This window comes from Candidatus Tisiphia endosymbiont of Piscicola geometra (assembly GCF_964026415.1).
Taxonomy (GTDB): domain Bacteria; phylum Pseudomonadota; class Alphaproteobacteria; order Rickettsiales; family Rickettsiaceae; genus Tisiphia.
Genome location: NZ_OZ032144.1, coordinates 115,343 through 230,685, shown reverse-complemented (window position 1 = coordinate 230,685; position 115,343 = coordinate 115,343). Strand labels below are relative to the sequence as shown.

Here is a 115,343-nt window from a genome sequence, read left to right as displayed (position 1 = left end):
GACAACGAAATGATGTCATCCTGTTTTTGTACAAGTTCTGGCTTCTTACCTACGTGGGAATGACCAGGACTGTTGGAGCTAGGTAGAGCTGGTGGAATACTAATCGGCTTAGCTTTAATATTAGAATTAATCTGTATTTTTTGCTGATTAATAGTTGATTCTGACAAATAATAATCTATACCAATTGTTTGCAACCATTTTAGTTGATTGATTTTTTTTGTTAAATGAGTCATTTTATTATTTTAAAATATTTTAGCCAATGGAAGAATATAACGTACCTAACAATCTAGATGGGTTTAGACTTGATAAGGCTTTGGTAAGCCTTATCAGTAAAACATCTAGAAGCCAAGTCCAGAAAAGTATAAATGACTTCCAAGTACAAGTTAATGGTTTGATTATTTCTGATTCTAACTTTAAGGTCAAGGAGAATGACCTTATTTCAGTATTTTTTAAAGACCCTGATCCATTAACAATGCAGGAAGCTGATATTAAACTTGATATTTTTTATGAAGATGAAGATTTAATGGTGATCAATAAAGCAGCTGGTATGACAGTCCATCCTGGTAGTGGTAACCACCAGGATACTTTGGTAAATGCCTTATTACATCATGCAAAATCTTTATCTAGCATAGGAGGGTTAGAAAGACCTGGCATAGTTCATCGTTTGGATAAAGATACATCAGGTCTTATGGTGGTAGCAAAGAATAATTTTGCCCATGTACATCTTGCAAAGCAAATAGAAAGCCGTAATCTTATACGCAAATATAAAGCACTCGTTTGGGGTATTATCAATCCGCAAGAGGGAGTTATAAGAAATAATATTGGTAGAGACCGTATTATGCGGCAAAAAATGACTATTCTAAAATTTGGTGGTAAAGAGGCGGTTACTCATTATAAAACAGAGGAAATATTTTTTGATGGTATTATAAGTATGGTAGAATGTCGACTTACTACCGGGCGAACTCATCAAATCAGAGTACAGTTGAGTCATTTAAAACATTCGGTAGTAGGAGACAAAACTTATGGCAAGAATAGCAAGAAAGTTAGCTCTAATTTTAGCATAGTACCACAAAAATTAATGGATTTCAAGAGGCAAGCATTACATTCTTGGTATATAAGTTTTTCCCACCCGGTAAGTGATAAATTATTAGAATTTGAATCACCTTTGCCACAGGATATTGTAGAAATAATTGCATGAATATAAAAGAATCCTTAATTTATGCTGCTAGCAAGTTGCAAGCAGTGGGTATTAAATCAGCCAACTTAGAATCACGCATATTGATGCAGCATGTAACTGGTAAATCTATTGAATATTTATTAGCAAGGTCAGAAGAAGAATTGACACAACAAGAGCAAATTATTTTTGAGGATTTGGTTAATAGGCGTACATTACTAGAGCCAATAGCCTATATTGTAGGATATAAAGAATTTTATAGTTACCAGTTTATTATAAATGATAAAGTACTTATTCCTCGGCAAGATACTGAGATTATTGTAGATGCGATTTTAAGCGATATAAAAATAAATGCCGAGCTAACAATATTGGAGCTTGGTATTGGTAGTGGCTGTATTGCTGTAAGCTTATTATTGGAAATGCCAAATAGCAATGTAACTGCAACTGATATAAGTAATGAAGCGATTGCTATAGCTAGTCAAAATGCTATAAAACATAAAGTTTCTGATAGGTTTAAAATAATTAATAGTAACTGGTTTGATAATCTAGAAAAGCAAGAATTTGATATCATCGTAAGTAATCCACCATATATTTCTTTTGATGATACTGTTTATATGTCTTCTGAGCCCCTGAAATATGAACCCCACTTAGCCTTATTTGCTGAAGATAATGGATTAGCTTCATATTACATAATCGCTAAAGAAGCCAAGGGATTTTTAAAACAAAATGGTAAATTATTCTTAGAGATTGGTTTTAATCAATTGACAGCTGTTACAGAAATTTTTATTAGTTATGGTTATACGGTTAAGCAAGTTTATAAGGATTTGGAGGCTAGAGATAGAGGGATTCTAATAACCTCCCCCCATTCGGGATAAAAATTAGTTAATTCTTATCCCGAATTCGCCTATTATACTGCTCGTAAATGAAGAGTTGGTAGACGATAGTATAACTTCAAGAAGAGCTAGGCAGTAGCAAAGTCGAGCAGCGTAGCGTACATTAGTATGTGAGCAGCTTCGATCTTTGGTCGCGGGAACGCCAATTCTTGAAGTTCTACCTGAGTATATAAGTTTTAAATATTAAGAGAATAACCATGCAACAATTTAGTCTTTATCATGCTACCGAAGGATCGCTATATAAAACAACCTGTCTTTTAGTAGAAAAATCTTATCATAGCAATTTAAGAATTGTCGTTTTAGCTCCAGATATTGAAGTCCAAGAATCACTAAACAAGATGATATGGACTTATTCTAGAAAACAGTTTATTCCACATGGTAGTAAGCTTGATCCATTACCAGAAAAACAACCAGTCTATATTACTCATCAGTTAGAGAATCCTAATCAAGCTACGATTCTAATAATCATTGCCCCATTTGATATACAAGAAATTCTTAATAACAAACACTATGTTGCACATTTTCAAAGAATAATTATAATATATGATGGTTTGGATAATTTAAGTCTAATAGTTAAAACAATAAATGAACTAACTATTGCGACACCGATGATTGACTGTTATAAACAGAGTTCAGTAGGAACATGGAGTAAGATTTAACCATTTCTATCAACTGTGCAAGATATGTCATTGCGAGCGAACGTATGTGAGCGTGGCAATCCATGAAACTTGTCATATGGATTGCTTCGTCGACCTACGGTCTCCTCGCAATGACACTGTAAGTTGTCATTCTTAGCAACGGCGGGAATCTAGATACCTGCTTTCGCAGGTATGACACAAAACGGGATTGCTTCGTTGCTACTAAGGTAACTCCTCGCAATGACAGTTTAAGTCTTACGGTCTCCTCGCAATGACGATTTTTTAACTTTCAACAGTTGTGGGGTGGCATCGAAGGTGCAGGAAGTTCCCTAATTACAAAATAGGGTGTGTTCCTCTAAAAAATAAACAAATTTATCAATATGCAAAAATTATCATTTCAACAAATTATCTTGACCTTGCAAAATTACTGGCAAGATTATGGCTGTGCAATTTTGCAGCCATATGACGCTCATGTTGGAGCTGGTACTTTTCACCCTGCTACTGTACTACGAACTCTTGGTAAGAAACCTTGGTTTGTAGCTTACGTTCAACCTTCTCGGCGTCCTCATGATAGTAGATACGCTTTGCATCCTAATAGAATGCAGCATTATTATCAATTTCAGGTTATACTAAAACCCTCTCCTGATGATATACAAGAGCTATATTTAAAGAGTCTTGAATGTCTTGGTATAGATTTACAAAAACATGATATTAGGTTTGTTGAAGATGATTGGGAGTCTCCTAGTCTCGGTGCTGCTGGGCTTGGTTGGGAAATATGGTGTGACGGTATGGAAGTATCACAATTTACTTATATGCAACAAATTGGTGGTATTGATTGTCGTCCAGTGGCTGGTGAGATCACCTATGGTTTAGAACGTCTGGCACTTTATATACAAGGAATCAATGAGGTAAGAAATCTTGACTGGAATGGTCAAGTTGGAGAAAAGGCTTTAACCTATGGTGAAGTAGATTTTGCCGCTGAAAAACAATTTTCGAAGTTTAATTTAGAATTAGCTGACATAGCCATATTATCTCAGCATTTTATTGATAGTGAGAAACAATGTAATGAATTAATCGCTGCAGATTTACCTTTGCCAGCTTATGATTATTGTATTCAAGCTAGTCATCTTTTTAATCTGTTAAATGCCCGGGGGGTAATTAGTGTAACAGAGAGAGCATCTTACATACTCAGGATACGTAATTTGGCAAAAATGTGCTGTAATAAATGGTTAGAACTAGAAGATAAAGAAGAGTTAATATGAGTGAGTTATTATTAGAACTTTTTAGCGAAGAGATACCAGCTTTGATGCAGAAAAATGCAGCGGAAAGCTATAAAACCATATTTACGACAATCTTGCAAGAAAGCGAGCTAGTTGCTGATGTTCAGCTATATGTTGGATCTAGGAGAATTGCTGTACATATTACAAATTTACCAAAATCTATACTACCAAAAGAAATTACCATAAGAGGACCGAAAGTTTCGGCAACGCAGCAGGCTGTAGAAGGGTTTTGTCGATCAAATAATATTGAGCAAAATAAATTATCTACGCTATTAGTGCAAGGGCAATTATATTATATAATAGCAAAGAGTAGCATAGAAACCGATATACGAGTATTATTGCAAGAGATAATTCCTAAAGCAATTAGTAAGTATATTTGGTCAAAATCTATGTATTGGGGGAATTATGATATAAGTTGGATTAGACCGCTTAGGAATATTTTATGTATATTTGATGGAGAAATACTAGCCATTAAATATGGACATTTGACGGCAAATAATATTACCTTTGGACACAGATTTCTTAGTCCTGAACCGATTACTATAGACAGTTTTTCTGAATACCAGAATAAGCTGCGGGAGAGTAATGTCATTATTGACCAAGAAGAACGTAAGGAGATAATAAAAAGTCAGCTATCAAAAATAGCCAATACACTTAATTTAGTTATCAAAGATGATGAGAAATTATTAGAAGAAGTAACAGGACTAGTAGAATTGCCAGTTGTTATGGCGGGTAAAATACCTGAGATATTTTTGCAGTTACCTAGTGAAGTACTAGTTAGCTCAATGCGTACCCATCAGAAGTATTTTAGTACTTTTGACCAAGCTGGTAATTTCGCCCCTTATTTTCTCTTTGTTAGTAATATGCGACATGATCAAAATGTTATAATAAGTGGTAACGAAAAAGTACTAGCTGCTAGACTCTCTGATGCATTATATTTTTATCAGCAGGATTTATCTAATAGTTTAGAATCAAAATTGCCAAAGCTTGAGCAGATAACTTTCCATGCAAAGCTTGGCAGTATCAAACAAAAAACAGAGAGAATTGATGATATTTGTAATTATCTAATGCCAGGAAATCAGGATTTGCAAGTAGCAGCTAAACTTTGTAAAAGTGACCTAACAACTGAAATGGGGGGAGAATTCCCTGAACTGCAAGGTATTATGGGATATTATTACGCCAAAGCCGAAGGGTTAAATGATCAGATTGCCTTGGCAATAAGAGATCATTATAAACCACAAGGACCATCAGATAATTTGCCAATGGGAAATAGTGCAATATTGGCGATTGCTGATAAACTGGATAGTTTAGTAGGTTTGATATTAATAGGAGAAGAGCCAAATGGTTCAAGAGACCCTTACTCGCTCAGACGGCAAGCATTAGGTATTATTAGGATAATTTTAGCTAATAAGTTAAATATTGATATTAAGGAATTAGTTGCGTATGTAGTTCACTTATATCAAACTATGTTTGAAGACGTAAAGGGAGGAGGGCATGATAGTGGGCTAAATAAAACTAGTCAGATAATTTTAGAGTTCTTAGAAGAACGAGCCAAATATTATTTTAAAAATCACTATGACATATCGTTAATTAATGCGGTGCTTGATTTTGATATTGAAAGAGATTTAGTGATTAGCGAAATAAAGCTCGGTGCTTTACAAAAGTTTCTCGCTGGAGTGGATGGTGAAAATTTATTAACTATTTACAAAAGAGCAAATAATATACTAGAAGGTAGTAATATAGAAGGAGAAGTTGATCAAAAGGCTTTTGTTTCACAATATGAACAACAATTATTTTTATCATTAGGAGTTATTTCTAAGCAAATTGATAGTTCTATTGTAGAAAAAGATTTTACTAAAACTCTTAGCCTGTTACTAGAAATATTAAAACCTGTCAATGAGTTTTTTGATAATGTTATGGTCAAAGATCAAGATCGTAACATTGCCAATAATCGTTTATTGTTGCTCAGAATGGTTACCCAATTATTTGATAAATTAGCAAAATTTAGTTTCTTATGACTGATACATTAAAGCAGGCTGCCAAATTCATAAAACTTGGTAATGTAGTAGCTTTTCCAACAGAAACAGTATATGGACTTGGGGCAGATGCTAGTAATGAGCAAGCTTGCCAGAAGATTTTTAAGATAAAAAAGCGTCCAAGCATAAATCCTCTAATTGTTCATGTAGCAACTATGAGCCAAGCTAAAACTATAGGGGAATTTAATGCAGATGCTCTTAAGTTAAGTAATATCTTTTGGCCGGGACCTTTATCTATTGTTGTACCATTAAAAAGTGGGGCAAATATAGCAGCATCAGTATTATCTAGGATGACAACGGTTGCACTCCGTATACCATCACATAATATTGCTTTGGAGCTAATAAGAAAGTCAGGTACTCCGATAGCAGCCCCTAGTGCTAACCCATCAGGTTATATTAGTAGCACGACTTTACAGCATGTACAGGAACATTTTGCAAATGACCAAGATATTTTTATTTTAGAGGATAATTTAAATGATTGTAAGTGTCAATATGGTATAGAATCAACCATAGTAGATAGTACTACTAATAACTTAACTATTTTGCGAGATGGTTTTATTACGTTGGAAGCGTTAGAGAAGGTAATTGGTAAGAAACTAGATAAAACATCCAGCTTGATGCAAATTAAAGCTCCGGGGATGATGAATAAACACTACTCGCCAAGAGTTAAAGTAAGATTGAATGCAGAGAGTTTAGAAGCTAATGAGGTAGGGCTTAATTTTGCCGATAGTAAGCTAGAGGGTAATTTTTCGCTTAATTTAAGTTTAACTGGTGATTTAATTGAAACAGCTAGCAACTTATTTGCCAGTCTTAGAATATTGGATAATTATGCAGAATTAAATGGATTAGCAATTGCCGTTGCCTCTATCCCAGAGGTTGGTATTGGCGTTGCAATCAATGATCGACTTAAAAGAGCGGCGGTAAAATGACATCTATATTTACTAAATTAAAGCAGGTATTAGTTAATAGTTCAAATAAAATATCTTCCCGACTTCCGCAATTTTTGAGAAAGCCCGAGGTTGGAAGGGGCATGGATATAAAGGTCATGTGTTACTAGGCACAACAAGCCGCGATGCTGCAAATGTAATAGATACAATGGTAATGAGCGAATGAAACTATCAATTAACTCATCCCCACCAAATTTACTAATAAAAGAGCAATTAAAATCAATTTATTGCAAGCTTTTTAGTAAAGAAGATGGTAAAATAAGCGTAGAAGATTCAGCTCAAATGGTCTAATGACTCAGATAAATAATGGTGATATTTAGTAACAATTAAGAGGTTATGTTATATGTTTTTATCAAAGTTTCTTGATCCTAAAAATGATTTTTGTTTTCGTAAAATCTTTGGTACGGAAAAGAACAAAGATATACTTGTACATTTTTTAAACGATGTTCTTAAGTGTAAAGAAAATGAGCAAATAATTGAGGTGACGTTTTTACCAACTATCCAAGACCCTGATATTGCTATTTACAGAAAGTCTATTGTTGATGTGTTATGTAAAGATCAACACGGTAATCAATTCATAGTAGAGATGCAGGTAAGCAAGCATCCAGGATTTGAAAAAAGAGCCCAATATTATGCAGCTAAAGCATATTCTCAGCAGAGACTTGAGGAAGATGAGAAACACAAGAAACTGGCAGTATACGCAAATTAAAAGGAGTAATATTTTTAGCAATAGCGGATTTTGTGATGTTTAGCGATAGAAAACATTGGAAATCAGAACATCGTATTTTAGAGACAGAGACCTATGCTCATGATTTAAAAGATTTTTACTTTGTTTTTTTAGAGCTTGAGAAATTTAAAAAAACTATAGATGAGCTAAAAACTATTGAAGAGAAGTGGATGTATTTTTTTAAGCATGCAGGAGATAGTAAATTAACATTAACAGAAATAGAGCATTTAATAGGTAAGGATGAAATTATTAGAAGAGCCTTTGAGGCTGTAGACCAAGATAGCTGGTCAGAGGCAGAACTTAACACCTATGAGCAAATGACCAAAGCTCGTCTTGATAATTTAGCGGTAGAACAGCAACAAATTGAAGATGCTGAAGCTAGAGGTGAAGCTAAAGGTAAAGCTAAAGGTAAAGCTGAAGGTAAAGCTGAAGGTAAAGCTGAGGGTAAAGCTGAAGAAAAAATAGATATAGCAAAAAAAATGTTGGATAAAAGAAAGCCAATGGATGAAATCATTGAATTTACCGGGTTAACTATTGAAGAAATAGAACAGTTGAAAGAAGAATAAGCAGATGAGCAAATAATGTTGTGCCTAAAAATCTGTAACCCTCATGTCCATGCCCCTTCCAACCTTTGACCTTATCAAAAACTGCGGAAGTCGGGAGGTTGGTATTGGCGTTGCAATCAATGATCGACTTAAAAGAGCGGCGGTAAAATGACATCTATATTTACTAAATTAAAGCAGGTATTAGTTAATAGTTCAAATAAAATATCTTCGGGCATTGACCAGATATTTTATAAAAAAAAACTAGATGAGCAAACTTTAAATGAATTAGAGGAGTTGTTAATATCTGCAGATATCACAGCCTCTGTAGCAATAGAGCTGGTCGATAAACTAAGAGCTATCAAATTTGATAAAGAAGTAAGTGGTTTGGTAATCAAAGAACAGCTAGCTGACATTATCGGGCAATTATTGGTAAAAACTAGCAAGCCTTTTGAATTGTATGATAAAGAGCTTAATGTTATCCTAGTTTGCGGTGTTAATGGGTCAGGGAAAACTACGACAATAGGCAAGCTAGCCAGCATTTATCGTAGACAGGGGAAAAAAGTAGCAATTGCTGCTTGTGATACATTTAGGGCTGCTGCTGTTAGTCAATTATCTAGTTGGGCTGATAAAAGTGGTTCAATGTTTATTACTGGTGAAGAATCAGCTGAGCCTGCTAGTGTTGCTTATCTTGCTATGCAGTCTTCAATAAAAAATGATGTTGATGTATTATTTATTGATACAGCTGGAAGGTTGCATAACAAGAAGAATTTGATGGAAGAACTTGCCAAAATTGTTAGGGTTATTAAGAAGATTGATGATACAGCTCCTCACCATAGTATATTAGTAATTGATGCGACCACTGGACAGAATGTATATAACCAAGTTGAACAATTTACCGCTATTGCTAACATAACAAGTCTGATAGTCACTAAATTAGACGGTACGGCAAAAGCTGGTGTAGTGGTAGGAGTCGTACAAAAATTCGCCTTACCAGTATGTTTTTTAGGGGTAGGGGAGAAGGTAGACGATCTAAAACCGTTTGATCCGGCAGAATTTGCTAATAGTTTAGTAGGGAATTAATTATTAAATTAAGATGATAAAATAATTGTTGAAAAGCATTAAGTGATACTTTATATTTTACTATATGAAATATGACCTACTAGACAACAAAAAAAAGCAACTGGATAAAATCAGACCATTAACTCCAGAGTTGGTTAAAAACTTGGAGCAGTGGTTTAAGGTAGAGTTGACTTATACCAGTAATGCTATTGAGGGTAATACTCTCTCTCGTTTGGAAACTGCTGTGGTAATTGAAAAAGGCTTAACAGTTGGTGGAAAATCGTTAGTAGAACATCTTGAGGCAAGAAATCATGCACAAGCTTTGGACTTAATCCATGAAATACAGCAAAAGAAAATTTGTGAAATTACTGAAAACGATATTTTATCAATTCATGCTCTTATCCTAAAGGGTATCGATGATCATAATGCTGGATATTATAGGCAAGTAACAGTAAGTATTTCAGGTTCAAGGGTAATAATGCCAAATCCAGTAAAAGTACCAAACTTGATGGCAGATTTCATTGCATGGCTAAACTCATCTAAAGATATGCATCCTGTAGCACTTGCAGGAGAAGCACATTATCGACTAGTAACTATCCATCCTTTCTCAGACGGGAATGGTCGAACAGCACGATTATTGATGAATTTAATTCTAATAATGGCAGGCTATCCACCGGCTATTATTAGACTACAAGAGAGATTACCTTATGTAACATCTCTAGAAACTGCACAACTTGGTGGTTCAAAAGAAGCCTATGAAAAGATTATATTTAATGCAGTCCATCGTTCTCTTGATATTTATCTTAAAGCAGCAAACTCTGTAAACTCTTCAGATGTAGTATTATCAGAGAAATTATTAAGAATTGGTAAGCTTGCAAAAGCTGTCAGTGAAACTGTGTCAACAATTCGTTTTTGGACTAAGGAAGGCTTGCTTGAAATTGCTGATGTTACTAAATCACGCTATCAGCTTTACTCATCTGAAATGATTGAACAATGTATAGAAATTCAACGATTAAAGAAACAAAAGCTAACACTGAATGAAATCAAGAATATGCTTGTAAATAATGACATAAAATAAAAATAAGGTGTTTTTATAATGTACATTGTAAAAAAAGAATTATCTATCCAATCACGCTATTACAAAGAAATTTTGTCAATAATTAAACTAGGTGGCGGAGTAGCAAGGATTGTCGGCGGAGCTGTTCGGGATGCTATTCTTGGTGTTGTTAACTACGACATTGATATAGCAACCAATTTATTACCAGAGCAAGTAACAGATATTTTATCAACAGCCAATATTAATGTTATCCCAACTGGTATAAAATATGGCACAGTTACGGCTTTATTAAATAATGAGAAATTTGAGATTACTACACTTAGAAAAGATATAAAATGTGATGGTCGGCACACAGAAGTTATTTTTACTGATGATTTTATGGAGGATGCTACTAGAAGAGATTTTACTATTAATGCACTAAGCTATTGTCCATTTGAGCATAAAATTTATGATTATTTTGGTGGAATAGATGATTTACGAGAATCTAAGGTAATATTTATCGGACAGCCATTTGAACGAATTGAAGAAGATTTTTTACGTATTTTACGATTCTTCCGTTTTTCCTGTTATTATGCAAGACAGTTAGATCATAATGGGCTAGATGCTTGTATTAAATTACGAGAAAATCTTAAATTATTATCAAAAGAACGGATAAAATGGGAGGTGGACAAGTTGATTATCTCAGATAATAGTCCTAATATTTTGCAGCAAATGTTTGATAATGGCATATTGCAAATAATATTACCAGTTAGTAAATTTGATAAAAAACCTTTGATGGAAGCAATTAATTTCGGTTCTTTAGAGCCTTACACTAGGTATTCACTTTTATTTTACCACATAAAGAACTTACCACTAAGTGATTTATTAAATTTAAAATTTTCTCGGCAAATCGCCCTCAAAATCATTACTATACTTAGATTTGTTAATAAAGAAATCAACGAATTTACATTACGAGAAATTTGGTGGGAAACGGCTGATTATCCTGATGATTATCTGCAATATATCATTACTTTAGTATCATTAAGTAAATTAAATAGAGATATAGCAAATAAATTTCTAGATGCATACCAATCTAAACCCCGACCAATATTTCCAATAAATGGGCATGACTTGCAGAAATTAAATATTCATGGTAAAGCTATTGGCACAGTGATAGGTAAATTAAAGAAATCTTGGATTGCCAGTGATTTTACACTTAATAAACATCAATTACTTGAATTATGCTAGGAGTCTGTCGGAGATAACTAATTAATTCTCTAAACCGTCATTGCGAGAAGACCGAAGGTCGACGAAGCAATCCAAAAAAATAATCATAAGTGGATCAACTATGTTCGCAATAAAAATTTAAATAAATTTGGTTTAAATTTTTATTGCTTCTGCAGAGCTAGTTAAATCACGTAACTTAGCGTTTGCAATCACAATGATTTTCCGCATTAATGCTACCATCGCCACCATTTTCTTTTTTCCTCTATTGATCAATTTTTCATAAAATACCTTCAGTTCAGAGTTAGAATTTCTAGCAGCCATAGCAGCTACAAACAACATAGGTCTAACAAAACTTCTACCATGACCTGTATGTCTATATCCGCTATATCTACCGCTATCATTAGATATTGGTGCAACACCTACTAATGATGCTATTTGTTTGCGGTTCAATGTACCAAGTTCAGGTAACAAAGCTATAAGCTCATTAGATACTACTGTGCCTATACCACTAATAGTTTGCAGTGTCTCTTTCTTAGCCTGCAAGAGTTTATCTTTTGCTATTAAGTCATCTATTTTTTTAGTAATAGATGCAATTTGTTCTTCTAGTACTTCGATTATTTTAACACAACTAGACTTGATTAAATCAGCTCTCGGGGACTGAAACCTATTTTTTTCTGCAATCAACATTTGTTTGAGGTCGTTCCTACGTCCGACTAATTCATACAAGTTTAAAGCTTGCTTAGATTGTACTTTAAATAGTTCTAATCTTTCTGACCGTTCAAAACCATAAAGTGCTAGAGCTTTAGCATCAAGACTATCAGTTTTAGCTGCATTCCCAAAAGACCTAATAAAGTTTTTAACTTTGCGAGTATTGGCTCTATATACAGCAAAACCCTGATTGCAAAGCGTTAGTAATAGTTCCATTTCATATCCACCTGTGGTTTCTAAAACACACAATGCAGAACTAATCTCTTTTTTGTAATCCTTGATAAAATCAGCTATTCCATTAGAGTTGTTATTATATTCTTTAGTTTCTTTTTTTCCATGAATAGCAACAACAAAATTGAATTTTCCTATATCAAGACCAATAAAATTATTATATAATGGCATAATACCTCGAAGACTTTTAATGTTTACGATTGTAAGCGGGAGTGCAAAGGCATCCCAACCAACTATTCAAACGTCTCGGGGATTTGGGCTAGAGTACCAAGATCCATACGATCTTAAGACCAATTGCTTCACGGTCGCTCACGCCTGCACAGCGATAGTCATTTAGTATTATTAATGACTATCGCTGTAATACCCCCTTATAAGTCAGTATAAATCATTATTTATATTGACTTCAACATCTATTATATCATACTTTTAACTTACAATTGCTTCGTCGGTCTTACGACCTTCTCGCAATGACGTATAAAGAAGCTGTATTTACTAACTTTCAACAGTTATGCGACAGCCTCCTAGGCTCTATTGATAAAATAATATAATTATTGTATAGTAAATTCCTAAGGTACTAAATTAGGAAAATATTATGAATCAAAATCAACAAGTGAAAGTAATAGGTAGTAACGGTCAACTATCGCTTGGCAAAGTATTTGCAGGACAAATGGTATTAATCGAACAATTAGATAATGGCACATGGATCATTAAAACAGGAAAATTTGTTCCAACCTCAGAAAAATGGTTATCTCAAGGAGATACTTTAACTAAACTAGATAAAGCATTATCGTGGGCAGAAAGAAATAAACCAAAAGATAACTTACAAGAAATTGTTGAGAAAATTGAATATGTCTAAAATAAAAATAGATATGAATAATATAGAATTTCAAAAAGATTTGTTTGCTCTTGAAAAAAATAATCAATTAGCATTATAACCAAAGAACAATGTTTGTCATTCCTGCGTAAGCAGGAATCTAAAATTGTTCCTAAAAAGACCCGAGCTATTATAGATTCCTGCCTACGCAGGAATGACAACTTTTGCATTTAAATATAGTAGATGTTATATTATAGACTTTTGACGGAGCAACTAAATAATTCCCAAAGTAGAATAGTAGACTTGGAAAAAATAAAACATCCAAGGCATTGAAAAATAACGGTGAAAATTAAGAAAAAAATGAAAATTAATATTAGTGCTAGCATTTTTATTGCTATAATTATGATATTACTTAGTCAGGTATCTTTTGCTAACGTAGGTAGGATAAAAATTGTTACTAGCATAACTCCACTAGCAAGCATTATAGCGATGTTAGTGAAAGAGCAAGCAGAAATTGTTGCCATTGCCAATAACAATGATTGCCCACATCACTATAATTTGAGACCTAGTGATCTGAAAAAAGTCAAAGATGCAGATATTGTATTTTATATAGATGAGCAATTTGATGGCTTTGCTGGCAAATTAATGAATGGTCATAGTAAAAATGTCATTAAAATTAGTAATTTTAATGGGCTAAAAATTATTAATAATGACTCATATAGTAATTGGCATATTTGGCTTGATTTAGATAATGTAAAAATACTATTGGAACAATTATCTCAGATATTATCTCAACGATTTCCTGAGATTAGTTCAGCTGTTTACCAAAATTTTGAAGAGGCAAAAAAACAAATAGATGATCTTGCGAAAATCAAACATCAAAGATTAGCGTCTTTAACAGATGTGATCTTGCTTAGTGATAGTTTAGAATATTTTTTTGATAATAGCCAAAAAAGAGTTGCAAAATTATATAGCTCTGATCAAAAGAGTCTCAAATATATTAGTAATCTTGAGCATTTATTAGCTATGTCCCATAGTAAATGTTTATTGCTAAGTCTCGATCAAGATGTTGCTCTTTATAAAAATTTTAAAGTAGAAGTAGTGGCCATTGAAAGTGAGAATTGGCAAGTGACTAACATCAATAGTGATTTATTTTATAATCAATATTTAAAAATAATTAATCAAATGTCTAAATGTTTAAATTACTAAACCCTTATTTTTTTAGTAAGTTAGTACGAACCATGCTACCATTATTGCTAGTTGCAATGTTGGTAACAATGGGGGTGGGGTTATATCAAGCTTTGATAGTCTCACCGCCAGATTACCAACAAGGTGATATGGTCAGGATTATGTATGTTCATGTACCAGCTTCTTGGATGGCACTAGGGATTTACACATTCATAGCTATTTGTAGTTTGTCTAACCTAGTGTGGAAGACTAAAATGTCGTTCTTAATGGCAGTGGCCAGTAGCCCTATTGGTGCAGTTTTTTGCCTGATTAGTATGGTGACGGGGGCATTATGGGGAAAGCCTATTTGGGGGACTTGGTGGGTTTGGGATGCTAGACTTACCTCAATGTTCGTACTATTCTTGCTCTATTTAAGTTATATCGTGGTGGTAAATAGTGGTGATAGGATAAGCCGTACTGAAAAACCAGCTTCGGTGATTGCTCTGATTGGTTTTATCAATGTTCCTATAGTAAAATTTTCGGTAAATATTTGGTATAGTTTACACCAGCCAGCAAGTGTTTTACGGCTAGGTAGTCCGACAATTGATAATTCTATGTTATTGCCCTTAGTGCTAATGTTGATCAGTGCTATACTATATTTTTTATTAGTATTGGGTTTGAGAGCTTGCGTTTTAATCACCAAGTTCAAGGAGTATGACAATTTATGACTTATGTTGTTACCGACGAATGTGTAAAATGTAAATATACTGATTGTGTAGAAGTATGTCCTGTCGATTGCTTCTATGAAGGGGAGTTAATGTTGGTAATTAATCCTGATGAATGTATTGATTGTGGAGTGTGTGAGATTGAGTGTCCGGTTAAAGCTATTAAGCCAGAGTCAGAACAGCTGATTGATTGGATAGAGAGAGCTAAATTTTTCTCAAGCATTTGGCCAAATATTGCCGTTAGAAAACCAGCCCTACCGGATGCAGATAAATATCGGGATGAGAAAAATAAGTTTGAAAAATATATGGAAGGGAGCTAATTTGGGATAAGAATTAACTAATTCTTATCTCAAATTGGGAGGATTTGTATTTTTTACGTTTTCAAGAGCTTTTTTAATTACCCTATTTAATCCAGTTCTTGTATAGCTAGACACTACAAAAATTTCCTCACTAGTAATTTTTTGCAATTCTATAATTTTGTCTTTAATTTCTTCTTCTAACAAAACATCGCACTTATTCAAACAAATTATTTCGAGCTTACTTTTTAATAAGTTCGAATATGATTCAAGCTCGTTCCTAATAGTTCTATAATCAGCAATCAAATTATCACTTGTTGCTGATATCAAATGAATCAATAAATTACATCTCTCAATATGTTTTAGGAACTTATCACCGAGTCCATGTCCTAAGTGAGCTCCTTCTATTAAGCCTGGGATATCAGCTATCACAAATTCTTCATCATCTACATAAACCACACCAAGATTAGGGCTTAGTGTGGTAAATGGATAATCAGCAATTTTAGGTTTTGCTGATGTCGTGGTTGCAAGAAAAGTCGATTTTCCTGCATTAGGTAAACCTATAAGACCAACATCTGAAAGTAGTTTGAGTTGTAAATTTACCCACATCTCTTCTCCAACAACACCTTCAGTCCTACGTCGCGGAGCTTGATTGGTAGATGACTTAAAATGGCTATTACCAAGCCCGCCTTTGCCTCCCTTAAGAATTTCAAAAGTTTGTTCATCGGAAGTGAAATCATATAGTAGAACATCGCCATTTTCTGAGAATATTTGTGTTCCTACTGGTACTTCTAAGAGTAAAGCAGGTTTAGACTTCCCACTACGGTTTGAGCCTTTACCATTCTCACCATTTTCTGCTTTAAAATGCAGTTTATGCCTAAAATTTACTAAAGTATTAAGATGAGAATTGCACTTAAAAATAATGCTACCACCACGACCACCATCACCGCCATCAGGTCCACCCATATCAATATATTTTTCTCGATGAAAACTAATCACCCCATCACCACCATCACCGGCTTTTAAGTATATTTTAGCTTCATCGATAAAATTCATAATATATTATTGTAAGTTATAAACTTGATATTTATAGTCAATTGATGAGAATTTAGTGACTGAGTACACTTTGGCATCAGTATACCATAATATTGCTGTCATGTAAAACACTCCTTTGTCTATATCCAATCAGGGCAGTTTAAAAATTCTAACTTTAAGTTGAGAATAATTTAAATAACCTATGTCTATAATTGTTAAAATTTTCTCTAGTTTCAGTAATTTTGTTTGAAAATAGAGCTATTATAGAAAGAGTTGTTGTCCTCAATAATGACATTATTAACGGAGCTTCTCCAACACTAATAGTTGACTTATCTTCTTCAAAAACCTTATCTTTTATCCAGTTTAAATTATTTTCGCATGACCAATGACTTCTGTTAAATTTTAACAATTCTTCTGGACTAGACTTTTTCTCTAAGCTAGTAATCATTAATACATTCTCTGTTTCTACAGCCATTAGCCTTGTTCTTCTTTTCTCTTTTTCGGGTAATTTTGCATATTTGCTTGATATGCCATTTAAATATCCAAATGGCATTCAATTATCTCGATTTTTCTTCTTTCTATTCTCCCATGCTGTAAATCTATATTCTCTGCAAAACTCTTAATTTCCTGACCTTCTGCCTGTATTTTTCAAATGTTTGTGTACTATGGTAATGTAAATTAGCTTCATTAGCTTTAAGAGTAAGCTCAAATTCTCCACCTTGTTCAACAATTTTTTCACATATAGCTTCATGAGTAAAGGATGCATCTGAGAGTTTGTCCGCAAACTAAGTAATAGAAATAAATATCCTACGAAGAAGTAATCGACTCATAGCCAAAAAAATTATATTTTCACTAGAATCAGTAAGAAAATCATATTCATTGGAGAGCCTTCTTTATCCAGGCAAAGTTTCTCTCAACAACCCATCGCCTTGGCTGTACTTTAAACCCAACTTCTCTTGTTGGCAATAGTTCTGATGGTGTACTTTCTGGTATCCAAAATTTGCACGCTGGTCGTTTAACAATTTCTAAATCTATGTTATACTTTTCCTAATGAGACCCTTTAAATCTTTAGACTGATACCCCATATCAGCCCACATTTGTTTAATAGTAAAGGAGGTATTAAATGTTAGATATAATAAGAAAGTGGTCGGAGCAGAGAGATTTGAACTCCCGACCCTTTGGTCCCAAACCAAATGCGCTACCAGGCTGCGCCATGCTCCGAAAAATAAATGATGAAGATTAACAATAAAGTGTTAGTGGATTCATATTGCCTAATTATATAAACTATAATATAAGTCAAATCAATTTTTTTATTTTAAAATTTCATCATATTTATTAAATGTCTTCATTACATGCATCAATATTAACCATATTTCCAGAAATGTTCCCTGGATTTTTGCAATATTCCCTTGCAGGGCAAGCCTTAGAAAAGGGTATTTGGTCTTATAATGTGGTTAATATAAAAGATTTTGGATTAACTCGGCATAAAAATGTTGATGATGAGCCTTATGGTGGTGGTAACGGACTGATAATGCGTCCAGATGTGGTGGGTAGTTGTATAGATCATGTTTTGTCTTCAAATCCTAATGCCAAAATATATTATCCCTCACCAAGAGGAAAGCTATTTAACCAAAATATTGCTCGTGAAATTATACAAGAAAAGCAAATAATAATTTTATGTGGTCGCTTTGAAGGGGTTGACGAACGTGTAATTGAAGAGTATAATATGACGGAAATTAGTATAGGGGATTATATTTTATCTGGTGGTGAGGTGGCAGCTCTTGCTATTCTTGATTGCTTGATTAGATTACTTCCGAATGTATTACTGAATCAAGACACATTGCAATCAGAATCTTTTGAGGAAAATGGAGAGTTCGCTGGATTGCTTGAATGTCCTCTATATACGAGACCGGCAAAATGGAAAGGCAGAGAAGTTCCGGGTGTTTTGTTGTCTGGTAATCATCAGTTAATTAAAGATTGGAAAAGTAATCAGTCTATGGAGATTACAAAAAAACGTAGACCGGATTTATTAATTTTATAGGAGTTTAAGGTAATGAATATTATTGAAGAGTTTGAACAACAGCAAATTCTAAAACTAACGGAAAATAAAAAGATTCCTGACTTTAAAGCAGGGGATACTGTAAAGGTTACTGTAAAAATAATTGATCGAGCAGTTGAAAAAGATGGTAAGGAAAAATTACTAGAAAGATTTCAAATGTATGAAGGCGTAGTAATTGCTAGAAGAAATAGGGGTGTTGCATCTTCTTTTGTAGTTCGTAAGGTCAGTCATGGTGAAGGTGTGGAAAGACGATTTATGATTTTCTCACCAATTGTACATGCGATTGAAGTTGTTAAATATGGTGTAGTACGTCGTGCTAAACTATATTATTTAAGAAATCTAAGTGGTAAAGCAGCTAGAATTAAAGAAAAACTTCAAGTAAATCCTAATAAAGTAATTAAGAAGCTTAAGGGAAGGGCGGCTAAGGATGTAGAAGCTCTTTAGCTGCCTTCAAACTCGCATCGGTAATGGATTTACCTGAGATCATGCGAGCAAGTTCAGCTTGCCTCTCTTGAAGATTTAGATTTTTTATAGTAATTTTAGTACTTTCATTCAATTGTAGCTTGTTAACGACAATATGCTGATCTGCCTTACCTGCCACTTGCGGTTGGTGAGTAACTGCGATAACTTGGGCAATAGAGCTAAGCTTTTTTAGTTTTTCTCCTACTTTATCGGCTACGATACCACCAATTCCCGTATCTATTTCATCAAAAATAATAGTTTCCTTAAGTAGTTTATCAAAAAGACAAGTTTTTAGTGCTAACATAAATCTTGATAATTCACCACCAGAAGCAATTTTATCAATAGGAGCAAGTTGCATACCAGGGTTAGTTGAGGCAACGAAACGCACATTATCGATACCATTATCTGATACCCTACATAACATTACTTGAGAAGTATCCCTGTCTTCCAAAAAATGTTTATTGTCAGTTTGGTTTGCAATATTATCCTTAGGTACTATTTCTACTTTAAAAATTGCCTTTTCCATTTTAAGTTGTTCAAGCTCTTTTTGCATAGCTAACTCTAGGTTTTTGGCTACTTTAGAACCCTGATTCGATAAATCTTCAGCTAGTTCAAAATATTTTTTATGACCAGCTAGCTTATTAATATCTAGGATTTTAACGTTATTAATTTTATCCTTCAGGGCATTTAATTGTTGGGCAGAATTGTCAACAAATTCAGGTATTTTATCGCAAGAAATATTATATTTTCGTGCTATGTCACGAATTTTAAACAGCCTTTCTTCCACTTCATCTAAGTTAAATTCATTTGTATCGAAGTTATTAATAATGTTTTGTAATTTTATACGTGCTTCTTCTAGACTATTATAACAATCATCTAAATTTAATGAAATAGAGGCAAATTCTTCATTTTCCTGTAAGTTACGGGCTATTAAACGTTGAACATTAGTAATGGACTTATTAATTTCAGGAGTTTCAAGATGTGATAATATATCTTGAGTTACTTGTATTTCTTTATCACGATTTTGTAAACTGCGTCTTATAGTGGTAAGTTTTTCTTCTTCTCCTACTTGATAGTCAAGAGTTTTTAATTCCTTGGTTACAAAATTTAAATAATCTATCTCTCGTTCTATAGTATCTTTATCTTTTGTGACTTTATTGATTTCTTTAGTAGTTGCTTGTAAAATATTGAAATGCTCGGATAATTCAGCTCTTAAACCTAGAAGGTTTCCATAATCGTCTAGAATATTAATATGGGAGGAGGGGGTAAGAAGGGTAGTAGGGCTATTTTGTCCATGAAGTTCAAATAAATAATCTGCTACTTGTTGCAAGGTATTTACTGTCACCGCTTGATCATTTATAAGAAATTTTTTGCGGTTACCAGATTTTTGGATACGTTTTATTAGTAATTCTTGGTCACATTCAATATTAAATTGTTCCAAAAGCTTTTTTAAATCATTATTGAGAGTAAATGTTGTAGCAACCGTACAATAATCGCATCCATGTTTTATTACATTATCAGAGAATTTGTTACCTAAAGAGAACAAAATTGCATCTAGCAAAATAGACTTACCAGCTCCTGTTTCGCCGGTAATCACACATAGTCCTTTTTCAAACTCTATGTCCAATTCGTCTATCAAAATAAAATTCTTTACCGAAAGACTTTGTAACATTAGGTTTCATTCTTTTAAAGAGTTCTTAATTAATGAGTAGCAATATTTATACCAGTTACTATCTGGATAGTTGTGACCAAGTACGGCAGCATATTTCTTTGCTTCAATGTTAAGTCCCAACATTAAATAACTTTCTACTAAACGATAAAGTGCTTCTGGTATATGTGATGTAGTTTGGTAATTATCCACAATAAGCTGAAATCTATTGATAGCAGCTATCGGGTTATTTCTACTGAGATAATAACGACCTACATCCATTTCCTTACCGGCTAAATGATCATTTACTAAATCAATTTTTAAAGATGCATCAATTGAATATTTTGTTTTAGGGAAAAGTTTTATAACATCTTCAAAACTTTCTTTAGCTAAAAGGGTTCTTGATTGATCAAGCTGTACATTTGAGATTTGCATATAATACGATAATGCCTTTAGGTAATACGCATATGCAATATCTTCATGCATTGGATGAAGCTTAATAAAAGTATCAAGTACATCTACCGCTTCCTCATACTGACATGCTAAAAATAAAGAATAGGCTTGCATTAACTCAGCTTGAGGAGTCATTTTATTACCAGGATCTTGATAGAAAATCCTAGAAAATTCTTCAGCAGCTTTCAAATATTTTTGTTTTTCCAGTAAAACAATGCCATTATTGTATAATTCAGGAGCTGGAACAATTAAATCTTCATCTATCTTCTTAGTTTTACAGCTAGATAAAGCTAAGCAGGTAGTGATGGTATAAAATAATAATTTTGTTAATTTCATATAGAGCTTACAAGTTTTTTTAAATTTAATCTCTTAATTATATAGGATTTTACTATATTATATCGAACTCATGTTACAATATTAAAAATGTGTAGAAAACTTTAGATGGAAAAGTTGCTTTTCATCATAAGGTTTCTTTTTAATTGGCCAAGCCCAATCCATTCTGATAGGGGCAAAGCGAGTAACCCATATAAAACCCACCCCAACAGAAGCACGAAGTGATTTATCATTATAAAAACTATCAGATTTATAAATACTTTTAGAATTTAATCCTACACCCCAAAGACTACCAGCATCCATAAAAACAGCTCCTGTTAAATTAAAATCTTCTGGTAAACCAGTTGGAAAGTTGAGTTCTGTTGAAAATGTATAATATTTTTCTCCGCCAAGACCTTCATTTGTTGTTTTTTCTCTAGGACCTATTCCACTAGCAGCAAATCCTCTAAGGCTATAATCACCCAAATTAAACCGATCAGAAATTCTTACAGTTTTACCTCCTACACCCATAATATCACCGACACTACTTGAAAGTTTTAAAGTGAATTTATTATTGATAAAAGATTTAAAATATTTACCGTCTAGTTCATGTTTTAAATATTTATTATTACCCCCGACACCAGCAAATTCCTGAGTGCCGCTAATAACATAACCATTTTTAGGAATAATACTACTATCAAGCTGATTATAAGTGATAGTATGTCCGATGGCTGATGTGATGAATTTTCCCATCTGTTCAGTTAAGAATATAGAGCTTGAATTACCTGGAGAGCTTAATACATCTCTCTTAAGAGTATAGTCAATTTCATGTCTTAAGTCTTCCGCGATATCATAACCAAGAGAAGGTTTGAGTCCTATAGATTTTAACGTATAATTTTGATCTCCTTGTGAAAGAAATGAAGTCCCACGACCGCTATAATTATTGAAAACATTAAAACCTAGCGATACATCTTTATCAAGAAAATGAGGTTCGGTTATGCCACCATAGTAACTAACACTCTTTTTTCCTACTTGTACTCCAGCATTTAACACTTTTCCAGTACCAATTAAATTACGTTCCAAAAATGATATACGTCCAAATGGACCTCCCGCTGTGTTATAGCCAGCATCAAAACTAATTGAAGATGTTGATTTTTCCTCAACGTCAATATTAATATCATATTTGTCTTTTCGTGTTGTTGGTGTAACGCTAATAAGTACTTTTTCAAAATAATCCAAATTGCGTAGATTCTGATGACCTTTTTCTATATAAGAACGGTTAAATATATCTCCTTCAGAAATTTTAAATTCTCGTCTAATAACTTTATCTTCAGTTTTTAGATTATTTGTAATATTAATTTGATTAATAAATACTTTTTCTGCCTTATCTATAACAAATTTAATATCAGCAGTATTATCAGGGTTTTTACTACTTATATCAGGATAAACATTAATTCCTGGATAACCTTTACTTGCAAAATGTGAAGAGATTTTATTTGCTATTTTATTTAAACTATTAATATTAAATGTATCACCCGACTTAACATTAATATATTTTTTAATTTCATTTATATCAATATTAGGTAATTTATTGTCAATAGTAATGTTGCCAAAATTATATTTTGCCCCTTCTTCAATAGAGTAAGTGATAGTAAAATATTCTTTGGTTGGATTGAGTTCTGCTGTAACAGAAATAACACGAAAATCGGCAAATCCTACTGACTGATAGAATTCCTTTAACAATTCTTTATCATACTCTAGGCGGTCTGGATCGTAGGTATCATTTGTTTCTAAAAAGTTAAACCATTTTGACTGTTTTGTTAGGATAACAGATTGTAGTTCTGTACTACGGTAATTATTATTTCCACTGAAATAGATTTTTTTAACAGTTGTTTTAGGTCCTTCTGCAATATCAAAAGTAACTTTTACTCTGTCATTCTCAAGTCTCTCAATTTTTGGCGTTACGGTTGTAGAAAAACGACCTGAACGTTTGTATATCTCTTTAATTTTTTCCACATCTAATTGGATTTTAGCTGGACTCATTGATTCACCAGACATGGTAAGCAATTCTTTTGATAATGAGGATGTTTTGATTTTAGAATTACCTGTAAACACTACTTTAGTAATAAACGGAGTTTCTGATACAGTAACTATCAAATTACCACCATTGACTAGTGTAATACTTATATTGTCAAACAAAGACGTTGAGTAAAGGTTTTTGATTGCTTCATCTCCTTTGGATGTATTATATTCTTCTCCTACTTGAAGCTTTAAGTAATTTTCAATAGTCGATTTTTCGATTATTTTATTACCTTGAATAGTTATTTTTTTAATATACTCAGCCGATAAAGCTGATGTATTATATAAAACAGTTGTTGCCAAAATAGCTAGTTTAATAGTTGATTTGAAGTTTGTTTTCACAAGAACCTTCTTTTGTTTGGTTTTATAAGTCATACTGAAATTTAAAATACTAAGTTTTTTATATCATTTGACAAGGAAATTACAATAAGAAAAATAATTATCCCCATACCTAATCTTAGTATAGCATTTTTTATTGCCCCACTAAGTGTTTTTCTAAAAATTATTTGATATATTATAAATACTAAATGTCCACCATCTAGAACTGGAATCGGTAGCAAATTAAGTAGACCTAGATTAATTGATATCATGGCAACAAATAGAGCAAAATTTGCTACCCCTTGTTCTAAAGATTTTCCTGATTCCTTGGCAATGGTAATTGGTCCACCAATTTCATTTAGCGATCTTGTTCCCATTAGCATTTGTCCAAAGTGTCTTAAAATTAAACCTGAGATATAAACAACATCTACAGAACCTTGATATATACTTTGGAAAATATTCATTTTAATGTAAATAGGTTCATTCTTAGCAATAACTCCTATATAAGGTCTTTTTATCTCAGGTTGATTATCCAGTTTTTGACTAATCTCTTTTGGAGTTATAACAATATCAATAATCTCATCATGCCTTTCAACTAAAAGATTGATGGGTTTAGTTCCGCTCATGAATATATTTCTCTGTAAATCGACAAAACTATCAATTTTATTAGTGCCAATCATAATAACTTTATCATTTTCTCTAAGCCCAGCTAATTCAGCAGGTGAATTGACCGCTACTTCACCAATTATAGGAGGTATTTCTACTTGACCATGAGAAAAATAAATAGTTGTGAATATGAGAATGGCTAACAAGTAATTAGCTATAGGTCCAGCAGCTATAATTAAGAATTGAACCCAAAGAGGCTTGCTAAGAAAAGTGAGTGGTCTATTATCCTGAGTATTTTTAAGTGTTGCAGGGTCAAATCCATAAATTTTAACGTAACCGCCGAAGGGTAGGGTGCAAATTTTCCATTTTACGCCATCTTTGTCTATTTTAGAGAAGAGTTCCTTACCAAAACCTATCGAGAATTCCTCAACCTTTACTCCAAATATTTTAGCTATGTAATAATGACCAAACTCATGAATAAAGACTAATAAGCTGATTGTTAGAATAAATCCGAATATTGATAACATACAACTCATTATTTTTTAAATAGGTTTACTAAATTATGCTTTTTTGCTATAGCTAATAGATTAAATATGTTACCAATACATCAAAGTTTTTATGACCTCAACCAAGATTAGTACCAAAACGATAGCACGTATTGCTGCGGTACAGGCAATTTATCAGTATAAACCGGAGAGTCCTGATCAAAACATAGATCGGATCATGCAACAAATTGTTCAATTCTATCAAGATGAACGAGTAGCTAATGATTTAAACAAACCAATAAAAGTGAAGTTAAGTATAAGTTATTTTGAATTGTTAGTAAAGTCTGTAGTTCTAAATTTATCTCAAATTGATAAGATGATATCAAGGCATTTGACATCGGAATGGCAAATTACTAGCTTACCTGTTCTGCTTCTTGCTCTTTTGCGTGTGGCAATTTGTGAATTACAATTTTTTCCAAATGTTCCAAGTAAAGTGGTAATTAATGAATTCACCGATATTACAAGTGATATGTTGAATGAAAACGAAGTTGGCTTTGTTAATTCTGTATTGGATAGAATTGCTAAAAAAACTAGCGAGAACATGTGTCATGACATCTAATATATTAGGATTTAGAGGTAAATTTGTTGCCGTTAAAACTGCAAAAAAGCGTAAAAATTCGTCAAAACAGTGGCTTGCACGGCAATTAAATGATCCATATGTTTCTAAAGCAAAGCTTGATGGTTATAGATCTAGATCAGCTTATAAGTTGCTGGAAATCCATGAAAAATTTAATCTGTTAAAACCAGGGATGAAATTAGTCGATTTAGGTGCTGCACCAGGTGGATGGAGTCAAGTGGCTAGCAGAATTATTAAATCTGATGAGTCACGTGGTAATAATAGCGTGATAATTGCAGTTGATTTGCTTGACATAGAACCAATTATTGGTGTACATTGCTTACAAAAAGACTTCTATGCTGAAGATACTAAAGAGATTATTATAAAGATGCTCGATGGTAGTGCTGATGTGGTAATGAGTGATATGGCTGCGAATACGACGGGTCATGCAACAACTGACCATATTCGAACTCTTGACTTATGTGAGCATGCGATTGACTTTGCCTTAAAAATTTTAAGACCGGGTGGGCATTTTATTGCTAAAATTTTTCGAGGTGGTACGGAGAATAATGTGCTAAACAGAGTTAAGCTTAATTTTCATAAGGTCAAGCATTTTAAACCGTCTTCTAGTCGTAAAGAGTCAGTAGAGGTTTATTTAATTGCTTTAAATAAGAAATCTGAAGACAGTTAAGGAAAAACTTGATTATCGAGTAAAATGGATAAAATTTCATGACCATAAGTTTTTCATTTTATTAAAAAAACTAGCATCATCCTCATCTTTGTCGCTTGTAAATTCTTTATCCAGCAATTCTAGTAATTCTTTTTGTTTTTTATTAAGATTCTTTGGTATCTCAATATGTATGTGAGCAAACATATCACCTCTAATGCTTGATCTAACCTTAGACATACCTTTGCCTTTTAACCTAAGTTGTTCGCCATTTTGTGTGCCAGCGGGTATTTGTAATTTTACCTTACCGCCTTCTATATCGGGAACTTCTACTTCTCCACCTAAAACAGCTTTAATAAAGCTAATTGGTAGTCTACAATGCAAATTAATTCCATCAACTTTATAGAGGTCATGCGGTTTAATAGTAACAAAAATATACAAATCCCCGTTATTTCCTCCTCGCACTCCGGCATCTCCTTCACCAGTAAGCCTTATTCTAGTACCTTCTTCAATACCAGCTGGAATATTTACTAATAAATTTCTATGTTGTGAGTAACGCCCCTGACCATGACATTTTTTGCATGGATTTTTAATTATTTGTCCTGCACCTTGGCATTTTGCACAAGTTTGTTCTAATGTAAAGAAGCCTTGTTGTCTTCTAGTAACCCCTTGTCCTGCACAAGCGTCACATTTGGTCATTCCGGCATTACTTTCTGACCCGTTGCCGTTACATGTTTGGCATTTTACTTCACTGGTAAAACTAATATTTTTGTCGATACCACGAAATGCTTCTTGCAAAGTAACTGTGATATCATATTTTAGATCTGAACCTCTAATATTAGTTGATGGTCGTTGTCTTCTTGTCCCGCTGCCCATAAAATCATTAAAAAACTCACCAAATATATCATTTATATCAGGTCCACTATTGTTATGTCTTCCAGCTGACGATGCTCCACCTGAATTCTGAAAGGCGTCATGTCCAAAACGATCATAGGCAGCTCTTTTTTGTTCATCTTTTAGGATATCATAAGCACTGCTTATTTCCTTGAACTTTTTTTCTGCTTGTTTATCCTGTGTATTACGGTCAGGATGATATTGCATCGCCAATTTATGATAAGCTTTTTTTAGCTCTTCCTGGGTAGCAGTTTTACTAACCCCAAGTATTTGGTAATAATCTTTTGTCGACATAATTAAGTATATCTTATTTTAAATTTTACTTTTAGCTAACTCGAATAGCGTTACTCGTCATATATGGACGCCAATAAAAACACAAGTAAAAAAACAAAAAATAGTAGAAAAAATGAAGCAGTCATATATTCGGCATCAAAGTGCCATAATGGTTTCTGCATTCTGCTAAGATCCTGGAGAGATACACTCATCGCGGCGGTATCAAAGTACCATGACGTTACAACGGATTTTATCCAAAATGCTTATTTATTATCTCCTCAACTTATCGTTTTTATTTTTTACTTTGTTTTATTCATATTACTTATCAATTTTTATAGCACGCCACTAACCACCTAGCAACTTTATAACGTAAATTTGCACCAAATAACTATTATAGTACCTGATAGTTGCTATTACTTATCAAACAACCATAAGTTATTCTAGCTAATTTATTTGCTATGGCTACTGCCATTACATTAAACGATTTCCCTTTTTCTTTTAACCTTTCGATAAATTCTGATAACTTCCCTTGAGGCGGATTCTTTTTATAACTTCTCATTAATAAAGACCTTGCTCCTTGTATTAGCATTGTTCTTGCATATCTATCACCTTGTTTGGTTATTCTACCTAAAATAATCTTACCACCAGTGGTATTTTGTTTCGGTACAAGCCCCAAAGATGCGGCAAAATCCTTAGCAGAATCATATGCTTCAACCGGTTTAATGCTTAAAATACTTGCATTAATTGTGCCAATTCCTGGAATAGTTTCTAAAATTTTTGCTTTCTCAGAACACCTATTTCTTTCTGCTATTTCTTTATCTAACATTTGTTCCCGTACTATCAATTGGCTAATCTCCTTACAATCAAGCAACATTTGAACAGCAATAGTTTTGTTAATAAATCCCTCTTCTAGTGCAAGATTTACAAAATTTTGACAAGTTTTGGCAAATGTAGATTTTCCACATGTTACCAAATAGCCAAGCTCAAATAATGAGGTAATCAGAGCATTACTGCGCTGAATCCTTTGTTGTATTATATTCTGCCTTGCTTTATGCAGGTAAGATATTTCTTGCTCTACCACTGTTTTAGCTTTGACATGCATTAAATCCGGATCACAGGATGCTTTGCAAATTGCAATTGAATCATTAATATCATTCTTTTGACGAATTTTTGCATATGCCTTTACATCTTTAGGTTTAAGTAATATTGCTTTATGCCCCATTGATTCAAGCCTCTGAGCCATATAATGAGCTCCACCACAAGCTTCAAATACAAAAGTTTCTGACTTTGGAAACATTATTGATAAATTTTCAAAAAAGCTTTTTCTATCCATTGCTTTTTTTAATACAACTTTATTTTCTAAATTTATTGCAGCAAAATGTAATTTTCTTTTTGCCAAATCAATTCCTATTACCTTATAATCATTCATGGTATGGACCTCATAAAATTATTAAAAAAATACAAACCTATTTTAGGTTTTGGTTCTTTGATATTTTAATATCATTTGAAACCGTTGATAAGTTTTTTTTCTTTCTTATCATTGGCGTCCATACCATCATTGCGAAGAGCCGCAAAGCGGCAACGAAGCAATCTACATTCATTAGTAGACTTACTGCATAAGTCAATCTAGTTGGTGATTTTGTCGTCGAAACTCGCCTCCGCTCCTCACGTACGTCTGTGTACGCGAAGGTAGCCGGCTTCGTTTCTCCTAAAAATCCCTCAACTATCTTTGATTTATGCAGCAAGTCTAGTAATTACTTATTGCTTACATCCTCGTAATTAGCATCAACTACTTTATCGTCATTACTTGCTTCAGATTCCGCATTATTATCGTCGCCTGACGGAGATTTATACATAGCTTCTCCTATTTTCATACTACTAGCCATAAGAGCATCAGTTTTTGCTTTAATTTCTTCAAGATTATCTGACTCTAAAGCTGCTTTTAACTCTGTTATGCTATTTTCTACTTCTTGTTTATCACTAGCTGATATTTTACTATCGTGTTCTTTTATAGTTTTTTCAGTTGAATAAATTAAGCTATCAGCACTATTTCTAGACTCAATTAATTCACGACGCTTTTTATCATCCTCAGCGTTTTTCTCAGCATCTTTTACCATTTGTTCAATTTCTGTATCACTAAGACCTCCAGAAGCTTGAATAGTTACTTTTTGTTCCTTACCACTAGCTTTATCCTTGGCAGAAACATGAACTATACCATTAACGTCTATATCAAAAGTTACTTCAATTTGCGGTAATCCTCGTGGTGCAGGCGGAATGCCATCAAGATTAAATTGACCAAGTATCTTATTATCAGATGCCATTTCCCGTTCACCTTGGAATACCCTAATCGTTACAGCATGCTGGTTATCATCAGCAGTAGAGAATACCTGACTCTTTTTAGTCGGTATAGTAGTATTACGATCAATCAGCCTAGTAAATACCCCACCAAGAGTTTCAATACCTAAAGATAAAGGGGTAACATCTAGCAATAATATATCAGTAACTTCTTTATTTAACACTCCTCCCTGAATAGCAGCACCTAGAGCCACGACTTCATCAGGGTTAACTCCTCTATGTGGTTCACGACCAAAGAATTCCTTTACTTTCTCAATAACTTTTGGCATTCTAGTCATACCACCAACAAGTACTACTTCTTGAATATCCGAAGCTTTTAGCCCAGCATCTTTTAAAGCTTTCTTACATGGTTCTATTGTATCATCAATTAACGTTGCCACTAAGGATTCTAATTTCGCCCTAGTAAATTTTATATTTAAATGCTTAGGACCCGAGCTATCAGCCGTAATATATGGCAAATTAACATCAGTTTGAGCTACAGAGGATAATTCTTTTTTAGCTTTTTCCGCAGCTTCCTTCAGACGTTGTAAAGCTAAAGGATCTTTGCGTAAATCCATACCACTTTCTTTCTTAAACTCATCAATTAAATAATCTAGAATTCTCGAATCAAAATCTTCTCCGCCAAGGAAAGTATTGCCGTTGGTAGATTTAACTTCAAATACACCGTTACCTATCTCTAAAATTGATACATCGAACGTACCACCACCAAGATCATAAACTGCAATTATTTTGCTCTCAGCTTTATCAAAACCATATGCTAAAGCTGCTGCTGTTGGTTCATTGATTATCCTTAATACTTCCAAACCAGCAATTTTACCAGCATCTTTGGTTGCTTGACGTTGTGCATCATTAAAATATGCCGGTACAGTAATGACTGCTTGTGTTACCTTCTCACCAAGATAATTCTCGGCTGTTTCTTTCATTTTTTGTAGAATATAAGCACTAATCTGACTAGGAGAATATTTTTCTCCTTTAACTTCAACCCAAGCATCACCATTAGCAGCTTTTACTATTTGGTATGGGACAAGGTCTTGATCTCTCCTGACCATAGGATCAGAGAAATTTCTACCTATCAATCTTTTAATACCATATAAAGTATTTTTTGGGTTGGTTACAGCCTGACGTTTTGCTGGATCGCCAATTAATTTTTCACCGTCATTACCAAATCCTACCATTGAAGGAGTAGTCCTAACTCCTTCAGCATTTGCTATAACTCTTGGTTCTTTTCCTTCCATTACCGCGACGCAAGAATTTGTTGTTCCTAAATCTATACCTATGATCTTTGCCATATACACTCCTAATCCCAATTTAATAAATCAACTTGATAAGTTTTGATATAGTGTCTTCTCGTCAATTTTACAAGAGGTCGCTGTGAAAAAAAAGTTATATCATGTCCTTATCGCCGGAACAGAACATTTGGACGAGTCACCTATTTCACTTTGTACATTTCTACGATTTTGAATACCCCTAATTCTCTCTTTATTAGAATTTTCTCTTACCTCGATTAATCCTTGTATAAGATATTTTAATCTAGAACTTTCAGTATAAAGGATCATATGTTTAAAAAACTTGGTATATTTACCTACTAGCTTATTACCACCATTCCAATACATATCCTCAATCATCGACATCTCGTTAGGTTTTAACTTATCCCAAGACTTGCCATAAATATTTTTTAGCTCTAGGCGATTAACAGCACTCTTACGATTATATATCATTCGAGATTGTTGTATTGTAATAGCTTTATCGCCATTATAAACTTTGTCAAATGATAAAGAACCTTGGAATATTGTCTGCCACACAATTTTTGCTCTTGGATTATCCATGTTAAAGCCTATCCCTATAGTGTTGTATCCCTTAATGTCTTTATATACTTGTAATATTTCATTTTCATTACCTTTAATAAAAATAAATACCATTTCTTGGTAAAATTGTAGATGTTTTGGGTCAGAAAGATTTAATCCATATAATTTATCCCGTAATTCAGCGGCAAATTTTATACTCACTACCATAAATTTAACTATTATTATCTTGAAAAGATTATTAATAACATGTTTTTAGCTAGCACTAAGTGTTCTAGTAAAAAAAATCATTGACGAGACAATTATATTAAAACATAATCATCTCGATGGTCGTGCAGTTGCGTAAAAATCTATACTAGAATTTATGAGGAAAGTCCGGACTCTACAGAGATATGGTGCTGGTTAACGTCCAGCGGAAGAGTAATCTTTTAGGGAAAGTGCCGCAGAAAATATACCGCCAAAATTTGTTATCAAGGTTTGTTATCAAATTTTGGTAAGGGTGAAATGGTGTGGTAAGAGCGCACCGGTAGGTTGGTAACAAGCTACGCATGGTAAACCCCACCAAGAGCAAGATCAAATAGGCATTACAGAACTTACCTGTTCCTAGGCATCTCTGACTAGAAGTAATGTGGGTGGATCGCTTGAGATAAATGGTAATATTTATCCTAGATAAATAACTGCAGTAGATAATAGAAATATTATTTATACAAAATCCGGCTTATAGACCATCATATTTGAAACCTCAGTTTTGGATTAAAATTTTTAATTTTAATCCAAAACTGGCTGGAATATCAGAATAAATTGTGAACATGAATTGCTGTACAGAGTTTTTGCGTAAATATTACCCTGTCATTTTGTGTTTATTCTTAATGTCTTTACATTTTGCCTCTGCCTATCCTGGGGGTATGTCGTTTGATAGTTTTGATCAATATGGGCAGAGTATCAATAAAAACTATTTTTCACATCACCCACCGTTAATGTCAATGGTATGGTCCTTGTTTCATTATATTTACCAAGGTCCGCAGACGATGCTCTTGCTTAATTTAGGACTGTTGTGGGGTGGAGTATTGCTGCTTTTCTATGCTGATTCACAGAATAAATACAGATGGCTTTACTTATTAATACCATTTCTACCTAATATATTATCCCAATCTGGAACAATTTGGAAAGATGTAGCTTTTACCTTTGGTAGTTTCTTTGTAGTAGCTACTTGTATTTTTCATACTTACCGTCAAAACCCTGCCCCTCTTTGGGTGATTACAGGATTACTATTAATTGTTTTTTATGTTGTTGGTGTTAAATTTCAAGCACAATTTATAGCTCCAATTTTGATTTTGTTTGTATTGTCAATTTATCTTAAAACTAGCTTGTTAATAAGAATAATACTAACCTGCATAATTTCGCTATTAATAATATATGGTAATGCTAAACTTACTAAGCATTTTTCCACTGAAAGTCATGCAGAGCAATTACGTCAATTATTTGATATTGCTGGAGTAAGTGTTGCTATCAATAATGATGATTTAGTGCCAAAATATGTTAAAGAAGATCAAGATTTATATAGTTTTGAGAAGCTTAAAAAAAGCTATACTCCTTACATGGTTAATCTATTAGTTTTTGGTGATACTAGGATTTATAACTCTACAGTAGACCCTATAAAGTTGCGAGAAATGGAGGCTTCTTATATAAAGGCTGTGTTTACTCATCCACTAGCTTTTTTACAACATCGGGCAAATGCTTTTACTATTTTAATGAAAGGTGTAGGGTATTCTCGGGAAGAATTATTTATTGATCATAACGAAGCTCAAAAACATGGAATTCATTTTAAAAAAAATCATTTAAAAGACTGGATGGTAAAGTATATAGGATTATGGCCAAAGATTTTAACAAAGAATATTGTTAGCCTTATACTAACATTTGTGTATTTAATATCTATTCTAACAAATAAACAATCTAATAGTCCCGAGAAAGTTATTTTGGCATATATCGTAGCAATATCTATTGTTTTTTCAATAATACTATTTTTTGCTACCATGGCATGTGATTACCGTTATTATTATGTTATAAGAATTTTAACATTATTTAGCCTGCCGATTTATTTGAAATTCAGGCAATCTAAAAAAAGATGTTATGTATAGCTAACCATAGTAAAATGGCGTCATTGCGAGGAGGCATGAGCCGACGAAGCAATCCATAAAAGTGATTAAAAATGGATCAACTATGTTCGCAATAAAAATTTAAATAAATTTGGTTTAAATTTTTATTGCTTCTGCAGAGCTAGTTAAATCACGTAACTTAGCGTTTGCAATCACAATGATTTTCCGCATTAATGCTACCATCGCCACCATTTTCTTTTTTCCTCTATTGATCAATTTTTCATAAAATACCTTCAGTTCAGAGTTAGAATTTCTAGCAGCCATAGCAGCTACAAACAACATAGGTCTAACAAAACTTCTACCATGACCTGTATGTCTATATCCGCTATATCTACCGCTATCATTAGATATTGGTGCAACACCTACTAATGATGCTATTTGTTTGCGGTTCAATGTACCAAGTTCAGGTAACAAAGCTATAAGCTCATTAGATACTACTGTGCCTATACCACTAATAGTTTGCAGTGTCTCTTTCTTAGCCTGCAAGAGTTTATCTTTTGCTATTAAGTCATCTATTTTTTTAGTAATAGATGCAATTTGTTCTTCTAGTACTTCGATTATTTTAACACAACTAGACTTGATTAAATCAGCTCTCGGGGACTGAAACCTATTTTTTTCTGCAATCAACATTTGTTTGAGGTCGTTCCTACGTCCGACTAATTCATACAAGTTTAAAGCTTGCTTAGATTGTACTTTAAATAGTTCTAATCTTTCTGACCGTTCAAAACCATAAAGTGCTAGAGCTTTAGCATCAAGACTATCAGTTTTAGCTGCATTCCCAAAAGACCTAATAAAGTTTTTAACTTTGCGAGTATTGGCTCTATGTACAGCAAAACCCTGATTGCAAAGCGTTAGTAATAGTTCCATTTCATATCCACCTGTGGTTTCTAAAACACACAATGCAGAACTAACCTCTTTTTTGTAATCCTTGATAAAATCAGCTATTCCATTAGAGTTGTTATTATATTCTTTAGTTTCTTTTTTTCCATGAATAGCAACAACAAAATTGAATTTTCCTATATCAAGACCAATAAAATTATTATATAATGGCATAATACCTCGAAGACTTTTAATGTTTACGATTGTAAGCGGGAGTGCAAAGGCATCCCAATCAACTATTCAAACGTCTCGGGGATTTGGGCTAGAGTACCAAGATCCATACGATCTTAAGACCAATTGCTTCACGGTCGCTCACGCCTGCACAGCGATAGTCATTTAGTATTATTAATGACTATCGCTGTAATACCCCCTTATAAGTCAGTATAAATCATTATTTATATTGACTTCAACATCTATTATATCATACTTTTAACTTACAATTGCTTCGTCGCTACTAAGGTAGCTCTTCGCAATGATGGTATGGACGCCAATGATAAGAAAGAAAAAAAACTTATCAACGGTTTCAAATGATATTAAAATATCAAAGAACCAAAACCTAAAATAGGTTTGTATTTTTTTAATAATTTTATGAGGTCCATACCATGAATGATTATAAAGTAATAGGAATTGATTTGGCAAAAAGAAAATTACATTTTGCTGCAATAAATTTAGAAAATAAAGTTGTATTAAAAAAAGCAATGGATAGAAAAAGCTTTTTTGAAAATTTATCAATAATGTTTCCAAAGTCAGAAACTTTTGTATTTGAAGCTTGTGGTGGAGCTCATTATATGGCTCAGAGGCTTGAATCAATGGGGCATAAAGCAATATTACTTAAACCTAAAGATGTAAAGGCATATGCAAAAATTCGTCAAAAGAATGATATTAATGATTCAATTGCAATTTGCAAAGCATCCTGTGATCCGGATTTAATGCATGTCAAAGCTAAAACAGTGGTAGAGCAAGAAATATCTTACCTGCATAAAGCAAGGCAGAATATAATACAACAAAGGATTCAGCGCAGTAATGCTCTGATTACCTCATTATTTGAGCTTGGCTATTTGGTAACATGTGGAAAATCTACATTTGCCAAAACTTGTCAAAATTTTGTAAATCTTGCACTAGAAGAGGGATTTATTAACAAAACTATTGCTGTTCAAATGTTGCTTGATTGTAAGGAGATTAGCCAATTGATAGTACGGGAACAAATGTTAGATAAAGAAATAGCAGAAAGAAATAGGTGTTCTGAGAAAGCAAAAATTTTAGAAACTATTCCAGGAATTGGCACAATTAATGCAAGTATTTTAAGCATTAAACCGGTTGAAGCATATGATTCTGCTAAGGATTTTGCCGCATCTTTGGGGCTTGTACCGAAACAAAATACCACTGGTGGTAAGATTATTTTAGGTAGAATAACCAAACAAGGTGATAGATATGCAAGAACAATGCTAATACAAGGAGCAAGGTCTTTATTAATGAGAAGTTATAAAAAGAATCCGCCTCAAGGGAAGTTATCAGAATTTATCGAAAGGTTAAAAGAAAAAGGGAAATCGTTTAATGTAATGGCAGTAGCCATAGCAAATAAATTAGCTAGAATAACTTATGGTTGTTTGATAAGTAATAGCAACTATCAGGTACTATAATAGTTATTTGGTGCAAATTTACGTTATAAAGTTGCTAGGTGGTTAGTGGCGTGCTATAAAAATTGATAAGTAATATGAATAAAACAAAGTAAAAAATAAAAACGATAAGTTGAGGAGATAATAAATAAGCATTTTGGATAAAATCCGTTGTAACGTCATGGTACTTTGATACCGCCGCGATGAGTGTATCTCTCCAGGATCTTAGCAGAATGCAGAAACCATTATGGCACTTTGATGCCGAATATATGACTGCTTCATTTTTTCTACTATTTTTTGTTTTTTTACTTGTGTTTTTATTGGCGTCCATATATGACGTCTCGAGCTTTTAAACTTGTCCCTATCTATTTAATTCCTTTTTTTTCCTCAACTGGGGAATCTGTTCTTCGGGTTATAGCTACACTTGGAAAAAAATAGCTTTTCCAGCTAGTCTACGCTCATTCAGCAATAGATTTTTTTCTGAATATGTAATATACTTAAACTATTCTAATATTACTTTAATAAATGTAGGTTCTAACTGTGACTAATTTAGATCGTCAAAACTTAATATCTATTAGCATTGAAGATGAGATGAAAGGCTCTTACTTAGATTATGCTATGAGTGTAATCGTCAGTAGAGCCATTCCAGATGTACGTGATGGTCTGAAGCCAGTGCATCGCAGAATCCTTTATGCAATGTATGAAGCATCTAATTACTTTAACAAACCTTATCGTAAGTCAGCAAGAACTGTCGGTGATGTAATGGGTAAATACCATCCGCATAGTGATGCTGCAATTTATGACTCATTAGTGAGGCTGGCACAGGACTTTTCTTTAAGAGTACTACTCGTTGATGGGCAGGGTAATTTTGGTTCAAGAGATGGTGATGCTGCCGCTGCTATGAGGTATACAGAGTCAAGACTTGCTAAAGTTGCTCATACATTGCTTGAAGATATTGATAAAGAAACCATTGATTTTACGCCAAATTATGATGGTTCTGAAAAAGAACCATTGGTACTACCATCAATGTTTCCCAATCTCTTGGTGAACGGAACTAATGGTATTGCTGTTGGCATGGCTACCAATATTCCACCTCATAATCTTGGAGAAATAATAGATGCTTGTTGCCTATATGTTGATAATAATGATGTAGAAATATTAGAACTTATGTCAGTAGTTAAAGGACCTGACTTTCCTACTGCTGGTATCGTACTTGGTACAAGCGGTATTAGGTCAGCTTATTTAACAGGTAGGGGTAGTATTCTAACTAGAGGACGTAGCGAAATTGAAGAAATTGCTAATAATAGACAGGCTATTATTATTACAGAAATACCATATATGGTTAATAAAGCTAAATTGGTTGAGAAAATTGCCGAACTGGTCAAGGAAAAACGTATTGAAGGTATCAGTGATCTTAGAGATGAATCAAATAAAGATGGTATTCGAGTAGTAATTGAAATAAAGAAAGATGTTGTAGCAGAAGTGGTGCTAAATCAAATATATTCCTATACTCAGCTGCAAACTAGTTTTGGTGTGATTATGTTAGCTCTAAGAGATGGGCTACCAGAAGTTATGAACTTAAAAGAAGTGATAGCTGCTTTTGTCAATTTTAGAGAAATAGTAATAACTCGCAGGACGATATATTTGTTAAATAAGGCTCGTGATAAGGCACATATTTTATTGGGACTAATGATTGCTGTTAGTAGTATTGATGAGGTTATTAGAATAATTAAATCTTCAAATGATCCGGCAAGTGCTAAAGAGCAACTAATGCAAAGAACTTGGGATGCGTCATCTATAATAGATCTAGTAAAACTTGTTGATGATAGAGCAATGATAGCAGATGATGGTAAATGTTATTTTACTGAAACACAAACAAAAGCAATTCTTGAAATGCGATTGCAACGTTTAACTGCTATGGAGAAAAATAAATTAGAAAATGATCTTGCAGAACTAGCTACGGAGATTAGGGGGTATACTAACATTCTAGCATCACGTGAGAAACTTCTAGAGATCCTAAAAAATGAGTTAATTAGAATCAAAGATGAATTCGCTACTCCCCGCCTTACTAGCATTGAATTAGGTGACTTTGATCAAGATATTGAGGATCTTATCCAAAGAGAAGAAATGGTTGTGACCGTGACATTGGGCGGTTATATTAAACGCGTACCTCTTGCTACCTATAGAGCACAGAAACGAGGAGGAAAGGGAAGGGCAGGGCTGTCAATGAGAGACGAAGATATTACCACTCAAATATTTGTTGGCAGTACTCACACACCGATGTTGTTTTTCTCAAATACCGGGCAGGTATACAGCTTAAAATTATATAAACTGCCACTTGGTAATCCTCAGAGTAAAGGAAGACCAATAGTCAACATTTTACCTTTAAAAGAAGGAGAACGTATAAATAATATTATGCCATTGCCTGAAAATCAGGATGAGTGGGATAATTTGAATATTATTTTTGCTACAAGCAAAGGTAACATTAGAAGGAATGATTTATCAGATTTTAAACGTATTCAATCAAATGGTAAAATTGCTATTAGGCTTGATGATAATGACCATTTAATAGATGTTAAAGTTTGTAAGGATGAAGACCATGTTTTACTGGCAACCAAAGCTGGTAAAGCTATAAGATTCCCAGCTAGTTCAGTTAGGGTATTTAAAAGCCGTACTTCTGATGGTGTAAGAGGTATGAGGATTGCTGCTAGTGACTACGTTATTTCTATGACAATATTAAAAGGCATAGCATGTACAATGGAGGAAAGGGAAGCCTATTTATCAATTCCTATAGAAAATAGGTTGTTAATCGCTGATGGCAAGGAATTCACTCCGGAAGAATTTGGTGTACAGTTAAATAAAGAACAGATTTTAGAAATGGCTATTTCAGAAGAATTTATTCTTACTGTTAGTGAAAATGGTTTTGGAAAAAGAAGTTCCGCATACGAATATAGGATTACTAACCGTGGTGGTAGTGGTATTGTTAATATGGATGTGTCTGATAAAACTGGATTAGTTGTTGGAGTAATGCCGGTTGATATGTCTGATGAGTTGATGTTAATTACTAATAATGGCAAACTAATTAGGTGTAAACTTGAATCTGTACGTATAACTGGTCGTAATACTAGTGGTGTAATATTATTCAAAACCGAACAAGGAGAAAAAGTAGTTTCTACCGCATTGATTGCTGATAGCCCTGAGGAAGAGGTGGATGTGGATATACTCGAATGATAATATATAATCTGAGTTTGGTTTAATAGTTGAGCCTAAAACGATAATTTTAATTTAAGTGAACCTTGATGGCTTGAATATTTATTATTAGACGCTAAATAGTTATATACTGCCATGATTTCTGTTAATCCACGTTTTATAGTGATAGTTCCGCCAATTTTGTAGTTGTATTTAGCAGGTTTTTCAAGTAGCAATATTTCCTCTTTACTGCTTGGACCTGACATGACCTGCATATGAAGCTTTTGCTGCTTATTATGCAAAAACTTTTCGACTTCCATATGCAATCCAGGAATCACTTGGGTAGTATCACTAATCTTCATTGGCATAATTACTTCAAATCCTATAAGCCCCGAAGATCTTCGGCTGTTAGTAGCAGCTACCGATAGACTTTGTCTTTCAAAGCTTGCCCCATATCCAGCAATATCCTGCCCCCCATATTTGAGTCCAATATGGGGGATAATTAAAGCTTTACCAACCTTTGATTTGTAAGCAACTACTAGCTTGCTACTATATGAGCTATTAGCAAATTTAGCTTTATCTAGCTGGTTTTGTACTGGTAATTTTGCAGAAACATTACCCGAAGCAAGGGAAAGGAATCCTTGTAATATTAGTTTCTTAGACAAGTTAGTTTGACCATACATAAATATTACGTGGGTGTGGGCAGTAAATTTCTCAGTACTATTCTTGTATTCAAAATTAGAGAGAACATAATTATAAGCTCCTCCAATAATGCTGCCATTAGGTAACTCTAAATCGCCTCCAATAGTTGCAGCACTAGTTCTGCCAGTATAGCTACTTAACAAGCATTTCCCATTATATTTGGTTATACCTATCGTACCACTAACCCACACATTTTTAGGAACAATATCATCTTCATCATCAGCAGCGGGAGGAGAAAGATTGTTTAGATGTCTTAAATCGCTTAATCTTAAATCAATAGATGAGTTTGCGAATTCATGAGACAAGAGAATTATTTCATTCAGTGCTAAGGCAATATTTCTTACTGTTTCTTTTTGTTTTTGTAATAATTCTACCGCTAATGCCACTGTTTCCCTTGCTATCTGTTCAACTTTTTCTTGTGGTACTATAGACTTTACTGGCGGTGCTCCAGCATCTCCATCTCCCCTTGCTGGCGGTACTCCAACAGCTGCATGCCCCCTTGCTGGAGGTGCTTCAACAGCATCTCCATCTTCCATTACTGGCGGTACTTCAGCATCTCCATCTTCCATTGCTAGCAGCTCTCCAACAGCTCCATCTTCCCTTGCTAACAGCACTCCAACAGCTCCATCTTCTCCTGCTGGTATTGTTCCAGCATCTCCATCTCCCCTTGCTAGCAGTACTTCAACAGCAGCTCCATCTCCCCTTGCTGGTGCTGCTACCCCAGCATCTCCATCTCCCCTTGCTAGCGGTACTCCATTATTAGGAAATAGAAGTGGGGCAGGGTTATGTCCTACTCCAACTCCTTCTAATCCTGCTTGTTGTGGTACATTAGTTACTGGCACTATTGGTTGTTGTCCATCGGTTGTATTCTTTTGATTTTTTTTTTGTTTTTTCTATATTCACATAAGGTTCATCAGGGGCTATATCATCATAAAATTCAGAGGAAGTAAATTCAACATTCAGCTCTTCTAGTTCGAATTCATTTTGCCCTTGTGTTTTTTTACGAAAAAATTTAGCCACATTAGTTAGGTAAGAATTGGGTCGGTTAACACCCAAATGTTTTTTAAACTGTTCCAATGCTCGTTTTTCATTAATAACCAATGGAGTATTAAAAAGTTCTACAGCCTTATGCCGAGATGAATCACCAGTTCCATATACCGTAACTGGTATAATAATTACAGTCCCTAATGCAGATATTACAAATAGCACCTTTGCTATAAGTATTTTAACCTTAGATAAGCACATAGAACCTGTTTTAATAGGTTAAAATATAATAATTTGTATAGAATAGTAGAAAAGAAACCTATAATTGTCTATCTAATATTACAGTAACACAAGGGATTTGTGAAATAATCATTGACGAGCAGATTATATTAAAACATAATCGCTCCCAAATTTATATAAGAGGTACAATGAAATTATCTGATTTTGATTTTACCTTACCGACTGAGTTAATCGCTCAGAAACCAAAAAAAAAACGAGAGGGCTCTAATTTGTTGGCAGTAGCACCAAACAAAGACTTAGTGCAGACCAAGTTTTATGATATAATTGACTATCTATGCCCTGGTGATTTAATGGTATTTAATGATACTAAAGTTATTAAAGCCAAATTGCTATTGAATAAAGATGGAAAAAAGATCGATTTATACCTAAATAAGCCAATAAGTGATAATTATTGGCATGGCTTTGCCAAGCCGTCCAAAAGACTTGATATTGAAGATCAGTTTGATTTTGCTGGTAATAAGATTATTATAAGTAGAAAACTTGGGATGGGACAGGTTGAAGTCACGTTTGTTCTAGATAATATTTCAGTTTTTGAATTTCTAGAGAAATATGGTGAAATCCCGCTACCTCCTTATATAAAGAGGCACGAAAATTTACTAGAGGATAATAATAGATATCAAACAGTCTATAGTAAAAAACCTGGAGCAGTAGCCTCTCCAACTGCAGGGCTACATTTTTCTGATGAATTACTTGCATTAATTAAAGCAAAAAATATTGAAACTGCTTTTATTACTTTGCATGTTGGAGCAGGTACGTTCCTACCAGTTAAAACTGAAGATATTGATCAACATCAAATGCATTCAGAATATTATCATATAGATAAAAAAACCGCAAATATGATTAATAAGGCAAAAAAAGAAAATAGACGGATAATAGCCGTGGGAACTACCAGCTTACGAGCATTAGAAGGTAACGCCATTGCCAATTCTCTTAATGGACAAATAACAAGTGGTGAATTTGAAACAGACATTTTTATTAGACCGGGATTTAAATTTCAAATTGTTGATATGTTAGTTACCAATTTCCATTTACCAAAATCAACATTATTCATGTTAGTTTGTGCCTTTGCTGGTTATAAGGAAATAACTAATATCTACAAATATGCTATAGATACGAGAATGCGGTTTTTTAGTTATGGTGATGCGATGCTTCTTTATAGAAAGCATTGCTGATTATCTTTACTTTGCTTTTTATTTTCCATAATATATATTATAGAACATTTATGTATTTTAAGATAAGCAATTTACTATCACCATATATTTTTTCTTTAATGACTTCCAAAGAGTTATCAGTAAAATCTTCATTTTTGGCAGATTCAACTACAATAATAGTTCCTTCTTTTAACCATTGACCTTTTTTCAAAGCATTTACTGTTTTTGGGACAAGATTATGACCGTATGGTGGATCAATAAAAATTAGATCAAAGCTGTTTTTACATTTTGGCAAAGCTGTAGCATTGATATTTAGGAAAGTCATGTTATCCATTTCACCTATTTTACTAGCAAATTCCTTTGCTACCCGCAAATAATCGCTATTTATATCAACTAATGTAACTGCCCCAGCACCTCTAGAACAGCTTTCAAAAGCTAAGCTGCCAGTACCGGCAAATAAATCGAGGACTTTAGACTCCTGGGTAAATAACCTACAATCAATGAATTCTCCTGAAGTTAGTATACTAAAAATCGCCTCTCGGATTTTCCCTGTGGAAGGACGATAGTTAGAGTTTTTTAAGGTAGGTATGATCCGATTTTTATGTTTGCCTGCTATAATTCTAATCATAAAAATTTCTTAAATTGTTCAAGTGGCTGTTCTTTATACTGATTTGGTTGCAAATTACCTAATAAAAAATCTCCATAGCTAATTCTAATTAACCGGTTAACAGTCAAGCCAAAATGTTCAAATATCTTCCTAATTTCACGATTTTTTCCTTCAGTCAAAACTACTTCAAACCAACAATTAGTTCTGCCTGATTTTATTAATTTAATTGATTTAGGATCATAACGTATTTGATCAATTTCTATATTTTTATAATTTTTTAGCAAAAGATTTGGATTACCGTGTGCCCTGACTTTATATACACGTTCGAGTTTACTTGATGGTAGCTCAAACTTCCTTGCTAAGTCACCATTATTGGTAAGTAATAGCAATCCTTCACTATTGATATCTAGTCGCCCAATTGAGATTACTCTAGGCAGGTTCAACTTTGCAAGACTGGCAAATACTGTTTCTCGACCACTTGTATCTTTATGCGAAGTAATGAGTCCAACAGGTTTGTAATATGCCCATAAACGTGGGATCTGTTGTTGATTTATTAGTTTTCCTGATACCTCAATAATACTAGTTTCATCAACATTGGTTGCTGGTGAATCAATAATAACACCATTTACTTTTACTTGATTATTTTTAATAAGCAGTTCTGCATCACGCCTTGAACATATTCCTGCCGTACTAATCGCTTTTGCTAGTCTTTGCATACTATCCTGGGTCAAATAAACATCCTATATTTTTTTATTTACTATAGGCTCTGTGAACATATTTAACATTTCATGATGACAGTTAGAATCTGTAATATTATCCAATAATATATCTAATTCTGGTGTTTCTGTACTGATAATCAAATAGTTATCAGCTATTGTTAAATTAACAAATGTACCTTGTTGAAAATGTAACTTATCAGCTAGATGTTTAGGAATTCTGATCCCCAAACTATTTCCCCATTTTTGAATTTGAGTTTGCATAATATCATTAATATTGTTACTGTATAAACAAAGCCTAGAACGTTAACGTTTAGCCCCCCTTCCCTATTTACTTCGTATTTGTAACATCCCCAAAAAGAGTAAAAAATAGGCAAACATCTGTATAAAAAATAGTATGCCACTCAATGCTGGTAAAAATATAACGATAATAGGTTGTAATAAAATGGACACTCCACTTGAAAATAATACTATCCTAGTGCATGTTTGCCAAGAGGATTTAGGACCAAAATAATTAGTTAACAGATATACTAATATGATAATAAAGCTTTTTTCGAATAAAATTGTTACAAAGCGAAAGACTATCATTATCGGCATTAAAATGTAAATAAATACCTTCGGTGCTTGTGTAAGAATCCTAGAAAAATGCTTTTTAATGACTTCTTCAGTTAGAATTTTTTGATCAGAAGTAAATAATTTAGAATATCCAATACTAAATGCACTCTTTTTTTTATCAGTTATTTCAATCGTAGTAAGGGTTATATTATTGCTACTAAAGAGGATAGGAACTTTAATTTTCTCGCTATAAGGTAGTTGATTCTTTGAGTCTATAACAGCAATTTTATTACCATTTTCATCGAGTAAATATATAGCTTCATCTTGATCAACTAAAATTTTACTACCATCATAATAGATTTCCGGTAACTGTTTTAATATATATTCAATAGTTGTGGTGCTTTTTGTAGAGCGGTTCTCAGTAAAATAATCCGTCAAAGCCAACAAATAATTAAATATAAAAAGACAGAAAATCAATGATGATATAAAAGATACAGTAAATATGTATTTAATTCCATACCCTGTATATGATCTATAAACATCTTGGTAAAAATTTATTGAACTGATTGATAACCGTAATTGATGAAATAAAGTAGTAAACCACGAGAAAACGGATAATAGTTTTGTTGTCATAATATCTATTTTGATGTAGATTCATAAAAAATTTTTATCAATATATTCCAATTCTTAAAACTAGAAAAGTATATATCTTTTAACATAAAAGCGATATTTATCATAATGAAGTTTAATAAAATACCAAAATATTCAGAAGAATATTGTAAACTAAGTGACTGTATTAGAGTTTTAGCAAGTGATAGCATAGAACATGCCAAGTCAGGCCATCCAGGTATGGTACTTGGCATGGCAGATGTGATGACAGTTTTAGTGTTTGATTTTCTTAAATTCAATCCTAATGATCCAACTTGGTTTGACCGTGATCGCCTAGTTCTATCAGCTGGGCATGGATCTATGTTACTTTATAGTTTTTATTATTTAACAAATTATAAAAATTTTCACTTAGAAGATTTAAAACAATTTCGCAAATTACATTCAAAAACTCCTGGACATCCAGAATATGGAGCATATGAAGCTATTGAAGCTACTACAGGACCTTTAGGTCAGGGATTTGCCACTTCAGTGGGTATGGCTATTGGTCAAAAAAAATATCAACAAAAATTGGGCAAAAATCTTAGTGATCATAAAATTTACTGTATAATTGGAGATGGATGCCTAATGGAAGGTATAAGCTACGAGGCTGCTTCTTTAGCTGGACATTTATGCCTTAATAACCTAATAGTTTTATTTGATGATAATAAAATTTCCATCGATGGCTCTACCAACCTTACCGTATCTGAAGACCATTTGCTTAAATTTACTGCCATGGGTTGGATTACTGAATCTATTGATGGACATGATTTTGAGCAAATTAATGCCAGCTTAACTAGGGCAAAAAATTCTGATAAACCCTACTTCATTGCTTGTCGTACTTTAATTGCCAAAGGTTCTATTAACAAGGTAAATTCAAATGCAGCCCATGGTTCGCCCCTTGGCAAAGATGAAGTTAAATTGCTAAAAGAAAATTTAGGTTTTAAGGATGAAGAATTTGACCTACCAAAAGAATTAAAAGATATATGGGGCATCGCTTGGCTAAGAAATCAAGTGAGTTATAATAATTGGCAGAAAAACTTTGTTGATATAAGTCAAGAACAAAAAGTGTATTTTGCTAGACCTAATATCGATTGTTCTTTTCTTGACAATATCCCTATCCAGGTAAAAGATGAAGCAACCCGTAGTTCATCCGGTAGAATTGTAGAAGAATTAAGCAAACTATCTGAAAAAATTATTTTTGGGTCAGCTGATTTATCATCATCCAATAATATCAAAAATAATCATAGTAAAGTAATCAGTAAAGATGATTTTAGCGGCAACTACATCCATTATGGTGTTCGCGAAAATGCTATGGGAGCTATCATGAATGGACTGTCATTATCAGGATTTTTGCCTGTAGGTGCTACTTTTCTAGTCTTTTCTGATTATATGAAGCCAAGTATGCGACTTTCTGCTATTATGCAGCAACAAGTAATCTATATAATGACTCATGATTCAATCGGTGTAGGAGAAGACGGCCCTACTCACCAACCAGTTGAGCATCTAGCGTCCTTTCGAAGCTTACCAAATATGATGGTATTACGCCCTGCAGACTATATAGAAACAGCCGAGTCCTGGCGAATTGCACTATCTAATAAACAAGGTCCTTCTATTCTTGCTTTAACAAGACAAGCTGTCCCTCAAATTATTAAGATTCAAAATAAGGAAAATCAAATAGTTAGCCACATTAGTTCACAAAATTTATACTCTAAAGGTGGGTATATATTGTCAGGAAATAGTCAAGAAAAAGTAGATGTTGCTATCTTTGCTACAGGTTCTGAATTATCAATTGCCTTAGAGGTAAAAGATATACTAAGCAAAAATGGATTTAGTGTAAATGTTATTTCAATATTATGTTTTGAGCTATTTTTTAAACAAAAACCTAGCTATATCCAAAATATTTTATCTAGGGGTAACTTAAAAGTGGCTATAGAAGCTGCAAGTAGCTTTGGCTGGCATCGAATCATTGGAGAAAACGGACTGTCTTTTGGAGTCGACCAATTTGGTCTATCTGCTCCCTCTACTGATTTATACTCATATTTTGGGCTTACTGCCTCAAATATCCTAGAAAAGATTATGGCAAAAATTAAGGGGATGTAAAAAAGGCATCATTGCAAGTAGGCGAAAGCAACTAAGCAATCCTTAAAAAGGATTAGAAATGGATTGCTTAGTCACTACTATAAACCTCAGTTTTGGATTAATTTCATTAATCCGAAATTGAGATTATAAAGCAGTTCCTCATAATGACGTTGAGATCGATTATTAAGAATTACATGCCTATTCAAAGGCAAAATCTATTATACTACACTCTCCCAGTAAGCTTTTGTATGCTGCAATGGGATCATCAAAATATTTAGAGCCTGTCTCTGACAGTTCCAAAGCATCTAACATATCCTCAACTACTACCTTAACTTGCTGTTTTTGCAATTTTGTTGCTTGTTCTTCTTGTTGATGTTTCATATCCACAATAAATTGTTTGTCTTGTTTAGTTAATTGCTCGGTATTATGTTGACTAGCAAAATCTTGCATCTTTTTGGTTTGTCGTAGTGCATTAATCATAATTTGGTATTCTGTCGCTAAAGGGTTACGCTCAGCATATTCAGGTAGATAGTCTCTAATATTCTCCAAAAATAATTTATTAATTTCAGCAAATACTTTTTGTTGTTCATGTGTGGTTTTGCTAAAATCCATATCCATCTCACACGCTATAAATTCTAAAAGCTCCTTGGATAGTCCTTTTTTTTCACATGTTACTATTAACTTATCAACAATGTGTTGCATAAAGTCTCCAATATTATTCTCAGTAATCTCCTCTTTTGTCTCAGCCTCCCGTAATGCAAAGTTATTTATAAATTGAGAACTAACCTTTGGTAAAGTATGGATTACTTGAGTTAAGGTTCCTTGATTACAAGCAGAGTCATTAGGACCATACGTTGTCGCAGCCATATATAATTGAGTAGCCAACTCCGACATTTTATTTACCTTCCATACCTCTTCTACAGAACAGTTGTTTAAATCTTGAAACAAGTCTTTTATTTGCTGCTGAGTAGCATTACAGTTAATAAGTAAATTATGGCATGCCTCTTGACTTTTAAGCTCTTCTATTGTTAGTTCATCTTTATTAAGTAGTTGTTTAATTTTAGTTAGAATACTTAAAACTTTTGACTTATCTGTCTCTATAGTTAAATATTTAGATATAGAGCTAACATATAATTCTTGTATTTCTTGCTCATTAGGATAATTACTATCAATGAATAGCTTAACAGCTCCTATTGCTCTAGGTAATTGTAGATTCTTCCCATGCAGGTAATCATAACAATAATTATAATTAGCATAAGTTCCGTCATATTTACCATCAACATCAGTTCTTACATAAAGATTCTTTAAGATATCGACTGCTTTTGCTATTATTGCTTGCATAGTTTTCTTGTTATCTTGTAGATAATTTAGTTTATGATCTTCTGGTATTTTATAAAAAATATCCTTTTTCCTATCTTCAGGTAAATTGGACAACAGAAATGGTGTATATTCTGCTTTGCTTGTAATATTTGACAAGTTTTCTATTGTTGTTATAGTTTGCACTGCAGCTTGATCTAATTGTTTATCAGAAGCTTTCAATTGTTCTAACATATCCTTGATGTAGGAGTTTGTTGCTCTTACTACTGTACTGTTATGTACAGATTGAGTATCATGAATAATATCTTGTAGATCATGATAATGATTAGCAGGTAATTCACGCGGAATGTATCCATGAGCAAATAACAATTTTTGAATATCCGGTCTATCCATATAATAGTTAGCAATAGTCCGTCCTTGAATAGCTCCATTAATTGAAAACGAATAGGTCTCATCGGTATGTTTAAGTAAATATTCAATTATACTGTCATGACTATGACCTGCTACTACCATGCTTGTAAACCATTCATCTTTTGCTTTTTGGTCTAAATTAGAGGTCTTTTGACTGTTAATGCGTTTAATAAACATAAATAAGTAATTCCAGGCTTTGTCATTACATTCAACCTCAATAGGTCTTCCGTTAAGCTTAATATTCTCTGCAAAACTTTTAAATGCCTCATTGGTGATATTATGCTGTTTATTTGCTAAATCAACATACCAAACTCGATCATTATACTTAAGGACTTCACCTAATTTTTTAACTTCTTCATCTTTTATATCATATTCCCTTAAGTCAAGAAGACCGCTACTAAGCGTATTATTTTTTATTTTTTCTAATAATTCTTTAAAAGTCATAATTTTTACCTTTTTAAACCCGTTATAAACGGATAATAGTAACTTTCTATAGCTTGTCAAGAAGATTATAAAAATTATTGCATAACACTTTCAGTTTCTGATTAAACTGTTTTAATTACAGGTGAAGAATTCATTAGATTGTTAACTTCTAGCTTAAACATAAATCGGGAAATTATCTACTAACTTTTTAACTTGCTTGCGAGTTTCTTGCTCACAATCACTGTTATCTTGCGTAGCTTTCAACCCATCTAATACGTTGCAAATCATCTCGCCAACTTCTATAAACTCCTTTTCTTTGAAACCTCTAGTGGTGCATGCTGGAGTACCAAGCCTAATACCAGAAGTAATGAACGGTGAAGTTGTATCAAATGGTATAGCATTTTTATTACAGGTTATGCCGGCTCTTTCAAGCGAATCTGCGGCCATCTTACCAGTTATACCATATTTTCGTAGGTCCACTAATACTATATGATTATCAGTACCATTAGTTAAAATATCATAACCTCTTACCATCAAACTGTTAGCAAGAGCTTTTGCATTACTCATAACCTGTTTTATATAAAGATGATAATCTGGTGTTAAGGCTTCCAAAAAGCCTACTGCTTTTGCTGCAACAATATGCATTAACGGTCCACCTTGCAGCCCAGGAAATAAAGCAGAATTTATCTTTTTACCCAATTCCTCATCGTTTGAAAGAATAATACCACCACGTGGGCCACGCAGAGTTTTATGAGTAGTAGAAGTCACGACATGAGCATAAGGCAAAGGACTTGGATGCTCACCTACCGCAACTAATCCAGCAATATGGGCAATATCCGCTAGCAAATATGCTCCTACTCTATCAGCAATTTCCCTAAATTTGCTAAAATCTAATTGACGTGAATAAGCAGAATAGCCAGCTATAATCAATTTAGGTTTATGCTGCACGGCCATTTGCTCTATTTGTGAATAATCAATTAAGAAAGTTTCTTTATTCACCGAATAGGACACAGAGTTAAACCATTTACCAGACAAGTTAGGGGAAGCACCATGAGTCAAATGCCCCCCTGTATCTAGCGACATACCAAGTATGGTGTCATGTGGTTTTAATAGGGCTAAAAATACTGCCTGATTAGCCTGAGAGCCGGAATGAGGCTGAACGTTAGCATAGTTACAATTAAATAGTTTTTTTACTCGTTCTATCGCTAAAAACTCAGCTTTATCAACCTCTTCACAACCATTATAATAGCGTTTTCCAAAATATCCTTCAGCATATTTATTGGTAAGAACTGACCCTTGTGCTTCTAATACTGCCGGACTTACAAAATTTTCAGAAGCAATCAATTCGATAAAATCATGCTGACGCTTTTTTTCACCATTAATAATTTGGTATATTTCATTATCTGTTTCAGATAATTTATTAGGACAAATAGTCATTGAGCTAACCTATAAGAAGTAACTAATTTTTATTCCGAATTGGCTTTAATATAAGGGAAATACATTCTTGAAGCGGTTTTGCGAGTGCATTTTATAAAATTATAGATATGTCTATTAGCGAGCGAACGTACGTGAGCGTGTCAATCCATGAAGCTTGTCATATAGATTGCTTCGTCGACCTACGGTCTTCTCGCTAATAGACGGTGTTTAGGCTAAAACTTTTTCGGTTTAGCTATAACTTAATTTATTTTAACGCTTTCAAGCCTTCTTCAAGACCTTTCGTAGAAAATGGAAAATTTACTTGTTGACCAGCTGAATTCATTATCCCCACGCTAGGATTAGCATCTTTTGATAAAATATCTTTAAGATCTTTATCTGATATTTCAGCAACAGCCTGACAAGAATCTTTTGTACAAGTAACGTACTTACCTGGAGCAACTAATTTTTGGGAACTAATAATTGACGTACCTGGAGCAACAGAAACATCAGCAGGAACTACTTGTATCATTTTTAAACTTCTTGCCTTACCACTACCCAAATAACCTATTTGATACACAGCTAACACTTGTTGTTTACCATCTTTATTAGTAGAGTTAATTGCTTGACTTAAAAAACAGACCTGTTTTTTTTCAGCATCTGTGGTGCAGTTAACTACCCAATCTGAAAATTTTTGCCCCTCTTTAACCGCAGCATCAACTCTACTAGGATTACCCAAAAATAGTCCCAAACCTATTACAGCAAGACCAGCTGTAACAAACAATGATTTTTTAATACAATTTGTCATAATTCTACTTATTTAATTAATTATTTAATATTATTAGTGGACAATGACAGATTCGAACTGCCACCCTTTCGTGAGCAAGGATGTCGTGATTTTGACACCGAATTTCTCTTTTTCAGCCCTTAAAACCTAGTCCTTAATATTTCTTCGCCTACTAGAATTTAAGGACTAGAGGATATCTGAATTTAATATATTTGTCAATCTGTTAAAATAAGTGCTAGTTTAGCATCGTTCTCATGACTCAAACATTTTCTAGTTAAGTTATAGCCCCTTGTATTATTATTAACCATTAATTATATAAAATAATATAAAATACTTAGTGGGGTCAAATATTATGATATATTCTAATCATTAATTCGATAAATGCACTTTTGGAGCGGCTGACACGAGTACATTTTAACAATCAGGTTTGACCTAATTTACAATTTATAAGGTTATTGAAATGGACATGAATAAATTTACTACACATGCAAAATCTGTTATCTCTAATGCCCAAAGCTTAGCAGCAAAGAATGATCATCAGCAAATATTACCATTACATATATTGGCAAGCTTATTAAACGATGATAGCGGCATTATTACTAATCTCATTAATATTTTGGGTAGTAGCTTAGACGATTTAAATAGAGCTTTAACTATAGAATTAAACAAAATCCCAAAAGTACAAGTTGAGGGAGGAGGACAGCTTTACCTATCATCGGAAGCACTAAAATTACTTGATAAAGCATCAGAGCTTGCCAAGAATAATGCTGATAGTTTTGTGACTATTGAGCGAATTTTTGAAGGCTTATCATATGACAAAACCTCTGCTGGTAAAATTTTATCGGATAATTCAATAACTAATAAGAAAATAAATGCAGCAATTTTACAGTTAAGAAAAGGTAAAAAAGCAGATAGCGAATCTTCTGAAAGTAGTTACGATGCCCTAAAAAAATACGGTAGAGATGTAACCGAGCTGGCAGAACTTGGTAAACTTGATCCAATAATTGGCAGAGATGAGGAAATTAGAAGAACAGTGCAAGTTTTGTCGAGAAGAATGAAAAATAACCCCGTACTGATAGGAGAGCCAGGAGTTGGTAAAACAGCCATAATAGAAGGGTTAACCCAAAGAATATTTAGCCAAGATATTCCTGAAACTTTAGCAAATTGTCGTATCATTGAACTTGATATGGGAGCCTTAATTGCTGGAGCTAAATATCGTGGGGAATTTGAAGAACGACTAAAAGCTGTATTAAATGAGATTAAAAACTCTAGTGGGGAAATTATTTTATTTATTGATGAGCTACATCTTTTAGTAGGAACTGGTAAGACAGACGGAGCTATGGATGCATCAAACTTACTAAAACCAATGCTTGCTAGAGGAGAACTCCATTGTATTGGTGCTACCACTTTAGATGAATATCGTAAATATATTGAGAAAGATGCAGCTCTTGCTAGAAGATTTCAACCAGTTTACGTTAGCCAGCCAACAGTAGAAGATACTATTTCAATTCTACGTGGCATTAAGGACAAATATGAATTACATCATGGTGTAAGAATTGCTGATAGTGCTATAGTTGCTGCTAGCACTTTATCTAACAGATATATTACTGATCGTTATTTACCAGATAAAGCTATTGATTTAATCGACGAAGCATGTAGCCGGCTAAAAATAGAATTATCTAGCAAACCAGAAGAACTGGATGAGCTTGACCGTCGCATCATTCAAATAAAAATTGAACTAGCAGCTCTAAAAAAAGAAAATGATGAACATTCAAAAAAGAAAATTATCCTCTTAACCGATGAATTAGAAAAACTTGAATCTCTTTCTTATGATATGAGTGCTAGCTGGCAAGCTGAAAAATCCAAAATACATATTGAACAAAAATTAAAAGAAGAGCTAGAAAAAGCTAAAGCAGAACTTGAAAGAGCAGAAAGAAGTAGCGATCTTGCCCGAGCTAGTGAGCTGAAATATGGTATTATTCCTGATTTAACTAAGAAACTACAACAAGCAATGGAAGGTGGAGATAACAAACTATCAAAAGAAGTCGTATCAGAAAACGATATAGCTATAATCATATCTAGAATTACTGGTATACCGATTGATACAATGCTATCAAGCGAGCGTGAAAAGCTACTAGCGATGGAAGATAAACTGCGTCAATCGGTGATTGGTCAAGATGAAGCTATAAAAGGAGTCAGTGATGCTGTACGTCGTTCTCGTGCTGGTTTGCAAGATATTAACAGACCACTTGGGTCATTTTTATTCTTAGGTCCCACTGGTGTTGGTAAAACCGAACTAACCAAGGCTTTGGCACTTTTTTTATTTGATGATCGTAATGCCATACTCAGAATTGATATGTCTGAATATATGGAAAAACACTCTATATCACGTTTGATTGGAGCTCCTCCAGGGTATGTTGGTTATGAGCAGGGAGGTATCTTAACCGAAGCAGTACGTAGGAGACCTTATCAAGTCATTTTATTTGATGAAGTGGAGAAGGCTCATTCAGATATTTTTAACATCATGCTGCAGATTTTAGATGAAGGACGACTAACCGATAGTCAAGGGATAGTCGTTGATTTTAAAAATACCATTATTGTTCTTACTTCCAACCTTGGAGCTGAAACGCTTATTAATCAACAGCAAGGCGATGACCAAGATAAAATTAAAGAACAAGTAATGGAATATGTACGAGCCGTATTTAAACCAGAATTCCTAAATAGGCTAGATGAGATTATTCTATTCCATAAACTAACTCATGCCAACATCCATGATATTGTTAAAATACAACTAGATAATTTAAGAAAGGTTCTTTTGCAACAAAATATTACATTGCAATTTGATGAATCATCTATAAATTACCTTGCTGATAAGGGCTATGACTCAATGTTTGGTGCTAGACCATTGAAAAGAGTTATTCAACGAGAACTACAGAATCATTTTGCCAAAATGATTCTTTCGAGTAGTATCATGAGCGGTGATACGGTAAACATCAAATCAACTGGTAGTGAACTAGTTATTAATAAAGTAGCCTAAATAGAAAAGAATATGATAGATACTACTAAACCTAAAATTTGGGTGCTGACTGACAGTAGCGTCGGTAATGCCAATCAAGCCATAGCTCTAGCAGAAAATATCAAGCTTGGTTATGAATTAAAACCTATTGAATATAATTTTTGGGGTAATTTACCAAATTTCTTACTCCGATTCAGCCCTATCCATGTAAAAAAGGAACTATTACAATCGTGGGAAATTATTACAGACAGGCAAGGATTCCCAGACTTAATAATTTCTGCCGGAAGAAGAACTGCTTCTTTAGCAAGTTATTTAAAACATAAGTCTAATGGTAGAATAAAAATTGTTCAAATTATGCACCCTAACCTGCCGTTCAAACAGTTTGATCTAATTATTTTACCACACCATGATAAAGTTAGTAAAGAAGAACTAACTATGTACTCAAGTGATTTGAGTATATTGAGAATTACTGGGGCTTTAAACAATGTTCAAGAAAAAATACAGAATGGTGGCATTGAATTACGTAAAAATCATCCAAAACTTGGGAAATTTATCTCAGTAATTATCGGTGGTAATAGTAAAAATTATACTTTTACCAATGATAATGCTCGCCAAATTGCAACAATATTATTTAATCTTATACAAAAAAGCAAAGAATATAGCTTGTTTATTAGTTTTAGTAGACGTACCCCCAATTCAGCAAAAGAAATTATTAAAAACAATGTATCTTCCTCTGCCATTATTTATGATCCAACAGAGGAAAACACTAAACCTAACCCTTATTTTGGTATGTTATCACAGGCAGATTATATAATTTCCACTGCTGATTCGATTTCAATGTGTAGTGAGGCAGCTTCTACTGGTAAACCGCTTTATATATTCTGTCCTAGTAATTTTAAATTACCTAAACATCTATCATTTACACAAAATTTGGTAGAATTAGGAATAGCGAAAATATTAGACGAATCTGTAACTCAGCTTGAACAGTATAATTATGTCCCACTTAATGAAGTAGAAAAAATTGCTAATATAATAGTCTCAAAAAATTGGACACGCTCATGATATTAATTGATTCTCATTGCCATTTAAACATGTTGAAAGAAGATTTATCAGCAATAATAGCTCGGGCTAAGGATAATGGTGTTCAGTACATGCAGACTATCTGTACTACCCTTGAGGAATTACCAGCTATTTTAGAAATAACCGTAAAATACGGCAATATATTTGCCTCATGTGGCATACATCCTAATGAAGTTAAAGAAATCACTATGTGTAAAACTATTGTGGATTATTCTAATCACCCCAAAATTATTGGTATTGGTGAAACTGGTCTTGATTATTATTACCAAACATCTGACAAAAATAAACAGATTGGCTCTTTTGAGCAGCATATACAAGCATCTCAAAGTACCGGATTACCAATTATAGTACATACAAGAGAAGCAGAAGAAGACACTATTGATATTTTAAGCAGTGAAATGCAAAATGCACCATTTACCGGTCTTATTCATTGCTTTACCTCCTCAAAACATTTGGCAAAGAAAATGCTTGATCTTGGTATGTATATATCGGTTGCTGGAATTGTAACTTTTAAAAATGCAGCTAGTTTACAGGATATAGTACGTTATATTCCACTAGATAGATTATTAATTGAAACAGATTCTCCTTACTTAGCCCCTGTTCCAATGCGTGGAAAGCAAAATGAGCCAGCTTTTGTTAAATATGTAGCAGAAAAAATAGCTGAAATAAAGGAAACAAACCTAGAAACAGTAGCAAGTGGCACTTCTAAAAATTTTATGTCTTTATTTACTAAAACACATCTTACGTATTCAACTACTGTTTGAAAGGAAATGGTCATATATTGCTAATAAAAATTTTAATTAATGAGTTAAATATGTTTGTCACCTTATTAAAGTTACTACCTCCTACTCTATTGGTTAATTCTGTTAAATCTTTTGCTATGGTTCTAGTATTTATGTTACCAACAGTGTACGCTCAACAACAAGCTCAACCTGAAATACGGAAAATTGTCCCACTAAAACTAGAAGCTGTTAATCTTGGTCAAAGAATTATATGTTATCGTCCTACGAGGCATGGTATACCAAATATGACTGTTACTAAGCTAGGTGGTAAAGTTATTGCCCATAATTATGGTCATAGTGGTAGTGGTTGGACATTAGCACCAGGAGCTATTGCTTATGTTAATGAATTATTGCAAAAATCAGAATATGCTACTGATTTAAAACCCGATACTCCCATTACTATTATCGGAGCTGGTGTTATGGGGTTATGGAGCGCTTATGATCTAATTGAAAGGGGATATAATAACATCACTATTATTGCTGACCAATTTGATGGACTACCTTCTAATAATGCTGGTGGATTGCTTAAGCCTTCTTTCATGGATTATCCACCAAATGCAAGACCTATGATGAATAAAATAGCTGTTAATGCTTATAAAGTTTATTCTGCTATTGCTAGAAAACAACAGAGTAATTTTATAGATGGAGCTGTTATAATGCCAGCTTACTTTCCAACTAGGGAAGAATCAGATTTAGAACCTTATGTAACTGCCGGGGTGATGCAACCAGCCAAAGATGTAGCACTTGATTTTGGTAATGGGACAACAAGGCTTATGGTAGCTTATGATGATGGAATTCTGATCAATGTACCAAAAATGATGATAAGTTTAACAACTTATTTAAAAAATAAGAAAGTACCTTTTATTAAAAATAAAATTCAAAATTTTGCAGAAATTAAAACTAAGTATATAGTAGATTTTACTGGTCTTGGTGCTAAAGAACTTGATAATGATAATGCAATGACTCCTGGTCAAGGACATTTAATTATGTTAAAAAACCAAGATCCTGAAGATGTGAAATATTTGATTTCAGTTAATTTAGGTAACGGTAAAACTAGTTTTGGGCAAGCAGTAAATTGCTATTTCTACATGCATCCAAAGCATTTACCGAGCAGTAGTGCTGATGATGTAGGGGTTATTGGTGGAACATTTATTGAAGGAGCTACACCACAAACTCTCAATGAAGAACAATTTGATCTGATAGTTGAGAGAGCAAGGAGTTTTTATGGTATTGATGCTAGTAAAGCAAAAAAATAACCGAGTCTATAATATACTTTGTGTAAGTTATGAAGCCAGTTAAGAATAAAATTGGGAATGGAGCAATCATACTTACACAAAGAATCTAACAGACCCTGACAGACCCGAACTAGGATTTAAGCAGATTGTTGATCTCCTGAATAGATAAACCGGTAATACGAGAAATTTCAGGGATAGAGTAATTATTAGAGAACATATTTTTTGCTACTTCATATTTTCCCTCTTTTCTACCAATCTTCATACCTCTAAACTCACCTTCTTCGATATATTTTTGTGCAATAGTTCGCATAATATTACCTTTTTCTTCTTCAGATAAATGCTTAGACAAGACCTGCTCTAATTTTGGTTGCTGATCCTCTAGTAATTTGGTATCAGTATACCATAAAATGATCGAAGGTAAATATATCCTTTTTCTTTATCCAGTATTATAACATGTTTAAACTTTATTAGAAACTCTTCCCAAAGCTTCAACATATCTCGTTGATGAATATGTTTTAGCATATACTCTAACATACCAATATGATTCTTTTGGATAATTTCATCATCTGACATACTTCGCAAATCAACTAATTGATAATCTTCTGTCATTAATTGCTTAGCTATCACTGCATCGGTAAACAAATTCCACAAATTCCTAGGAGCATTATAAACCTCCTTACCATTATAGATCACTAAATTATACACTAATGGTAATTTAGCCCTCCTTTTCTTATGCCTTTCACACAATAATAATGTATATCTCCATAACCATAGAGCTGTCCAATAATCAACACCTGATTGAGCTTCAATTAATATATAAACAAACGCCCTGCCATGCTTCTTGGTTGCAACTCCATACACTATATCACTATATTTTTTGTTTAACGATTCCTCTATATAACTTTCTTTCTCTACTGTTATTTTTGATAAATCTACTAAACTCTTAAAATCACTCGGTAAATAATATTCTAAAAATTCTTGTGCTGCTACAGGATCACTCATGATTGTTTTGGCCAATGAATCATGCTTTAACTTTTCTGTCATATAAAAATATTAATTTCTTTCTAACGAATATACTCAGGTAGAACTTCAAGAATTGGCGTTGTCGCGACCAAAGATCGAAGCTGCCTAGTTACTAATAGACTTACTGCATAAGTCAATCTAGTTGGTGATTTTGTCGTCGAAACTCGCCTCCGCTCCTCACGTACGTCTGTGTACGCGAAGGTAGCCGGCTTCGTTTCTCCTAAAAACCCCTCAACTATCTTTGATTTATGCAGCAAGTCTAATGTACGCTACGCCGCTCGACTTTGCTACTGCCTAGCTCTTCTTGAAGTTATACTATCGTCTACCAACTCTTCATTTACGAGCAGTATACCAAGTGCAATAAAAAACGAAGCTAGAAAAATCTATAAAAGCTTTAACATCAAACGTTCAGACCATACTGAAATATATTTAAAATAACAAAATAATGTTGTGCCTAAATTTTAAAAACCCTAGCACTATGAGCCTTCCAAGCTTATGCCTTATTAAAAAATGCGGAAGTCGGGAGGTCTAATATTTGAGGTTATATAGTCAATGGATAAGAATTTGGTTACGTCGTCTTCGATCGCTCGCCTATTATCTATAGTCTTTGCTCCATCATTCCTGCTATCCAACTCTCCTGACTTGACTAACTTAAAAAGTTGAACAGCTTGTAAAGCTAGGTAATTACTACGGTTTAGACTTGATTACCTTGAGAGGCTACTATTGACTTAATCAGTTCAACTATTTTCTGCCTAATCTGTGGATTTTGAATCTCGGTAAATCCTTCAACAAGATAAGATACTTCTTTTTCTGTGTCGTATTTTAAAGGTACTAAATACTCTGCTTTATCTTCAGCAATAATATTATTTACAAGACTATTGTTGTCTTGCGTACCAAATAGGTAATCCTCTGATACCTCAGTAGGTTTAGTCATATCAAGAAAATATTCAATAGATACATTTAATATTTTTGCAAAAAAATACAATATACTGCCAGCTATTGGGGTAGTAGCATCTTCATATTTTTGTATCTGTTTTACACTAAGATTAATAGCTTCACTCAATTCTTGTTGGCTTATGCCGAGCATTATACGACGCTTTTTTAAACGCATACCTACAACTATATTTATTCTTTCTTTTGATTCATTATATTTATTCATTGTTATAATAATTTAATATTTCTCTACCTATTGCAACTAATGATAGCATAATGTTCTGGCTTAATCAAGTAATTTTTTATTGATATTGATAAGATTTTTTATTAAAATATAGCTAATTAGGGTAAATATTATTGCTAATAAAGCACTTATATCCCCAAATTGGGAGTATAAAGTTTCATATTCTAGCTTATTTGGTAATAAACTATCTATATAACATACTTCATTGAGAGCTCGTTGTTGAATAATTCTGCCTACTGGATCTATTACGGCAGATATACCATTATTAGCCGTTCTAAGCATAGGAAGACCATTCTCTATACTACGCATACGACTAATCTGTAAATGTTGGTATGGACCAGAGGAATTTCCATACCATGTATCGTTAGTGACATTAATAATCACATCTGAAAGTTTATTACTCGTTTGAACAAGGTTTGAAAAGATCGCTTCATAACAAATAAGCGGTTTTATGATTATATTAGGTTTATCAAGACTAACGAGTTGTCTGCTCCCTTCAGTATAATCTAACAACCCAGGGGTTAATTTCTTCAAGGGTAATATCCATTTAAGAGGCATATATTCACCAAATGGTACTAAATGAGACTTATGATATTCAAATAATTTATCCCCTTCTTTTGTTAAAGCGTATAAGCTCGTGTAAATCTCAAAATCATCCCCTTTTTTACCATTATTTGTTATACCACCAGTAATTAAAATTGCTTTTTTCCTTTCCAACATTTTTGATAGTTTCATTTTGATCGGTTTATAATCATACGGTACTACCATAGCGGCTTCTGACCATATAATTAGGTCTACGTCGCCCGGCTCTTTAGACAATGTGAGATGAAGATTTAAATTTTTCCAAAATTCTTCAACATCCCATTTAGCAGTTTGTGGGATACTTGGCTGAATTAATCGAACTTTTACATTTGAGAAACTGGTAGGGTTGTTATGCAGCCTTAATAAACCATAGGAAGTTATCAGAGACATTATTAGCAATGAATTTGCTAATGATATTTTTAGTAGATTATATCGTTTAGTAAATAGGTGATAAAAACTTGTTGATATATATACTAAAATAAAACTTAAACCATATACTCCTATAATACTAGAAGGCTGGATAAGAGTATCAGAAAATGAAAAAGCGTATCCAAGCAAATTCCAAGGTAATCCGGTAAATATCCATGATCTTACCCATTCAAAAAATACCCAATAAAGGCAAAAGATAAACTGATACAAACCATGATTCTTTGCTAAAAACCCTAGACCGCAGGTTACAGAAATAAAACAAGCAAGAATAATTGGAAAGCCAAATAATGCCAGTGGTACTGCCCACCAAAATTCATCAATATATACAGTAACTCCTATACTAATCCAGTACATATTGACTAAAAAATGCCCAAAACCAAATATAAAGCCTAATATAGACGCCTCTTGCCAACTATTAGCAATTTGTACTTGATAACATAGTAGAGCCAGAAAAAACAACCCAGGTACAAAGAAAGTTGGAGCGAAAACTAAACCGCTAATCAGACCTGAAATCAGGGTGAATATTTTGGATGAGAACATTAATGTTACTTTGATAAAAATTGTTTACAAAAATATACATCATGCTATTGTTTGGGCAAGGTTTTAATAAAAATAAGGAATATGTATGCAAGTTAAAGTCACTGCTTTGCTTGATGGTAAGAAAGGATTAATTACAGGTGTCGCTAATAATTTATCAATATCTTGGGCTATTGCTCAAATTGCCAAAGAACATGGTGCAAACTTAGCCCTTACCTATCAAGGAGAAGTGCTTGAGAAACGCGTTATACCACTTGCTGAAGAAATTAAGTGTGATTTCGTTGTTCCATGTGATGTAACAGATGAAGAATCACTTGATAATTTGTTTAAAATTATTGAGCAAAAGTGGGGCAAACTCGATTTTTTGGTTCATTCTATAGGTTTCTCTGACAGGAATGAATTAAAAGGCAGATATATAGATACCTCATTGTCTAACTTTCTTAATACCATGAATATATCATGTTATTCTCTAATTGCCTTGGCAAAACGTGCAGAACCTTTGATGAAAGACGGTGGTAGTATCCTTACCCTAACTTATTATGGCTCACAAAAAGTAGTTCCTAATTATAATGTCATGGGGCCTGCTAAAGCTGCGTTAGAATCTAGTGTAAAATATCTTGCAACTGATATGGGCTCAAATAACATCCGAGTAAATGCCATATCAGCTGGGCCTATAAAAACTCTAGCATCTAGTGGTATTAATGATTTCAAAACTATGTTAGCTCTCCATGAAGCTGCATCGCCGTTACGCAGAAACACTTCTCAGCGTGATGTTGCAGGGGCTGCATTATATTTGCTGAGTAACTTAGCAGAAGGAGTTACTGGTGAAATACATTATGTAGATTGTGGCTATAACACTACAGTAGGGATGGGTAAAGGTTCTAGTAATTGCCATTAACTATTGGTCGCGGGAACGGCAATTCTTGAAGTTCTACCTGAGTATATTCGGTTTCCTAAATCACTTTGATAAAGTTATCATCAGGAATCAATGGCTCTCCTCTGAAATTTACTGCATTGTTGAACTTATTGCAACAAGTTGTAAATTTTTTATCACAACCTACAGTAAGTAAAACAATTTTACTATGCTTCATACTATCGGGAATTGTTTTATCCAGTGTAATTAAATTCTCAGAATGACTAAGGATTTTACTATAAAACTGAACATCAGCTTGATCATCAACTAAAGTAGCATCCCCATAATTGAAATAACCATTTTCTTTATCAAGGTTTGAGATAACCATAGTTCTACCAAACATTTCCTTAATATTATATATCTGACTATAAACTGTTTTGTCTATTTTGCATTTTAAATCACCAAAATTAGCACGACATTTCTTACTAAAAGATTGCAGTAACGATTGATTATATACATCTATATTTGGCTCTAAACGTAAAGTAAAATCCAAATCTCTTTTAGTATAAGTGATGCAACGATAAGTAACAAAATGCCTACAAGAATTAGCAAAACAAACATATATCTTGACTATAGCCTGCGTTAAATCATAATGTTGCTTTACTCCCTCATTTTCAAAAACTCCTTCTAAGATAATGTAATTTTGGGCAGAATCATTAAATCCTCCTTCCTTTAAAGTTACTCCAGAATTCGGAACAAATATTACATTATCAATTGATAAATATCTATCAGACTCGGTAAGATACAGATCAAGACTATCTTGTAGTTTTATATGGAAACAATAAGTAAACCCCTGTAATTCAGCTATGGAATTATCAATATTTTCTGCTACTGTCATATAACCTCCAATAATTCTATGGGAGATAATTCTATTGACCCGTCAGAAGAATAAAAATATTCAAAACTATCACTAGCAAATCGCACAGCTACATCAAAAGTGAAATTACCTATTAAAATTTGCCCCTTATCTAATGGTCTTGGTAGGGTTATTAATCCGGTATTATAGTCAACTTCAACCTCTGTATTAATATTATTAACATAGAATTCTCCACTACCAAATACCGGTTTGCTAATTGTCCTAGCATAGGGCAAAATTGGGTCTTCATATAGTTTAACCAGTTGGAATTGAGTTAATTCCCCATCACCTTTACCAATAATTTGCCTTGATACTTGATAATCGACATTATCTCTAAAGCGGAAGGCAAAATTCCCTCCTCTTCTTGCTCTAAAGAAAGAACTAAACTGTTCAAATTCGAGACTACTCAGACGACAATTTTTAATCAAATATTTTTGTTTAGCATATTCTCTATCTAAATTTCTTACTTCTCTGCCCGATAATGTCATAGCACAAGAAGTAGCAAATTCTGGTCTGCCAACAGCAAAAGTTTCAATAAATTTTGGCATACGTATATCATGAAAATTCATAATTTCTCCTATAAACCTCAATTTTGGATTAATTTTATTAATCCGAAATTGGAATGAGAATGTAAACAATCAGGCTTAAAGCGGTTTGACGCCTGATTGTTAAATATTTTATTTGCTAATAGATTAAAATGCATTCGTACTAGCCGCTTCAAGAATGCATTTTTCTGATATTCTAGCCAGTTTTGGATTAAAATTAAAAATTTTAATCCAAAACTGAGGTTATAAATGTATCAAATCTTTTTCTATCAACGACCTAAAATCCTCATTCATATCAACAAGCCATCTTTTAACATCTACTTTAATTGGCAAATTAGATTCTTCTAATTCCTCTTGCAAGTTAAGTAATTCTTCATCACTTATTAGTTCCATAACACAGAGGTCAAGATCAAAAAATTTCCTGTGACTACCTTTAACACGAGAACCGTATGCTTGAAATGTATACGGATATTTCTTTAGGATAGATTTTAATAACAAAAAGTCTTTCTGCTCAAGATTGATCATTTCAACCTCTGCAAATTTCTAAAAAAATCATGTAACATGCCCGAAAAATCATCAAAAGTTGCAATAACTTGCTCTACATTCTTGACGTCATAAGTATGTACTGTAAGATTTCTAATCTTGATACAATCAAACCAAGCAGCAGGATCTGAAATTAACCCGGCAGCAGCTGATTCACGAAATACTTCACGTGGGGTGTAAACATTTTTACCTTGAACCTCTAACAATCGCTTCATTGTTTTCCAAGCTAACTCATAACAATATTCAAATGCTTGAATAGCCCCGGCTTTATTTTGTTCAGTATCCAAATTAAGACGAAAATCCTCAAACTTGCTACGTGCCTTTAATAAATTACTAATATCAATATTGTCAATCAAATATACCATTTTCTACCTTTAAATTATTTAGTTTTAATAGCCCCCCACCTCTTGGCAATAGACGTTTTTTAGACTTATATAGCTAACCATAATAAGTTATTGATATCTCAGGCATCATTGCAAGACCACGTGAGTGTAGTGGTAATCCATTGCTAATCACAACCTTCCTAGATTGCTTCGTCACCACTGAAGTGACTCCTTGCAATGACGTAAAGGCTATCTAAAACCTTAACGGGTTAGCTATAGTTCTTAGTTATCTCCATAATGACTCCACATACGTAGTATCTTTATCCTCTTATCTACCATATCTACTTCATAAAATAATCTATGTTGCAAATTAATCCTTCTTGAATAAGCCCCCAAATACATACCTCTTAACTTTTTAAAGGGCGGCAGATTTTGAAATGGATCATTACCTACAATTTCTAATAACTTGTATATTTGCTTCTGCAAAGGTGATTTTTTAATCTTTTTAAAATCTTTACAAGCATCGCTAGTAAAATACAAACTATACATCTAGCTAATCCACCAGTTTTGTCTTACAATCTTTAAAATCAGTAGCAAGACCTTTAATTATGGATTGGCTTAATTCTTTATTTGTTGCTACAAATAATGTCTCTTGAATATCTTCCCAGTCCTGCTCTGAAATTAAAACTGCTGCATTTCTTTTACCTTTTATTATTGTTGGCTCATGATTCTCTGCTACCAAATCTATCAATTTATATAAGTTCTTTCTAGCTTCACTAGCTATTAAATATGTCATAATTGCTCCTTTTAAAATGTTAATTAATAGACTTACTGCATAAATCAAAGATAGTTGGTGATTTTGTCGTCGAAACTCGCCTCCGCTCCTCACGTATGTCTGTGTACGCTGCGGTACTCGGCTTCGTTTCTCCTAAAAATCCCTCAACTATCTTTGATTTATGCAGCAAGTCTAATAGTACTATATATGGTACTGTTAATCAATATCTTTCATCCCTTTTACTACAGACTTGTTGCCAATTTTGCTTCCCTTTAATAAAGCTTTATAATCTATCGTAAGCTTAGTAGTTATAAGGTCAGAACTACGCTGAAAATTTATATTACATGCCTTCATAATAGCAACAATATAATCTTGAAGAATACATGCATTAGCTGTTAATTTATTAGTAATTTTTTCAGCAAGTAAAGTCAATAGGCCTTGGTTTTTATCCCTAGCAAAAGCACTTATCTCAAATTCCACCTCGTAAATATTTTGATCTAATCTTGATATATTTTCAACTTTCAAAATATTTATTAGTAAGCACGGATATTTTGCATCTTGGACTACCGATATGTAAATTCGATCAACGCTAAGTCTAATATCTTGGTCATTAGATAATAATTTATATATTGTCATGTGAAAATCATGAATAAAATTAACAGACATATATCTCTAGCCCTACGATATTCAAGAATTTACTTTGTTCTGCCACGTTAATAATCCGTTTAATCTCAAATTGCCTATCTCTAAATGATATACGCATCTTGGTGGTAATTTCTTTGATAAATCTTATTTTAAACAGATAAAACCCTTCCGTCATAATATGACCAAAATTCACATGTTCTATCGATGTAAATCGATTATCACAAATAGGTTTTATTTCAGCATAAACAGATAATTTCTCTTGCCATTTTTCTTGCTCTATTTCACTTGTAGAAAAGTTTTCTAAAATTTTTACCTGATGCTGCAAACTACGTGCTACTGATTTTTTCATTTTTAACTATATTTTTAATTGTCTATATGCTAAATATAAATTTTTAACTTCCGTTGACAAAGAAGTAGCATTTTGCCTTTCCCTATAATACATTTCTGCTATATGCATTAATATTCCATGCCTTATTGAAGCTGGAATATTAATTTTATCATATCCAATAATATATTCAACCATTAATTGATAGTTTTCTAACTTTTTATTCAAACATAATAACGATCGATCATGATCTAGATAATATTGATCAGATCGCAGTTCAATCGATTCACTACTATTTGTTAGAGCAATCTTCACTATCTCTTTTATCGGTTGATATTTTAGCTGAAAATTTTGTTGATTTTTAATGTTACAAATAAACTCTACCCGCCTTGTTATTATCGTAAGTTTAGTAAAATTCTCAGCAGCCGTAATTGCTGCATCTATTAAGCCACTAATTAACTCATCATCATAATTTCCTTCTATCCTAATATAGTTTTTAACTTCTACTAAAGTCCAAATAGTCTGAGGAATTAATTCAATAACTTTAAATATATTTTCTTTATGCATATACATTCTCATTCTAATTTCGGATTAATGAAATTAATCCGAAATTGAGATTAGGTTAACTAAATATCGCCAATTTAATAGCACTCTGATTTACTACATCGCCCCCTACTCTTTTGACTGCATAAAATTTTACAAATGGCTTATCGGTATAAGGGGCTCTCATGATATTAATACCACCACGATCTATAATTTTATATGCTGATTTAAAATCACCTATGGCAATTGCAATATTATCTTTCTTTATCGAGGGCATTTCAGAACAACAAACCACAGGCACTCCAAAAATTGTTTGCTTTAAAGAGTCCGAGAGGGACTGCTGCCAAATAAAACGACCATTATTATCTTGCAGTTTTTGAATGAATGACAAGGTAGTACGGTTCATTAAAAAACTAGCATTTGCCAAATATTCTTCATCAAGTAAATTGATAAAATCCAGTAATTTTTCTGCGGTAACTTGCTCACCCATATCAAAATGTTCTATTTTATCATGATATCCAGATAAAATACCCTGTGGTCTCTTCTTACCATCTCCATTAATAAACGCATCATTTTCGGCTTTTACAAAACTATCTCTTAAACGCTCTATCAGCCAGCTCTCTATCCTAATAGCTGAATCATCTATCAAAGTTTGACTGGCTTTTGGTTGAGCGTAAAGCTCATGTACAAAAATTCTCTGTTGCTTTAACTTAGGAGCCGTTGTTTCATCTCTTGCCTCTAGATCGCCAACCCAACCACTAGCAAAATTGCCATCTTCAATTACTATATCAAGGGCATTACTAGAAATCATTTCAATTGATGCTAATTGCCGCATAGGTGATCTAGCGTTAATCTCACTGATGATACTATTATATAAAGCTGGTACTAATAATACCCCGCCTTCTTGCTCACCACTATTTAAGGATTTTTCGATTAATTCACTTTGGTTACCTTTGCGAATATAATTATTAAAAGCTGTTTTATATTCAATATCTTGCATCCCCCCTATTTCTGGACGAGATAGAAAATTTTCTAGATTATAAACTTTCTCCTGCAACTCATTGATTTTTACTTCATTACTATTTTGTTTTGTTGTTAATTCTGTATCCATGTTATTCTCCATTAAAATTGTATCATTTGAATATATATGTTTGGTGATATGCGAAATCTTGGCATGGTAATTGGCTGGGAAAGTCACTATACTAACCTCAATTAATTCAGCTTCAGTGATAACTCTTTGGTTTAAGTTATTGTAATTTGATAGTTTTATATTAAAACCAACAGAAAGACTATCAACTGCCCCTTGACGGACAAGTTCTATAGCCTCTTTACCTTTCTCGATTTTATTATTAATTATAGCTTCAACTTTTAGACCATAATCATCCTCTGTTAAAGACTTAATTACCCCTATTGGCTGTTGCCAATCATGCTGCCAAAGAAATTTGATGGACGAATGATCGGCTGAGGCAAAAGCTCCTTTAACAATTAGGTCATTATGCTGGTCAGAAATATTATAAACACTAGCATAACCTGAAATAACTACTCTATTGTCTGTACTAGATTTTATGATTAAATTTTGCTTCGCTTGATTCTGTTGTAAGTTTTGAGTATCCATATTACCTCATAATTGCAATAACTATAGGTAATATATATTATAAATCTCTAGCACTAAGTGTTTTATAAAAAAAATTTATAAAAAAATAAAATGGGACAAACTACCATGTTGGCGGTACGGAGTATATATTAACTCATTATTTTTGGTTATAAACAAAACCGTCTTGATTTTTACGATAAAATAGTAATAATTAGTGCAACTTAATATTTACGCTATAAAACTTGGGATGGAAAGATAAGTGAAGGTATGAGTAAGAATAATCTTAGGTTTATCGATCTGTTTGCTGGCATTGGTGGTACTAGAATTGCTTTTGAAGAAGCATGCAGCCAACAAGGATTCTCTACTTTATGTGTATTCAGTAGTGAAATTAAAGCACATGCAATACAAGCATATAAAACAAATTTTCATGATCAAGAAATAGCAGGTGATATTCAAAAAATTGCAGAACATAAGATACCAAATTTTGATTACCTACTAGCTGGTTTTCCTTGTCAACCATTTAGCAGTGCTGGTAAAAGAAAAGGATTTTTAGATGATAGAGGTAGTTTATTCTTTGATATAATTAGAATCTTAAAGGCAAAAAAACCAATTGGTTTTTTATTAGAAAATGTTGATGGTCTAGTTAATCATGACAATGGCAAAACATTTGACGAAATTATAAAGACACTTAAAAATCTAGGTTACAATATTAGTTGGAGTATTTTAAATGCCGCTGATTTTGGTGTGCCTCAAAACAGGAAAAGAGTATATATTGTTGGACATTTAAAGAAAAAAATACAACTTACAAACTTTGATAAAAAATCACGTTGTATACAAGACATATTAGAAGAAAATATACCTTTATATGATACTAAATTTAGCAAGCTGCTCTTAGAGAATTATACAATAGAGCAGCTTACTGGTAAATCAATTAAGGATAAAAGAGGCGGAAATGATAATATTCACAGCTGGGATATAAATCTTAAGGGGCAAATAAGTAAAGAACAAAAAGCTCTAATGAACATTCTTTTAAAGAAGCGTAGAATGAAGAAATGGGCGACATTAAAAGGCATTGTGTGGATGGATGGAATGCCTTTAACGGTCTCAGAAATTGAAACTTTTTATCAACATCCAAAACTACAAGGATTACTTGATGACCTAACAAAAAAAGGTTATTTGAAATTAGAACATCCTAAAAATATTTTTATTAAAAATGGAGGAATCAGAGTTCGTGAATACGATACCACTAAAGAAAAAGGCTATAATATAGTAGCTGGCAAACTTTCATTTCCAATCTCAAAGATTATTGATCCAAAAGGTTACGTCCCAACTATTGTTGCAACTGAAATTGGTAAGTTAGCAATTCCGGTAGGAAATGGAATTAGAGGGTTTACTGTTCGTGAAGGCTTAAGACTTTCAGGATATCCTGAAACTTACAGTTTAGACAAATTAGATTATTATAAAGCATTTGATTTAATAGGAAATACTGTGATGCCACCAGTAATAAAAGAAATCGTTGTAAGAATGTTATCATGAGTGCAAAATTACTATTTGATATACTTGATCAAAATCAAGAATTGCGTTGTCGTCTTCAGGGTTCGTAGGTAGCCACGTACTAAATGTACGCCTAGCTCCTCAACCCTTTGACTCCTGCTACTATCATGATTTTGATTCTATCGTCTATCAACTCTTCATTTACGAGCTTTAAGAATCCATTGTAAATATAACCAACTAAAACCCCCTTATCCTTGCTAATGATTTGTTCGATCGTTCTTTTATAAAATTCAAAAATTGACTAACCGAATCAACTATATCATCATTTTTGCAATGTGGAAAACTTAACAACTCGCTAAGTAATATGGTATTAAAAGCCGATTGTTTTGGTAAAACTACGGCTGCAGATTGGAATAAAGCTAAAACTGAAGAAAATCTAGTAACTTTATCAAGCTTGGGCTTTATGGCAACTATATTAACAACCCCATCTAATCTTAAATCTTGTATAACCTGCTGACCACTGGCTTTATCTTCAATTAATATATATCTAGGACAATATTTCTTGGCTAATTTCTCTACTTGACTCTTTAACTCTGGGTAAGTAACCTTTTGCCTAAACATCGATACAAGATAATATTTCTTATCTAAAATGCCCCATGATGTACAAACACTATAATCAGCATTTTCTGAGATTTTAATGGCGGTATCCCAGCTTTGCACAAAATAATCAAATTTCTCTGGCAAGCTCTCATAAAAGCTAAGATCCTCGATATTTAACAATATACAATTATTGGATATTGGTTCTTGCAAATATTGAGCAGCATAATTATGTACCCCAATTTCTTGTTCTAATTTAATAAGATAATCAGGATTATCGCGAAATCCATGCAAAATATCTCCTGTAACATATTGATATTTATAGTTATTAATTGAGAATATTTGATCTCGTTTCGCCATAGCTGGAATTTTTAAATGATGCCAACAATTGGAATTTGCCAATAAATGTCCGCTTAAATCTTCTTCATGTAATCTCTGCATAACTAATACTATTGCTCCGGTATTTTTGTTGTTAAGTCTGGTGACAAAAGTTTGTTCAAACCATTCAATTACCCTCTTTCGCATTTTGGGTGAGTTGATTTGAGTAGGGTTATGTGGGTCATCAATGATCAGTATATCACCCCCCTCGCCTGTTGCCGAACCGCCAACTGACGTAGCAAACCTAAAACCATTATTATTTGTCAGAAATTTACTTTTCTGATTATGTTTTTTACTTAAAATAGTCTTCGGAAAAATTTGGCTGTACCAGTCAGAAGTAAGTATCAAACGACAATCCAAAGAATGTTTTACACTTAATACTTGGGAATAGCTGGCAGACATAATCCTTTTTGACGGATCATGTCCTAATATCCAAGCTGGCCATGCTACCCCAATACACACCGATTTTAGAGACCTAGGCGGCATATTGATGATTAGCCTCTTAATATCCCCATTCTGTACAGCCTGCAAATATTCAGCAATTAGCTCAATATGCCAATTGGCTTGATATTCTGTGCCAGGATTAATGGTATTAAATACTTTATTGATAAAACTATTAAAATCTTGTCTCAATATTGCATGTAATAATTTCTTTGGATAAGTCATTGATATTTACTCAAAAATTCAGCTATAATCTCTTTATCCTCTTCTTTCATTATGGTGTTTTCATTTAAATACTCATCTTTACTAAGCTTATTTAGCTGGATAATTAAATTAACTAATTTATTCAGTGTTTCAGTAATATTCTTTTTAATTATTATCTCCCCCTTGGATTTTCTTGATTCTAGCTCGTCTAGTTCATTTTCAAGTAGAGAAACTATCTTAGCAACAAAACTATGTAATATGGTAATTCATAATCTATCTCCACCATCTATAGGCTTAAGCCCAACAAGAGACCTTTTCTCGTTCAAAGTCATAAAACTAGCATTGGATATTTTAGCCCATAAATTCTCACGTTTTTCGGTCAATGCTGAAATACTATCACGATCAAAATCAATAATAATCTCCTCCTGATACCAATGTGATAACCAATTACCTAAAGCATCTGATAATTTATCAAGCAACGGAATTAACGTCTCTTCCCACAGAGCTAACCTAGCTTCTTGCATATTACTATAGGTATTATCGCCATTAATACCTAGCAATTGAGGTGGAATGCCGAAAGCTAAAGCTATTTCTCTAGCAGCAGAATTTTTTGCCTCAATAAAATCCATATCTTTTGGATTAATGCTCATTTCCTGCCAATCAAGTCCTCCTCCCAAAAGAAGAGGTTTGCCAGAATTATTACTACTGGTAAATTTTTCGGTAAGCTGTTCATGTAACCTGTCAAACTGTTCATCACTAAGATAACCATTACTCTCTTTAACTATCAACGCCCCGCTTGGACGTGCTCCATTCCTTAGTAAAGAACTATTCCAACTAGTAGCTTGCGAATGCAAATCAATTGACAAAGAAGCTGCATCAAGGCAAGATAATCCATAATACGAATTAGTAGGATGATAATTTTTCAAATGTAACACCTTACTCATTCGATCAATTGGCGAAATAGGATAAATTCGTTCTCCACTGCTACTCATATATCTATAAGCTACTGGAGAATTCCTCTCTAACACTAACTCAGTTGCATTGCTAGGCAGTAAGTACATTTCCCGGGGGCGATTATTTATTAATGTTGCTAAAATATAAGCATTACCATATAACAACTTACTTGCTATCACTTCACCAAAGAAATCTGCCCCTGCTTTCTCTGGATTAGGTTTTTTCAATAAATTATAAACAGGATGATTTGGTATTTTTTCCAAAGCTCCTCGATTATTTTTACTAACTATCCAAGGTACATGACTTGCTGACTGTGCTATTAAATTCACACATCGATAAACTATAACATTTTTACGATATGCCTCTATACCAACTTTTACATCCCTAAATTCCGAATTCCCTAAAGCAGTAAAATCAATAAATGTATGTGATTTAAAGGACTTAGCTTTAAAGATTTTTTTTAAATATTTTGTTATCATATTCACCTAAAATAAATAATAATTGTCACTTATAACATATTTTGTACTTGCACTAAGTATTTTGGTGCATAAATAACTTCCAAATCTTTAAATTTTACAATAGAATATGTATAATCTTAAGTTCGATGTAAGACATTGGTTTAATAGCCTAGGGTAACATCACACCCCTAACAGAGATGACACTGAGTCTAGTGTTAACTTGTTACATCGAATTCAGGGATAATATACTGCTCGTAAATGAAGAGTTGGTAGACGAAGGTCAACTTCAAGAAGAGCTAGGAGTGTCAAAGTCGAGCAGCGGAGCGTACATTAGTACGTGAGCAGCGGAGATCTTTAGACACGACGACGCCAATTCTTGAAGTTCACCGAGTATATAAAGAATTCAACCTAATAGAGTTATATTAATGTCTGCTCAAATAATAGAGTTGTTAATTTTTGCTGGAGTTGCTTTTATTATTATAAATAGGCTAATTTCTACTCTTGGCTCTACATCAGAGGACGATCCAGCTAAACGAAAATCTTCCTTTTTCGGTGAAACAGGAATCAAAGACGTTACTTATACAGCAAAAACTACTGCTAGTAATATTTTTAAGAATAATTTGCCTCATAGCGTGGTAAAAACCCCTACTATTAACCCTATGGAGCTTGATGGGTTAATAGTTGAAGAGAATTCCACTGCTATAATAGCTGGTCTTGAAGCTGTATTGGCTAAACTTCCATCATTTAAAGCAAGAAAATTTCTACATAGTGCAAAAGCAGCCTTGGAACTGATTATTGAAGCCTCTAATGATGATGATATTGAAGATTTACTTACATTGGTAGATAAAAGATATATACAAGAATTCCATATTTTTTCTGAAACTTATGGAGAATTTGTCAATGGCAGCGTACTAGATGCTAAAATTTCTGAAGCTTATACATTTGCTAATAATATTTTCATAAAAGTATTATTCACAGGTGAAAAAATAACTAGTAGTATAAAATATATGCAAGAAGAATGGACGTTTTCTAGAAGCCTTATCTCTAAAAATACAGATTGGTTCTTAACTAAGGTTGATCGCTTGGAAGAGGAAAAACAGCCAGTTTCCTAACTTCTATTGATTCACTCCCAAATTTGAATATCCAATGAAGTTTCAACAAGAGTCTATTATTTTAAACAATGAACAAGATTCTATATCGTTTGCACAAACTATTGCTAAAAATTTAGAATCTAGTGAAATTATAACTTTCTCCGGTGATTTAGGCTGCGGGAAAACATTTATATGTCGAGAGATCATAAAGTATTTTTGTGGCTCTGCTACTCATATTATTAGCCCTACTTTTAATTTGCTACAAATTTATACGACATCAAAATTCACGATTTATCATTTTGATCTTTATCGTTTAAACTACTTAGAAGAAATTTATGAACTAGGTATAGAAGAAGCCCTTCAGGGTAATCTTTGTCTAATTGAATGGCCAGAACTAATTGAAAAAATATTACCTAGACCTATAACCAAAATTCATTTACAAATACTCGAAGGTAACAAACGATCTTGTAGCATTGCTTGTTTCTGATATCCTTTGACAAAGTGATGTAAAGGTGTTACATTGCACTTATGCTAAACATTAATAAAGCTATACATCATGGCAACAAAAAACCCAAGAATCAATGTAACTTTTGAAGAAACAACTGCTGGTTTACTCTCACATTTAGCTCATCAGGAGCATAAGTCTGTTGCGAGTTTAGTGCGTGAATTAGCTCTTGAAGCTTTAGAAATGCGTGAGGACTTCTATCTATCTAAAGTAGCAGAGAAACTTGATAAGGACGCTGTCAAAACTTATAGCCATGATGATACATGGAAGTAAAATATCAAGTACGTTATTTAGAAGAAGTAATAAACAAACACATTCCTTCTCTCTCTACAAAAGCTAAGGCACTTATTAAAAAAGTTATTGAAGAGCGTTTGATGATCGACCCTATTGGTTTTGGAAAACCTTTACGTTATAGCCTGAAAGGTCATAGACGCCTCCGAGTTAGCGATTATCGTATTGTCTATAGAATTGAGCCGAAAATTAAAACGATTTTTATAGTTGCTATAAAACATAGAAAAGATATATACTCGGTGAACTTCAAGAATTGGCGTCGTCGTGTCTAAAGATCTCCGCTGCTCACGTACTAATGTACGCTCCGCTGCTCGACTTTGACACTCCTAGCTCTTCTTGAAGTTGACCTTAGTCTACCAACTCTTCATTTACGAGCAGTATATATAAAGATAATTGCAGTTATTGAAAAAGTTTTTTTTATATTATACTCTGTCGCTTTCAATAAAAATAATTAAATGACCCTTGATAATATTATTGTATTAGTATATTTGCTATCAATACTTATTGTTGGTACATACTACAGATCTAGACTTATAAGTTTTACAGATTATGCTACCGTTCAAGGTAAGACTAGCAATAGTAAACTATTGTTGGTTGCAACTATTTTTGCTTCATCTGTTGGTGGAGGTGCTACTTTTGGTATTGCTGAAAAAGCCTTTTCCGGTGATTTATCGTATAGCTACGGACTAATACTTACTCTACCAATCGATATACTCATAGCTATTTATCTTGTACCCCAAATAACTAAACATTATGGAGCAGAAAGTGTCGGTGATATAATGGTAAAATATTATAGTATATCAGGTCGTTTTATTGCTGGCACTGCATCTGTTATGGTATCTATAGGCTTTGTTGCTGCCCAAATTAGCGTTAGTGGTTATATTTTTCAATATATTTTAAAGATTAATTATTTAGAAGGAGTAATATTAAGCTATGGAATTGTTATCATCTACACAACTATTGGTGGATTACAATCGATTATGTTTACTAATTTATTACAATTCTTTGCAATGATAATGGCTATTCCAGTTATTGCCATATGTGGTCTCAATAAAGTTGGCATTAGTGAATTTATCCAACAACTACCTAATGAAAAAGTGTATTTTATCTATAATAATAATTTTGCCAGTGAGATATTTATTAATACGATAACTGTCATGCTAGGTTTTTGTGTAATGAATTTATATCCTAATTTTATTCAGAGGGCTCTAATTAATAATAATGCAAAAAAGACTAGTACCGCTATATATATAAAATCAGTTATATATGCTATATTCTTAATATTTATCACCTTAAATGGTTTGATTGCCTATAATCTTTATCCCAATTACTCCTCTAATCTTGCATTACCACACCTAATTGATCAAATAGTACCCTCAGGGTTACAAGGCTTTGTGATAGTTGGCTTACTTGCAGCAGTTATGTCTACTGCTGATTCTGATTTAAATGTTACCTCAATAGCTTTAGTGAAGGACTTATTAAATCCTATTTTTAAAATACAAAATCAAAAGAAATTATTGTTAATTGCTAGAATTACTAATGTCGTAATCGGCAGCTTTGCAATAATTGTTGCCTTAAAATTTAATAATGTAATTGATTTAGTAATGTTTATTACTGGATTTTGGGGACCACTAATATTAGTCCCTCTAGTATTTGCTCTTTTCAACATTACTATAACACAAAAAATGATGGTTTTATGTGGATTAAGCGGGGTCACATCTTTTCTCATTTGGACATATTTTCTCACTCATAATTCTTGTCTAAAGGCTGTCTTTGTTGGTACTATGTGCAGTTTGTTAGTCTTCTGCATAGGATTAATTACCAAAAAGCTAGGTAATTTGAAAGTTGAGCTATAAGCCTTGATAAATAAGGAGTATACTCAGGTAGAACTTCAAGAATTGGCGTTCCCGCGACCAAAAGATCGAAGCTGCTCCGTTACTCATGTACGCTACGCTGCTCGACTTTGCTACTGCCTAGCTCTTCTTGAAGTTATACTATCGTCTACCAACTCTTCATTTACGAGCAGTATACAGTCGTACGTACAGTTAATATTATGTCAAACTCAGGTTGTTTGGTAAATTATGTTACAAAAATCTAAACTTATAGGTAGTGAATTAATAAAATCTCATCTTGAGAATGCTCCTAATCTTCCTGGGGTTTATAAAATGCTGGGTGCTGATCAGCAAGTTATCTATGTGGGGAAAGCTAAGAATCTAAAAAAACGTCTTACTAACTATATTAAAACTGATCTTGACAATAAAACAATACGCATGGTATCTCTAACACATTATTTAGAGTATAATGTTACTAACTCCGAAATTGCAGCTTTATTACTTGAAGCACAATTAATAAAAAAGTTTCAGCCAAAATTTAACATATTACTTAAAGATGACAAATCTTTTCCCTATGTCAAATTACGTTTGGATACTGATTACCCACAATTAATTAAATATAGAGGAAAAAATTTATCTAGTGGTGAATTCTTTGGTCCGTTTGTTTCTTCAGAGCAAGTAGATACTACCCTAAAAGAATTACAAAAAATTTTTAAACTACGTTCTTGTAGTGATAATTATTTTAAGAACCGCAAGCGTCCTTGTTTACAATACCAAATTGGTAGATGCTCTGCCCCGTGCGTTGGCAAAATTACTAAAGAAGATTATGGTGAGCTGGTTAGCCAAGTAAGAGAGTTCTTAATTGGTAAAACTAAGGAACTACAAAAAACTCTATCTGACAAAATGGAACAATTAAGTCTACAATTACGTTTTGAAGCTGCTGCCGAAATACGAGACCGAATAAAAGCACTGAGTTATGTCCAACTAAAATCAACCTTATCCAGTAGTTCTATAAAAAATGCTGATATTATAGCTATTGTTGAAAAAAATAATTATTACTGTATCCAACTATTTGTATATAGATTCGGTCAATCTTACGGGAATATACCTTATTTCCCAATTCACACTGAAGAGAGCAACAAAGCTGAAATTCTAACACAATTTATCAATCAATTTTATCAAACTGCTCAGATTCCAGATGAGATAATTATAAATCATCCAATCATTGATCTAGAATTAGTAACTAAAGCTATTAAACAACTTAGTGCTAATAATAAATTGTCTATAATACACCCTATCCGTGGTAATAAAGTAAAATTATTAGAAAATGCTGAATTGAATGGTCAGCTAGCACTTGATCAGCATTTAAAACAATTTGCTAAAAATCAAATGATCTTTCAACAAATACAACAATTATTCAACCTAGCACTACTACCAGATAGAATAGAAGTTTATGATAATAGTCACATTATGGGAACATTTGCCGTAGGTAGTATGATCGTTGCAACTCAATTCGGTTTCGATAAAAAAGAATATAGGATTTTTAATATACCCGCTTCCAGTGGTGATGCCAAAGGAGGTGATGCCAATAGAGGTGATGATTATGAAATGCTAAGAACAGTCCTAACAAGAAGATTTACAAGATTAAAAAAAGAACCTCTAAAGAGTATAGTTAGTTTGATGATTATTGATGGAGGAAGAGGACATCTATCAGTAGTACAAAAAATAATGGCAGAATTCGGCCTTGCAATTCCATTTGTTTGTATGTCAAAAGGACCTGACAGAAATGCCGGATGCGAACAATTTCATATGCCAGGTAAAGAGTCTTTTACAATCGATAAAAACCTGCCAATTATGAAATATTTACAGATTCTGCGTGATGAAGCTCATAATTTTGCTATAAAAAATCATAGGCTACGCCGTTCTAAAGCCATTAAAGTTTCTAGTCTAGATGACATAAATTCAGTTGGTCTTATCCGAAAAAAAGCCTTGTTACATTATTTTGGCTCATATAAAGCAATATGTGATGCTACTATTGAGGAATTATCTAAGGTAAAAGGTATAAGCAAAACTCTTGCAAAGCATATTTTTACATCATTACATAACAAGTAAGATGATTCGAATAATCATTATTGTCTCATAGCATATTTTTAGCCAGTTTGTCTTTTAACTACGTTAGGTGAGGCTGGAGAATAATTTTCATCATGCTTAGTTAATAACTCACGAGCTATGAATATATTACCTGATAACTTACCTACAGCTACTATCCCTTGATTCTCACGAAATAAGGCGGGTAAAACTCCTTGGTAAGATATTTCTAGGTCTTTAATGTCATCTGTAATGACAAAATGCACTTTATCAGCAGTAATTTTTCTGATTGAGCCTACTTTAACTAAGCCCCCTACTCTCAATTCTTTGCCAAGTTTTAACTCGTTAATTTTTGACGGAGGATAAAAAAATACTATACTATCTTCAAGATTGTATAATATCATATATATTCCCCCAGCACTGCATAAAAGGTAAAATAATATAAACTTTAATCTATTTTTTACCTTTTTTTGCATTACTTGATCTAACTTTAATTTTATTATAATCTAGCCAACTTGTTATTAACAATAATGCAAGAGCAGCAAAAGCAAACAGGTATGAGACTAGTAGATAATTAAACATCTTAATATCTTTTTTGATTTTGCTGCTTCACTCTAATAAAATCTATAATCTCTTGAGCAGAACTATTTAAGTAAAAATGCTTTATATATTTCCCTTGTTGATCCATTAAATAACTAAAAGAAGAATGATCAATCATATAATTTTCACCATCATTTGCTTTAGCATAATACACTTTAAACTTATCAGCAACCTCTTTAATTTGTTGTTCATTACCTGTTAAACCAATAAATTTAGAATTAAAATGCTTTAAATATTCTTTAAGCACTGCTGGAGTATCACGCTGAGGATCTACAGTAATAAAAACAAATTCAACATCAATTTTATATTTATCAAGAGTATTAATGACCTCTGTTAATTTTTGCAAAGAAGTAGGACAAATATCAGGGCAATAAGTAAAACCAAAATAAATTAAACTTAATTTTCCTTTCAAATTATCACTATTAAAAGTCTTGCCGTCTTGATCAGTTAGCTCAAAGTTTCCACCAATTTGCACGTCAATATTATCCTCTCCTCCCTTCCCAGCAAGGGGTTTTTGCGGTATATCAAAAGATAACCAAAAATACAATGACATAATAGTTATCAATAAACCTACTACTAAGATAATTTTTATAACAATATTAGCCTGACAATTCGAATTAATATTACATTTTTTTTGCATTGTATTCTTCACCTTTGCGATACTATTTTTTTATAACAGACTGCTTATTCAATATTTGTGCTACTTCTAATGCAGCATAGCTAACAATGCCCTTTGCTCCAGCACGCTTAAAACATACCAATGATTCTATTATGCTTGCTTGCCAATTTAAGGCATTGGCATCTGCCGCAAATCTTAACATGGAATATTCACCACTTACCTGATAAGCAAATATAGTAGTATTAAAGTTATTGGCCGCTTGTGCTATGACGTCCAAAAACATCATACCAGGTTTAATCATAATCATATCTGCACCTTCGGCAAGATCATGTTCTATCTCTAACATAGCTTCTCTGCTATTACGTACGTCCATTTGGTAGGTCGCTTTATTTAGATAAGCTGTCTTATTATTGTTCAATGCATCTCTGAATGGACCATAAAAACTTGAAGCATATTTTACCGCATAAGATAGTATATTAACGTTAATAAACCCTTCTGAATCTAGTATTTGACGTATGCCCATAATCCTACCATCCATCATATCAGATGGGGCTACAATATCTACCCCAGCTTTTGCTAAAACTAAAGCTTGGTTGCACAAAGCTTTAACCGTTCTATCATTATCTACATCCCCATTATGTAGAATACCATCATGTGCATGGGTAGTGTAAGGATCTAGGGCAACATCACATATTATACCAATATCGATGTTGGCATTTTTTATACTTCGTATAGTTCTACACATTAAGTTGTCTAGATTATATGCTTCATCAGCATTATCGCTTTTTAATTTTGCATCTATACAAGGGAAGAGTATTATAGCATTTATGCCATTTTCATAAGCCTGCCTAGCCGTCAACACTACTTGATCAATAGATAATCTATATACGCCAGGCATAGTTTTGATCTCTTGACGCTGGTTCTCGCCCTCAACCACAAATAATGCTAGCACTAAATCATCCACGCCAAGACTATTCTCCTCTACTAATTCTCTTAGCCACCGCGTTTTTCTATTTCTTCTTAATCTTATTGTTGGGTACATAACTTTTCCACGTTTTTTTGTTTAATAGCACTAGTCTATTATTTTTCATTCAAAGCCGCAAGTAGGCTTTTAATTACCCTGTCTTAGTGTTTACTTCATAACGTCTAGTTACTACTTATATCACAATTAATGCACCCACTAAGCGATATTTAACATTTAATCGATAAAAATTATCATTTTCTTCACTTAACCTGATAATTCAATGATCTTTAGTCTTTAAAGACTCTCCTGTTCTTAATTACTTTGTTTTTATTATAGTAAGATTAAGCCAAATCACAGTACTTCTTTTCCATTAATCCTTTCCAAGCAAATTTTTTCCGTCACTGTTTTTAATTTTTTAACTCTATCAATAAGGTAAAGTAGCTGTTCTTTAGTTATTCTATAATCTTTGTTATAGCGAGCTTCAATATAAGCCTGTTCAAGTAATCTAAAACATTGCCTTTGTTCAATGCTGGAATGAGGAAATATTTGCCATAGTTCTTCATTGTAATTTCCAGCTATGCTACCTAATTTTCGTATATCGTGCAGTTTCGGTTTATAACCGGAAAAAACTAACAGGATAGCATTATAAAAACTTTCGGTAGTTTGATGAAGGTAAAAAGCTGATAAAGCATAATCTTTTCTTTCTAATGGATATTTACAATCAATAAAAAAACCTTTGCCTCTTGCAAACCAGTATTCATAATCCTCTTTAGCTATTTGTCTTCTTTCTCCCCATGGTAAGTTTTTAGCTTCTGCCAGCTGAAATTCACCGCTATCATATAAAAGAATTCCTTCTTTTTTTATATCGGAAAAGAAATAATGCCCCTTCTCTAACTGACTATTTACCGTCTTGATTGATTCTAGCACCAAAGTTACCCATAACTCAAAAGGACTTCTTAATGATTTTTTTTCCAACCTTTTTTCTATTTTATCTTCTATGGATAAACCGGCAAGACCAGCATGCTTGCCTTTCTTCATCACCAACATAAGATCAAGATCACTTTGATAACTATAAGTAATGTGTCCTTTTTTATACTCATCTTGTACCCAATCTCCCCTAGCATAAGAGCCAAATAAAATAATCATCGCTATCTTATCTTTTCCAACTGCTAAAATTTCTTTTACAATCTCATCAAGCTTTTCTTGAATTATCATAGAACAGCTAGGTAAGGTAGTTTTCATATAGATTTATCGTTATATTTTGAGAATATATTATATAATTTTACTTATTTTGTTGGCAATTTAACTAGAAGACTCCTTAAAAATTTGCTTTATGCATAATTATCTCCAATCAGTATGTTTTAACATAAACTTGTTGATATATATCAAAGCCAGCTGGATTTAGCTTGTAATCAATTTCTGCTTGCTCTAAATGTTTCAATGTTTTAATGCAATCTTCTAAGTTAACCTTATTTAGAGCTTGCTTAAAATTTGGCACATATTTATAGAAAATTGGTGGAGATACTGATTTTATAGCCATATCTATATTAACACCCATTGCTAATTTATTCAATACAGTGTATAGATTTAGATAATACCTGATTAATGCTCTGATAATTAGCACTTCATTAATATTTTGTTGTTTTAGTTTGGTGAATTCTTGTAAAAAATTATCAAGATTTCCTGAGGAAAAATAAACGCATAAATTATCCCCATTCCCTGTAAAATCATCACTAACTACAGCTAGTGCGTCATCCAAGGTGATTTGATCTTTATCAAATGTAAAATATATTAACTTATTGATTTCATTAATTAGTGTTTGATGGTCACCTTTTAAACGATCTGTTAAATAGTTAACAGTATCTTCACTTATAACCTTACCAACACTGTTACATTTTTGTAAAATTATCTTAGTAATTTTGTGTTCATCATCGTGATAGCAAGCTAGAGAAGCTAAATAAGTTTCAGTTTCAAAAAACTTACGTATACTAGAAGCAGCTGATAATTCATCAGCAATAAAAACTAAGAAATGCAATGACTCTTTACTGAGAGCTAGTTTTAAAGATTTATCTATAGACTCACCAACTGACCTTACTATAATCAATTGTTTTTGCATAAAGAAATTTTGGGTATTAACTAAAGTCTCGAGAGATCGATTTTTAATTTCAGAATATTCTATAGAGGTTTTTAGTAAGTCAAATTTCTTCACTAAAGTCTTACAAACTTTATCAATGTACCCTTTATCTGGACCATAAAGCAACAGAGCCTTAATTTGTCCATTTTCTACCTTATCAAGTAGCTGAATGATTTGTGATAGGTAAAGCTTCATCTTTAATTCTATTTTGTTAAAACAAACTGATTCTTTTTAGTAATTTTGTCGTCAAAATTTGCTTCCGTTCCTCACGTACATTAAGTACGTTGCGGTACTCAGCTACATTTCTCCTAAAAATTATTCAGTTCGTAGGCACTCTCTTAAAATATAAAATTAATCTTGCTAGGATATCATCTGCTCCTTGTTTTGTAAGGTCTTTCAATGCTACTTCTTCATCTATATAGCTATGATATGGTAAAGCAGCTGTACTATAAGAAGTTACATGCCGGAATGTTCCTGAAGTAATATCTTGACTAGTTACAATATCAACTAACCTATATTGAACAGTTTGACTGATTGCTTCTCTTAACACATCAGAATTCTTTTGAAGAATAAGTGGTAAACGTTTGTTGGTAAATTTTACCTTTAATAAATACTTTGTTGTGGCTGTTGTAGACATTGGTAAAATACTCGATAAATAGTAACAAAATTCTGCACCTTCAATAGATGCTATTGGTTCAATTTCAATGCTACTTAATTGGCTTAATTCCTGCGTGCTATATTTATTACTATATACAGGTTTTAAACTACAAGAGGTAAATAAAAATAAGTAAGCAAGAGCTAATAATAAATTTAAACGTACCATATTATATTTACCATTTTTAACTATTAGCTACCTCCTGAGATTGTCCACTATCATTGTTATTTACCTTACGTTTATTATAGTTACGTACTCTAGAGGGGCGAGAATAATTTGATTTTTTCTCAATATATTTACGGCTTGACTTATTGGTGTCAAGGTCATTATCTCCGTTATCCGATTCATTTACCACTACTGGCTTATTAGTTTCTTTAATAGAATCAATTACCTCTTTATCAATTTTTTCTATATCCTTATTTGATTCACTACTAGTTTCTAATTTATTAGGCATTTTCCATTTTTGCTTCTTCTTGTTAGGAACAGGAGTCTCTTTAATACTCTTTTCTTCTTGATAATTAGATGACTGATTCTGAATTAATGGCTTATTACCAGTTTCTGTATGGCTAGATTTCTTCGGCAATTTTATTTTTTCAATTGAATAATTATCAGAAGTGGCAGAAGGATCAACGTGGAATTTTAACTTTAAATTATATTTTTCTTCAATTAGAGATATTTCTGAACGTTTATTATTCAGTAAATAGATAACTGAATGAATATTAGCAAAAATATTTACTAAATCAATATTTTCATTAAAGATTTCATTTTCTACTGTACGTAGAATCAACATAGCATTTGATTCATCTGCCCTAACAAGACCCTTACCGTTACAATATGAACAAATCGATGAATTTGATTCCAAAAATGAGGGGCTTAATCTTTGACGAGACATCTCAAGCAAACCAAATTGACTAATATGAGCAGTTTGAATTCTTGCACGATCTCTACTTAGAAATTCCTTAAAAGACCTCTCGACAATCCTACGATTTCTAGCCTCATACATATCGATAAAATCAATAACCACTAAGCCTGATAAATCTCTTAATTTAATTTGCCTAGCAATTTCTCTAGCAGCTTCTAAGTTAGTCTTTAATGCCGTTTCTTCAATATTTTTTTCAGAAGTTGCTTTTCCTGAATTAACATCAATTGAAATAAGTGCTTCTGTTGGATTTATCACTATATAACCACCAGAAGGTAAAGCAAAAACTGGTTGGTATAGTTTTGCTAGTTGTTCCTCAACAGCAAATTTTGTAAAAATTGGCACCTTATTTTTGTATTCTTTGAGCTTAACCAAATCAATAGGTAGTATATCCTTCATGAATTTCACAGCATTTTGATAAGCCCCACTACCTTGTATTATCAACTCTTTAACAGTAGGATCACACATATCTCTTATGACTTTTTGAATTAGACCATCTTCTTCATGTATAAAACAGGGAGCTACAGATTTAAGAGTATTCTCCCTAATTTTATTCCATAATCTTGCTAAATAATCATAATCTCTTTTTATGTCTAAAGTAGTACAGCCAGCACCAGCTGTACGAATTATGATACTTGACCCACTACTGTTATTATTTGCAGTTATTTTACTGACTATATTCTTAAGCCTTTTTCGCTCATCAGCATTGGATATCTTCCGTGATACACCATTCTGCAATGGAGTATTAGCCATCAGAACGCAATACTTTCCCGCAAGAGATATAAAGGTTGTAAATGATGCACCTTTATTAGCTCTTTCCTCTTTTGTAACTTGAACAAGCATAACTTGTCCTTTTTTTATTACTTCTTGAATTTTGTATTGCTTTTGTTTATTGTCTTCCTCTCTATCACTTTTGTCTACACTTATTGTTTCAATATCATTATCTAAGACATCCAAATTAAATTCTACCTGAATTTTTTCGTCCACTAATCTTTCTATGGCATTTAAATCAATTTCTTCACTATCTATTATCGGATTATAATCCCTCTTTGTTTCAGATTCTACAAAATCATCTTGGGTAATATCTAAAAGAGAAATTTCTTGTAATTTATTTATAGAAGTCAAAGATTTAAGATCAGATACTGGTACATTATAATAATATGGATGAATTTCATTGAAAGGCAAGAATCCGCTTTTGTCCGGACCATAATCTATAAAGGCAGCCTGCAACGCTGGTTCAACTCTTATAACTTTTGCAAGATATATATTACCTTTGATTTGTTGTTTTATGGCTGTTTCATATTCAATATCCTCGATATTGTTACTATGATTCAGTAAAACCACCCTTGTTTCATTAGGGAAGTTAGCATCAACTATAATTTTTTTACTCATTAATTTTTTACTCGTAAATTTCTAGGTATACTCTTCTGCTCCTACGAATTGTTTTTTGAAAATATCATGGATTTGCATGCGTAACTCCTAGCATACTCACCATTCATTTTCGAATCCAATTCTTCAAATCATTTGAGTATATATCTCTAAGCTCTGTAAATTTAGCAACATTAGAGAATATTATAACAAATTTAAAACTTAATATTAAGTTTTAATGAGAAAACATTTAACAAGTACATTAACCTAACAAATAACTAAAAAACTCTACTTAACCTAAATTCGATATAACATTACTATGCCATTGATCATTCCTAGCTAAAAGCAGAAATCCATGATACCTAACAGTTATTCAGGCTGTTTGGATTCTACAGTGAAGCGGGGATGACATCGAGAACTATTATACCTACTTGGTTATATAATATTTTATTAAGGTCAAAATAACAAATTAATTAGACAAATCATAATGAGTGATATAATGTACTTTTGGTTATATAAAAACCTCTGAAACGCCTCTCAACTAACAAAATTTATATACGATGTAATCTAGTTTAGCAAACAATTATTTATGACCCAAAATAATCATTTAAAAACAGTTCTGCTATTGTTTCTTAGCGTATTTCTTTTTGCATGTATCACTTACATCAATGCAATTATAATGCCAAGTTTTCTGCTAAGTAAAGGCTTATCTGGGGAGGAACTAAACCATATCGAATCAATCGAAATGTTAGGTTATATAATAGCTGGTTTATTCTTAACCCCATTAATTAACAAAATCAGTGATAACAAAACTACCATTATTAGTTTAGTTATACTTATAATAGGTATATTAAACATAATTATGATGCAGGACTACACACTCCTTAGAATCAATTTTATTGTAATGGCCTCTGCATACTACACTTATATAACCATAACTATCATAAAAATTATAGAATCTACCAATAATTACAAATATTTCTCTCTTATCATTTTTTCTTTGTTATGGATAGCTGGGTATTTTGCAGTTAATTCACTAACCGACTTTTTCGTATCAGCCATAAACGGGTTATTATTATGCATATTACTTTATAGTTTCATTATTATAACTTGCTTACAAAGAGAGAGTGTTAATAAAAATACAACTTTAGTTTCTAGGTTTTCATTCTTAATAGAAAATATAGAATTACAGATACTAACAGGCTTTATGGTATCTTACATTACTTTCGATATATTGTGGTATTATGAAGAATTTGCATTGGAAAAACATCTTCCTGTATCAAAGATAGAATCTATTACACATTCTACACTTATAAGCATATTTTTCTTGATATCACCTGTTATTCTATTATTAAAAATAATCAATAAATATCTTGCTAACTTAATATTGATAATTATCCTTTTAGTCAGCTTTATTCTTTTACCGAATTATGGGGTAACTTTAATAGGTAATATCTATCTCCTTTCTACAATTGGCGTATGTTTATGTGCTATTTTTATTTGTAACATATTAATATTATCCAATAAATTCGAGACACAAGATTTTAGAACCGCACTTGTAATATATTTAACTATGTGTGCTATTGGTGCGTATTCTGGAGCTTTATCTTCATATATATCTTATGGTCTTTCTGATGAACAAGGTTTTTTATTTTCTACATTTAGCGTTGTTGGAACTTTTGTACTTTATTATTCTTGGTATTTTTTTAAACGGAAATTGTACAGGTGGTAGGGGTATAATCTAAACAGTTTCCCAAGACTAAATTGCTACTCGGAGTACGAGTGTCAAGTACTGGAGCGTACAACTAGTCACACTACTGGACAACTAGTACATGAGGAGCGGAGATATTTGGTCGCGAGAACGCCAATTCTTACAGTTCACCGAGTATACTCAAATGATTTGAAGAATTGGAACGTAAAACAAGGGGTAAGCGAACGGAGCGTAGATGAGCTACGTGAGTACGCGAATTCCCCGCAGTTTTACGGAGACAATTCTTCAAAGCAGAAGAGTATATACTAGTGATCCACACGGGTAAAGCCTGTACGGGGATGACATCAAACCTATTACATCGAACTCAGGTTTAAGTTGCTATGAAGATTTATGAAAAAAATAAGACTTGACCAATATCTAGTAGAATCCAAATTAGTTGATGATATTAACATTGCACGAAGCTTAATAATACAAGGCAAAGTATATGTTAATCAGCAGCAAAATACTAAACCAGGTACTGGCATATCAACTGATACTCGTGATATTATTATAAAACGCCCGATACATGATTATGTATCACGAGGGGCGTTAAAGTTAATTGCTGCTCTAGATCATTTCAATATTGACCCACAAGGGCTAGTCTGTCTAGATATAGGCTCTAGTACGGGTGGTTTTACTGAGGTGTTGTTCCGTAGGAATGCTGAAAAGATTTTTGCAGTAGATGTAGGATATGGTGAACTACATCATAAGCTACGTAATAATCCCAGAATTTCAGTAATTGAAAGAACTAATGCCCGGTATTTAACAATTGAGCAAATTAGTTTACCACCAGACCTGATCGTTTGCGATGCTAGTTTCATTAGCCTTACCACCATATTACCCACTGCATTTAGCTTGGCAAAAGATAATTGTAGTTTAGTTGCTCTAATTAAGCCCCAATTTGAAGTGGCAAAGAACGAGGTAGGGGATGGTGGCATTGTTAGAAACCAACTCTTACACCAAAGAGTATGTGACCATATTCAACAATGGCTAGAATCAAACTATAATTTTAACATATATGGGATAATACCCAGCCCTATTCTAGGAGCAAAAGGCAATCAGGAGTTTTTAATTTATGGACAGCGTAACAAAAAACTATAATTAACCCGAGTTGCCAATTAATTATATATATACTGCTCGTAAATGAAGAGTTGGTAGACGATAGTATAACTTCAAGAAGAGCTAGGCAGTAGCAAAGTCGAGCAGCGTAGCGTACATGAGTAACGGAGCAGCTTCGATCTTTAGACACGACAACGCCAATTCTTGAAGTTCTACCTGAGTATATAATCTGTATTTATATTGCACGAGGCGGTAACTGAAATTTCTCTTGTTCATTAACAATAGTACTATTCACTCTATTATTAGTGTCGTTTTTACCAACTTTCCCATTAGGATCATTTACCTTTATATCATCATAATCTTCACTAAGAAATTTTCTTTTCATTTCTGATTTATTGAGTACACTCTTAGTTTTATTAGTTTCTAATTTTTTACTGTTTTTATGACTATCTGTTTCTATTGGTAACATATCAGCACTTTGTGTTTTAACATTTTTCCCCGCAGGACAACTATACTTTTCTAAATCTTTTTTAGTTTCATGCAGCATAGCTTTAATTTGCTCTAGCTCTTTGTGCAACTTACTGTTTTCCTCATCACTATTTCGCTTTTTTACCCTATCACTTGCTAAGTTCAATGAAGGATAATCTTTATCTTGATTTAACTTCTGCCTTCTTTTGCGATCTGCATCCTGTTTTACCATCTTAAGATACATCTGACGATTTCTTAAAGTTGGATTAATTGTTTCCGTATCAGCTTCACTAAGTAAATCTTCCTCATCGTCATCAAAATTTTCTTCCGTGACGTTCCTTTTTGCCATTGATATATACTTCTTATTATAAAGAGGCGGTCGCTTACTACCTTCAAAACCTTTTGTATCTATAATTTTATTATTAGCAGATTTTTTAAAATATCCTCTAAAACCATCAGTACAACCTGAAAGTAGGAACAATCCCAAAACTGTAATAATAGTTTTCCTTAACATAAAGCAATCCGATAATTTTTTAATAAGCCATAATTAATGACACAGAATTATTAAAGTTGCAAGAAGCAATTCCCTCAACTGAATTAAAAAGTCAGCTTATTATTTCTTCTATTGTATCAGCTAAAACTATACTACCGTCATTTCTTCGCTTTAATAATTCACGAGATGCCCGCCCTAGTATATCACGATTTTTTACCAGCACTAAGATTTTATCGGCTAATTTTTCTGCTGTGATCGTACTTTGTTCAAAACACCACCCTGCCCCACTATCTTCTAGAGCCTTGGCATTATAGAATTGATGGTTTTCGCTAGCTGAAGGTAGTGGAATAAAAATCGCCGGCAAGCCAATATAGCTAAGCTCAGAAATAGTTGATGCCCCAGCTCTTGATATTACTAGCTCTTGACTCACATATTGCTGATCCATATCATAAAAAAAATCTGCTAATTTATATGGAATTTTCAACTGAGCATAAATTTTCGCAATATTATCATGATCTTCTAAGGGAGCTTGTTGGGTAATATGCAGTTTAATATCAGGATTTGATTGCACCAATATCTGAATAGCTTCAGGTATTAAAGTAGAAAAAACCTTTGCTCCTTGGCTTCCTCCAAAAATAAATATTCGGAAAGTGTCATTATTAAAATTTTCTCTAACTTTCAAATTTTTAACATTTTCCCGTACTATATTTCCTATAACCAGTTTCTTACTTTTATCAAGAATATTATAATTTTTAGTTTCATCATATGTAAGAGCAACTTTCCTAGCATATTTTAAGAAAAATCTATTAGCTTTACCAATAAAGCAATTTTGTTCATAAACTATGATAGGAATACGTAAAAATACTGCAGCAAGCAATGGAGGAAAAGTCGGATAGCCACCAAACCCAATTATAGCATATGGTTTAATCTTCACTAATAGCAATAACATCTTAAAAGTTACAAATAACAAAGAAATCAATAACTTAAACCTATTAATTAACCCTTTAGGTGGCAATCTGAAATTTATTATATGTGGTATAAGCTTTAAATCTTCAGTAGACCCCCTTCGAAACTCTACTTCTGCTGGTGATTTGTACGTCGATGCGGTACTCGAATCCTCACGTACATTCGAGTACGCTGCGGTTCTGCGTTCCGCGTCTCCTTCAAATCCCTCAGCATAAGCGAGTTTCGAAAGAGGTCTAATTAAATATTTTTGGCATCTAACATCGGTGATAAGGTGCAACTCATACCCACGCTTCATTAATTCTTCACCTAAAGCAATAGCGGGAAACAAATGACCAGCTGTACCACCCCCAGCAACAATTATATTCTTCATATGTCAATATCTTGAATTTTATACTTACTAAGAGAGGTTTTATGTTTGGTAAAACCAAGCAGCATCCCCGTAGCAATGGCTATAGCAAGAGTTGAAGAACCACCATAACTAATAAAGGGTAACGTCATACCTTTGGTTGGTAATAAATTCAAGGTTACACCAATATTAATGATTGCTTGTAACCCTATTTGGGAAATAATACCACTTGCTGCTAATTGAATAAATTTATCTTCTTCATTAATAAGTTTAAGTAAACTACGAATAACTATAAAAGCAAATATCCCTATAATGATTAAGCAAATAATTGCCCCAAATTCTTCACCAGCAACAGCAAAGATAAAATCAGTATGCGAATCCGGCAATACTTGTTTTACCGCCCCTTCACCAGGACCACGACCGTATAAACCTCCATGCTCAAACGCCCTGATTGACTTACCAACTTGGTAATTACTACTACTATCAGGATCCAAGAAACTATTAATCCTTTTTGTTACATGAGGAAGCCAAAAGTAAGCTGCTGTAACCCCAAATACCAACATAAAAGCAGCAAGTATAATCCAAAATATCGGCATACCAGCAATAAAAAGTTGAATACCAAAAACAGCAGTTACCATCACTAACATACCAAAATCTGGCTGGATAATTAATAATAAAGCAACGATACTATAAAGACTTATGCAAATAGAAAAACTTGGAAATTCATCTTCAAATTTCAGCGATAATATCCAGCCTGCCACCACTGCAAAAAATGGTTTTACAAATTCTGAAGGTTGTACAGAGAGACCTAGAATATTAATCCAACGAGTAGCCCCCTTAACCTCATAACCATAAAATCTAACTAAAATTAATAATAATATACTACCAATAAACCCTAGAATTGAGAATCTCTTTAACCATTTTCTTGAGAAAAAAGAAAAAAAAATGATTAGTAACAAAGCACTAGCAAGGTAGAATAATTGTCTAGATGCAAAATAATACTCATTAAGTCCAATTCTATTTGCTACTGCTGATCCTGATGTAGTAACCAACATTATACTAAACACAAATAGGATTACTAAAGCAATAATCATTTGCTGGTCAATACTACGCCACCACCATTTTATATAGTTGTTAGACAATTCATTATTATGATTATCTTTTATCATGGGTAGCAATAATATTATATAATTTAATAAATAATTCTCCGCGTTCTTCAAAATTTTTAAATTGATCGTAGGAAGCACAAGCTGGGGCTAGCAGAATATTCTTTATACCCCCTATATCCTCCATTGCATCTCTAAAGGCAGAATTAAAAGCCTCCGTTAAATCTTGACAAATTTGGAAATCTACCTTGCCCTTAAGTGACGATGCAAAAAGCTCTTTATCTTGACCAAAAAGATAAGCCTTATGAATTTTATTAAACCATGGCTCTAAATTTGTTATTCCTCCTTCTTTTGCTACCCCCCCAGCTAACCAATATATATTATCAAGCGATGAGATGGATTTAGAAGCAGCAATATCATTGGTAGCTTTGCTATCGTTATAAAAATTTATCTTACTCGAATGGTCTGAGTATATTGTACCAACATATTGCATTCTATGTGGTAACCCCTTAAATAGCCCGATAGCGGCAATTATTTGTTCTGGTCTTACCCCTATAATTCGACAAGCTGCATAGCTAGCGGCAATATTTTCTTGATTATGTATACCTTGTAGATAGTTATTATTATGGAAATTAATAGTAATAGGTTCAAAAATATTGTCATAAATAATATTATTACAAATTGATACTCCTTTATTAAGAATTTCATAAGTAGAGATTGGTACTACATTTGTTCTATTTTCCTTTTGTAATTCTAGAGAAATATTCTTGGTAATTTCATTATCAACACTAATTATAGCAAATGAATCTTTATCTATTCGATCAAAGATCTTTTTTTTAGCAGCAATATAGCCTTGCATATTATTATGTCGGTCTAAATGATCTTGCGTGATATTAAGAAGCACCACAATTTTGGCTTTAAAACTGTTTAATAAATCTAATTGGAATGAGGATAGCTCCAATACATATCCTTTACTATCTAACCTCATAGCCAAAACAGGAAAACCTATATTTCCTCCAACTTGATAATCAAAACCACAAGATTGTAAAATATGACCGGTTAAAGCAGTGGTAGTACTCTTACCATTAGTACCAGTTATGCCAATGAAATTAGCTGCCTCAGCCTCTCTTAACCTAACTTCCTCAAATAACAGATCTATATCTGAAGTTATCGGTATATTATAAGAATTAGCCATTGTAACAATGTCATGAGACAAAGGAATACCTGGACTCAGTAGAATCTTATCAAGATTTTGCCACTGCAGATCAGATAAGCTAACAAGACTATCACTCCCATAGATTTTGGTAAAAGCATCCCGACTGCTCTTTGCTTGATCATAGCAAATTACTTTAGCTACTTTATTCAGTACTTCCCAAGCGGCTATACCAGTCTTACCCAAACCAACTATACCTATCTTCTTATGTTTTTGTGAAAGAAACGATGACATAATTTTTAGGCTTACCTTGTTTTACTTATGTTTACTATTTACATTACTGAGCTGCATTTTGACTAAAAATTACTTAAATAATTTAGTAAGATTGTATTTTTTCTAAACTCATCAAGGATTTTTTCTTTATCACACTTGGTGAAATAATAAGAAACGAGAACTATATTAACTCCTTAAGATTTCAAGAATTTTGTTGCTGAATTTTCAGCAATCTCTGACTTATTATCAAGCTCATTACTTAAAGACCTTACATTACTTTTAAATTGTTTAAATTTTGCTAATTGCTTGCCAGCAAGTTCTATGCCTGGAGTAGATTTAACGTGCATAGGGTTTATGTTCTTACCACCTATTTTAACTTCATAATGTAAATGTGGTCCAGTAGTTCTACCAGTACTACCAACATACGCAATAACTTGACCTTGTTTAACTATACTTCCTAGCTTAAGATTTTTAGAAAAATTAGAAGCATGAGCATAAGCAGTTGATAGATTTTGACTATGTTTAATCTGTATAAATTTTCCGTAGCCAGATTTCCATCCTATTTCAGTTATCACCCCATTACCTGCAGCATAAATCGGCGTACCAGTTGGAGCAGCAAAATCAACACCTTTGTGCATTTTAGTATAGCCTAAAGTAGGATGATGTCTATTACCATAATGAGAAGAAACTCTAACTAATTTAACAGGTGTTCTAAGCAAACTTCTTTTGACACTTTTACCATCCTCAGAAAAGAAATCATGATTATTTTCTGCATTATTTGGAGAATATCGAAAAATATTATATTCCTTACCAGATAAATTAAGTGATACATATAAAACCTTACCATGATGAGAAAATTTACCATCCTCGGTAACAAATTTTTCGGTTATAACAGTTACAATGTCACCACTCTTAATTTGACGTTGAAAATCAATTTGATAACTATATGAGTTGATCATTTCAATTATACTATTACTCGATAACCCTAACGATTTTAAAGCTGACATAAAGTTTGAATTAATAACTACCGACGATTTAGTTAATAGCTTATTGAAAACTTTGGTTACGTCTCTTGCAAGGAAATCTTCACCTTCTCTAATAATTTCTAAAGATTTGACTTTATCATACGCTATAGTCAGTTTATTTAATGTACGTGATTCAGCAGCAAGATCTTCATCATCTTGTTCCGTAATGTTTATCTCATAATCAAAAACAAGTTGCTGCCCTATCTTCAGAGAAGATTCAATATTTTTATCTTTTGCTATTTTTATAATTTGGGTTATTTCTTTATTTGGAATTTGTTGATGCAAAAGTATTGCCTTTAATGTATCACCTTTTTTGACTGTTATAATTTGGGAGATTTCATTTGATAGTTCTTCTGAAGATTCAAGTATCTCTGGCTCTGCTATAGTCATTGACATAGTATCACTAACGAACTTATTGATCGATAAAGATACAAAAGTAGCAAAACCCATAAAAATAAATATAGAAAAGTATGAAAAACCAGTTCTAAATTTAGAGTTAATTTTTGGGTTTGTTAATATAAGGCGGATAATAGCTTGCATTAAGGCTTACTCTAGTGATATTGATTCATAAGAAAACAAATAACTAACCAAAAATTTAAATATTTTTAGTTTTCATTTGATCTTTATGGTAGTGATCCTACCAATATGGAGTATAGAAAAATAAATTACAATAAAAATATTACTAAAGTTTTACTTATTTTAAACTACTAGCGATGAATTACACTATCATAAAATTTTATATATACAATTTTGCTGCATGCTAGTATAATTCAGCACAGTCCAAATTCGGTGAAATTATAGATTGCTTCGTCGACCTACGGTCTCCTCGCTAATAGACGTTTTATAGACGTATATACTGCTCGTAAATGAAGAGTTGGTAGACGATAGTATAACTTCAAGAAGAGCTAGGCAGTAGCAAAGTCGAGCAGCGGAGCGTACATTAGTACGTGAGCAGCGGATATCTTTAGACACGACAACGCCAATTCTTGAAGTTCTACCTGAGTATAGTCTATTAGAGAGTGAACGTACGTGAGTGTGGCAATCCATAATATTAAAGCCCATTCGAGATAAGAATTAGTTAATTCTTATCCCGAATTGGGGCAAATTATAACTTAAAGAATTATTATTTTCGCATGTTGCAGAAATTGATGAAGCACCTTATATTTGCTAGTATAATGGGGTTTTTATGTATTCTTTCTTCTTATGGACAAGCTGAAGATACTACCCAAAATATGGAATTCCTTGATACTACAGATGAAAGTAATGAATTAAAAAATCATAATTTTACTGAGCATGTTGCTGATTCTAATAACTTACCTAATATACAAAATAATGTTGAACATTCAGAATTAAAAACTTACAGTATTGGTAAGGTTATTGCTTTAAATAAAATCACAGCAACATCAAAGGAGCTGGTATTAAAACCTAATGAACCACAATATTTTGGTAATATTCAAATTAAACTTCATAAATGTATTAAAAATCTTGATCCTTACAATGAGGATAATTACATGCTATTAACCATTACAGAGCATAAGATTGATGAAGACCCTATGTTAATTTTTCAAGGATGGATTATCTCATCAAGCATTTCAGTTTCCACCTTTGAACATCCTATTTATGAAATCTTTGCTAAAAATTGTTTATAGGATATTTAAGAATGATACAATCCCTGTTTTACATTTTAGTAATGCTATTTCCAGTAGTTGGATTGATTTCTGGTTTTTCTGCTGCAGTAACAGTTCCTCTATTGTTATTAACTATATTAATTGCTTTGCGAGATAAAATCTTTATTCATTTTAAATACACCGCTATTAAAGAAACTTTGTTATCCAATTGGAAACTGGAATTACTATTTTGTCTTTGGTGTCTTATAACAAATTTTTATTCTCTTAACTATCCCTCTTCTTTGCTTAATTATCTACAAGTTTTTTTAATTGTTTTAATGGGATTTATCGTAAATAGCCATATTGACAAATTATCCATAAATGTAAATAAAATAAAAATATATTTTATTATAGGAGTATTGGCTGCAATTGCTTTGTTTTTTATAGAATACGCATCTCATGGTATTATAACAAGGGCTTTCCGTACTGTTTTTCAGCCAAAGTCTTCAAATCAATTCTTTTTATTCACTCTTGATCGTGGGTGTTCTTTATTATCAGTTCTTTCATGGGTAGCGATAGCTATAATTATATCATATCATAGATATTTATTAGCACTAATATATTACCTGATAATTTTTTATTTGCTCTATATCTCAGATAGCCTTGCAAGCTTTTTAGCATTTACCGTAGCTGGATTAGTATTTTTAACAAATAGGCTGTTAGTAACCAAATCACTGCAATCTGTTTTTTTGAAATTATTTACCCTTGCTATGATATCTGGTTCAATATTGATGCCGATAATTGCCTATAAAATACAACCACATTATGCCTCAGATCACTATGCCAAGTTTCTACCTGACTCTGCTAAGCACCGTGTATTTATTTGGCACTTTGTTGCCAAGCAAATTATCAAGAAACCAATTTTAGGTCATGGATTTGCTTCATCAAGAAATTTTAAAATTGATGAGAAACAAATGATTAGCTATAATCAGTGGACGTGGTCTCCCCTTCCTCTACACCCACATAATAATATAATGCAAATTTTATTGGAAACGGGCTTAATAGGTTTGATATTATTTTTATCTTTAATTTACAAATATATTCAAAAAATTAGTAATATATCCTTAGTGCAGTCTTCTAAAAGTGGTAAGATGAATCGAACGACTGAAAATAACAAAATAGATGTATTAAATTACAAGTCAGTTGCCTATGCTTGCTTTATAAATTATTACATAATAGGTATGATTTCATTTAACATTTGGCAAATATGGTGGGTTTGCAGCTCTTTTGGAGCGATGATTTTGTTTAAGTTACTTCTTTCAAAATCACAGGAGTACAATTACTAATGTTGGAAACATCTAATATTTTACAGGAATACTTGCCTATAGCTGTGTTTTTTGGTATAGCATCAGTTTTATCATTGGTAATAGTTACATTGCCAAGGCTTTTAGCTCCTCAAAAATATAATAAGGCTAAGTTGGATAGTTATGAATGCGGATTTGAACCTTTTGGTGATGCTAGAAGCAAATTTGATGTACGTTTTTATCTAGTAGCTATTTTATTTATTATTTTTGATCTAGAAATAACTTTTTTGGTGCCATGGGCTATTACGCTTGGACAAATTGGTAAATTTGGTTTCTTCTCAATGATGTTTTTCTTATTGGTACTTACCATCGGTTTTGTATATGAATGGAAAAAAGGAGCTTTAGACTGGGAATAATGACATGCAAGCAAAGATAGATCTATATGATCAAGATAAGCTCCTTGAAGAAGAAATTTCAAATCGAGGATTCCTTATAACTAAACTCGATGATTTGATAGGTTGGGCTAGATCTAATTCACTTTGGCCCATGAGTTTTGGTCTTGCATGTTGTGCGGTAGAAATGATGCAAGCTGCTGCTAGCCGCTATGATATGGATCGTTTTGGCATGTTGTTTAGACCAAGCCCTCGTCAATCTGATTTAATGATAGTTGCAGGGACATTAACAAATAAGATGGCTCCGGCTCTTAGAAAAGTTTATGACCAAATGACTGAACCTAAGTGGGTTCTGTCAATGGGAAGCTGTGCCAATGGTGGTGGTTATTATCACTATTCATACTCAGTAGTACGTGGCTGTGATCAGATTGTTCCAGTAGACGTATACGTACCAGGTTGTCCTCCGACCGCTGAAGCTTTGATTTATGGTTTAATGCAGTTACAAAAGAAGATTAGAAGAACTACTAGATTTAGAGAAGGTGACAATGGAAAATATCATTGACGACTTAATAAAAAATCAGAATCTTGAAATAACTGCTTTGCCTGAAAATGATTTGAATATACATTTTATTAGCTATAAAGCTGGTATAGAAAGTTTGCTACCATTTTTATCGGCAATTAAGGAATCTGAGGATTTACGTTTTACTGTGTTGACAGATTTGTTTGCTGCAGATTTCTTGAGCCGTTCTAAACGGTTTGAAGTGGTGTATAATTTACTAAGTCTTAAATTAAACAAACGTATATTAGTTAAAGTTGAGGTTGGAGAAAATGATATAATTCCTTCAGTTACCAAAATCTTTAGTGCTGCTTGCTGGTATGAACGTGAAGCATATGATATGTTTGGAGTGAATTTTGCTGGGAGTCATGATATTCGTCGTATTCTAACAGATTATGATTTTGTCGGTCATCCTCTCAGAAAAGACTTCCCATTAACGGGTTACGTGCAGGTTAAATATGATGAGAATCTTGCAAAAGTAGTATATGAGCCAGTGAAACTCGACCAACCATATAGAGAATTTGATTTTTCATCAAGTTGGCAAGGACCAAGTTATGTATTACCTGGAGATGAAAAGGCGAAGTGAAATAACTGTCATATTTACCTTCTTGATTATGGTATACTGCTCGTAAATGAAGAGTTGGTAGACGATAGTATAACTTCAAGAAGAGCTAAGCAGTAGCAAAGTCGAGCAGCGTAGCGTACATGAGTAACTAGGCAGCTTCGATCTTTGGTCGCGGGAACGCCAATTCTTGAAGTTCTACCTGAGCATATATTCCAGGGAGATAATACTTGCAAAATTGCTTTTTACTAATTATGTTACCAATCATGTTAATGGTGCAATTAGTTTCATAATTTTATTTTAAAAGATATCATGTTAACAATACTAGACTTAGAAAATTTTAAAACCAGTAAAAAAAATAATTCAAAGAAGTTGTTTTCAGCTGTTAGTGGTGATTTGCTGGATGCAATAAACGCAGGTAGTTTTTCTAGGTGTTACAGTCTTATCTTACGGTCTTCCGATGACTATAATTTAAAGCAAGTAAATGAAAATTTGCATGAATGTGCAGTATTTGAGTTGCTATTAAGTCTATTACAGCATAAAACATCTGATGACTGCAATAAATTCCTTAAAACCCTAGGGCAAGCCATCAGTGATTCAGATGTTGACACAGGAGAGTGGTTATGTGCTTGTGCACAGGCAAATTCGTTTTCAATGTTATATGATTTTTTAAGAAATTTGAATGGTTTTGAGCTAAACTATAGTTTAGCTTGTCATGATGCTTCAAATCTCGTCAGTACTCCTGAAAATCTAAATACTAATGACAGACAAAACAGTAACGGCGATGTTGCTCTTGCAGGTGTAGAGGAGTCAATTAATCTATTGCTAGAATAGCATAGTTAAATAGTCAATCCTTCAAAAGTCTAAAAACACAACATCTACTATATTTAAACGCAAGAGGTGTCATTCCTGCGTAGGTAGCGGAATCTATAGTACCTCAGGGCTTTTTGGAAACCATTTTAGATTCCCGACTTTAGCTAGGAATAACAAGCATTGTTAGTGAGTAGACTTAAAAATTTTGAAAATCCATAAGGTTTTGAACAAAATAAGGTGAAAATCTTATGGATTTTGATGTGATTTTTGACCACGAACATGTATTATCTCTTATGTCTACAGCCTTTTTGACGGATTGACTATATAGGATTTTACTATAATTATCTTTTATCAAAAGGAATAAATTCTCTTTGTACATACCCAGTATATAATTGCCGAGGTCTGCTAATTTTTTGTTCAGGATCTTCATGCATCTCTTTCCATTGTCCCATCCAACCAACAGTTCTTGCTATAGCAAAAAGCACTGTAAACATCTGTGATGGTATCCCCATAGCTTGATAAATAATACCAGAATAAAAATCAACGTTTGGATAAAGCTTACGATCTATAAAATATTGGTCATTGAGAGCAATTTTTTCAAGCTCAGTAGCGATTTGGAGTAATGGGTTATTATTTTCTCCTAATTCATCTAATACTTCTTTGCAGGTCTCTCTAAGTACAACTGCTCTTGGATCATGATTTTTATAGACTCGGTGACCAAAGCCCATTAAGCGGAAAGAATCATTTTTATCTTTTGCTCTTGCAATATATTGTGGAATACGGTCTATTGTCCCAATCTCTTTCAGCATATTAATTACTGCCTCATTTGCTCCGCCATGTGCTGGTCCCCATAAAGATGCTATGCCAGTACTGATACAGGCAAACGGGTTAGCACCGGATGATCCGGCCAAACGTACTGTTGAAGTGGAGGCATTCTGCTCATGGTCAGCATGGAGAATAAATATTTTATCTAAGGCGTTCTTTACTACTTTGTTTACCTTATATTTTTCACAAGGCGTCGCAAACATCATATGGAGAAAATTTTCAGTAAAATCTAAACTATTATCAGGATATATAAAAGGCTGACCTATTGAATATTTATATGCCATTGCTGCAATAGTTGGCATTTTTGCAATCATTCTAATAGCAGCTAACTCGCGTTCATTTTCTTCTACATTTAAAAAACTTGGATAAAATGCAGATAAAGATCCTACCACAGCTAGCATAATTGCCATGGGATGAGCCGAGGGGCAGAAAGCCACAAATAAATTTCTAAGCCGCTCATTAATCAAAGAATGATGAGTAATTTTTTGGGAAAAAGATTTATATTGATTGATAGTTGGCAATTCACCATTTAGCAACAAATAGGCTACTTCTAAGAAATTACTTTTTTCTGCTAACGTTTTAATATCATATCCCCGATGTCTTAATATCCCTTGATCCCCATCTATGTACGTCATTGCAGATTTACAAGCTGCTGTAGACATAAAACCAGGGTCATAAGTGAAATAGCCTGTTAATGAATATATACCGCTAACATCAATAACATCTTGACCAATCGATGCTTTTTTTATTGGTAACTTAAAAGACTTATCACCTATTTTTAATTCAACATCTTCTACTTTCATATATCCTCATTTTATCATATAGCTAACCCTATTAGGAGTAATAGACTTGCTGCATAAATCAAAGATAGTTGAGGGATTTTTAGGAGAAACGAAGCCGGCTACCTTCGCGTACACAGACGTACGTGAGGAGCGGAGGCGAGTTTCGACGACAAAATCACCAACTAGACTGACTTATGCAGTAAGTCTAATGTATAGTCTAGGTTAACTATACTACTATATCATATTTTTATTGCCCACTAATACCAAAATGCTAATATTTTACACCGAATTATATGTATCTTTATCCAAAGTACCTTCACTATTATCGATAATCAAGGTAATTGTTGCATCACCTGTAATATTAATGGTGGTACGTAACATATCTAATATCCTATCAATTCCAGCAATTATAGCAACTCCTTCAATCGGCAAATTGATTGAAGATAGCACCATGGGCAGCATTATCAAAGAAGCCCCTGGAATACCAGCCCCACCTATAGAGCCAAGAGTTGAGGTGATAATAATGACTAAATAATCATGTAATGCTAAATCTACCCCCATCATTTGGGCAAAAAATATGGTAGTAAGAGATAAATTTATTGCAAACCCATCCATATTTATCGATGCACCAAGTGGTAATACAAAAGAAGTGCTAGATTCAGATACACCTAATCGTTCACGACAAACTTGCATAGTGGTGGCAAGTGTTGCCTTGCTACTAGAAGTAGAAAAGGCAAGTACCTGATATTCTAGACTTTTTCTATAAAAAGGTAATGGTGATATTCGACAGAATAGATAAATTAGCATACCAAAAATACCATATTGACATATCATGGCAATAACTACCGCAGCAACTAATCTAGACAAGCTAATCATTACATCAAAGCCCTGCGTACCAACTATCCAAGCAGTTAAAGCAAATGCACCATATGGAGAAAGTTGAATGATCATGGAGATCATTTTTAACACTATTTTTGATAATATGTGAAATAAATTCTTAATAGGTGTAGCACTAACATCCATTTTATTTAGTACAAGTCCAAAAAATATTGCGAAGAATACAATTTGCAAAACATTAGAATTGGCAAAGGATCCCACTACATTCTCAGGCACAATATTTACAAAAAAGTTAAGCATATTAAAGGACTTCTCTTGTGAAACATTTTGTGCAACATCAAAGTTAATATGCACACCATGTCCTGGCTTTAATACAAGAGCAACTGTAATACCAAAAACTACGGCAAAGAAGGTAGTACCTAAAAAAGCTGCAACTGCCTTTATCCCTACTCTACCAAGAGAAGCAGGGTCATTCATGCTAGTTATGCCAGATACTAAACTAAAAAATATTAAAGGAGCAATAATCATTTTGATCAAACGTAGGAAAATATCTCCTACCGGTTTTATATAAGATACATATTCAGGAAAATATATACCAAACAATATACCCAAGATTAATCCCAATGTAACTTTTTTCCATAATTTCATTGTTCTACTTAATTAATTTAAAGAGTGTTTTGATCCGACGTCATCCTGAAATAAATTCAAGATAATATCCACTTGTGTTCAGGATGACACCAACTTTGGAATTCTAGATATACTCAAATGATTTGAAGAATTGGATTTGAAAATGAATGGTGAGCATGCTAGGTGTACATATAGTATAATTACGCATGCGAATCCATGATATTTTCAAAAAACAATTCTTTAAAGCAGAAGAGTATAACATAGCTGACTTAAACTCAGGAAGCAGTGGACTATATAGTTTGAGTAAATCTTAGCTCTAATAAACACTCTCTTAAAATTAGATACTTTGAGTTACCCAATTTAAATAGCTAGACAGCCCATCTTGAATGTCGAGCTTTATTATTTGCGGAAGATCATAATTATGTATATCAGTAATCACCTTTTCTATTGTATTGTAGTTATCAGACTTAGCCTTTATCACAATACGATATTCTAGCACAGAAGATATCTTGCCTTCCCATTTAAAATAGCTGACTATATTATCTACTTGTATACAAGCAGCTAGATTTTCTTCCAATAAGCTAGTTGTTATTTTATCTACCACCTGCTGGTCATTGGTCGTAGTTAAAATCACACAACATCTTTGTACCACTTATACCTCAACAAAGCAATTAGGTGTTTCAAATAATTTGACTTTTGTAATAATAAAAGAACTATTAGTAAATAATTTTGGTAAAATATTCAATTTTAAGTGTAGCGCTATATTTTCTGCAGTTGGATTTTCCTGCATATAATATATTTTTTGACCAGTCCAGTCACATATTCTATCCCCCATTTCTCTATCATTTTGGTGTAATATAATATTATGATCAAAATTATCATCTATCCACTTTTGTATTATTGACTTCATGTAACCAAAATCTATAACCATACCAAGATTATCAGTAACACTTGATTCCACTGTAACTTCAAGGACATAACGATGACCATGTAGAAATTGACACTTATTCTCATGTCCAACAACTCTATGACCTGCATCAAATTCAATTTTACGAGTACACTTTATCATCATTAACCTCAAGTATAGATGTAAGACATCGGTTTAATAGCCTAGGGTATCATCCATGCACTTTTGATATCATCTCAGGCGTAGCCCCCCCGGCTGGTATCTAAAGAAAATAGCCTAGAAGGATGTTATACTATCGTCTACCAACTCTTCATTTACGAGCAGTATATACTCGAATGCTTTGAAAAATTGTTTAATTCTTTAAATATGAGCTAGCAAAGATTCATATCTAGCAATATCCAATTTAATAATATCAATTTTTGTATCATCAATTTCTTCGTCTATTTCTTTTGTTAAAGAGTCTATTTTTCTAATTATGTCATGTAGTTGCAAACTACTAGTATCAACAGCAAACTCTGTCACTATATTTACATTTGTCCACGTGACCTCAGCTAACCCTGAGTAGATAAAGTACTTAAATACAGAATTATCTACTGTAATTTTTGTCAATCCATCTTTTAAATTTGCAATCAATAACTCATGACCTGGTAAAACCTCAAATTCTCCTAATTCTCCCGGCATTGTTATCATCCGAGCTTCCATGTCAAACACAACATTCACTGGCGTTACAATTTTAACTCTAATTGTTTTATTCATTATGCCACTTTTTCTTTAAGTGTTTCACCTTTCTCTACTGCTTCATCAATGCTACCAACCATATAAAAAGCAGCCTCTGGTAAATAGTCATATTTGCCAGAAACCAACCCATGAAACCCTTCAATAGTATCAGCTAAACTGACAAATTTTCCAGCTATACCTGTAAACACTTCAGCAACATGGAAAGGTTGAGATAAAAAGCGTTGAATTTTCCTTGCCCTAGTAACGGTTAATTTATCTGCTTCCGATAACTCATCCATTCCTAGAATGGCAATTATATCTTGCAGAGACTTATATGTCTGCAAAACTTTTTGTACCTCACGAGCAACCGAGTAATGTTTCTCTCCAACAATTGCCGGATTTAGTAATTGTGAACTACTATCAAGTGGATCTACTGCCGGGTAAATACCAAGCTCAGCAATTTGTCGACTAAGTACGGTAGTCGCATCCAAATGGGTAAAAGAGGCAGCAGGAGCAGGATCAGTTAGGTCATCTGCTGGCACATAAATAGCCTGCACAGAGGTAATTGATCCAAGCTTTGTTGAAGTAATACGCTCTTGTAGCTCTCCCATATCTGTTGCCAGTGTTGGTTGATAACCAACTGCTGAAGGTATTCTGCCTAAAAGGGCTGATACCTCAGAACCAGCTTGAGTAAAGCGAAAAATGTTATCGACAAAAAACAAGACATCCTGTCCTCCATCTAAATCCCTGAAACTTTCGGCTATAGTAAGACCACTTAAAGCAACTCTAGCTCTTGCACCGGGTGGTTCGTTCATTTGCCCATAAACAAGAGCTACTTTAGATTTTTTGGAATTTTTTAAATCAATTACCCCAGAGTCAATCATTTCATGATAAAGGTCGTTACCTTCTCTAGTCCTTTCCCCAACTCCTGCAAAAACCGTATATCCTCCATGTGCTTTTGCTATATTATTAATAAGTTCCATAATTAACACTGTCTTTCCTACCCCAGCACCACCAAATAACCCAATTTTTCCTCCTTTTGAATAAGGAGCTAAAAGATCAATGACCTTAATTCCTGTAACCAAAATGTTTCTTTCAGTTGATTGATCAACAAAACTTGGAGCTGGTTTGTAAATTGAAGCAAAGTCAGTTGAATCAATCTTACCTCTTTCATCAATTGGTACACCAACCACATTTATTATGCGTCCGAGTGTGCCAATACCGACAGGTATCTTAATAGTCTCACCTGTATCTATTACTTCTTGCCCTCTTACTAACCCTTCTGTTGGTCCCATAGATATACATCTAGCAATATCGTCTCCTATATGCTGTGATACTTCTAGTATCACTTTCTCTCCATTATTATTGCACTCAAGTGCATTGAGAATTTTTGGCAATTTACCATCACTACTAAACTGCACATCGACTACAGCTGAAATAATCTGCACAATCTTGCCAATAGTTTTTGTCATATTTTACCTTAATTTATTTTTTATACGGCTTCTGCCCCTGCAATAATCTCTATCAAATCCTTAGTAATCAGATCTTGTCTAGATCTATTAAGTTTTAGTGTTAATTTATTAATAAGCTCCTTAGCATTTTTTGTTGCATTATCCATTGCTGTCATTCTAGCTCCTTCTTCGCTAGCTCTATTTTGTAGTAGAGCATAATTAATTTGAGCAGATATATAAAGATTAATCATATGCAAAATAAGCCCTTCACCTTCATATTCATAGCTCAAATATTTCTCATTTGAACATAGCTGTTTTTCAATTGGCAATATTTGCTTTTTAGTTGGAATCTGTATCATAGCATTTTTACAATTGTTAAAATATATTTGACAATTGCTAATTCTAGAATCCTCTATCATCTCCATCAGTTTTTCTTTGACCTGAAATGACAAATTATTATTATGAGCTTTTGGAAACTCATAATAATTATCAATATAATGGGAATATTGCCCCTTAAATACATCATAACCCTTTTTGCCAATAATAATAAGCCTTACTTGTTTACCAGCATTTTCCAAATTTGCAATATCAGATTTTACCTGCTTGGACAGTAAAAAATTAAAAGCTCCGCACAAGCCTCGTTCGGAAGTGACTACTATTAGTAAATGTAACTTATTTATATTAGACCTATTGCATAATTCTACTTCTGCAAGAGGTCTATTCACGTCACCTTGGTATAATAATTCTTCCGAAAAAAATTTTTTCTGTTCGAGAGGCATATCCTGTAAATTATTGCTAGATGCCACACTAGACATTATATCCTGCAGAATCCCAATATAATCCTCTGAGTCCTTAACTTGGTTTTTGGCCTTTGTAAACTTAGTAGCCGAAACTATCTGCATAGCCTTAGTAATTTTTTGCGTTGTTGTAATGCTCTTAATACGAGATCTTAACTGTTTTAAACCTGACATAGCTACCTAATTAATCTTAACCTGAAGTCGATTTAACTTACTGAACAAGCGTTAAAGTTTTGCACAAAATTTTCTAAGAAAATTTTTAACTTTTGTTCCATTTCTTCAGTAACTCGTCCTTGCTCTCTAATAGATACTAAAATATCGTTTTCACTCAGTTTTATTTCTTGTAGCATTCTACGCTCAAATTCTTTTATTCGTTCAACAGGAATACTATCAAGATAATTCTTTACCCCAGCATAAAGACTAACCACCTGTTCCTCAATAGGGAAAGGGTTATATTGATCCTGCTTCAATATTTCGCTAAGCTTTGTACCATGTGAAATAAGTTGTTTAGTTGAAGCGTCTAAGTCTGAACTAAACTGAGAAAAAGCTGCTAATTCCCTAAATTGTGCTAACTCAAGTTTCACACTTCCTGCCACTTGCTTCATAGATTTTACTTGTGCTGCTGATCCTACCCTACTCACGGATATACCAATATTTACCGCTGGTCTGATACCTTTATAGAACAACTCATTTTCTAAAAAAATCTGTCCATCAGTAATTGATATAATATTGGTTGGAATATATGCGGAAACATCACCTGCTTGGGTTTCAATAATTGGCAAAGCCGTAAGAGATCCACCACCAGATTCATCTGACATTTTTGCTGCTCGTTCAAGTAACCTAGAATGTAGATAAAATACATCTCCTGGATAAGCTTCACGTCCCGGCGGTCTTCTAAGTAGTAGTGAGATTTGTCTATAAGCAACAGCATGTTTACTTAAATCATCGTAAATAACTAGTGCATGCATACCATTATCACGAAAATACTCACCAATACTACAACCAGTGTAAGGAGCAACATATTGTAACGCAACAGGATCAGAGGCAGTAGCTGCTACAACTGTGGTATATTCCATTGCTCCTGAGTCTTCTAATCTTTTTACTACCTGTGCAATAGTCGATCTTTTTTGACCAATAGCTACATAAATACAATAAATTTTATTTTTTTCATCACCGTCAAGATGAGCTTGTTTTTGGTTAATAATAGTATCGATAACAATAGCGGTTTTACCTATTTGCCTGTCACCAATAATTAACTCCCTCTGACCTCTACCAATAGGAATTAGGGCATCAATTACTTTAATGCCCGTTTGCAGCGGCTCTGTAACACTTTTTCTAACAATTATCCCAGGAGCTTTTTCCTCTATATTCCTATATGTATCAGTTATAATCTCGCCTTTACCATCAATAGGATTTGCCATACCATCAACGACCCTACCAAGCAACGACTTACCAACTGGTACTTGTAAAATCTTTCCAGTTCTTTTTACCGCATCACCTTGTTTGACTTCTCGATCACTACCAATTAATACAATACTTACAGAGTCTGTTTCAAGATTAAGAGCTAGACCTTTTACTCCTGACGCAAACTCAACTACCTCGCCAGCTTCCACATTATCAATACCATATACCCTAGCTATACCATCACCAACCGTTACAACCTGCCCTACTTCTCGTAAATCGCTAAGCTGATCAATGTTAGCAATTTCTTTTTTTAATATTTCAGCAAGTTCGACAGCCTTTAATTGTTGGGTAGACCCCATAGTTATTCCTCATATAAAATTTATTTAACCTATCTTTGTAGCTTTCAAGGTTTTCGTTATTTTTTCTAACATTCCAACAATAGAATAGTCCCTAACTATGCTATCATATTGTACCACAATACCACCAATAATTGACTGATTTCGGTGGAAATTTATGACAACCTTCTGCTGAAACTCATCTGCTAAATATTTTGTTAACCATTCTTTCTCTCTAGTTTGCAAAGATTTAGAAGAAGTTACTTTTACCATTTTAATATTTCTGCTGTTATTAAGTAGTTGTTGGTATAATACTATTATGTTTGATAAAATAGGCATACGTGAATGCCTTAGTAATATTAACAAAAACCGCTTAACTATAGATTCGATATTAAAGGTTTCTGTAATTAACTCAATTATTTTACATTTGTCAATATCCTTTACTATCGGAGAAAATATAACAACCTTGATTTGCGGATTATCCTCGATAAATTGATTAATAATGCTAATCTGCTGTAATATTTTATCTTCCAAGCTACTTGCCAATGCATTATCAAATAAAGCAGAAGTATAGTTACGTACTAATTTATTGTTAATCATTATGTTTTTATATCCATAAAATTCTATAATCTTAGCGTCTTATATACTCAAATGATTTGGAGAATGGAGACAATAAACAAGGAGTGAACGAACGCAAGCAGTATATGAAGTACGTAAGCACACGAATCTCCCACAAGTATTTGCAAGAACCAATTCTTCAAAGCAGAAGAGTATATATGATCCGTTTTTATTATGCTAAAACTAAATCAAACAATAATAAACCACATACAGCCAAGAAAACAAGCCATGCACGATTGCCCATAATACAGAATGGTTTATATTAAATGAAATAGCCATAGCAAGTGCCGCACCAAATGACACGCCATGCTGCATAACAATGTTTATTCTCCTCCTTGGTGGATAAACTCCATAATCTTCACGGTTCATTTTACTCATTTTTTTTCCTCATATTAATTCTAGGACAATTTATAACATAATTTATGCTTACCACTAAGTAACAAAAAGAATTTTTTTAATTATATATGAATAGCCCTACCATAAGCCTGCAATACTGACTCACCCATCATTTCAGATAAAGTTGGATGAGGGAAAATAGTATTGATTAAATCAAGCTCTGTACCTTCCATAGTTCTAGCAATCACATAACCTTGAATTAGTTCAGTAACCTCTTCGCCTATCAAATGGGCTCCTAACAATTCACCAGTCTTTACATCAAAAATCGTTTTAATCATCCCTTCAGTACAACCATCAACCAAGGCTTTACCATTAGCGATAGACGGGAATCTGCCAATTTTCACTTGGTAACCAGCTTTTTTCGCTTGTTCTTCAGTAAGTCCTACACTAGCAATCTGAGGTGAGGAATAAGTACAGCCTGGAATATTACGTTTCTCTATAGGATGAGCTTTAAGCCCCGCAATAGTTTCTACAGCAATAATACCTTCATGACTTGCCTTGTGGGCAAGCCATGGCGCTGATGTTACATCACCTATTGCATAAATGCCTTCCTCTGAAGTTTGCATAAACTGATTGGTAATAATATGACCTCTATCTATTTTTATATTAGTTTTTTCTAAATTAAGGTCTTCTATGTTACCAACTATACCCACGGCTATAAGCAAAATTTCAGCTTGTATCTTGTAATTTTTTTTATTTATCTCAACTTCAACTACAACATGATCTTGGGTTTTGCTATGATTTAACAATTTGCTATTAGTATGAATTTTTATGCCTTTCTTTTCAAAGGTTTTTTGTGCCATTAAAGAAATTTCTTCATCTTCAGCCTGTAATATCCTATTTTGCACTTCAATTACAGTGACATTTGTTCCTAAAGCATTATAAAATGAAGCAAATTCTATACCAATCGCTCCTGATCCAACGATAATCATAGATTTTGGTAATTTATCAAGAACCATAGCCTCTTTGGAGGTAATAACTTGCTTGCCATCCGGCTCAAATCCATCTAAGATTCTAGACCTTGCACCTGTTGCAATTATTATGTCCTTTGCTTTAATCAAAATTTTTTGACCATTATTATTGATCTCTACTACCTTGCCTGTTCCTAGGCTAGCCGTGCCATCAATTATCGTAACCTTATTTTTTTTTAGCAGAGATTTAATACCAGATGTTAACTGCGTCGATATATCTCTAGAACGCTGTACTATTTTTTTTAGGTCAAAACTTGCTTCACCTACTATAATACCATAATCTTTAGCATGTTTAATTTTTTGAAATAATTCAGCTGATTTAAGCAATGCTTTTGTTGGTATACAACCCCAATTTAAGCAAACTCCCCCTAAATGCTCCTTCTCAATCAACACAACTTTTTTATTTAGTTGTGCGGCCCTAATTGCAGCCACGTAACCACCTGGTCCACCACCAATAATCGCTAGATCATAATTTTCCATTAATATATCCACTCATTCTTTCTAGATTTCTTTTATAACTTAATTTAACGGAAGAGTCTATTATTGAAATTTATAACAAGTTTGATTTTTTATACCTTTATGAGTTAGGATACCTTCCTTAACCCCAAAGATTAGATCACGACTGGCCGACGCAGAAGAAATATTCTTATGTAACAGAATATAATCTTTCCTTGAAAACCAACTATTTGGTAATTTTATTTTAGCAAATTCTAACCTAGACTTAGGAGTTTTGACTTGCGATACTACATTATTAACATATAGTTGCAGAGCTTTTAGTATCTGTGTTGCCATAAATTCAATGAATAAGGTAGACTCCCCTACTTTATCACACTCAGCTAAAACGTCATAGTACTCACTTTGTTCGTTTTTTATTAGTACCTCTACCGAAATATATTTAAAAATTGGATTTGCTTTCATTAATAATAATTGTTGCCATAACCTACCCATTCGTCCATTACCATCTGAGAAAGGATGGATAAATTCTAGCTCATAATGAAATACGCAAGCTTTAATTAGCCACGGAATATCCTTGTTTTCTTTTATGAACTGAAATAATTTATCAATTAATAATGGAACACGATTAGCTTTAGGAGCTATATGAGATATTTCATTGCCTTTAAATATGCCAACTCCGCTAGCTCGAAAATAGCCATTATCAACTATTAACTCTTGCATCAATAATCTATGTGCCTCTAATAAACAATCTATTGATAATGGATTTAATTTATGTAAATTATTGTATAATTTAATGGCATTGTTAACTTCAATAATATCATTTTTAGGACCTAGCACCGGTTTCCCATCAATTATATCGGTTATTTGGTCTAAACTTAAACTATTACCTTCAATTGCTAAAGAAGAATGGATAGTCTTTATTTGGTTACTTTTTCTAAGTTTTACTGCAGGCAAAGAAAGCTTAGCTCCGGATAGAATACCAAGCTCATATGCAATATCTTGTAGTAATGTAAGTATTTTATTACTTACTTGAAAAGGTGGTTTTTTACTCATAAAATGATAGTATCATATGATACTATCATTGGCTATAAAATAATATTAGATTTTAAATACAGAGTAATTTGAACTTTGCAGCTATATAGGCTTAATAACGGCGTTGGGATGATAAGCGAGAGTCCTCTAGCCTCCGTAATTTCTAGTATTTAGTATGTACTAACATCGGTTTTAATCATATATTTCACGTCTATGTCCTACATCAATAACCAAGATCAGCGATTCGTTATTACTGATATTGCAAATAATTCTATAATCATCAACTCTGTAACGCCAAAGACCTTTCTTCTCTCCAACAAGACTTTTGCCAAAATCATGAGGATTAATAGAGATTCTGCTTTCCAAATAGTGAATTATACGTTGTTGTGTATCTTTATTTAATTTTGAAAATTGTTTTCTACTACGATCCGTAAACAGAATACTATAAGCCATTTTCCTTTTTAATTTGATTTAATGAATAAGTTTTAAAACCATCGTTATAAAACTCATCTAAAGCTTGCCTGCCAATTGTAAGATCATTTTGATCGACTAAATATAACTCTACAGCTTTTCTTAGTATATAGGCTTTACTACGGTCATGCACTTTAGCAAAAGTTTCAATTTGTTCATTTAACTGATCATCTACGTTAAAAGATAAAGTATGCATAATTAAGTTACTCTTAATAAATTTAATTAACTAGAATTGTCAATATACTATATTAATAATAATTTTTAAATTAGATTTTAAACATGAAACATCAGCAGATTACTTTAGATAAACTAGGGTCTGATATTAACATTCCAGTAAGATATAGTACTAAAGCCAAACGAATTAGCATTAGAATAAACCACACAGGAGCTGAATTAGTTTTACCTAATAAAAATTTTAATACAGGATATAAATTTTTGTTAGAAAAAGAATCTTGGGTTAGGCAAAAACTGCAAAAATTCTTAAACAAGCCCTCCTTTGATTATAACACAATAACAGTCTTTGACGAAGTATATTCGTTATTAAATATTGATGCAGATTATGAAAAAGTACAAATCACGGATGATGTTATTCAGATATATTCTTTACCCTCACAACACAAAAGTACTTTAGTAAGGTTTTTAAAAGATATGTTTTTACTAGAAACCACAAAACTGGCTACTCTTCTAGCAAAAGAACATAATATAAACTTTACTAAAATTAAAATTATGAATAATAAGGGCAAATGGGGAAGCTGCTCTAGTAAGGCTGTACTTGCTTTTAATTGGCGTCTTATTTTTGCTCCAAAAAAAATATTAAAATACTTAGTGGTCCATGAAATGTGTCATATAATTGAAATGAATCACAGTCCTCGTTTTTGGAATTTAGTAGCAAGACTTTATCCTGACTATAAGTTGGCTAGATTATGGCTTAAGGAAAATGGCAATACTCTCCATCAATATTTAATGTCTTAGTAAGTCTATTTGTTTTTGATAATCTTTTGATTGAAAAATAAAATTACCTGATACTAAAATATCAGCTCCAGCTTTTATACAGTTCTTACCGGTAACATCATTTATTCCTCCATCTACAGAAAGCAATATATTTTTGCCGGAATTTTTAATTTTTTCCGAAATAATTTTGACTTTCTCTAGCTGATTCTCTATAAACTTTTGGCTAGAAAAACCGGGGTTTACGGTCATTGCTAGAATTAGATCTACTTTATCAATAATATAATCTATAGAATTTGGACTTGTAGAGGGAAGTAATGCCACCCCAGCTTTTAACCCTAAATTTTGAATAGTACTTAAAGTTCTGTCAAGATGAATAGTGGTTTCAGGATGGATAGTGATAATATCCGCTCCGCTACTAGCATAGTCTTTAATCAAATATTCCGGGTTATTAATCATTAAATGTACGTCAAATGGTAATGTAGTGTGAGGTCTTAAAGCTTTTATTATAGGAGGTCCAAATGTTAAGTTAGGTACAAAATGTCCATCCATAACGTCTATATGGATCATATCAGCACCAGCTTCTTCCAAAGAACTGATTTCTTTTTGCAAATTAGCAAAATCTGCTGACAGTAACGAAGGTGCGATCTTAATTATTTTCACTTTTGTTTTTATCCTCAATATGAACTTTTTGGCTATTTTTTCTTCTTGCTATATTCTGTTTTAAAGCACTAGACAGTTTTTGAAATTTACTCTCACTAAATTTACTCCCACTATTTTGCAATTTCTGCTGCTTTTCCTTTGTTATAAAACCCTTCCTATAAACTTTTTTAAGTTCTTCACTGCATTCTATAACTATTCAAATAAATTTCTACTATCTTTTCGACATTTTATTATTATACTACAGGTTATGATTTTATAATGAACTAGTATAGCCATAATGAATCAACATATTGTAAACTCTCCTGAATCACTTGATGAAAAACGCAATAATGCCCGTCAAGGTGGGGGAGGAGAGAGAATCGCCTTACAACATAAAAAAGGTAAGCTTACTGCAAGAGAAAGAATAGAAGTATTGCTAGATCCTGAGAGTTTTGAAGAAACAGGAATGTTTGTTGAACATAGATGCAGTAATTTTGGCATGAACGACAAAAAATTTCTTGGGGACGGTATAATAACTGGACATGGTACCATAAATGGTAGATTGGTTTTTGTGTATAGCCAAGATTTTACGGTATTCGGTGGATCCCTTGGTGAGTATCATGCTAAAAAAATATGTTCCCTACTCGATTCTGCTTTGGCGGTAGGAGCCCCAGTTATTGGCATAAATGATTCGGGAGGAGCAAGAATCCAAGAGGGAGTCGATGCTCTCGCTGGTTATGGTGAATTATTCCAACGTAATGTAATTGCTTCCGGTATTATTCCACAAATCACCTTAATTATGGGACCTTGTGCTGGTGGTGCTGTTTATTCTCCTGCCTTAACAGATTTCATATTCATGGTTAAAAATACTTCTTATATGTTTGTAACAGGACCAGACGTAGTTAAAACTGTTACAGGTGAAGAAGTAAGCCAAGAACAACTTGGCGGAGCAAAAATGCATACTACAAAGAGTGGTGTTGCTGACCTTGCTTTTAAAAATGATATAGAGCTACTTCTAGAAACTAGAAGGTTTTTTAATTTTTTACCTCTATCAAATCGTAGTCCCCTACCACATCGTCGTACCGAAGACCCAGCTGATCGGGTTGATATGTCCCTAAACACCTTAGTCCCAAGCATTCCGAACAAAGCTTATGACATGAAAGAATTAATTGAGCGTATTGTTGATGAAGGAGAATTTTTTGAGCTGCAACCAGATTTTGCTAGAAACATTATAATCGG

General features: G+C 33.1%; 109 protein-coding genes, 1 tRNA gene, 1 other RNA gene and 4 pseudogenes (2 of these 115 running past the window's edge). 47 read left to right on the top strand and 68 right to left on the bottom strand.

The window, feature by feature from the left end:
• Window positions 1-233, bottom strand: partial view of a uracil-DNA glycosylase family protein gene (locus tag AAGD26_RS01085; protein ID WP_341751874.1) — the 5' end (the start) only. Its footprint begins 598 nt before the window's first position; 233 of the gene's 831 nt are visible here — the first part of the coding sequence; it begins with the start codon at window positions 231-233; its stop codon lies off the left edge, out of view.
• 26 nt (window positions 234-259) lie between these two features.
• On the opposite strand from AAGD26_RS01085, the gene AAGD26_RS01080 reads away from it, so the two are divergent.
• The 11 genes from AAGD26_RS01080 to AAGD26_RS01030 all read left to right on the top strand — a co-directional run bounded on the left by AAGD26_RS01080 (window position 260) and on the right by AAGD26_RS01030 (window position 11,583).
• A complete protein-coding gene (locus tag AAGD26_RS01080; protein ID WP_341751873.1) occupies window positions 260-1,198 on the top strand; it encodes an RluA family pseudouridine synthase in 939 nt (312 codons plus the stop codon).
• Window positions 1,195-2,049 carry a peptide chain release factor N(5)-glutamine methyltransferase gene (prmC, locus tag AAGD26_RS01075; protein ID WP_341751872.1) on the top strand — a complete coding sequence of 285 codons (855 nt, stop codon included), beginning with the start codon at window positions 1,195-1,197 and terminating at the stop codon, window positions 2,047-2,049. Before AAGD26_RS01080 ends, prmC begins: the two co-directional genes overlap by 4 nt.
• A gap of 215 nt (window positions 2,050-2,264) precedes the next feature.
• The gene (locus AAGD26_RS01070; RefSeq protein ID WP_341751871.1) at window positions 2,265-2,726 is read left to right on the top strand and encodes a DNA polymerase III subunit chi; all 462 of its coding nucleotides are present in this window, start codon (window positions 2,265-2,267) and stop codon (window positions 2,724-2,726) included.
• Between the two features lie 359 nt (window positions 2,727-3,085).
• Window positions 3,086-3,967 carry a glycine--tRNA ligase subunit alpha gene (locus AAGD26_RS01065; protein ID WP_341751870.1) on the top strand — a complete coding sequence of 294 codons (882 nt, stop codon included), beginning with the start codon at window positions 3,086-3,088 and terminating at the stop codon, window positions 3,965-3,967.
• Window positions 3,964-6,003, top strand: coding sequence for a glycine--tRNA ligase subunit beta (gene glyS / locus AAGD26_RS01060; protein WP_341751869.1), 2,040 nt, complete (start codon window positions 3,964-3,966; stop codon window positions 6,001-6,003). The genes AAGD26_RS01065 and glyS overlap by 4 nt, the downstream gene beginning before the upstream one ends.
• Window positions 6,000-6,950: an L-threonylcarbamoyladenylate synthase gene (locus tag AAGD26_RS01055; protein ID WP_341751868.1), complete on the top strand. Its 951-nt coding sequence runs from the start codon at window positions 6,000-6,002 to the stop codon at window positions 6,948-6,950. The genes glyS and AAGD26_RS01055 overlap by 4 nt, the downstream gene beginning before the upstream one ends.
• A gap of 361 nt (window positions 6,951-7,311) precedes the next feature.
• Window positions 7,312-7,677, top strand: a complete 366-nt coding sequence (locus AAGD26_RS01050) for an Rpn family recombination-promoting nuclease/putative transposase (RefSeq protein ID WP_341751867.1) — start codon at window positions 7,312-7,314, stop codon at window positions 7,675-7,677.
• Between the two features lie 35 nt (window positions 7,678-7,712).
• Entirely contained in the window at window positions 7,713-8,261 is a 549-nt protein-coding gene (locus AAGD26_RS01045; RefSeq protein ID WP_341751866.1) for an Rpn family recombination-promoting nuclease/putative transposase, read from the top strand.
• 147 nt (window positions 8,262-8,408) lie between these two features.
• Window positions 8,409-9,320 carry a signal recognition particle-docking protein FtsY gene (ftsY, locus tag AAGD26_RS01040; RefSeq protein ID WP_341751865.1) on the top strand — a complete coding sequence of 304 codons (912 nt, stop codon included), beginning with the start codon at window positions 8,409-8,411 and terminating at the stop codon, window positions 9,318-9,320.
• Between the two features lie 64 nt (window positions 9,321-9,384).
• Complete coding sequence (locus AAGD26_RS01035; protein WP_341751864.1) at window positions 9,385-10,377, top strand: Fic family protein; 993 nt, start codon at window positions 9,385-9,387, stop codon at window positions 10,375-10,377.
• An 18-nt stretch (window positions 10,378-10,395) separates the two neighbouring features.
• A complete protein-coding gene (locus AAGD26_RS01030; RefSeq protein WP_341751863.1) occupies window positions 10,396-11,583 on the top strand; it encodes a CCA tRNA nucleotidyltransferase in 1,188 nt (395 codons plus the stop codon).
• Between the two features lie 132 nt (window positions 11,584-11,715).
• Here AAGD26_RS01030 and AAGD26_RS01025 read toward each other — a convergent pair whose 3' ends face one another.
• A complete protein-coding gene (locus tag AAGD26_RS01025) occupies window positions 11,716-12,672 on the bottom strand; it encodes an IS110 family transposase (protein WP_341751164.1) in 957 nt (318 codons plus the stop codon).
• Between the two features lie 421 nt (window positions 12,673-13,093).
• Between AAGD26_RS01025 and AAGD26_RS01020 the strand changes: the two genes are divergently transcribed.
• The 4 genes from AAGD26_RS01020 to fdxA all read left to right on the top strand — a co-directional run bounded on the left by AAGD26_RS01020 (window position 13,094) and on the right by fdxA (window position 15,527).
• Window positions 13,094-13,357 (top strand): hypothetical protein, encoded by a 264-nt coding sequence (locus tag AAGD26_RS01020; protein ID WP_341751862.1) that lies wholly within the window; start codon window positions 13,094-13,096, stop codon window positions 13,355-13,357.
• A gap of 318 nt (window positions 13,358-13,675) precedes the next feature.
• Window positions 13,676-14,524 carry a metal ABC transporter substrate-binding protein gene (locus AAGD26_RS01015; RefSeq protein ID WP_341751861.1) on the top strand — a complete coding sequence of 283 codons (849 nt, stop codon included), beginning with the start codon at window positions 13,676-13,678 and terminating at the stop codon, window positions 14,522-14,524.
• Window positions 14,509-15,210 carry a heme ABC transporter permease gene (locus tag AAGD26_RS01010; protein WP_341751860.1) on the top strand — a complete coding sequence of 234 codons (702 nt, stop codon included), beginning with the start codon at window positions 14,509-14,511 and terminating at the stop codon, window positions 15,208-15,210. The genes AAGD26_RS01015 and AAGD26_RS01010 overlap by 16 nt, the downstream gene beginning before the upstream one ends.
• Window positions 15,207-15,527, top strand: coding sequence for a ferredoxin FdxA (gene fdxA, locus AAGD26_RS01005; RefSeq protein WP_341751859.1), 321 nt, complete (start codon window positions 15,207-15,209; stop codon window positions 15,525-15,527). Before AAGD26_RS01010 ends, fdxA begins: the two co-directional genes overlap by 4 nt.
• A 24-nt stretch (window positions 15,528-15,551) precedes the next feature.
• Here fdxA and obgE read toward each other — a convergent pair whose 3' ends face one another.
• From obgE to AAGD26_RS00985, 4 genes and pseudogenes are all read right to left on the bottom strand, one after another.
• Window positions 15,552-16,559 (bottom strand): GTPase ObgE, encoded by a 1,008-nt coding sequence (obgE, locus tag AAGD26_RS01000; protein WP_341751858.1) that lies wholly within the window; start codon window positions 16,557-16,559, stop codon window positions 15,552-15,554.
• A gap of 154 nt (window positions 16,560-16,713) precedes the next feature.
• A complete protein-coding gene (locus tag AAGD26_RS00995) occupies window positions 16,714-17,091 on the bottom strand; it encodes a hypothetical protein (RefSeq protein WP_341751857.1) in 378 nt (125 codons plus the stop codon).
• A gap of 232 nt (window positions 17,092-17,323) precedes the next feature.
• Window positions 17,324-17,656, bottom strand: a pseudogene (locus AAGD26_RS00990) (transposase); the annotation flags it as partial.
• A gap of 26 nt (window positions 17,657-17,682) precedes the next feature.
• A tRNA-Pro gene (locus AAGD26_RS00985) sits at window positions 17,683-17,759 on the bottom strand.
• A gap of 118 nt (window positions 17,760-17,877) precedes the next feature.
• Between AAGD26_RS00985 and trmD the strand changes: the two genes are divergently transcribed.
• Together trmD and rplS are read left to right on the top strand one after the other, a co-directional pair.
• Window positions 17,878-18,579 carry a tRNA (guanosine(37)-N1)-methyltransferase TrmD gene (gene trmD, locus AAGD26_RS00980; RefSeq protein ID WP_341751856.1) on the top strand — a complete coding sequence of 234 codons (702 nt, stop codon included), beginning with the start codon at window positions 17,878-17,880 and terminating at the stop codon, window positions 18,577-18,579.
• 12 nt (window positions 18,580-18,591) lie between these two features.
• Window positions 18,592-19,041, top strand: a complete 450-nt coding sequence (gene rplS / locus AAGD26_RS00975; RefSeq protein ID WP_341751855.1) for a 50S ribosomal protein L19 — start codon at window positions 18,592-18,594, stop codon at window positions 19,039-19,041.
• Here the strand turns inward: rplS and recN are convergent.
• The 4 genes from recN to rseP form a co-directional block, all read right to left on the bottom strand.
• Complete coding sequence (gene recN / locus AAGD26_RS00970; RefSeq protein WP_341751854.1) at window positions 19,019-20,731, bottom strand: DNA repair protein RecN; 1,713 nt, start codon at window positions 20,729-20,731, stop codon at window positions 19,019-19,021. The genes rplS and recN overlap by 23 nt on opposite strands.
• Window positions 20,732-20,737: 6 nt before the next feature.
• On the bottom strand, window positions 20,738-21,496 hold the full coding sequence (locus AAGD26_RS00965; RefSeq protein ID WP_341751853.1) for an outer membrane protein assembly factor BamD: 759 nt from the start codon (window positions 21,494-21,496) through the stop codon (window positions 20,738-20,740).
• 81 nt (window positions 21,497-21,577) lie between these two features.
• Complete coding sequence (bamA, locus tag AAGD26_RS00960) at window positions 21,578-23,893, bottom strand: outer membrane protein assembly factor BamA (RefSeq protein WP_410520621.1); 2,316 nt, start codon at window positions 23,891-23,893, stop codon at window positions 21,578-21,580.
• A gap of 41 nt (window positions 23,894-23,934) precedes the next feature.
• Entirely contained in the window at window positions 23,935-25,002 is a 1,068-nt protein-coding gene (gene rseP / locus AAGD26_RS00955; RefSeq protein ID WP_341751852.1) for an RIP metalloprotease RseP, read from the bottom strand.
• A gap of 91 nt (window positions 25,003-25,093) precedes the next feature.
• On the opposite strand from rseP, the gene nusB reads away from it, so the two are divergent.
• Window positions 25,094-25,579, top strand: a complete 486-nt coding sequence (gene nusB, locus AAGD26_RS00950; protein WP_341751851.1) for a transcription antitermination factor NusB — start codon at window positions 25,094-25,096, stop codon at window positions 25,577-25,579.
• Window positions 25,569-26,267, top strand: coding sequence for an RlmE family RNA methyltransferase (locus AAGD26_RS00945; RefSeq protein WP_341751850.1), 699 nt, complete (start codon window positions 25,569-25,571; stop codon window positions 26,265-26,267). Before nusB ends, AAGD26_RS00945 begins: the two co-directional genes overlap by 11 nt.
• A 36-nt stretch (window positions 26,268-26,303) precedes the next feature.
• On the opposite strand, the gene dnaJ is transcribed toward AAGD26_RS00945, so the two are convergent.
• From dnaJ to AAGD26_RS00925, 4 genes are all read right to left on the bottom strand, one after another.
• Window positions 26,304-27,431, bottom strand: coding sequence for a molecular chaperone DnaJ (dnaJ, locus tag AAGD26_RS00940; RefSeq protein ID WP_341751849.1), 1,128 nt, complete (start codon window positions 27,429-27,431; stop codon window positions 26,304-26,306).
• Window positions 27,432-27,801: 370 nt separating this feature from the next.
• Window positions 27,802-28,839, bottom strand: coding sequence for an IS110 family transposase (locus AAGD26_RS00935; protein WP_341751256.1), 1,038 nt, complete (start codon window positions 28,837-28,839; stop codon window positions 27,802-27,804).
• Between the two features lie 325 nt (window positions 28,840-29,164).
• Complete coding sequence (dnaK, locus tag AAGD26_RS00930; protein WP_341751848.1) at window positions 29,165-31,054, bottom strand: molecular chaperone DnaK; 1,890 nt, start codon at window positions 31,052-31,054, stop codon at window positions 29,165-29,167.
• Between the two features lie 99 nt (window positions 31,055-31,153).
• On the bottom strand, window positions 31,154-31,777 hold the full coding sequence (locus AAGD26_RS00925) for a hypothetical protein (RefSeq protein WP_341751847.1): 624 nt from the start codon (window positions 31,775-31,777) through the stop codon (window positions 31,154-31,156).
• Window positions 31,778-31,889: 112 nt separating this feature from the next.
• Between AAGD26_RS00925 and rnpB the strand changes: the two genes are divergently transcribed.
• Both rnpB and AAGD26_RS00915 read left to right on the top strand, forming a co-directional pair.
• An RNA gene (gene rnpB / locus AAGD26_RS00920) (RNase P RNA component class A) lies at window positions 31,890-32,304 on the top strand.
• A 66-nt stretch (window positions 32,305-32,370) separates the two neighbouring features.
• The gene (locus AAGD26_RS00915) at window positions 32,371-33,705 is read left to right on the top strand and encodes a hypothetical protein (protein WP_341751846.1); all 1,335 of its coding nucleotides are present in this window, start codon (window positions 32,371-32,373) and stop codon (window positions 33,703-33,705) included.
• Window positions 33,706-33,819: 114 nt separating this feature from the next.
• Here AAGD26_RS00915 and AAGD26_RS00910 read toward each other — a convergent pair whose 3' ends face one another.
• Complete coding sequence (locus tag AAGD26_RS00910; RefSeq protein WP_341751380.1) at window positions 33,820-34,776, bottom strand: IS110 family transposase; 957 nt, start codon at window positions 34,774-34,776, stop codon at window positions 33,820-33,822.
• 428 nt (window positions 34,777-35,204) lie between these two features.
• On the opposite strand from AAGD26_RS00910, the gene AAGD26_RS00905 reads away from it, so the two are divergent.
• Together AAGD26_RS00905 and gyrA are read left to right on the top strand one after the other, a co-directional pair.
• Complete coding sequence (locus AAGD26_RS00905) at window positions 35,205-36,242, top strand: IS110 family transposase (RefSeq protein ID WP_341751256.1); 1,038 nt, start codon at window positions 35,205-35,207, stop codon at window positions 36,240-36,242.
• A gap of 567 nt (window positions 36,243-36,809) precedes the next feature.
• The gene (gene gyrA / locus AAGD26_RS00900; RefSeq protein WP_410520644.1) at window positions 36,810-39,449 is read left to right on the top strand and encodes a DNA topoisomerase (ATP-hydrolyzing) subunit A; all 2,640 of its coding nucleotides are present in this window, start codon (window positions 36,810-36,812) and stop codon (window positions 39,447-39,449) included.
• A gap of 35 nt (window positions 39,450-39,484) precedes the next feature.
• Here the strand turns inward: gyrA and AAGD26_RS00895 are convergent, their stop codons facing one another.
• Complete coding sequence (locus AAGD26_RS00895; protein ID WP_341751844.1) at window positions 39,485-40,951, bottom strand: autotransporter outer membrane beta-barrel domain-containing protein; 1,467 nt, start codon at window positions 40,949-40,951, stop codon at window positions 39,485-39,487.
• Window positions 40,938-41,354 (bottom strand): hypothetical protein, encoded by a 417-nt coding sequence (locus AAGD26_RS00890; RefSeq protein WP_341751843.1) that lies wholly within the window; start codon window positions 41,352-41,354, stop codon window positions 40,938-40,940. The genes AAGD26_RS00895 and AAGD26_RS00890 overlap by 14 nt, the downstream gene beginning before the upstream one ends.
• A 167-nt stretch (window positions 41,355-41,521) precedes the next feature.
• Between AAGD26_RS00890 and queA the strand changes: the two genes are divergently transcribed.
• Complete coding sequence (queA, locus tag AAGD26_RS00885) at window positions 41,522-42,565, top strand: tRNA preQ1(34) S-adenosylmethionine ribosyltransferase-isomerase QueA (protein WP_341751842.1); 1,044 nt, start codon at window positions 41,522-41,524, stop codon at window positions 42,563-42,565.
• Between the two features lie 37 nt (window positions 42,566-42,602).
• On the opposite strand, the gene rsmD is transcribed toward queA, so the two are convergent.
• From rsmD to AAGD26_RS00865, 4 genes are all read right to left on the bottom strand, one after another.
• Window positions 42,603-43,172: a 16S rRNA (guanine(966)-N(2))-methyltransferase RsmD gene (rsmD, locus tag AAGD26_RS00880; protein ID WP_341751841.1), complete on the bottom strand. Its 570-nt coding sequence runs from the start codon at window positions 43,170-43,172 to the stop codon at window positions 42,603-42,605.
• Entirely contained in the window at window positions 43,169-43,867 is a 699-nt protein-coding gene (locus tag AAGD26_RS00875; RefSeq protein WP_341751840.1) for a pseudouridine synthase, read from the bottom strand. The genes rsmD and AAGD26_RS00875 overlap by 4 nt, the downstream gene beginning before the upstream one ends.
• 24 nt (window positions 43,868-43,891) lie before the next feature.
• Window positions 43,892-44,131, bottom strand: a complete 240-nt coding sequence (locus AAGD26_RS00870; RefSeq protein ID WP_341751839.1) for an AbrB/MazE/SpoVT family DNA-binding domain-containing protein — start codon at window positions 44,129-44,131, stop codon at window positions 43,892-43,894.
• 63 nt (window positions 44,132-44,194) lie between these two features.
• Window positions 44,195-45,055, bottom strand: coding sequence for a DUF1189 family protein (locus AAGD26_RS00865; RefSeq protein WP_341751838.1), 861 nt, complete (start codon window positions 45,053-45,055; stop codon window positions 44,195-44,197).
• A 105-nt stretch (window positions 45,056-45,160) separates the two neighbouring features.
• On the opposite strand from AAGD26_RS00865, the gene tkt reads away from it, so the two are divergent.
• A complete protein-coding gene (gene tkt, locus AAGD26_RS00860; RefSeq protein WP_341751837.1) occupies window positions 45,161-47,170 on the top strand; it encodes a transketolase in 2,010 nt (669 codons plus the stop codon).
• A 177-nt stretch (window positions 47,171-47,347) separates the two neighbouring features.
• Here tkt and AAGD26_RS00855 read toward each other — a convergent pair whose 3' ends face one another.
• From AAGD26_RS00855 to AAGD26_RS00845, 3 genes are all read right to left on the bottom strand, one after another.
• Window positions 47,348-49,321: a hypothetical protein gene (locus AAGD26_RS00855; RefSeq protein WP_341751836.1), complete on the bottom strand. Its 1,974-nt coding sequence runs from the start codon at window positions 49,319-49,321 to the stop codon at window positions 47,348-47,350.
• A 153-nt stretch (window positions 49,322-49,474) separates the two neighbouring features.
• Window positions 49,475-50,737: a serine hydroxymethyltransferase gene (gene glyA, locus AAGD26_RS00850; protein WP_341751835.1), complete on the bottom strand. Its 1,263-nt coding sequence runs from the start codon at window positions 50,735-50,737 to the stop codon at window positions 49,475-49,477.
• 244 nt (window positions 50,738-50,981) lie between these two features.
• Entirely contained in the window at window positions 50,982-51,521 is a 540-nt protein-coding gene (locus tag AAGD26_RS00845; protein ID WP_341751834.1) for an invasion associated locus B family protein, read from the bottom strand.
• A gap of 439 nt (window positions 51,522-51,960) precedes the next feature.
• Between AAGD26_RS00845 and clpB the strand changes: the two genes are divergently transcribed.
• From clpB to AAGD26_RS00825, 4 genes are read left to right on the top strand one after another with little or no spacing between them, the layout of a single operon-like run.
• Window positions 51,961-54,537 (top strand): ATP-dependent chaperone ClpB, encoded by a 2,577-nt coding sequence (gene clpB / locus AAGD26_RS00840; protein WP_341751833.1) that lies wholly within the window; start codon window positions 51,961-51,963, stop codon window positions 54,535-54,537.
• A 12-nt stretch (window positions 54,538-54,549) separates the two neighbouring features.
• The gene (locus AAGD26_RS00835) at window positions 54,550-55,578 is read left to right on the top strand and encodes a mitochondrial fission ELM1 family protein (RefSeq protein WP_341751832.1); all 1,029 of its coding nucleotides are present in this window, start codon (window positions 54,550-54,552) and stop codon (window positions 55,576-55,578) included.
• Window positions 55,575-56,360 (top strand): TatD family hydrolase, encoded by a 786-nt coding sequence (locus tag AAGD26_RS00830; protein WP_410520620.1) that lies wholly within the window; start codon window positions 55,575-55,577, stop codon window positions 56,358-56,360. Before AAGD26_RS00835 ends, AAGD26_RS00830 begins: the two co-directional genes overlap by 4 nt.
• A gap of 17 nt (window positions 56,361-56,377) precedes the next feature.
• The gene (locus AAGD26_RS00825; protein WP_341751831.1) at window positions 56,378-57,634 is read left to right on the top strand and encodes an FAD-dependent oxidoreductase; all 1,257 of its coding nucleotides are present in this window, start codon (window positions 56,378-56,380) and stop codon (window positions 57,632-57,634) included.
• A 109-nt stretch (window positions 57,635-57,743) separates the two neighbouring features.
• On the opposite strand, the pseudogene AAGD26_RS00820 reads toward AAGD26_RS00825, so the two are convergent.
• From AAGD26_RS00820 to lnt, 3 genes and pseudogenes are all read right to left on the bottom strand, one after another.
• Window positions 57,744-58,657, bottom strand: a pseudogene (locus AAGD26_RS00820) (Rpn family recombination-promoting nuclease/putative transposase).
• Window positions 58,658-59,330: 673 nt separating this feature from the next.
• The gene (locus AAGD26_RS00815; protein ID WP_341751830.1) at window positions 59,331-59,795 is read right to left on the bottom strand and encodes a helix-turn-helix domain-containing protein; all 465 of its coding nucleotides are present in this window, start codon (window positions 59,793-59,795) and stop codon (window positions 59,331-59,333) included.
• Window positions 59,796-59,855: 60 nt separating this feature from the next.
• Complete coding sequence (gene lnt / locus AAGD26_RS00810; RefSeq protein ID WP_341751829.1) at window positions 59,856-61,364, bottom strand: apolipoprotein N-acyltransferase; 1,509 nt, start codon at window positions 61,362-61,364, stop codon at window positions 59,856-59,858.
• An 85-nt stretch (window positions 61,365-61,449) separates the two neighbouring features.
• On the opposite strand from lnt, the gene AAGD26_RS00805 reads away from it, so the two are divergent.
• Window positions 61,450-62,259: an enoyl-ACP reductase gene (locus AAGD26_RS00805; protein ID WP_341747572.1), complete on the top strand. Its 810-nt coding sequence runs from the start codon at window positions 61,450-61,452 to the stop codon at window positions 62,257-62,259.
• Window positions 62,260-62,314: 55 nt separating this feature from the next.
• Here AAGD26_RS00805 and AAGD26_RS00800 read toward each other — a convergent pair whose 3' ends face one another.
• The 10 genes from AAGD26_RS00800 to AAGD26_RS00755 form a co-directional block, all read right to left on the bottom strand.
• Window positions 62,315-63,112 (bottom strand): DUF2163 domain-containing protein, encoded by a 798-nt coding sequence (locus AAGD26_RS00800; protein ID WP_341751828.1) that lies wholly within the window; start codon window positions 63,110-63,112, stop codon window positions 62,315-62,317.
• Window positions 63,109-63,699: a TIGR02217 family protein gene (locus AAGD26_RS00795; protein ID WP_341751827.1), complete on the bottom strand. Its 591-nt coding sequence runs from the start codon at window positions 63,697-63,699 to the stop codon at window positions 63,109-63,111. The genes AAGD26_RS00800 and AAGD26_RS00795 overlap by 4 nt, the downstream gene beginning before the upstream one ends.
• Window positions 63,700-63,918: 219 nt before the next feature.
• Window positions 63,919-64,200, bottom strand: a complete 282-nt coding sequence (locus tag AAGD26_RS00790) for a nucleotidyltransferase domain-containing protein (RefSeq protein WP_341751826.1) — start codon at window positions 64,198-64,200, stop codon at window positions 63,919-63,921.
• Window positions 64,197-64,583 (bottom strand): HI0074 family nucleotidyltransferase substrate-binding subunit, encoded by a 387-nt coding sequence (locus AAGD26_RS00785; protein WP_341751825.1) that lies wholly within the window; start codon window positions 64,581-64,583, stop codon window positions 64,197-64,199. Before AAGD26_RS00785 ends, AAGD26_RS00790 begins: the two co-directional genes overlap by 4 nt.
• Before the next feature lie 240 nt (window positions 64,584-64,823).
• Window positions 64,824-65,090, bottom strand: a complete 267-nt coding sequence (locus tag AAGD26_RS00780) for a Txe/YoeB family addiction module toxin (protein ID WP_341751824.1) — start codon at window positions 65,088-65,090, stop codon at window positions 64,824-64,826.
• A 4-nt stretch (window positions 65,091-65,094) separates the two neighbouring features.
• Window positions 65,095-65,337: a type II toxin-antitoxin system Phd/YefM family antitoxin gene (locus AAGD26_RS00775; RefSeq protein ID WP_341751823.1), complete on the bottom strand. Its 243-nt coding sequence runs from the start codon at window positions 65,335-65,337 to the stop codon at window positions 65,095-65,097.
• A 195-nt stretch (window positions 65,338-65,532) separates the two neighbouring features.
• On the bottom strand, window positions 65,533-65,952 hold the full coding sequence (locus AAGD26_RS00770) for a hypothetical protein (protein ID WP_341751822.1): 420 nt from the start codon (window positions 65,950-65,952) through the stop codon (window positions 65,533-65,535).
• A 19-nt stretch (window positions 65,953-65,971) separates the two neighbouring features.
• The gene (locus AAGD26_RS00765) at window positions 65,972-66,310 is read right to left on the bottom strand and encodes a phage head closure protein (RefSeq protein ID WP_341751821.1); all 339 of its coding nucleotides are present in this window, start codon (window positions 66,308-66,310) and stop codon (window positions 65,972-65,974) included.
• 6 nt (window positions 66,311-66,316) lie between these two features.
• Complete coding sequence (locus AAGD26_RS00760; protein ID WP_341751820.1) at window positions 66,317-66,853, bottom strand: head-tail connector protein; 537 nt, start codon at window positions 66,851-66,853, stop codon at window positions 66,317-66,319.
• Between the two features lie 55 nt (window positions 66,854-66,908).
• A complete protein-coding gene (locus tag AAGD26_RS00755) occupies window positions 66,909-68,444 on the bottom strand; it encodes a phage major capsid protein (RefSeq protein ID WP_341751819.1) in 1,536 nt (511 codons plus the stop codon).
• A gap of 246 nt (window positions 68,445-68,690) precedes the next feature.
• On the opposite strand from AAGD26_RS00755, the gene dcm reads away from it, so the two are divergent.
• Window positions 68,691-69,959, top strand: coding sequence for a DNA (cytosine-5-)-methyltransferase (gene dcm / locus AAGD26_RS00750; RefSeq protein ID WP_341751818.1), 1,269 nt, complete (start codon window positions 68,691-68,693; stop codon window positions 69,957-69,959).
• Between the two features lie 195 nt (window positions 69,960-70,154).
• Here the strand turns inward: dcm and terL are convergent, their stop codons facing one another.
• Window positions 70,155-71,558 (bottom strand): phage terminase large subunit, encoded by a 1,404-nt coding sequence (terL, locus tag AAGD26_RS00745; RefSeq protein WP_341751817.1) that lies wholly within the window; start codon window positions 71,556-71,558, stop codon window positions 70,155-70,157.
• A 245-nt stretch (window positions 71,559-71,803) separates the two neighbouring features.
• Window positions 71,804-72,970: a phage portal protein gene (locus tag AAGD26_RS00740; protein ID WP_341751816.1), complete on the bottom strand. Its 1,167-nt coding sequence runs from the start codon at window positions 72,968-72,970 to the stop codon at window positions 71,804-71,806.
• Between the two features lie 404 nt (window positions 72,971-73,374).
• Here AAGD26_RS00740 and AAGD26_RS00735 point away from each other — a divergent pair, with 404 nt between their 5' ends.
• From AAGD26_RS00735 to uvrC, 6 genes are all read left to right on the top strand, one after another.
• Window positions 73,375-74,061 carry a hypothetical protein gene (locus AAGD26_RS00735; RefSeq protein ID WP_341751815.1) on the top strand — a complete coding sequence of 229 codons (687 nt, stop codon included), beginning with the start codon at window positions 73,375-73,377 and terminating at the stop codon, window positions 74,059-74,061.
• Window positions 74,062-74,095: 34 nt separating this feature from the next.
• Window positions 74,096-74,527, top strand: coding sequence for a tRNA (adenosine(37)-N6)-threonylcarbamoyltransferase complex ATPase subunit type 1 TsaE (gene tsaE / locus AAGD26_RS00730; RefSeq protein WP_341751814.1), 432 nt, complete (start codon window positions 74,096-74,098; stop codon window positions 74,525-74,527).
• 69 nt (window positions 74,528-74,596) lie between these two features.
• Window positions 74,597-74,818 carry a DUF6290 family protein gene (locus AAGD26_RS00725; protein WP_341751813.1) on the top strand — a complete coding sequence of 74 codons (222 nt, stop codon included), beginning with the start codon at window positions 74,597-74,599 and terminating at the stop codon, window positions 74,816-74,818.
• Window positions 74,809-75,108: a type II toxin-antitoxin system RelE family toxin gene (locus AAGD26_RS00720; RefSeq protein WP_341751812.1), complete on the top strand. Its 300-nt coding sequence runs from the start codon at window positions 74,809-74,811 to the stop codon at window positions 75,106-75,108. Before AAGD26_RS00725 ends, AAGD26_RS00720 begins: the two co-directional genes overlap by 10 nt.
• Before the next feature lie 183 nt (window positions 75,109-75,291).
• The gene (locus AAGD26_RS00715) at window positions 75,292-76,692 is read left to right on the top strand and encodes a sodium:solute symporter family protein (protein WP_341751811.1); all 1,401 of its coding nucleotides are present in this window, start codon (window positions 75,292-75,294) and stop codon (window positions 76,690-76,692) included.
• Between the two features lie 225 nt (window positions 76,693-76,917).
• A complete protein-coding gene (gene uvrC, locus AAGD26_RS00710; protein WP_341751810.1) occupies window positions 76,918-78,780 on the top strand; it encodes an excinuclease ABC subunit UvrC in 1,863 nt (620 codons plus the stop codon).
• A 38-nt stretch (window positions 78,781-78,818) separates the two neighbouring features.
• On the opposite strand, the gene ccmE is transcribed toward uvrC, so the two are convergent.
• From ccmE to AAGD26_RS00670, 8 genes are all read right to left on the bottom strand, one after another.
• Window positions 78,819-79,232, bottom strand: a complete 414-nt coding sequence (gene ccmE, locus AAGD26_RS00705) for a cytochrome c maturation protein CcmE (RefSeq protein WP_341751809.1) — start codon at window positions 79,230-79,232, stop codon at window positions 78,819-78,821.
• Complete coding sequence (locus tag AAGD26_RS00700) at window positions 79,210-79,338, bottom strand: hypothetical protein (protein ID WP_341751808.1); 129 nt, start codon at window positions 79,336-79,338, stop codon at window positions 79,210-79,212. The genes ccmE and AAGD26_RS00700 overlap by 23 nt, the downstream gene beginning before the upstream one ends.
• 1 nt (window position 79,339) lies before the next feature.
• Window positions 79,340-79,996: an SCO family protein gene (locus AAGD26_RS00695; RefSeq protein WP_341751807.1), complete on the bottom strand. Its 657-nt coding sequence runs from the start codon at window positions 79,994-79,996 to the stop codon at window positions 79,340-79,342.
• Window positions 79,997-80,018: 22 nt separating this feature from the next.
• Window positions 80,019-81,017, bottom strand: coding sequence for a porphobilinogen synthase (hemB, locus tag AAGD26_RS00690; protein ID WP_341751806.1), 999 nt, complete (start codon window positions 81,015-81,017; stop codon window positions 80,019-80,021).
• Window positions 81,018-81,290: 273 nt separating this feature from the next.
• On the bottom strand, window positions 81,291-82,181 hold the full coding sequence (locus tag AAGD26_RS00685) for a HEPN domain-containing protein (RefSeq protein WP_341751805.1): 891 nt from the start codon (window positions 82,179-82,181) through the stop codon (window positions 81,291-81,293).
• Window positions 82,182-82,290: 109 nt separating this feature from the next.
• Window positions 82,291-83,268 carry a DNA polymerase III subunit delta gene (holA, locus tag AAGD26_RS00680; protein WP_341751804.1) on the bottom strand — a complete coding sequence of 326 codons (978 nt, stop codon included), beginning with the start codon at window positions 83,266-83,268 and terminating at the stop codon, window positions 82,291-82,293.
• Window positions 83,269-83,392: 124 nt separating this feature from the next.
• Window positions 83,393-83,896 carry a hypothetical protein gene (locus AAGD26_RS00675; RefSeq protein ID WP_341751803.1) on the bottom strand — a complete coding sequence of 168 codons (504 nt, stop codon included), beginning with the start codon at window positions 83,894-83,896 and terminating at the stop codon, window positions 83,393-83,395.
• Window positions 83,897-83,912: 16 nt separating this feature from the next.
• A complete protein-coding gene (locus AAGD26_RS00670; protein ID WP_341751802.1) occupies window positions 83,913-86,039 on the bottom strand; it encodes a ribonuclease E/G in 2,127 nt (708 codons plus the stop codon).
• Window positions 86,040-86,604: 565 nt separating this feature from the next.
• Between AAGD26_RS00670 and AAGD26_RS00665 the strand changes: the two genes are divergently transcribed.
• Both AAGD26_RS00665 and AAGD26_RS00660 read left to right on the top strand, forming a co-directional pair.
• On the top strand, window positions 86,605-87,747 hold the full coding sequence (locus AAGD26_RS00665) for an MFS transporter (protein WP_341751801.1): 1,143 nt from the start codon (window positions 86,605-86,607) through the stop codon (window positions 87,745-87,747).
• 369 nt (window positions 87,748-88,116) lie between these two features.
• Window positions 88,117-88,866, top strand: coding sequence for a TlyA family RNA methyltransferase (locus AAGD26_RS00660; RefSeq protein ID WP_341751800.1), 750 nt, complete (start codon window positions 88,117-88,119; stop codon window positions 88,864-88,866).
• Window positions 88,867-89,059: 193 nt separating this feature from the next.
• Here the strand turns inward: AAGD26_RS00660 and AAGD26_RS00655 are convergent, their stop codons facing one another.
• The 5 genes and pseudogenes from AAGD26_RS00655 to AAGD26_RS00635 form a co-directional block, all read right to left on the bottom strand.
• Window positions 89,060-89,806 carry a hypothetical protein gene (locus AAGD26_RS00655; RefSeq protein WP_341751799.1) on the bottom strand — a complete coding sequence of 249 codons (747 nt, stop codon included), beginning with the start codon at window positions 89,804-89,806 and terminating at the stop codon, window positions 89,060-89,062.
• Between the two features lie 193 nt (window positions 89,807-89,999).
• Window positions 90,000-91,121, bottom strand: a pseudogene (locus AAGD26_RS00650) (glycosyltransferase); the annotation flags it as partial.
• Entirely contained in the window at window positions 91,118-92,266 is a 1,149-nt protein-coding gene (gene ftsW, locus AAGD26_RS00645) for a putative lipid II flippase FtsW (RefSeq protein WP_341751797.1), read from the bottom strand. The pseudogene AAGD26_RS00650 and the gene ftsW, both read right to left, overlap by 4 nt.
• Window positions 92,253-93,650 carry a UDP-N-acetylmuramoyl-L-alanine--D-glutamate ligase gene (gene murD, locus AAGD26_RS00640; RefSeq protein WP_341751796.1) on the bottom strand — a complete coding sequence of 466 codons (1,398 nt, stop codon included), beginning with the start codon at window positions 93,648-93,650 and terminating at the stop codon, window positions 92,253-92,255. Before murD ends, ftsW begins: the two co-directional genes overlap by 14 nt.
• A 173-nt stretch (window positions 93,651-93,823) precedes the next feature.
• Complete coding sequence (locus AAGD26_RS00635; protein WP_341751795.1) at window positions 93,824-95,194, bottom strand: M23 family metallopeptidase; 1,371 nt, start codon at window positions 95,192-95,194, stop codon at window positions 93,824-93,826.
• Between the two features lie 593 nt (window positions 95,195-95,787).
• Here AAGD26_RS00635 and AAGD26_RS00630 point away from each other — a divergent pair.
• The 6 genes and pseudogenes from AAGD26_RS00630 (at window position 95,788) to AAGD26_RS00605 (ending at window position 99,909) form a co-directional block, all read left to right on the top strand.
• The gene (locus AAGD26_RS00630; protein WP_341751794.1) at window positions 95,788-96,303 is read left to right on the top strand and encodes a DUF2155 domain-containing protein; all 516 of its coding nucleotides are present in this window, start codon (window positions 95,788-95,790) and stop codon (window positions 96,301-96,303) included.
• A gap of 11 nt (window positions 96,304-96,314) precedes the next feature.
• On the top strand, window positions 96,315-97,607 hold the full coding sequence (locus AAGD26_RS00625; protein ID WP_341751793.1) for an O-antigen ligase family protein: 1,293 nt from the start codon (window positions 96,315-96,317) through the stop codon (window positions 97,605-97,607).
• Window positions 97,607-97,981, top strand: coding sequence for an NADH-quinone oxidoreductase subunit A (locus AAGD26_RS00620; RefSeq protein ID WP_341747807.1), 375 nt, complete (start codon window positions 97,607-97,609; stop codon window positions 97,979-97,981). Before AAGD26_RS00625 ends, AAGD26_RS00620 begins: the two co-directional genes overlap by 1 nt.
• Window positions 97,982-97,985: 4 nt before the next feature.
• Window positions 97,986-98,519, top strand: coding sequence for an NADH-quinone oxidoreductase subunit B family protein (locus AAGD26_RS00615; RefSeq protein ID WP_341747808.1), 534 nt, complete (start codon window positions 97,986-97,988; stop codon window positions 98,517-98,519).
• A 91-nt stretch (window positions 98,520-98,610) separates the two neighbouring features.
• Window positions 98,611-99,099, top strand: a pseudogene (locus AAGD26_RS00610) (NADH-quinone oxidoreductase subunit C); the annotation flags it as partial.
• Between the two features lie 288 nt (window positions 99,100-99,387).
• Window positions 99,388-99,909, top strand: coding sequence for a hypothetical protein (locus tag AAGD26_RS00605; protein WP_341751792.1), 522 nt, complete (start codon window positions 99,388-99,390; stop codon window positions 99,907-99,909).
• Window positions 99,910-100,229: 320 nt separating this feature from the next.
• Here the strand turns inward: AAGD26_RS00605 and AAGD26_RS00600 are convergent, their stop codons facing one another.
• From AAGD26_RS00600 to AAGD26_RS00535, 14 genes are all read right to left on the bottom strand, one after another.
• Entirely contained in the window at window positions 100,230-101,516 is a 1,287-nt protein-coding gene (locus tag AAGD26_RS00600) for a citrate synthase (protein ID WP_341751791.1), read from the bottom strand.
• A 258-nt stretch (window positions 101,517-101,774) separates the two neighbouring features.
• Window positions 101,775-102,980: a dicarboxylate/amino acid:cation symporter gene (locus AAGD26_RS00595; protein WP_341751790.1), complete on the bottom strand. Its 1,206-nt coding sequence runs from the start codon at window positions 102,978-102,980 to the stop codon at window positions 101,775-101,777.
• Between the two features lie 316 nt (window positions 102,981-103,296).
• Entirely contained in the window at window positions 103,297-103,611 is a 315-nt protein-coding gene (cutA, locus tag AAGD26_RS00590; protein WP_341751789.1) for a divalent-cation tolerance protein CutA, read from the bottom strand.
• On the bottom strand, window positions 103,612-104,028 hold the full coding sequence (locus tag AAGD26_RS00585; RefSeq protein WP_341751788.1) for a 6-pyruvoyl trahydropterin synthase family protein: 417 nt from the start codon (window positions 104,026-104,028) through the stop codon (window positions 103,612-103,614).
• A gap of 198 nt (window positions 104,029-104,226) precedes the next feature.
• The gene (gene atpC / locus AAGD26_RS00580) at window positions 104,227-104,622 is read right to left on the bottom strand and encodes an ATP synthase F1 subunit epsilon (RefSeq protein ID WP_341751787.1); all 396 of its coding nucleotides are present in this window, start codon (window positions 104,620-104,622) and stop codon (window positions 104,227-104,229) included.
• Window positions 104,622-106,055 carry a F0F1 ATP synthase subunit beta gene (gene atpD, locus AAGD26_RS00575; RefSeq protein WP_341751786.1) on the bottom strand — a complete coding sequence of 478 codons (1,434 nt, stop codon included), beginning with the start codon at window positions 106,053-106,055 and terminating at the stop codon, window positions 104,622-104,624. The genes atpC and atpD overlap by 1 nt, the downstream gene beginning before the upstream one ends.
• 20 nt (window positions 106,056-106,075) lie before the next feature.
• Window positions 106,076-107,005, bottom strand: coding sequence for an ATP synthase F1 subunit gamma (gene atpG / locus AAGD26_RS00570; protein ID WP_341751785.1), 930 nt, complete (start codon window positions 107,003-107,005; stop codon window positions 106,076-106,078).
• Window positions 107,006-107,037: 32 nt separating this feature from the next.
• Window positions 107,038-108,594 (bottom strand): F0F1 ATP synthase subunit alpha, encoded by a 1,557-nt coding sequence (atpA, locus tag AAGD26_RS00565; RefSeq protein WP_341751784.1) that lies wholly within the window; start codon window positions 108,592-108,594, stop codon window positions 107,038-107,040.
• Between the two features lie 24 nt (window positions 108,595-108,618).
• Entirely contained in the window at window positions 108,619-109,170 is a 552-nt protein-coding gene (gene atpH, locus AAGD26_RS00560) for an ATP synthase F1 subunit delta (protein WP_341751783.1), read from the bottom strand.
• A gap of 201 nt (window positions 109,171-109,371) precedes the next feature.
• The gene (locus AAGD26_RS00555) at window positions 109,372-109,566 is read right to left on the bottom strand and encodes a hypothetical protein (protein WP_341751782.1); all 195 of its coding nucleotides are present in this window, start codon (window positions 109,564-109,566) and stop codon (window positions 109,372-109,374) included.
• Between the two features lie 80 nt (window positions 109,567-109,646).
• Complete coding sequence (gene lpdA / locus AAGD26_RS00550; protein WP_341751781.1) at window positions 109,647-111,035, bottom strand: dihydrolipoyl dehydrogenase; 1,389 nt, start codon at window positions 111,033-111,035, stop codon at window positions 109,647-109,649.
• A 60-nt stretch (window positions 111,036-111,095) separates the two neighbouring features.
• On the bottom strand, window positions 111,096-112,064 hold the full coding sequence (locus AAGD26_RS00545; protein ID WP_341751780.1) for a Fic family protein: 969 nt from the start codon (window positions 112,062-112,064) through the stop codon (window positions 111,096-111,098).
• A gap of 171 nt (window positions 112,065-112,235) precedes the next feature.
• Window positions 112,236-112,496, bottom strand: coding sequence for a type II toxin-antitoxin system RelE family toxin (locus tag AAGD26_RS00540; protein WP_341751779.1), 261 nt, complete (start codon window positions 112,494-112,496; stop codon window positions 112,236-112,238).
• Complete coding sequence (locus tag AAGD26_RS00535; protein ID WP_341747822.1) at window positions 112,486-112,710, bottom strand: DUF6290 family protein; 225 nt, start codon at window positions 112,708-112,710, stop codon at window positions 112,486-112,488. The genes AAGD26_RS00540 and AAGD26_RS00535 overlap by 11 nt, the downstream gene beginning before the upstream one ends.
• An 83-nt stretch (window positions 112,711-112,793) precedes the next feature.
• Between AAGD26_RS00535 and AAGD26_RS00530 the strand changes: the two genes are divergently transcribed.
• Window positions 112,794-113,486 (top strand): SprT family zinc-dependent metalloprotease, encoded by a 693-nt coding sequence (locus AAGD26_RS00530; protein ID WP_341751778.1) that lies wholly within the window; start codon window positions 112,794-112,796, stop codon window positions 113,484-113,486.
• Here AAGD26_RS00530 and rpe read toward each other — a convergent pair.
• Window positions 113,475-114,125: a ribulose-phosphate 3-epimerase gene (gene rpe, locus AAGD26_RS00525; RefSeq protein WP_341751777.1), complete on the bottom strand. Its 651-nt coding sequence runs from the start codon at window positions 114,123-114,125 to the stop codon at window positions 113,475-113,477. The two genes, AAGD26_RS00530 and rpe, sit on opposite strands and share 12 nt — an antisense overlap.
• Window positions 114,112-114,246 (bottom strand): hypothetical protein, encoded by a 135-nt coding sequence (locus tag AAGD26_RS00520; protein ID WP_341751776.1) that lies wholly within the window; start codon window positions 114,244-114,246, stop codon window positions 114,112-114,114. Before AAGD26_RS00520 ends, rpe begins: the two co-directional genes overlap by 14 nt.
• Before the next feature lie 156 nt (window positions 114,247-114,402).
• On the opposite strand from AAGD26_RS00520, the gene AAGD26_RS00515 reads away from it, so the two are divergent.
• Window positions 114,403-115,343: the 5' portion of an acyl-CoA carboxylase subunit beta gene (locus AAGD26_RS00515; RefSeq protein ID WP_341751775.1), read on the top strand. Its footprint extends 604 nt past the window's final position; the window shows 941 of its 1,545 coding nt (coding positions 1-941); its start codon is at window positions 114,403-114,405; its stop codon lies beyond the right edge, outside the window.

Bases quoted from the DNA above. Each gene is read 5' to 3' on its own strand.
- AAGD26_RS01080 (WP_341751873.1), top strand. From the start codon at position 260: ATGGAAGAATATAACGTACCTAACAATCTAGATGGGTTTAGACTTGAT.
- prmC (WP_341751872.1), top strand. From the start codon at position 1,195: ATGAATATAAAAGAATCCTTAATTTATGCTGCTAGCAAGTTGCAAGCA.
- AAGD26_RS01070 (WP_341751871.1), top strand. From the start codon at position 2,265: ATGCAACAATTTAGTCTTTATCATGCTACCGAAGGATCGCTATATAAA.
- AAGD26_RS01065 (WP_341751870.1), top strand. From the start codon at position 3,086: ATGCAAAAATTATCATTTCAACAAATTATCTTGACCTTGCAAAATTAC.
- glyS (WP_341751869.1), top strand. From the start codon at position 3,964: ATGAGTGAGTTATTATTAGAACTTTTTAGCGAAGAGATACCAGCTTTG.
- AAGD26_RS01055 (WP_341751868.1), top strand. From the start codon at position 6,000: ATGACTGATACATTAAAGCAGGCTGCCAAATTCATAAAACTTGGTAAT.
- AAGD26_RS01050 (WP_341751867.1), top strand. From the start codon at position 7,312: ATGTTTTTATCAAAGTTTCTTGATCCTAAAAATGATTTTTGTTTTCGT.
- AAGD26_RS01045 (WP_341751866.1), top strand. From the start codon at position 7,713: ATGTTTAGCGATAGAAAACATTGGAAATCAGAACATCGTATTTTAGAG.
- ftsY (WP_341751865.1), top strand. From the start codon at position 8,409: ATGACATCTATATTTACTAAATTAAAGCAGGTATTAGTTAATAGTTCA.
- AAGD26_RS01035 (WP_341751864.1), top strand. From the start codon at position 9,385: ATGAAATATGACCTACTAGACAACAAAAAAAAGCAACTGGATAAAATC.
- AAGD26_RS01030 (WP_341751863.1), top strand. From the start codon at position 10,396: ATGTACATTGTAAAAAAAGAATTATCTATCCAATCACGCTATTACAAA.
- AAGD26_RS01025 (WP_341751164.1), bottom strand. From the start codon at position 12,672: ATGCCATTATATAATAATTTTATTGGTCTTGATATAGGAAAATTCAAT.
- AAGD26_RS01020 (WP_341751862.1), top strand. From the start codon at position 13,094: ATGAATCAAAATCAACAAGTGAAAGTAATAGGTAGTAACGGTCAACTA.
- AAGD26_RS01015 (WP_341751861.1), top strand. From the start codon at position 13,676: ATGAAAATTAATATTAGTGCTAGCATTTTTATTGCTATAATTATGATA.
- AAGD26_RS01010 (WP_341751860.1), top strand. From the start codon at position 14,509: ATGTTTAAATTACTAAACCCTTATTTTTTTAGTAAGTTAGTACGAACC.
- fdxA (WP_341751859.1), top strand. From the start codon at position 15,207: ATGACTTATGTTGTTACCGACGAATGTGTAAAATGTAAATATACTGAT.
- obgE (WP_341751858.1), bottom strand. From the start codon at position 16,559: ATGAATTTTATCGATGAAGCTAAAATATACTTAAAAGCCGGTGATGGT.
- AAGD26_RS00995 (WP_341751857.1), bottom strand. From the start codon at position 17,091: ATGCCATTTGGATATTTAAATGGCATATCAAGCAAATATGCAAAATTA.
- trmD (WP_341751856.1), top strand. From the start codon at position 17,878: ATGTCTTCATTACATGCATCAATATTAACCATATTTCCAGAAATGTTC.
- rplS (WP_341751855.1), top strand. From the start codon at position 18,592: ATGAATATTATTGAAGAGTTTGAACAACAGCAAATTCTAAAACTAACG.
- recN (WP_341751854.1), bottom strand. From the start codon at position 20,731: ATGTTACAAAGTCTTTCGGTAAAGAATTTTATTTTGATAGACGAATTG.
- AAGD26_RS00965 (WP_341751853.1), bottom strand. From the start codon at position 21,496: ATGAAATTAACAAAATTATTATTTTATACCATCACTACCTGCTTAGCT.
- rseP (WP_341751852.1), bottom strand. From the start codon at position 25,002: ATGTTATCAATATTCGGATTTATTCTAACAATCAGCTTATTAGTCTTT.
- nusB (WP_341751851.1), top strand. From the start codon at position 25,094: ATGACCTCAACCAAGATTAGTACCAAAACGATAGCACGTATTGCTGCG.
- AAGD26_RS00945 (WP_341751850.1), top strand. From the start codon at position 25,569: ATGACATCTAATATATTAGGATTTAGAGGTAAATTTGTTGCCGTTAAA.
- dnaJ (WP_341751849.1), bottom strand. From the start codon at position 27,431: ATGTCGACAAAAGATTATTACCAAATACTTGGGGTTAGTAAAACTGCT.
- AAGD26_RS00935 (WP_341751256.1), bottom strand. From the start codon at position 28,839: ATGAATGATTATAAGGTAATAGGAATTGATTTGGCAAAAAGAAAATTA.
- dnaK (WP_341751848.1), bottom strand. From the start codon at position 31,054: ATGGCAAAGATCATAGGTATAGATTTAGGAACAACAAATTCTTGCGTC.
- AAGD26_RS00925 (WP_341751847.1), bottom strand. From the start codon at position 31,777: ATGGTAGTGAGTATAAAATTTGCCGCTGAATTACGGGATAAATTATAT.
- AAGD26_RS00910 (WP_341751380.1), bottom strand. From the start codon at position 34,776: ATGCCATTATATAATAATTTTATTGGTCTTGATATAGGAAAATTCAAT.
- AAGD26_RS00905 (WP_341751256.1), top strand. From the start codon at position 35,205: ATGAATGATTATAAAGTAATAGGAATTGATTTGGCAAAAAGAAAATTA.
- gyrA (WP_410520644.1), top strand. From the start codon at position 36,810: ATGAAAGGCTCTTACTTAGATTATGCTATGAGTGTAATCGTCAGTAGA.
- AAGD26_RS00890 (WP_341751843.1), bottom strand. From the start codon at position 41,354: ATGTGCTTATCTAAGGTTAAAATACTTATAGCAAAGGTGCTATTTGTA.
- queA (WP_341751842.1), top strand. From the start codon at position 41,522: ATGAAATTATCTGATTTTGATTTTACCTTACCGACTGAGTTAATCGCT.
- rsmD (WP_341751841.1), bottom strand. From the start codon at position 43,172: ATGATTAGAATTATAGCAGGCAAACATAAAAATCGGATCATACCTACC.
- AAGD26_RS00875 (WP_341751840.1), bottom strand. From the start codon at position 43,867: ATGCAAAGACTAGCAAAAGCGATTAGTACGGCAGGAATATGTTCAAGG.
- AAGD26_RS00870 (WP_341751839.1), bottom strand. From the start codon at position 44,131: ATGCAAACTCAAATTCAAAAATGGGGAAATAGTTTGGGGATCAGAATT.
- AAGD26_RS00865 (WP_341751838.1), bottom strand. From the start codon at position 45,055: ATGACAACAAAACTATTATCCGTTTTCTCGTGGTTTACTACTTTATTT.
- tkt (WP_341751837.1), top strand. From the start codon at position 45,161: ATGAAGTTTAATAAAATACCAAAATATTCAGAAGAATATTGTAAACTA.
- AAGD26_RS00855 (WP_341751836.1), bottom strand. From the start codon at position 49,321: ATGACTTTTAAAGAATTATTAGAAAAAATAAAAAATAATACGCTTAGT.
- glyA (WP_341751835.1), bottom strand. From the start codon at position 50,737: ATGACTATTTGTCCTAATAAATTATCTGAAACAGATAATGAAATATAC.
- AAGD26_RS00845 (WP_341751834.1), bottom strand. From the start codon at position 51,521: ATGACAAATTGTATTAAAAAATCATTGTTTGTTACAGCTGGTCTTGCT.
- clpB (WP_341751833.1), top strand. From the start codon at position 51,961: ATGGACATGAATAAATTTACTACACATGCAAAATCTGTTATCTCTAAT.
- AAGD26_RS00835 (WP_341751832.1), top strand. From the start codon at position 54,550: ATGATAGATACTACTAAACCTAAAATTTGGGTGCTGACTGACAGTAGC.
- AAGD26_RS00830 (WP_410520620.1), top strand. From the start codon at position 55,575: ATGATATTAATTGATTCTCATTGCCATTTAAACATGTTGAAAGAAGAT.
- AAGD26_RS00815 (WP_341751830.1), bottom strand. From the start codon at position 59,795: ATGAATAAATATAATGAATCAAAAGAAAGAATAAATATAGTTGTAGGT.
- lnt (WP_341751829.1), bottom strand. From the start codon at position 61,364: ATGTTCTCATCCAAAATATTCACCCTGATTTCAGGTCTGATTAGCGGT.
- AAGD26_RS00805 (WP_341747572.1), top strand. From the start codon at position 61,450: ATGCAAGTTAAAGTCACTGCTTTGCTTGATGGTAAGAAAGGATTAATT.
- AAGD26_RS00800 (WP_341751828.1), bottom strand. From the start codon at position 63,112: ATGACAGTAGCAGAAAATATTGATAATTCCATAGCTGAATTACAGGGG.
- AAGD26_RS00795 (WP_341751827.1), bottom strand. From the start codon at position 63,699: ATGAATTTTCATGATATACGTATGCCAAAATTTATTGAAACTTTTGCT.
- AAGD26_RS00790 (WP_341751826.1), bottom strand. From the start codon at position 64,200: ATGATCAATCTTGAGCAGAAAGACTTTTTGTTATTAAAATCTATCCTA.
- AAGD26_RS00785 (WP_341751825.1), bottom strand. From the start codon at position 64,583: ATGGTATATTTGATTGACAATATTGATATTAGTAATTTATTAAAGGCA.
- AAGD26_RS00780 (WP_341751824.1), bottom strand. From the start codon at position 65,090: ATGTATAGTTTGTATTTTACTAGCGATGCTTGTAAAGATTTTAAAAAG.
- AAGD26_RS00775 (WP_341751823.1), bottom strand. From the start codon at position 65,337: ATGACATATTTAATAGCTAGTGAAGCTAGAAAGAACTTATATAAATTG.
- AAGD26_RS00770 (WP_341751822.1), bottom strand. From the start codon at position 65,952: ATGACAATATATAAATTATTATCTAATGACCAAGATATTAGACTTAGC.
- AAGD26_RS00765 (WP_341751821.1), bottom strand. From the start codon at position 66,310: ATGAAAAAATCAGTAGCACGTAGTTTGCAGCATCAGGTAAAAATTTTA.
- AAGD26_RS00760 (WP_341751820.1), bottom strand. From the start codon at position 66,853: ATGCATAAAGAAAATATATTTAAAGTTATTGAATTAATTCCTCAGACT.
- AAGD26_RS00755 (WP_341751819.1), bottom strand. From the start codon at position 68,444: ATGGATACTCAAAACTTACAACAGAATCAAGCGAAGCAAAATTTAATC.
- dcm (WP_341751818.1), top strand. From the start codon at position 68,691: ATGAGTAAGAATAATCTTAGGTTTATCGATCTGTTTGCTGGCATTGGT.
- terL (WP_341751817.1), bottom strand. From the start codon at position 71,558: ATGACTTATCCAAAGAAATTATTACATGCAATATTGAGACAAGATTTT.
- AAGD26_RS00740 (WP_341751816.1), bottom strand. From the start codon at position 72,970: ATGATAACAAAATATTTAAAAAAAATCTTTAAAGCTAAGTCCTTTAAA.
- AAGD26_RS00735 (WP_341751815.1), top strand. From the start codon at position 73,375: ATGTCTGCTCAAATAATAGAGTTGTTAATTTTTGCTGGAGTTGCTTTT.
- tsaE (WP_341751814.1), top strand. From the start codon at position 74,096: ATGAAGTTTCAACAAGAGTCTATTATTTTAAACAATGAACAAGATTCT.
- AAGD26_RS00725 (WP_341751813.1), top strand. From the start codon at position 74,597: ATGGCAACAAAAAACCCAAGAATCAATGTAACTTTTGAAGAAACAACT.
- AAGD26_RS00720 (WP_341751812.1), top strand. From the start codon at position 74,809: ATGGAAGTAAAATATCAAGTACGTTATTTAGAAGAAGTAATAAACAAA.
- AAGD26_RS00715 (WP_341751811.1), top strand. From the start codon at position 75,292: ATGACCCTTGATAATATTATTGTATTAGTATATTTGCTATCAATACTT.
- uvrC (WP_341751810.1), top strand. From the start codon at position 76,918: ATGTTACAAAAATCTAAACTTATAGGTAGTGAATTAATAAAATCTCAT.
- ccmE (WP_341751809.1), bottom strand. From the start codon at position 79,232: ATGCAAAAAAAGGTAAAAAATAGATTAAAGTTTATATTATTTTACCTT.
- AAGD26_RS00700 (WP_341751808.1), bottom strand. From the start codon at position 79,338: ATGTTTAATTATCTACTAGTCTCATACCTGTTTGCTTTTGCTGCTCTT.
- AAGD26_RS00695 (WP_341751807.1), bottom strand. From the start codon at position 79,996: ATGCAAAAAAAATGTAATATTAATTCGAATTGTCAGGCTAATATTGTT.
- hemB (WP_341751806.1), bottom strand. From the start codon at position 81,017: ATGTACCCAACAATAAGATTAAGAAGAAATAGAAAAACGCGGTGGCTA.
- AAGD26_RS00685 (WP_341751805.1), bottom strand. From the start codon at position 82,181: ATGAAAACTACCTTACCTAGCTGTTCTATGATAATTCAAGAAAAGCTT.
- holA (WP_341751804.1), bottom strand. From the start codon at position 83,268: ATGAAGCTTTACCTATCACAAATCATTCAGCTACTTGATAAGGTAGAA.
- AAGD26_RS00675 (WP_341751803.1), bottom strand. From the start codon at position 83,896: ATGGTACGTTTAAATTTATTATTAGCTCTTGCTTACTTATTTTTATTT.
- AAGD26_RS00670 (WP_341751802.1), bottom strand. From the start codon at position 86,039: ATGAGTAAAAAAATTATAGTTGATGCTAACTTCCCTAATGAAACAAGG.
- AAGD26_RS00665 (WP_341751801.1), top strand. From the start codon at position 86,605: ATGACCCAAAATAATCATTTAAAAACAGTTCTGCTATTGTTTCTTAGC.
- AAGD26_RS00660 (WP_341751800.1), top strand. From the start codon at position 88,117: ATGAAAAAAATAAGACTTGACCAATATCTAGTAGAATCCAAATTAGTT.
- AAGD26_RS00655 (WP_341751799.1), bottom strand. From the start codon at position 89,806: ATGTTAAGGAAAACTATTATTACAGTTTTGGGATTGTTCCTACTTTCA.
- ftsW (WP_341751797.1), bottom strand. From the start codon at position 92,266: ATGATAAAAGATAATCATAATAATGAATTGTCTAACAACTATATAAAA.
- murD (WP_341751796.1), bottom strand. From the start codon at position 93,650: ATGTCATCGTTTCTTTCACAAAAACATAAGAAGATAGGTATAGTTGGT.
- AAGD26_RS00635 (WP_341751795.1), bottom strand. From the start codon at position 95,194: ATGCAAGCTATTATCCGCCTTATATTAACAAACCCAAAAATTAACTCT.
- AAGD26_RS00630 (WP_341751794.1), top strand. From the start codon at position 95,788: ATGTTGCAGAAATTGATGAAGCACCTTATATTTGCTAGTATAATGGGG.
- AAGD26_RS00625 (WP_341751793.1), top strand. From the start codon at position 96,315: ATGATACAATCCCTGTTTTACATTTTAGTAATGCTATTTCCAGTAGTT.
- AAGD26_RS00620 (WP_341747807.1), top strand. From the start codon at position 97,607: ATGTTGGAAACATCTAATATTTTACAGGAATACTTGCCTATAGCTGTG.
- AAGD26_RS00615 (WP_341747808.1), top strand. From the start codon at position 97,986: ATGCAAGCAAAGATAGATCTATATGATCAAGATAAGCTCCTTGAAGAA.
- AAGD26_RS00605 (WP_341751792.1), top strand. From the start codon at position 99,388: ATGTTAACAATACTAGACTTAGAAAATTTTAAAACCAGTAAAAAAAAT.
- AAGD26_RS00600 (WP_341751791.1), bottom strand. From the start codon at position 101,516: ATGAAAGTAGAAGATGTTGAATTAAAAATAGGTGATAAGTCTTTTAAG.
- AAGD26_RS00595 (WP_341751790.1), bottom strand. From the start codon at position 102,980: ATGAAATTATGGAAAAAAGTTACATTGGGATTAATCTTGGGTATATTG.
- AAGD26_RS00585 (WP_341751788.1), bottom strand. From the start codon at position 104,028: ATGATAAAGTGTACTCGTAAAATTGAATTTGATGCAGGTCATAGAGTT.
- atpC (WP_341751787.1), bottom strand. From the start codon at position 104,622: ATGAATAAAACAATTAGAGTTAAAATTGTAACGCCAGTGAATGTTGTG.
- atpD (WP_341751786.1), bottom strand. From the start codon at position 106,055: ATGACAAAAACTATTGGCAAGATTGTGCAGATTATTTCAGCTGTAGTC.
- atpG (WP_341751785.1), bottom strand. From the start codon at position 107,005: ATGTCAGGTTTAAAACAGTTAAGATCTCGTATTAAGAGCATTACAACA.
- atpA (WP_341751784.1), bottom strand. From the start codon at position 108,594: ATGGGGTCTACCCAACAATTAAAGGCTGTCGAACTTGCTGAAATATTA.
- atpH (WP_341751783.1), bottom strand. From the start codon at position 109,170: ATGATTAACAATAAATTAGTACGTAACTATACTTCTGCTTTATTTGAT.
- AAGD26_RS00555 (WP_341751782.1), bottom strand. From the start codon at position 109,566: ATGAGTAAAATGAACCGTGAAGATTATGGAGTTTATCCACCAAGGAGG.
- lpdA (WP_341751781.1), bottom strand. From the start codon at position 111,035: ATGGAAAATTATGATCTAGCGATTATTGGTGGTGGACCAGGTGGTTAC.
- AAGD26_RS00545 (WP_341751780.1), bottom strand. From the start codon at position 112,064: ATGAGTAAAAAACCACCTTTTCAAGTAAGTAATAAAATACTTACATTA.
- AAGD26_RS00540 (WP_341751779.1), bottom strand. From the start codon at position 112,496: ATGGCTTATAGTATTCTGTTTACGGATCGTAGTAGAAAACAATTTTCA.
- AAGD26_RS00535 (WP_341747822.1), bottom strand. From the start codon at position 112,710: ATGCATACTTTATCTTTTAACGTAGATGATCAGTTAAATGAACAAATT.
- AAGD26_RS00530 (WP_341751778.1), top strand. From the start codon at position 112,794: ATGAAACATCAGCAGATTACTTTAGATAAACTAGGGTCTGATATTAAC.